97 protein-coding genes and 1 tRNA gene (2 of these 98 running past the window's edge) are annotated in these 115,343 nt (G+C 71.4%); 47 read left to right on the forward strand and 51 right to left on the reverse strand.

Annotated elements, in window-relative coordinates; all coding sequences use genetic code 11:
* The 11 genes in view from FB384_RS18675 to FB384_RS18725 are tightly spaced (at most 14 nt apart) and all read left to right on the forward strand, a layout consistent with a single transcriptional unit that may run on beyond the window.
* Positions 1-96, forward strand: partial view of an MlaE family ABC transporter permease gene (locus tag FB384_RS18675; RefSeq protein ID WP_183785878.1) — the 3' portion only. 714 nt of this gene lie to the left of the window's left edge; only the last 96 of its 810 coding nucleotides appear in the window; its start codon lies off the left edge, out of view; its stop codon occupies positions 94-96.
* Positions 96-941 (forward strand): MlaE family ABC transporter permease, encoded by an 846-nt coding sequence (locus tag FB384_RS18680; protein ID WP_183785880.1) that lies wholly within the window; start codon positions 96-98, stop codon positions 939-941. The genes FB384_RS18675 and FB384_RS18680 overlap by 1 nt, the downstream gene beginning before the upstream one ends.
* Positions 942-943: 2 nt before the next feature.
* On the forward strand, positions 944-2,275 hold the full coding sequence (locus FB384_RS18685; RefSeq protein ID WP_183786381.1) for an MCE family protein: 1,332 nt from the start codon (positions 944-946) through the stop codon (positions 2,273-2,275).
* Positions 2,272-3,306 carry an MCE family protein gene (locus FB384_RS18690; protein ID WP_183785882.1) on the forward strand — a complete coding sequence of 345 codons (1,035 nt, stop codon included), beginning with the start codon at positions 2,272-2,274 and terminating at the stop codon, positions 3,304-3,306. Before FB384_RS18685 ends, FB384_RS18690 begins: the two co-directional genes overlap by 4 nt.
* Positions 3,303-4,310, forward strand: a complete 1,008-nt coding sequence (locus FB384_RS18695; protein WP_183785884.1) for an MCE family protein — start codon at positions 3,303-3,305, stop codon at positions 4,308-4,310. Before FB384_RS18690 ends, FB384_RS18695 begins: the two co-directional genes overlap by 4 nt.
* Positions 4,307-5,419: an MCE family protein gene (locus FB384_RS18700; RefSeq protein ID WP_183785886.1), complete on the forward strand. Its 1,113-nt coding sequence runs from the start codon at positions 4,307-4,309 to the stop codon at positions 5,417-5,419. Before FB384_RS18695 ends, FB384_RS18700 begins: the two co-directional genes overlap by 4 nt.
* Positions 5,416-6,624 (forward strand): MCE family protein, encoded by a 1,209-nt coding sequence (locus tag FB384_RS18705; RefSeq protein ID WP_183785889.1) that lies wholly within the window; start codon positions 5,416-5,418, stop codon positions 6,622-6,624. The genes FB384_RS18700 and FB384_RS18705 overlap by 4 nt, the downstream gene beginning before the upstream one ends.
* Positions 6,621-7,958: an MCE family protein gene (locus FB384_RS18710; protein WP_183785891.1), complete on the forward strand. Its 1,338-nt coding sequence runs from the start codon at positions 6,621-6,623 to the stop codon at positions 7,956-7,958. Before FB384_RS18705 ends, FB384_RS18710 begins: the two co-directional genes overlap by 4 nt.
* Complete coding sequence (locus tag FB384_RS18715) at positions 7,958-8,794, forward strand: hypothetical protein (RefSeq protein WP_183785893.1); 837 nt, start codon at positions 7,958-7,960, stop codon at positions 8,792-8,794. The genes FB384_RS18710 and FB384_RS18715 overlap by 1 nt, the downstream gene beginning before the upstream one ends.
* Positions 8,795-8,808: 14 nt before the next feature.
* Positions 8,809-10,647 carry an AMP-dependent synthetase/ligase gene (locus FB384_RS18720; RefSeq protein WP_183785895.1) on the forward strand — a complete coding sequence of 613 codons (1,839 nt, stop codon included), beginning with the start codon at positions 8,809-8,811 and terminating at the stop codon, positions 10,645-10,647.
* A 5-nt stretch (positions 10,648-10,652) separates the two neighbouring features.
* On the forward strand, positions 10,653-11,762 hold the full coding sequence (locus FB384_RS18725; protein WP_183786382.1) for an acyl-CoA dehydrogenase family protein: 1,110 nt from the start codon (positions 10,653-10,655) through the stop codon (positions 11,760-11,762).
* A gap of 114 nt (positions 11,763-11,876) precedes the next feature.
* Here the strand turns inward: FB384_RS18725 and FB384_RS18730 are convergent, their stop codons facing one another.
* Positions 11,877-13,088, reverse strand: coding sequence for an ROK family transcriptional regulator (locus FB384_RS18730; protein WP_183785897.1), 1,212 nt, complete (start codon positions 13,086-13,088; stop codon positions 11,877-11,879).
* Positions 13,089-13,510: 422 nt separating this feature from the next.
* Here FB384_RS18730 and FB384_RS18735 point away from each other — a divergent pair, with 422 nt between their 5' ends.
* Positions 13,511-14,518 (forward strand): sulfite exporter TauE/SafE family protein, encoded by a 1,008-nt coding sequence (locus FB384_RS18735; RefSeq protein ID WP_183785899.1) that lies wholly within the window; start codon positions 13,511-13,513, stop codon positions 14,516-14,518.
* Between the two features lie 82 nt (positions 14,519-14,600).
* Here FB384_RS18735 and FB384_RS18740 read toward each other — a convergent pair whose 3' ends face one another.
* The 4 genes from FB384_RS18740 to FB384_RS18755 form a co-directional block, all read right to left on the reverse strand.
* On the reverse strand, positions 14,601-20,144 hold the full coding sequence (locus tag FB384_RS18740; RefSeq protein WP_183786383.1) for an ATP-binding protein: 5,544 nt from the start codon (positions 20,142-20,144) through the stop codon (positions 14,601-14,603).
* A 353-nt stretch (positions 20,145-20,497) separates the two neighbouring features.
* Positions 20,498-21,211 (reverse strand): GntR family transcriptional regulator, encoded by a 714-nt coding sequence (locus FB384_RS18745; RefSeq protein WP_258935842.1) that lies wholly within the window; start codon positions 21,209-21,211, stop codon positions 20,498-20,500.
* A 9-nt stretch (positions 21,212-21,220) separates the two neighbouring features.
* Positions 21,221-21,733, reverse strand: coding sequence for an FmdB family zinc ribbon protein (locus tag FB384_RS18750; RefSeq protein WP_183785901.1), 513 nt, complete (start codon positions 21,731-21,733; stop codon positions 21,221-21,223).
* A 33-nt stretch (positions 21,734-21,766) separates the two neighbouring features.
* Positions 21,767-22,588 (reverse strand): N-acyl homoserine lactonase family protein, encoded by an 822-nt coding sequence (locus FB384_RS18755; RefSeq protein WP_183785903.1) that lies wholly within the window; start codon positions 22,586-22,588, stop codon positions 21,767-21,769.
* Between the two features lie 647 nt (positions 22,589-23,235).
* On the opposite strand from FB384_RS18755, the gene FB384_RS18760 reads away from it, so the two are divergent.
* Positions 23,236-24,180: an FAS1-like dehydratase domain-containing protein gene (locus FB384_RS18760; RefSeq protein WP_183785905.1), complete on the forward strand. Its 945-nt coding sequence runs from the start codon at positions 23,236-23,238 to the stop codon at positions 24,178-24,180.
* A 52-nt stretch (positions 24,181-24,232) separates the two neighbouring features.
* Positions 24,233-25,438 (forward strand): acyl-CoA dehydrogenase family protein, encoded by a 1,206-nt coding sequence (locus FB384_RS18765; protein WP_258935846.1) that lies wholly within the window; start codon positions 24,233-24,235, stop codon positions 25,436-25,438.
* A 73-nt stretch (positions 25,439-25,511) separates the two neighbouring features.
* Here the strand turns inward: FB384_RS18765 and FB384_RS18770 are convergent, their stop codons facing one another.
* Both FB384_RS18770 and FB384_RS18775 read right to left on the reverse strand, forming a co-directional pair.
* A complete protein-coding gene (locus FB384_RS18770; protein ID WP_183785907.1) occupies positions 25,512-26,273 on the reverse strand; it encodes a 3-hydroxyacyl-CoA dehydrogenase in 762 nt (253 codons plus the stop codon).
* Positions 26,274-26,370: 97 nt separating this feature from the next.
* On the reverse strand, positions 26,371-27,345 hold the full coding sequence (locus tag FB384_RS18775) for an NAD(P)H-dependent flavin oxidoreductase (protein ID WP_183785909.1): 975 nt from the start codon (positions 27,343-27,345) through the stop codon (positions 26,371-26,373).
* 411 nt (positions 27,346-27,756) lie between these two features.
* Here FB384_RS18775 and FB384_RS18780 point away from each other — a divergent pair, with 411 nt between their 5' ends.
* Positions 27,757-28,851, forward strand: coding sequence for a CaiB/BaiF CoA transferase family protein (locus FB384_RS18780; protein WP_183785911.1), 1,095 nt, complete (start codon positions 27,757-27,759; stop codon positions 28,849-28,851).
* Between the two features lie 97 nt (positions 28,852-28,948).
* A complete protein-coding gene (locus tag FB384_RS18785) occupies positions 28,949-29,152 on the forward strand; it encodes a hypothetical protein (protein WP_183785913.1) in 204 nt (67 codons plus the stop codon).
* Positions 29,153-29,204: 52 nt separating this feature from the next.
* On the opposite strand, the gene FB384_RS18790 is transcribed toward FB384_RS18785, so the two are convergent.
* The 8 genes from FB384_RS18790 to FB384_RS18825 form a co-directional block, all read right to left on the reverse strand.
* The gene (locus FB384_RS18790) at positions 29,205-31,244 is read right to left on the reverse strand and encodes an acyltransferase family protein (RefSeq protein ID WP_258935848.1); all 2,040 of its coding nucleotides are present in this window, start codon (positions 31,242-31,244) and stop codon (positions 29,205-29,207) included.
* A gap of 276 nt (positions 31,245-31,520) precedes the next feature.
* Positions 31,521-32,177 (reverse strand): 3-oxoacid CoA-transferase subunit B, encoded by a 657-nt coding sequence (locus FB384_RS18795; protein ID WP_323985308.1) that lies wholly within the window; start codon positions 32,175-32,177, stop codon positions 31,521-31,523.
* Positions 32,174-32,944 carry a CoA transferase subunit A gene (locus FB384_RS18800; protein WP_183785915.1) on the reverse strand — a complete coding sequence of 257 codons (771 nt, stop codon included), beginning with the start codon at positions 32,942-32,944 and terminating at the stop codon, positions 32,174-32,176. The genes FB384_RS18795 and FB384_RS18800 overlap by 4 nt, the downstream gene beginning before the upstream one ends.
* Positions 32,941-34,119, reverse strand: a complete 1,179-nt coding sequence (gene fahA, locus FB384_RS18805; protein WP_183785917.1) for a fumarylacetoacetase — start codon at positions 34,117-34,119, stop codon at positions 32,941-32,943. Before fahA ends, FB384_RS18800 begins: the two co-directional genes overlap by 4 nt.
* Positions 34,116-34,985 carry a hypothetical protein gene (locus FB384_RS18810; RefSeq protein WP_183785919.1) on the reverse strand — a complete coding sequence of 290 codons (870 nt, stop codon included), beginning with the start codon at positions 34,983-34,985 and terminating at the stop codon, positions 34,116-34,118. Before FB384_RS18810 ends, fahA begins: the two co-directional genes overlap by 4 nt.
* Positions 34,982-36,181: a homogentisate 1,2-dioxygenase gene (locus tag FB384_RS18815; protein ID WP_183785921.1), complete on the reverse strand. Its 1,200-nt coding sequence runs from the start codon at positions 36,179-36,181 to the stop codon at positions 34,982-34,984. The genes FB384_RS18810 and FB384_RS18815 overlap by 4 nt, the downstream gene beginning before the upstream one ends.
* A gap of 161 nt (positions 36,182-36,342) precedes the next feature.
* Entirely contained in the window at positions 36,343-36,876 is a 534-nt protein-coding gene (locus tag FB384_RS18820) for a MarR family winged helix-turn-helix transcriptional regulator (protein ID WP_183785923.1), read from the reverse strand.
* Positions 36,877-37,060: 184 nt separating this feature from the next.
* The gene (locus tag FB384_RS18825) at positions 37,061-37,858 is read right to left on the reverse strand and encodes an oxygenase MpaB family protein (protein WP_221213419.1); all 798 of its coding nucleotides are present in this window, start codon (positions 37,856-37,858) and stop codon (positions 37,061-37,063) included.
* 256 nt (positions 37,859-38,114) lie between these two features.
* Here FB384_RS18825 and FB384_RS18830 point away from each other — a divergent pair, with 256 nt between their 5' ends.
* Positions 38,115-38,735, forward strand: a complete 621-nt coding sequence (locus FB384_RS18830; RefSeq protein WP_183785927.1) for a TetR/AcrR family transcriptional regulator — start codon at positions 38,115-38,117, stop codon at positions 38,733-38,735.
* Positions 38,736-38,830: 95 nt separating this feature from the next.
* Here the strand turns inward: FB384_RS18830 and FB384_RS18835 are convergent, their stop codons facing one another.
* From FB384_RS18835 to FB384_RS18850, 4 genes are all read right to left on the reverse strand, one after another.
* Positions 38,831-39,397 (reverse strand): DnaJ family domain-containing protein, encoded by a 567-nt coding sequence (locus FB384_RS18835; RefSeq protein ID WP_323985309.1) that lies wholly within the window; start codon positions 39,395-39,397, stop codon positions 38,831-38,833.
* A 42-nt stretch (positions 39,398-39,439) separates the two neighbouring features.
* Entirely contained in the window at positions 39,440-41,389 is a 1,950-nt protein-coding gene (locus tag FB384_RS18840) for an FAD-dependent monooxygenase (RefSeq protein WP_183785928.1), read from the reverse strand.
* 1 nt (position 41,390) lies between these two features.
* Entirely contained in the window at positions 41,391-42,779 is a 1,389-nt protein-coding gene (locus tag FB384_RS18845; RefSeq protein WP_183785930.1) for an MFS transporter, read from the reverse strand.
* 95 nt (positions 42,780-42,874) lie between these two features.
* Positions 42,875-43,828, reverse strand: a complete 954-nt coding sequence (locus FB384_RS18850; RefSeq protein ID WP_183785932.1) for a LysR substrate-binding domain-containing protein — start codon at positions 43,826-43,828, stop codon at positions 42,875-42,877.
* A 109-nt stretch (positions 43,829-43,937) separates the two neighbouring features.
* Here FB384_RS18850 and FB384_RS18855 point away from each other — a divergent pair, with 109 nt between their 5' ends.
* Entirely contained in the window at positions 43,938-44,132 is a 195-nt protein-coding gene (locus FB384_RS18855) for a PspC domain-containing protein (RefSeq protein ID WP_183785934.1), read from the forward strand.
* Between the two features lie 70 nt (positions 44,133-44,202).
* Here FB384_RS18855 and FB384_RS18860 read toward each other — a convergent pair whose 3' ends face one another.
* Complete coding sequence (locus FB384_RS18860; protein WP_183785936.1) at positions 44,203-45,126, reverse strand: LysR family transcriptional regulator; 924 nt, start codon at positions 45,124-45,126, stop codon at positions 44,203-44,205.
* 264 nt (positions 45,127-45,390) lie between these two features.
* Between FB384_RS18860 and FB384_RS18865 the strand changes: the two genes are divergently transcribed.
* On the forward strand, positions 45,391-46,635 hold the full coding sequence (locus FB384_RS18865) for a Glu/Leu/Phe/Val dehydrogenase dimerization domain-containing protein (protein WP_372497670.1): 1,245 nt from the start codon (positions 45,391-45,393) through the stop codon (positions 46,633-46,635).
* A gap of 181 nt (positions 46,636-46,816) precedes the next feature.
* Here the strand turns inward: FB384_RS18865 and FB384_RS18870 are convergent, their stop codons facing one another.
* Entirely contained in the window at positions 46,817-47,662 is an 846-nt protein-coding gene (locus FB384_RS18870; protein WP_183785938.1) for an acyl-CoA thioesterase, read from the reverse strand.
* A gap of 161 nt (positions 47,663-47,823) precedes the next feature.
* Here FB384_RS18870 and FB384_RS18875 point away from each other — a divergent pair, with 161 nt between their 5' ends.
* Complete coding sequence (locus tag FB384_RS18875) at positions 47,824-48,402, forward strand: YdcF family protein (protein ID WP_183785940.1); 579 nt, start codon at positions 47,824-47,826, stop codon at positions 48,400-48,402.
* Positions 48,403-48,751: 349 nt separating this feature from the next.
* Here the strand turns inward: FB384_RS18875 and FB384_RS18880 are convergent, their stop codons facing one another.
* Positions 48,752-49,216, reverse strand: a complete 465-nt coding sequence (locus tag FB384_RS18880) for a hypothetical protein (protein WP_183785942.1) — start codon at positions 49,214-49,216, stop codon at positions 48,752-48,754.
* A gap of 359 nt (positions 49,217-49,575) precedes the next feature.
* On the opposite strand from FB384_RS18880, the gene FB384_RS18885 reads away from it, so the two are divergent.
* Positions 49,576-49,649 (forward strand) — tRNA-Pro (locus tag FB384_RS18885).
* Positions 49,650-49,908: 259 nt separating this feature from the next.
* On the opposite strand, the gene FB384_RS18890 is transcribed toward FB384_RS18885, so the two are convergent.
* From FB384_RS18890 to FB384_RS27355, 4 genes are all read right to left on the reverse strand, one after another.
* Positions 49,909-51,078, reverse strand: a complete 1,170-nt coding sequence (locus FB384_RS18890) for an AI-2E family transporter (protein ID WP_228726482.1) — start codon at positions 51,076-51,078, stop codon at positions 49,909-49,911.
* A 169-nt stretch (positions 51,079-51,247) separates the two neighbouring features.
* The gene (locus FB384_RS18895; protein ID WP_183785944.1) at positions 51,248-51,469 is read right to left on the reverse strand and encodes a LapA family protein; all 222 of its coding nucleotides are present in this window, start codon (positions 51,467-51,469) and stop codon (positions 51,248-51,250) included.
* A 13-nt stretch (positions 51,470-51,482) separates the two neighbouring features.
* The gene (locus FB384_RS18900; RefSeq protein ID WP_183785946.1) at positions 51,483-54,083 is read right to left on the reverse strand and encodes a LuxR C-terminal-related transcriptional regulator; all 2,601 of its coding nucleotides are present in this window, start codon (positions 54,081-54,083) and stop codon (positions 51,483-51,485) included.
* A 283-nt stretch (positions 54,084-54,366) separates the two neighbouring features.
* Positions 54,367-57,015 (reverse strand): LuxR C-terminal-related transcriptional regulator, encoded by a 2,649-nt coding sequence (locus FB384_RS27355; RefSeq protein WP_183785948.1) that lies wholly within the window; start codon positions 57,013-57,015, stop codon positions 54,367-54,369.
* Positions 57,016-57,181: 166 nt separating this feature from the next.
* Here FB384_RS27355 and FB384_RS18910 point away from each other — a divergent pair, with 166 nt between their 5' ends.
* The 3 genes from FB384_RS18910 (at position 57,182) to FB384_RS18920 (ending at position 59,940) form a co-directional block, all read left to right on the forward strand.
* Positions 57,182-57,628, forward strand: a complete 447-nt coding sequence (locus FB384_RS18910; RefSeq protein ID WP_221213382.1) for a DUF7144 family membrane protein — start codon at positions 57,182-57,184, stop codon at positions 57,626-57,628.
* 32 nt (positions 57,629-57,660) lie between these two features.
* Positions 57,661-57,903, forward strand: coding sequence for a hypothetical protein (locus tag FB384_RS18915; protein WP_183785950.1), 243 nt, complete (start codon positions 57,661-57,663; stop codon positions 57,901-57,903).
* A 141-nt stretch (positions 57,904-58,044) separates the two neighbouring features.
* On the forward strand, positions 58,045-59,940 hold the full coding sequence (locus FB384_RS18920; RefSeq protein WP_183785952.1) for an alkyl/aryl-sulfatase: 1,896 nt from the start codon (positions 58,045-58,047) through the stop codon (positions 59,938-59,940).
* A 278-nt stretch (positions 59,941-60,218) separates the two neighbouring features.
* Here FB384_RS18920 and mgtE read toward each other — a convergent pair whose 3' ends face one another.
* Positions 60,219-61,556: a magnesium transporter gene (gene mgtE, locus FB384_RS18925; protein WP_183785954.1), complete on the reverse strand. Its 1,338-nt coding sequence runs from the start codon at positions 61,554-61,556 to the stop codon at positions 60,219-60,221.
* Between the two features lie 169 nt (positions 61,557-61,725).
* Between mgtE and FB384_RS18930 the strand changes: the two genes are divergently transcribed.
* Complete coding sequence (locus tag FB384_RS18930) at positions 61,726-62,448, forward strand: YdcF family protein (protein ID WP_183785956.1); 723 nt, start codon at positions 61,726-61,728, stop codon at positions 62,446-62,448.
* Between the two features lie 254 nt (positions 62,449-62,702).
* Entirely contained in the window at positions 62,703-63,971 is a 1,269-nt protein-coding gene (locus FB384_RS18935; protein WP_183785958.1) for a hypothetical protein, read from the forward strand.
* Between the two features lie 90 nt (positions 63,972-64,061).
* Here FB384_RS18935 and FB384_RS18940 read toward each other — a convergent pair whose 3' ends face one another.
* Together FB384_RS18940 and FB384_RS18945 are read right to left on the reverse strand one after the other, a co-directional pair.
* The gene (locus FB384_RS18940) at positions 64,062-65,288 is read right to left on the reverse strand and encodes an RNA polymerase sigma factor (protein ID WP_183785960.1); all 1,227 of its coding nucleotides are present in this window, start codon (positions 65,286-65,288) and stop codon (positions 64,062-64,064) included.
* Complete coding sequence (locus FB384_RS18945) at positions 65,285-65,653, reverse strand: YciI family protein (RefSeq protein WP_183785962.1); 369 nt, start codon at positions 65,651-65,653, stop codon at positions 65,285-65,287. The genes FB384_RS18940 and FB384_RS18945 overlap by 4 nt, the downstream gene beginning before the upstream one ends.
* A 217-nt stretch (positions 65,654-65,870) precedes the next feature.
* On the opposite strand from FB384_RS18945, the gene FB384_RS18950 reads away from it, so the two are divergent.
* From FB384_RS18950 to crcB, 3 genes are all read left to right on the forward strand, one after another.
* Positions 65,871-66,515 carry a dihydrofolate reductase family protein gene (locus tag FB384_RS18950; protein ID WP_183785964.1) on the forward strand — a complete coding sequence of 215 codons (645 nt, stop codon included), beginning with the start codon at positions 65,871-65,873 and terminating at the stop codon, positions 66,513-66,515.
* 120 nt (positions 66,516-66,635) lie between these two features.
* Entirely contained in the window at positions 66,636-67,040 is a 405-nt protein-coding gene (locus FB384_RS18955; protein WP_183786392.1) for a fluoride efflux transporter FluC, read from the forward strand.
* Positions 67,037-67,414, forward strand: coding sequence for a fluoride efflux transporter CrcB (crcB, locus tag FB384_RS18960; RefSeq protein WP_183785966.1), 378 nt, complete (start codon positions 67,037-67,039; stop codon positions 67,412-67,414). Before FB384_RS18955 ends, crcB begins: the two co-directional genes overlap by 4 nt.
* Before the next feature lie 28 nt (positions 67,415-67,442).
* On the opposite strand, the gene FB384_RS18965 is transcribed toward crcB, so the two are convergent.
* Together FB384_RS18965 and FB384_RS18970 are read right to left on the reverse strand one after the other, a co-directional pair.
* The gene (locus FB384_RS18965) at positions 67,443-68,396 is read right to left on the reverse strand and encodes an LLM class F420-dependent oxidoreductase (RefSeq protein WP_183785968.1); all 954 of its coding nucleotides are present in this window, start codon (positions 68,394-68,396) and stop codon (positions 67,443-67,445) included.
* Positions 68,393-70,489, reverse strand: a complete 2,097-nt coding sequence (locus FB384_RS18970) for a S9 family peptidase (RefSeq protein WP_183785970.1) — start codon at positions 70,487-70,489, stop codon at positions 68,393-68,395. Before FB384_RS18970 ends, FB384_RS18965 begins: the two co-directional genes overlap by 4 nt.
* A 179-nt stretch (positions 70,490-70,668) precedes the next feature.
* On the opposite strand from FB384_RS18970, the gene rocD reads away from it, so the two are divergent.
* On the forward strand, positions 70,669-71,925 hold the full coding sequence (rocD, locus tag FB384_RS18975; RefSeq protein WP_183785972.1) for an ornithine--oxo-acid transaminase: 1,257 nt from the start codon (positions 70,669-70,671) through the stop codon (positions 71,923-71,925).
* Positions 71,926-71,959: 34 nt separating this feature from the next.
* Positions 71,960-73,327: a DUF2252 domain-containing protein gene (locus FB384_RS18980; protein ID WP_183785974.1), complete on the forward strand. Its 1,368-nt coding sequence runs from the start codon at positions 71,960-71,962 to the stop codon at positions 73,325-73,327.
* 108 nt (positions 73,328-73,435) lie between these two features.
* Here FB384_RS18980 and FB384_RS18985 read toward each other — a convergent pair whose 3' ends face one another.
* The 6 genes from FB384_RS18985 to FB384_RS19010 form a co-directional block, all read right to left on the reverse strand.
* Complete coding sequence (locus tag FB384_RS18985) at positions 73,436-74,872, reverse strand: NAD-dependent succinate-semialdehyde dehydrogenase (RefSeq protein ID WP_183785976.1); 1,437 nt, start codon at positions 74,870-74,872, stop codon at positions 73,436-73,438.
* 160 nt (positions 74,873-75,032) lie between these two features.
* On the reverse strand, positions 75,033-76,448 hold the full coding sequence (locus tag FB384_RS18990) for an Nramp family divalent metal transporter (protein ID WP_183785978.1): 1,416 nt from the start codon (positions 76,446-76,448) through the stop codon (positions 75,033-75,035).
* 63 nt (positions 76,449-76,511) lie between these two features.
* Positions 76,512-77,129 (reverse strand): bifunctional 4-hydroxy-2-oxoglutarate aldolase/2-dehydro-3-deoxy-phosphogluconate aldolase, encoded by a 618-nt coding sequence (locus FB384_RS18995; protein ID WP_183785980.1) that lies wholly within the window; start codon positions 77,127-77,129, stop codon positions 76,512-76,514.
* A 39-nt stretch (positions 77,130-77,168) separates the two neighbouring features.
* Positions 77,169-78,899 carry an IlvD/Edd family dehydratase gene (locus FB384_RS19000; RefSeq protein ID WP_183785982.1) on the reverse strand — a complete coding sequence of 577 codons (1,731 nt, stop codon included), beginning with the start codon at positions 78,897-78,899 and terminating at the stop codon, positions 77,169-77,171.
* Positions 78,900-79,038: 139 nt separating this feature from the next.
* A complete protein-coding gene (locus FB384_RS19005; protein WP_183785984.1) occupies positions 79,039-80,175 on the reverse strand; it encodes a mandelate racemase/muconate lactonizing enzyme family protein in 1,137 nt (378 codons plus the stop codon).
* Positions 80,172-80,840: a GntR family transcriptional regulator gene (locus tag FB384_RS19010; RefSeq protein WP_183785986.1), complete on the reverse strand. Its 669-nt coding sequence runs from the start codon at positions 80,838-80,840 to the stop codon at positions 80,172-80,174. The genes FB384_RS19005 and FB384_RS19010 overlap by 4 nt, the downstream gene beginning before the upstream one ends.
* A gap of 128 nt (positions 80,841-80,968) precedes the next feature.
* Between FB384_RS19010 and FB384_RS19015 the strand changes: the two genes are divergently transcribed.
* On the forward strand, positions 80,969-81,586 hold the full coding sequence (locus FB384_RS19015) for a phosphatase PAP2 family protein (RefSeq protein ID WP_183785988.1): 618 nt from the start codon (positions 80,969-80,971) through the stop codon (positions 81,584-81,586).
* On the opposite strand, the gene zapE is transcribed toward FB384_RS19015, so the two are convergent.
* A complete protein-coding gene (zapE, locus tag FB384_RS19020) occupies positions 81,515-82,570 on the reverse strand; it encodes a cell division protein ZapE (RefSeq protein WP_183785990.1) in 1,056 nt (351 codons plus the stop codon). The genes FB384_RS19015 and zapE overlap by 72 nt on opposite strands.
* A gap of 108 nt (positions 82,571-82,678) precedes the next feature.
* Between zapE and FB384_RS19025 the strand changes: the two genes are divergently transcribed.
* The 7 genes from FB384_RS19025 to msrB all read left to right on the forward strand — a co-directional run bounded on the left by FB384_RS19025 (position 82,679) and on the right by msrB (position 89,866).
* Positions 82,679-83,470, forward strand: a complete 792-nt coding sequence (locus FB384_RS19025; RefSeq protein ID WP_407676097.1) for a pyrimidine reductase family protein — start codon at positions 82,679-82,681, stop codon at positions 83,468-83,470.
* A gap of 294 nt (positions 83,471-83,764) precedes the next feature.
* Positions 83,765-85,264, forward strand: a complete 1,500-nt coding sequence (locus tag FB384_RS19030; protein WP_323985310.1) for an alpha/beta hydrolase — start codon at positions 83,765-83,767, stop codon at positions 85,262-85,264.
* Between the two features lie 172 nt (positions 85,265-85,436).
* On the forward strand, positions 85,437-86,693 hold the full coding sequence (locus tag FB384_RS19035; protein ID WP_183785994.1) for an AMP-binding protein: 1,257 nt from the start codon (positions 85,437-85,439) through the stop codon (positions 86,691-86,693).
* Between the two features lie 29 nt (positions 86,694-86,722).
* The gene (locus FB384_RS19040) at positions 86,723-87,406 is read left to right on the forward strand and encodes a TVP38/TMEM64 family protein (RefSeq protein WP_183785996.1); all 684 of its coding nucleotides are present in this window, start codon (positions 86,723-86,725) and stop codon (positions 87,404-87,406) included.
* A gap of 170 nt (positions 87,407-87,576) precedes the next feature.
* Positions 87,577-89,070 (forward strand): serine/threonine-protein kinase, encoded by a 1,494-nt coding sequence (locus tag FB384_RS19045; protein WP_183785998.1) that lies wholly within the window; start codon positions 87,577-87,579, stop codon positions 89,068-89,070.
* A gap of 48 nt (positions 89,071-89,118) precedes the next feature.
* The gene (locus FB384_RS19050; protein WP_183786000.1) at positions 89,119-89,418 is read left to right on the forward strand and encodes a hypothetical protein; all 300 of its coding nucleotides are present in this window, start codon (positions 89,119-89,121) and stop codon (positions 89,416-89,418) included.
* Between the two features lie 10 nt (positions 89,419-89,428).
* The gene (msrB, locus tag FB384_RS19055; RefSeq protein WP_183786002.1) at positions 89,429-89,866 is read left to right on the forward strand and encodes a peptide-methionine (R)-S-oxide reductase MsrB; all 438 of its coding nucleotides are present in this window, start codon (positions 89,429-89,431) and stop codon (positions 89,864-89,866) included.
* Between the two features lie 189 nt (positions 89,867-90,055).
* On the opposite strand, the gene FB384_RS19060 is transcribed toward msrB, so the two are convergent.
* From FB384_RS19060 to hemE, 5 genes are read right to left on the reverse strand one after another with little or no spacing between them, the layout of a single operon-like run.
* Positions 90,056-90,469: a type II toxin-antitoxin system VapC family toxin gene (locus tag FB384_RS19060; protein ID WP_183786004.1), complete on the reverse strand. Its 414-nt coding sequence runs from the start codon at positions 90,467-90,469 to the stop codon at positions 90,056-90,058.
* Entirely contained in the window at positions 90,459-90,734 is a 276-nt protein-coding gene (locus FB384_RS19065) for a FitA-like ribbon-helix-helix domain-containing protein (RefSeq protein ID WP_183786006.1), read from the reverse strand. Before FB384_RS19065 ends, FB384_RS19060 begins: the two co-directional genes overlap by 11 nt.
* 46 nt (positions 90,735-90,780) lie before the next feature.
* On the reverse strand, positions 90,781-91,476 hold the full coding sequence (gene hemQ, locus FB384_RS19070; protein WP_183786008.1) for a hydrogen peroxide-dependent heme synthase: 696 nt from the start codon (positions 91,474-91,476) through the stop codon (positions 90,781-90,783).
* Positions 91,477-91,480: 4 nt separating this feature from the next.
* Positions 91,481-92,905 (reverse strand): protoporphyrinogen oxidase, encoded by a 1,425-nt coding sequence (gene hemG, locus FB384_RS19075; protein WP_183786010.1) that lies wholly within the window; start codon positions 92,903-92,905, stop codon positions 91,481-91,483.
* A 10-nt stretch (positions 92,906-92,915) separates the two neighbouring features.
* Positions 92,916-94,016, reverse strand: a complete 1,101-nt coding sequence (hemE, locus tag FB384_RS19080) for a uroporphyrinogen decarboxylase (RefSeq protein ID WP_183786013.1) — start codon at positions 94,014-94,016, stop codon at positions 92,916-92,918.
* A gap of 98 nt (positions 94,017-94,114) precedes the next feature.
* Here hemE and FB384_RS19085 point away from each other — a divergent pair, with 98 nt between their 5' ends.
* The 5 genes from FB384_RS19085 to FB384_RS19105 all read left to right on the forward strand — a co-directional run bounded on the left by FB384_RS19085 (position 94,115) and on the right by FB384_RS19105 (position 100,839).
* The gene (locus tag FB384_RS19085) at positions 94,115-94,669 is read left to right on the forward strand and encodes a DUF3000 domain-containing protein (RefSeq protein ID WP_228726506.1); all 555 of its coding nucleotides are present in this window, start codon (positions 94,115-94,117) and stop codon (positions 94,667-94,669) included.
* 538 nt (positions 94,670-95,207) lie between these two features.
* Positions 95,208-95,924, forward strand: coding sequence for a LuxR C-terminal-related transcriptional regulator (locus FB384_RS19090; protein ID WP_183786017.1), 717 nt, complete (start codon positions 95,208-95,210; stop codon positions 95,922-95,924).
* A 145-nt stretch (positions 95,925-96,069) separates the two neighbouring features.
* Entirely contained in the window at positions 96,070-97,260 is a 1,191-nt protein-coding gene (locus FB384_RS19095; protein WP_228726508.1) for a ribonuclease D, read from the forward strand.
* Positions 97,261-97,531: 271 nt separating this feature from the next.
* Complete coding sequence (locus tag FB384_RS19100; protein ID WP_323985311.1) at positions 97,532-98,734, forward strand: thiolase family protein; 1,203 nt, start codon at positions 97,532-97,534, stop codon at positions 98,732-98,734.
* The gene (locus tag FB384_RS19105) at positions 98,731-100,839 is read left to right on the forward strand and encodes a 3-hydroxyacyl-CoA dehydrogenase NAD-binding domain-containing protein (RefSeq protein WP_183786019.1); all 2,109 of its coding nucleotides are present in this window, start codon (positions 98,731-98,733) and stop codon (positions 100,837-100,839) included. The genes FB384_RS19100 and FB384_RS19105 overlap by 4 nt, the downstream gene beginning before the upstream one ends.
* 69 nt (positions 100,840-100,908) lie before the next feature.
* Here the strand turns inward: FB384_RS19105 and FB384_RS19110 are convergent, their stop codons facing one another.
* The 5 genes from FB384_RS19110 to FB384_RS19130 all read right to left on the reverse strand — a co-directional run bounded on the left by FB384_RS19110 (position 100,909) and on the right by FB384_RS19130 (position 107,603).
* On the reverse strand, positions 100,909-102,741 hold the full coding sequence (locus tag FB384_RS19110; protein ID WP_221213386.1) for a C69 family dipeptidase: 1,833 nt from the start codon (positions 102,739-102,741) through the stop codon (positions 100,909-100,911).
* A gap of 152 nt (positions 102,742-102,893) precedes the next feature.
* Positions 102,894-104,012, reverse strand: coding sequence for a HAMP domain-containing sensor histidine kinase (locus FB384_RS19115; RefSeq protein WP_183786396.1), 1,119 nt, complete (start codon positions 104,010-104,012; stop codon positions 102,894-102,896).
* Positions 104,013-104,030: 18 nt separating this feature from the next.
* On the reverse strand, positions 104,031-104,771 hold the full coding sequence (locus FB384_RS19120; protein ID WP_258935881.1) for a response regulator transcription factor: 741 nt from the start codon (positions 104,769-104,771) through the stop codon (positions 104,031-104,033).
* Positions 104,772-104,923: 152 nt separating this feature from the next.
* Positions 104,924-106,840 carry a 1-deoxy-D-xylulose-5-phosphate synthase gene (gene dxs / locus FB384_RS19125; RefSeq protein WP_183786023.1) on the reverse strand — a complete coding sequence of 639 codons (1,917 nt, stop codon included), beginning with the start codon at positions 106,838-106,840 and terminating at the stop codon, positions 104,924-104,926.
* A gap of 40 nt (positions 106,841-106,880) precedes the next feature.
* On the reverse strand, positions 106,881-107,603 hold the full coding sequence (locus tag FB384_RS19130; RefSeq protein ID WP_323985313.1) for a FadR/GntR family transcriptional regulator: 723 nt from the start codon (positions 107,601-107,603) through the stop codon (positions 106,881-106,883).
* Between the two features lie 197 nt (positions 107,604-107,800).
* Between FB384_RS19130 and FB384_RS19135 the strand changes: the two genes are divergently transcribed.
* From FB384_RS19135 to FB384_RS19145, 3 genes are all read left to right on the forward strand, one after another.
* On the forward strand, positions 107,801-108,352 hold the full coding sequence (locus FB384_RS19135; protein WP_183786025.1) for a gluconokinase: 552 nt from the start codon (positions 107,801-107,803) through the stop codon (positions 108,350-108,352).
* Positions 108,353-108,387: 35 nt separating this feature from the next.
* Positions 108,388-109,776 carry a GntP family permease gene (locus FB384_RS19140; RefSeq protein WP_183786027.1) on the forward strand — a complete coding sequence of 463 codons (1,389 nt, stop codon included), beginning with the start codon at positions 108,388-108,390 and terminating at the stop codon, positions 109,774-109,776.
* A gap of 459 nt (positions 109,777-110,235) precedes the next feature.
* The gene (locus FB384_RS19145; protein ID WP_183786029.1) at positions 110,236-111,450 is read left to right on the forward strand and encodes an alpha-hydroxy acid oxidase; all 1,215 of its coding nucleotides are present in this window, start codon (positions 110,236-110,238) and stop codon (positions 111,448-111,450) included.
* Between the two features lie 152 nt (positions 111,451-111,602).
* Here FB384_RS19145 and FB384_RS19150 read toward each other — a convergent pair whose 3' ends face one another.
* From FB384_RS19150 to FB384_RS19160, 3 genes are all read right to left on the reverse strand, one after another.
* Positions 111,603-112,493, reverse strand: a complete 891-nt coding sequence (locus FB384_RS19150; protein ID WP_183786031.1) for a hypothetical protein — start codon at positions 112,491-112,493, stop codon at positions 111,603-111,605.
* 377 nt (positions 112,494-112,870) lie between these two features.
* The gene (locus tag FB384_RS19155) at positions 112,871-114,106 is read right to left on the reverse strand and encodes a class I SAM-dependent RNA methyltransferase (RefSeq protein WP_183786033.1); all 1,236 of its coding nucleotides are present in this window, start codon (positions 114,104-114,106) and stop codon (positions 112,871-112,873) included.
* Positions 114,103-115,343 carry the 3' portion of an APC family permease gene (locus FB384_RS19160; protein WP_183786035.1) on the reverse strand. The gene runs 820 nt beyond the window's last position, so the window shows 1,241 of its 2,061 coding nt (coding positions 821-2,061); the start codon falls outside the window, past its right edge; it ends in the stop codon at positions 114,103-114,105. Before FB384_RS19160 ends, FB384_RS19155 begins: the two co-directional genes overlap by 4 nt.

Here is a 115,343-nt window from a genome sequence, read left to right on the forward strand (position 1 = left end):
GAGGCCGTCGTGCTCGCGTTCATCCTCGTGTTCGTCGCGAACACGGTGCTGACCGAGCTGTACGCGGCGATCGTCCCGGCAAGAGGGGCGTACTGATGCCCGTGACCGTCTCGCGCCTCCCCGCCAGAGCGGCACGCCCCGTGGTGGACGGGTTCGCCGCACTGGGCCGGCACTCGACGTTCTACGCCCGGGTGCTCGCCGCGGTGCCGACCGTGCTGGTGCGCTACTGGCGGCACGTGCTCCGGCACGTCAACGACATCAGCTTCGGCTCGGCCTCGCTACTGGCGGGCGGCGGCACGATCGGCGTGGTGTTCGCGATGTCGGCGGTGGCCAGCACGCAGATCGGACTGGAGGGCTACCGCGGTCTCGACATCATCGGCCTGTCCCCGATGACCGGCCTGATGTCGGCGCTGGTCAACACCCGGGAGATCGCCCCGGTGGTCGCGAGCGTGGCGCTCGCCGCGAAGGTCGGCACCGGGTTCACCGCCCAGCTCGGCGCGATGCGCATCTCCGACGAGATCGACGCGCTGGAGACCATGGCTGTGCCGTCGGTGCCGTTCCTGGTCAGCACCCGGATGGCGGCGGCCGTCATCTCCGTGGTCCCGCTGTACCTGGTCGGGCTCTTCGCCTCCTACGCCGCGACGAGCCTGGCGGTCACGCAGCTCAAAGGCCAGTCGAGCGGCACCTACGACTACTACTTCCAGCTGCTGCTGACCCCGGGCGACGTCGGCTTCTCCCTCCTGAAGGCCGTGATCTTCGCCGTGATCATCACCCTCGTCCACTGCGGCTACGGCTTCCACGCCGCGGGCGGGCCCGAGGGCGTCGGCAAGGCCGCGGGCCGTGCCTTGCGCACGAGCATCGTCACCATCGCCGTCGTCGACGTCCTGCTGACCCTCACGATCTGGGGCACGCAGCCCACGCTGCCGGGATTGGGGGCGTGACGATGCGATCGCACCGGCGCGACACCGGCCGCACCGCACTGGCCCTCCGCGGGCTCGCCGTCGCCACCGCGCTCGTGGTGTGCACCGGCGTGCTGGTCGCCGGCGCGGGCGACGGGCTGCGGCCCGCACCGGAGGTCACGGCGGTGCTGCCCGCGTCGGCCGGTCCGGTGCGGGAGAACTCGGCCGTGCAGTACCACGGCGTCACGGTCGGCAGACTCGCGGCGGTCGACGGCTCCGAGCTGCGGCTGCGCATGGACGAGGAGTTCCTCGGGCAGCTGCCGGCCAACGTGCGCGTGCGGGTGCTGCCGCGCACGCTGTTCGGCGACCAGTACGTCGACCTCGTCGTGCCCCGGGGCGCCGAGCCACGCGGCACGCTCGGCGCAGACGCGAGGCTGCGGCCCGACACCTCGCGGCGCACCGTGCAGCTGTACTCCGCCTACACGCGGCTCTACGACGTGATCACCGCGCTGCGGCCCGCCGAGCTGCAGGTCGCGATCAGCACACTGGCCGACACGGTCCGCGGTCGCGGGGAGCGCCTCGGCCGCATGATCGACGACGCCGACGCCCTGCTCACCGAGACCTCACCGCTGCTGGAGACGCTCGAACAGGACCTCGACACGGTCGCGCGGCTGTCGTCGGACGCCGAGGCCGCAACGCCCGACCTCCTCGCCACCGTCGACAACGTGGCCTCGCTCTCCGCCACGATCACCGAGGAGCGGGGGTCGATCGGGGCGCTCCTCGGCTCCGGCATCGAGCTCACCGACACCGGCCGCCGGGTCGTGTCCGATCACGCGCAGCGGGTCGTCACCCTCGCCGAGTCGACCCGACCGATCGCCGACGTGCTGGCCCGCTACCCGGACGCCGTCGGGGAGACGCTCGACGCGGCGCGGTTCTTCCTCCACCGCGGTGCCCGCACGTTCGCCACGGGGAACTTCAAGATCGACGCTGCGCTGACGCTCGACCAGCCGTTCCCGTACACGTCCGAGGACTGCCCGCGCTACCCGGGACTGGCGGGGCAGAACTGTGGGCAGGCCCCCTCGTCCCGGCACGACCGGAGGTTTCCGCAGCCGCAGCGGGACTCCGGAGCCGACCGAACCCCGGAACGCAGCGGCGAGACACGGCACCGCGGCGAGATTCAGCGGCGAGGCTTCGGCGACGATGCCGTCATCGGCGGCACGAGCGGGCCCGTGGGCAGCGCGCAGGAGAAGCGCTCGCTGCGAGAACTCGGCGGCCTGCTGCCGGCCGGTCCTCGCGCCGAGACGTCGCGGGATCCGGACCTGCTCGGCCTGATGCTGGGACCGCTGGTGCGGGGCGAAACGGTGGTGGTCCCGTGAGGCTCACCCCGATCGTCACCAAGCTGACGGCATTCGTGGCCGCGTGCGCGCTCGCGGCCGTACTCGTGGTCAACACGCTCACCGACCCGCTGCCCGGCGACACTCGCACATACCACGCGGTGTTCACCGACGCCCACGGTCTCTACGCCGGGTCGGACGTGACGATCGCGGGCGTGCGGGTCGGCACGGTGCGGGACCTGCGCCTCGACCGGGGCCGCGCGCACGTCACGTTCGAGGTGTCCACCGACCAGCGCGTCCCCGCCGGCGTGCACGCCGCCATCCATTACGCCGACCTGCTCGGCTCGCGCCACCTCGCACTGGCCGCCGGTCCCATCGGGGACGCGGCGGCCCGGGAGGGCGCCGCCGACGACGAACAGCTGCAGCCGGGTGCCACGATCCCCGTGTCGCGCACCCGCCCTCCCCTGGACCTGACCGCGCTGTTCAACGGGTTCAAGCCGCTGTTCGAGGCGGTCGAACCCGGCGAGGTCAACCGGCTCGCGCGCACGATCGTCGCCGTGTTCCAGGGCGAAGGCCCGGCCGTCGAATCACTGCTGTCCAATGTGGTCTCGCTGACCTCGACGGTGAACGACAAGGAACAGGTCCTCGACCGGCTGCTGCGGAACCTGACGTCGGTGCTCGACACGATGAACGGCCACACCGAACAGTTCACGGCGCTCGTCGGCGGGCTGAAGCGGCTGACGTCGTACGCCGCGCAGCACCGCGGCGACATCGCCACCGCGCTCGACAGCGGCACGAAACTCGCGGGATCGCTGAACACGCTGCTGGCGGGCATCACACCGAACCTGTCCGAGGACATCACCGCGCTGAAGACGGTGAGTTCCTCGCTCGTCGACAACACCGGGCGGTTCGACACGCTCATGGCCGAGGCACCCGATCTGCTCGACACCGTCGGCCGCGCGACCGACTACGGGTCGTGGGTCAACGTCTACGTCTGCAACCTGCGCGTGGACGTCACCGGTGATGCTCCCGTCAACCTCAGCCCCGGGCCGCATTCAGAGGTGTGCCGATGAGCCGGCTTCGTGTTCTCGCACGGGCGCTCACCCGGCGCGGTCCCGTGTTCTCCGGCGTCGCAGGCGCTCTCGTGCTGGCTCTGCTCGTCGCGGCGGCCGTGGCCGTGCCCCAGCTGCGGTTCCGCGCCGACACGGCCGAGTTCACCGCCGAGTTCGCCAACGCGGCCGGGCTCGCGGCGGGCGATCAGGTCCACGTCGCGGGCGTGCCCGCGGGCCGGGTCGTCGCCGTCGAACTGGCGGGTGACCACGTCGACGTGCGGTTCCGGCTCGACGAGGTGCAACCGCTCGGCCGCTCCAGCAGCGCCTCGGTGAAGCTCGCGACGGTGCTCGGCACCCGCTACCTGGCGGTACATCCCCGCGGCACCGGCGAACTCGCCGACGCCACCATCCCCCGGAAGCGCACGTCCGTGCCCTACAGCCTCGCCGACATCGCCGACGACGCCCACCGCACCACAGGCGAGCTCGACACGACACAGCTGCGCACCATGATCTCCACTCTGCAGGAGGCCGCACCGGACGGTGCGGTGCTGAGCGAGGCACTCGAAGGAATCCGCCGTGCCGCGCAGATCGTCGGCGACCGGGGCGAGCAGTTCCAGCGGCTGCTCGGCGGCGTCCGCACGCTGACCTCCACGCTGGCCGGACAGCGCGGCCACCTCACCGCACTGCTCGGCGACGCCAAGCTCGTCGCGCAGACCCTGACGCAGCGGCGCGAGACGATCCGCACCCTCGTGCGCGAGGTCGACGCGCTCACCGCTGCACTCGACGAGGTGATCCGGGAGAGCAAGCCGACGTTCTCGCCGCTGCTGACCGACCTGCATTCGATCACCACGACGCTCAAGCGCAACGACCGCGCCCTCTCCCGGACGCTCGAGAAGCTCGGGCCGGTGAGCCGCTACGTCACCAACGCGACCGGCAACGGCCCGTGGGGCGACGTCTCCGGCCCGGTCGGCCCGCTGCCGGACAACCTGTTGTGCCTGGCCCGGCTCGTGGAGGGATGCCGATGACCGAGCGGTCCCCGGCGGCCGGCTCACCGCGCCGCCCGCTCACCCGCATCGTGACGATCGGACTCGTCGTCGCGCTCGTCGCCGCGTCGGGCTGGTACGTCCTGCTGCGGCCGGACCCGCAGCTGCGCATATCCGCCGACTTCGCCACGGCCGACGGCATCTTCCCCGGCAGCCGGGTCGCGTTGCTGGGCGTGCCGGTAGGGCGCGTCGAACGGACCGCCCCGCGCGGCGACTCCGTGCGGGTCACGATGACCCTGCCCGGCGACACCAGGCTGCCGACGTCGGCACACGCCTACATCATGAACCCCGCCGTCGTCAGCGACCGCTTCGTCGAGCTCTCCCCCGCCCACACCGGCGGTCCGACGCTCGACGAGGGCGCCGTCATCCCCGTCTCCCGCACGCACGCCCCGGTCACCTGGGACGAACTGACCGCCTCGCTCGACACGATCCTGACCACGTTCGGTCCGGACGGCGAGGGCAGTGGCGGCCTCGGTGAGCTGGCCTCCACCGCCGCCGATTCGCTGGGCGGCAACGGACCCGAGTTCCGGGCCGCGCTGAACACCCTCGCCGGGGCCACCGAGGTCGCCGCGGGCAGCACCGGCGACCTCGGCGCCGTACTGGACAATGTGGACACCCTGCTGACGGTCCTGAAGAACCACCGCTCCACGATCGACGGTCTGACCACGACGGTGACGACCGCGTCGGAGGATTTCAACGCGCAGCAGCAGTCCGTCACTCGCTCGATCAGCAGGCTCTCGCGCGCCCTCGGCACGCTGAACACACTGCTGCGCAAGCACGGCGAGCAGCTGCCAGGGGACGTGTCCCGGCTGACCCGGTTGTCGACCACGCTGGTGTCCCGCAAGGAGCAGCTCGCCGAGACCCTCGACACGTTGCCGCTCGCGCTCGACAACTTCGACCGCGCGGTGTCCGACGACGACCGCCTGCGCATCCGGCTGAACCTGTCCACGAATCTCCGCCAGTTCGGCACCACGGCGAAACTCTGTGACCGGCTGCCGCTCCCCCTGTGCAGCGGCGCCGGGATCGTCAACCCGGTCGACTTCCCCAACACACTGGGGATCCTGGATCTGCTCAGCGGGGGTCGCCGATGACGCCTCGCACCCCGCGCACCCTGGTGGCGGTCGCGCTGTCGGCCGCACTGCTGCCGGCGGCCGGCTGCGGCATCAGCCTGCAGCGCACCGCCTCCTTCGGCGGCCCCGCCGACACGTACTCGGTCACGGCGGTCTTCGCCGACGCCGCGAACCTGCCGGAGGGCGGGATCGTCCGCATCGGACAGGCCGAGGTGGGCCGGGTGACGGCCATCCGCGCCGAGCGTTTCCGGGCACACGTCGACCTCGAGATCGACACGTCGGTCCGGCTCCCGGCCGACACGGGGGCACGGCTGGAACTCACGTCGGCGCTCGGCGACCAGTTCGTCGTGCTCGAACCGCCCCGCTCCGGTGACCGCGCGGGCGGCGGGCCGGGGCGGCCCCGTTCCGGTGGCGTCCCCGCGGCCGACTCCCCGGCAGGTGGACGGACGCTCGCCGACGCCGCACGCATCCCGTTCGAGCGAACCTCCCGCGGCCCCGACGTCGAGGACACGCTGGCCGCGCTGGGCACGCTGCTCAACGGTTCGGGCCTCGACCAGGCCCGGACAGTCGTGCGCGAGGTCAACACCGCGCTCGGCGGCCGGGAGGCGAAGGTCCGGCGCATCGTGGAGCGGCTGGACGACGTCCTCGGCAGGCTCGCCCGCCGCGGCGACCAGATCACCGGCGTCATCGACTCGATGGACACGGTGGCCGCGACCCTGAAGAAGGGCACGCCGACGCTCGAGAAGGGCCTGACCGACATCCAGCCCGGGTTGCAGACCCTGCTGGACGAACGCACCCGGTTCACCACGCTGTTGCGAAGCGTCGGTTCGCTCGGCGCGACGACGCGCACCCTGATCGACAAGACCGGCGGCGCGCTCACCCGGCAGCTCGACGAGCTCCGCCCCGTCCTCCACGAGCTGTCCACGCTGGACAGCAAACTCGGTCCGACACTGCAGTCGCTGACCCGCTTCTCCCGGGCGCTGCGCAACGCCACCCCCGGCGACTACCTGAACCTCGACGGCACGGTCAACGTGCCCACCGGCGTCGCCGAGCTGCTCGACATCGACCTCTACGGCGAGAACTCGGGACCGCCCGCCCTCGACCTCGGCGACGCGGCCGGCGCCGGGAACGGCGGGGGCGGTAGCGGTACCACCGGGGCCGGTGCCCGCACACGTGATCCCGGGCCGGGTGGTCTGCACCGCCTGCTGGGAGGTGGCCTCCGATGAGCAGGCTCGCCCTCGCCCAGCTGCTCGTGTTCGCGATCGTCGCCGTGGCCTGCGGCTATTACGTCGCCGACCGCGTGTTCGGGCCGAACGCCACCGGCGACCCGATCACCGTGACCGTGCGCATGCCCGACACCGGCGGGCTGATCACCGGCTCGCAGGTGACCTATCGCGGCGTCGGCGTCGGTGAGGTCTCGGACGTGCGGATCGCACGCGACCGCGAGGGCGTCGAGGTGGTCGCCTCGCTGCATCCCCGCACGCGCGTCCCCGCCGACACCGACGCCGTGGTCACCATGGAGAGCCCCGTGGCGATCCTCCGCCTCGACTTCCGGCCCGACGACCGTTCCGGGCCCTACCTCGCCACCGGCGACACCGTCACCGCCGACCGCACCCGCAGGCCGCTCCCCCTGGAAGCGCTGCTCGGCGACTTCGTCCGGCTGGCCGACACGCTGCCGACCGAGGACGTCTCCGTGCTCGCCGACTCCCTCGCCACCGGACTGCAGAACGCCACCGGCGACCTGGACCGGATCCTCGAGGGCACCGACGCGCTCCTCGACTTCGGCAGCGAACGCACGGACCAGCTCGAGCGCATCCTCGAGAGCGGCAGGCTCGTCGCCGAGACCAACGGGTCCCGGCTGCGCCAGCTCGCCTCCGCCATGCGCAGCCTCAGCGGCGGGCTGCGCGCCACCGCGCCGGAATTGCGGACGCTGGTCCGCAACGTCCCCGAACCGGCGCGGCGGGTCACGGAGCTGATCGAACGCACGGAACCGTCGCTCGGCACGCTGCTGGGCAACCTGGTCACGACCACCCGACTCGTCGGCATGCGCGGGCCCGCGGTGGAGCAGCTCCTGCGCTCGGCGCCGAAGGCGTTCCACTCGCTCGGCAGCGTCGTCGACGGGGACACCGCCAACTTCTACCTCGTCGGCACGCAGGGTCCGGTCTGCTACAACGACACGCCGCGCCGGGCACCGCAGCGCACCGAGCCGCGCGAACCGCAGTGGCAGTGGCACTGCACCCCCGGGCAAGACCTGAACCAGCGCGGCGCGCAGCACGCTCCCCGCCCCGATGCGGGGGTTCCCACCTCGTCCGGCTCCGACGCGAACACCGATCCCGCTCCTCCGGCCGGCGGCACCCACAGCGATCCCTCCCCCGACGCCACCACCCACGAACCTGCAACCCACGAACCTGCGACCCACGAAACCGCGACCCACGAACCTGCGACCCACGAAACCGCCACCGGTGAGCGCGCGCCGTTCACGCTCGGCACCACCGGCGGCCAAGCCGCCGTGCTCGGGCCCCGTTCCTGGTCCTCACTGTTGTTGCAAGGAGTTCACTGATGCACTCTCCCGACCCGGCCGGCCGGAAACCGTCGCCCCGACCCCGCTCGATCGCCGACGACGATCCACCCGACGACACCGCCGGCGCCGCACCCGATGCAAGGTCCACCGAGGACTCCACGAGCGGGCCTGCCGTACCCACCACCGTCGCGGTGACGACACGTGCCGACACCGCGGCCGGGTCCGACGCCGCACCGTCCGACCCGGCCGAGGCGACCCCCACCGAGGCCGACGCGCCCGATCCCGACGCGCCCGATCCCGACGGGTCCGAAGGCGACGTGTCCGAAGGCGACGGGTCCGAGGTCGACACCGCGGCCGACGACGGCGCCGAGCCGCGTGGCCGTGCCGCGACCCTGGCAGCGCGGCTGCGGCCGCGGCGGATCCTCGCCGCGGTACTCGTGCTGGCGGTCCTCGGCGGCCTTGGGGTCGCCGCGAGCGCGTTCTTCGCCCAGCGCGCCGAGCAGCAGGCGCGGACCGAGGCCCTCGCAGCCGCCGAGCGCTACGCGGTGGACCTGTCCTCGTACGACCACGAGGACCTCGACGGCAACTTCCGGACGGTGCAAAGCAATGCCACCGGCCAGTTCGGACAGCAGTACCGGCAGGTGAGCGAAAACCTGACGACACTGCTCAAACAGCACAAGGCGACCTCGGAGGGCAACGTCGTCCGCGCCGGGATCGCCGAGGCGGGCGCCGACCGCGCCGTCGTCCTGCTGTTCGTCGACCAGACGATCAGCAACACCAACACCGACCAGCCCCGCGTCGACCGCAACCGGATGGAGATGACCTTGGTCCGCCACGAGGACCGGTGGCTCGTCGACAAGGTCACCCTGCTGTGAGAGGAACCCATCGCATGCTCACTGAATCCGACGTGCGCGCCAGCCTCGGCGACGCGACCGTCCCCTCGCTGGTTCGCCGCAACGCCGAGCGCTGCGGCGACAAGCCCGCCCTGTCCGGATCCGACGGCACCCACACGTGGGCCGACGTGCGCGAGCAGATCGCGGCCGTCGCCCACGGGCTGTCGGCCGCCGGGCTCGGCCGGGGCGATCGCATGCTCATCGACGTCACCAGCCGCCCCGAGCACTGGATCGTCGACTTCGCCGCGGTGCACCTCGGCGCGCTGCCGTGCACGACCTACGCCACGCTCTCGACCGAGCAGATTCGGCACGTGGCCACCCACAGTGCGGCCACGGTCGTCGTGCTGGAGGGAGCCGCACAGCTGCACCGGTGGCGGCCCGTGCTCGACGCTCTGCCGAATCTGCGGGCGGTCGTCGTCCTCGACGCCGCGGAGATCCCCGAGGGCGAATCCGTGTTCGTCTCCTACGACGAGCTCCGCCGCGGTGGAGCCGATCTGCACCGCCGCGATCCGGCCGCCGTCGAGCGGTGGGCCGACACTCCGCGGCAGTCCGATCCGGTGTGCATGATCTACACCTCCGGCACGACCGGCGCGCCGAAAGGCGTGGTGTTGAGCCATGAGAACGTGCTGTACCAGGCAGCGGCCCAGGAGCTGATCCGCCCGGTCGAGGACCACCCGCGCATGGTGGCCTACCTGCCACTGGCGCACGTGGCCAAACGCGTCCTGGGGATGTACCTGCTGCTGCTGTCGGCGGGCCACGCCACCGTGTGCCCGGATCAGGCGCAGCTGGTGCCGACACTGCAGAAGATCCGCCCGCACGGCTTCTTCGGGGTGCCGCGCGTGTGGGAGAAGATCGCGGCCGGCATCCAGGGCATCCTCGGCGGCCTGCCCGAGGACCAGCGCGCCGCGATCGAACGGGCCCGCGAGGTCGCCGCGACCGTGTACGGGATCCGCGCCGACGGCGGAGAGCCGGCGCCCGAGGTCGCCGACGCGTTCGACCGCGCCGACCGGGCGGTGCTCCGGCCGATGCGCGAACAGCTCGGGCTCGGCGAGGCCGAGCGCCTCGGCAGCGGCGCGGCCCCGATCCCGGCGTCGGTGCTGGAGTTTTTCGGCAGCCTCGGCATGACGATCATGGAGGTCTGGGGCCTGTCGGAGACGACCGGTGCGGCGACCTCGACCCTCCCCACGAGGTACCGCGCCGGCACCGTCGGCATGCCGATGCCGGGCATGGCGGCACGGATCGCCGAGGACGGCGAGGTCGAGGTGCGCGGACCACTGGTGTTCCTCGGCTACCTCGACGACGACGGCGGCATCCGCCGGGACACCGACGCCGACGGCTGGCTGGCGACCGGCGACATCGGCTCCTTCGACGAGGACGGCTTCCTCACCATCACCGACCGCAAGAAGGAGCTGATCATCACCTCCAGCGGCAAGAACGTCGCCCCGAGCAAAGCCGAAGGCCTGTTGCGCACCCATCCGCTGGTCGGCTGCGCCGCCGTCATCGGAGATCAGCGGCCGTACGTCACGGCGCTGCTGACCCTCGACGAGGAATCCGCCCCGGCGTGGGCGAAGGCGCGCGGCATCGACACGACCGATCTGGCCGAGCTCGCCGAGCACCCGGACGTGCTGGCCGCGCTCGCCGACGCCGTCGAGACGGCCAACGCCGAGCTGGCTCGGCCCGAACAGATCAAGAACCACCGCGTGCTGCTGCAGTCGTGGACACCGGAGAGCGGCGAGCTGACCCCGACGATGAAGCTCAAACGCCGGGTGATCAGCGACCGCTACGCCTCCGCCATCGCATCCCTGTACGCCGACGGAAAGGCGAGCACCTCGTGACACTCATGACCCTCACCCAGGAGCAGCAGGACTTCGTCGACGCCGTCACCGACTTCTGCCGCCGCGAGGTCAGCGACGACGTCGCTCGGCCGCACGACGACGGCCTCTACCGGAAGATGGCCGACCTCGGCTGGCTCGGCGTCACGACACCCGAGGAGTACGGGGGTGCGGGCCGCGGCATGCGGGACCTGTTACTGCTGCTGGAGACCAGCGCCTACGGCAAGGCCCCGACGGGCGGTTACGCGACGTCGGTGATCACCGCGGCGGCGTTCGAGAAGTTCGGCACGCCCGATCAGAAACGCACCGTGCTCGGCGACTTCGTGGCCGGCGACGTGCTGTCCATCTCGATGTCCGAACCCGGAGCGGGATCCGATGTCGGCGGGCTGATCTGCCGTGCCGAGAAGGTCGACGGCGGCTGGGTCGTGGACGGACAGAAGACGTGGTGCTCGAACGCGCACATCGCCAAGCACATCCTCCTGGTGGCCCGGACCTCGACCGCGGGCGGCAAGCACGAGGGGCTCACCATGTTCCTCGTGCCCGCCGATGCGGACGGGCTGGCGATCCGCGGCATCGAGACGATGGGCGGCCGTGAGGTCAACGACCTCTACTTCACCGACTGTCATCTTCCCGAGGACGCGGTCGTCGGGACCTGCGGCCGCGCGTGGCCGCAGCTGATGGCCGGGCTGAACATCGAGCGGATGATCCTTGCCGGGCTCATGCTCGGCACGGCGCGGCGGATCTTCGACGACACCGTCGCCTACGTGACCGAGCGGGAGCAGTTCGGCCGCCCGATCGGCTCGTTCCAGGCACTCAAGCACCGGATCGCCGACCTTGCCACCGACCTCGAGGCGACCCGCCTGCTGGTGCACGACGCCGCCGCGCGCATGGACGCCGCCCCGGGCGAGCTGTTCCCGCGCGAGGCCTCGATGGCCAAACTGAAGGCCACCGAGCTGGCCAAGACCATGGCCCTGGAGGGCATGCAGATGATGGGCGGCTACGGCTACGCCACCGAGTACGGTATGGAGGCGATGCTCCGCTCGACCGTCGTGTCCACCGTGTACGGCGGGACCAGCGAGATCCAGCGCGACATCATCGGCAAGACCTACGGGCTGTGACGGGTCGGCGGTGGTGGTGCGCCGGGCGGCACCACCACCGACCATCCCGCAGACACCGTCTTCCCGAGACGCCGCTGCCCGGCAGACACCGTCTCCGGCACACGTCCGGTCCGCTCACGCGTCCCGGCGCTCGCTCGGCGCCCCGGCGCCGAGCAGCGACAGCGGGTGGTCGTAGAGCTGGGTGAGCAGACCCGTGCACGCCGCCATCGCCTGCACGTTCCGCCCGAACCGGGTCACGGTGATCAGGTCCGTGCCCGGCAACGTCGTGGCGGCGGCGAACTCCTCCCGCACCGTGTCGAGGTACGCGGGCGCCTCGGTGATCGCCTGCCCGCCGAGGACGACGAGTTCCGGGTTGACCAGGTCCCGCGTCATGGCGATCGCCCTGCCGAGGGCGCGGGCGCGTTGAGTGAGCAACTCACGTGCCCGCGGGTCCCGGTCGGCCGCGGCGACGAGGTCGCCCAGTTCCGAGCCCGTGATGATCCCGGCGCTCCGGGCGCGTTCGACCACTGCCCGTTCCGCGACCGTCGCCTCGAGGCAGCCCGTGCGCCCGCACTCGCACCGCACGTCGGTGCCGACCGGCAGGTGGGCGATGCTGCCGGACTGGCCCGGACCGCGATGCAGCACCCCGTCGACGGCGATCGCCACGCCGGCCATCTCCCGCGCGTAGAAGTACAGCGAGCTGGCCGCGCGGCCGGACACCCCGAACAGCAGTTCCGCGGTCGCCATCGCGGGCACGTGCCCGTCCAGGTGCACCGGCAGCCCGGTCACCTGTTCCAGCACCGCGCGCGCAGGCACGCCGCGCCAGCCCAACGGGCCGTGGTCGAGCAGCCCGCGCTCGGCGTCGACCTGTCCGCCGATGGCCAGTCCGATCCCGATGATGCGCCGCTGCGGCCATTCGGCCAGGAAGGTGCTCACCTCGTCGCCGATGGCCCGCAGCACCTCGGTCGCCGAGCCCTGCGGGGTCGGGATGCGCTCGCTACCCAGCAACGTGCCGGAGAGGTTGGTCAGGCCGTAGGTCGTGGTCACGATGCCGATGTGGACGCCGCACGCGGCGATGACGTCGTCGTCGAGCCGCACCGGCACCGTCGGCCTCCCGATCCCGCCGCCGGTCGCCATCTCGGGTGCTTCCCGCAACAACGCCAGGTCGGTCAGCGCGGTCACCTGCCTGCTGACCGTGGGCATGCTCAGCCCGGTCAGCCGTGCGATCTCCGCGCGCGACAACGGACCGTCCGTACGCGCCGCGGCCAGCACCGCGGCCGCGTTCGACTCCCTCACCCCGCCCGCGCCGGGGACGTCCCGGACCGACTCCGGTAGTCGCCTGCCCACTCGTTACCTCGCTTTCGTCTCGGTCGAAACCCTACGTGCTCACCGGCCATCCCACCGGATTTCCCACACCTCGAAACCGACGGGGTATTAATTTCTCGATGTTGCAGAATTTCTTTTCACCAAGTTAGAAAAACCGTGTCACCCGTCACGTTCCACAGTTTCCCGAAACAGTGGACCGCGGGATGATCGTCGTGCCAGCATCGAACACAGCGGCAGGCATGACTGTCTTCGCCTGCGACCACACGCGCCTTCGATCGGACTCCACCATCGTCCGAACGGAGCCGCGGGTGACGTGGTGAGCAGCAAAAATGCGCCCACCACGGACGGGAAAAGGGTCTCGCCGCATTACTGAACACGCTCGACACCGGCAATTCCGACAACCTGTGAAATTGCCGGACACCTTTCGATTCACCGGGGGCGGCATGCACACACTTCTCCTGTTCGGACTGGCCGGATTCCTGGCCCAGCTGGTCGACGGCTCGCTCGGCATGGCCTTCGGTGTCACCGCCACGACGACGCTGTTGGTGGCCGGCACCACGCCGGCCGTCGCCTCCGCGGCCGTGCACCTTGCCGAGGTCGGTACGACGCTGGCGTCCGGCCTGTCCCACTGGAAGATGCGCAACGTCGACTGGCGCGTCGTCGCAACGCTGGCCCTGCCGGGAGCCGTCGGAGCAGTGCTCGGCGCCTACGTGCTCACGTCGCTTGCCACGTCGTCGGCCGAGTTGTGGATCACGACGATCCTGCTACTGCTCGGCCTCTACGTGCTGATCCGGTTCGCGTTCCTCGAGCTGGGCTCGCTGATCACCGCGAAACGGCCCGGTGCGCGGTTCCTCGCCCCGCTGGGCGTCGTCGCCGGGTTCGTCGACGCCAGCGGTGGAGGCGGCTGGGGCCCGGTCGCGACCACGACCCTGCTGTCGTCCGGCAGGCTCGAACCGCGCAAGGTCGTCGGCTCGGTGGACACCTCCGAGTTCATCGTGGCGATCGCCGCGAGCGTGGGCTTCCTGTTCGCGCTGTCGCACACCGACGGCATGAACTACACGGTCGTCGCGGGGCTGATGATCGGCGGCATGATCGCCGCGCCGTTCGCTGCATGGCTGGTGCGCAAGCTGCCACCGCGGATCCTCGGAGCGGCGGCCGGTGGGCTCATCGTGTTCACCAACTCGCGCTCCCTGCTGAACGCGCTCGACGCTTCGACGACGGTCACCGTGGCCGTACTGGCGGGCATCGGCGTGCTGTGGGCCACCGGCCTCACCGCGGCGATCCGCTCCATCCGGGCCGAGCGGCGCCTGAACGTCCTGGCCGGCGAGACCGATCCGGACCCCGGCAACACGGCCACCGTCGCCGGTGAGGTCACCACGCACGACGTCGCCGACGTCGCCGACGATGACGCCGTGTCCGCCACCCGAAACCGGCCGGCCGAACACACCTGACGGCCGAGAACCACGTGGGCGGGGCCGGGGATCGCTCCCCCGCCCCGCCCACGTGCGTGCCAGTTCGCCTCGGACCCGGTCGTCAGGACCGTTCGATCGCCTCGATGATCGCCGGGCGCAGCTGCTCGGGCCGGATGACCGCGTCGACCGAGCCGACCTCGACGGCGCGGGCGATGCTGTGGATGCCGTCGAACTCCGCGGCCACCTCGCCGAGCTTGTCGGCGCGCACCTCGGCGCGCACCTCGGCCAGCGTGGCGGCCGCCGCAGCACGGTCACCGCCCTCCGCCGCGGCCGCGGCCCGCTGCGCCTCCTGCACGCGCGGATCCGCCGCCGTGCGCGCGTCGACATCCGCGGAGAACACCACCGCGGCGGCGGGCGCACCGCCGAGCACCGAGGCATACGAACCGTCGACGGCCAGCACCGTCATGTTCGGGTTGAGCGCCTTGGAGAACACCACGAACGCGCCCCCGTGGTAGCGCGAGATCACGCAGAACACGATCGGCCCGTCGAAGTTCACGATCGCCCTGCCGATCTCGGCGCCGTACTCCAGCTGGAGCTTGCGCATCGACTCGGGGCTGCCGTCGAACCCGGACAGGTTGGCCAGCACCACGAGCGGCCGATTACCGCTCGTCGCGTTGATCGCGCGCGCGGCCTTCTTCGACGACCGCGGGAACAGCGTGCCCGCGGTGTAGGTGTCCGGACCGTCCGTCGGCGGGAACCCGCGGCGCGGCACCGGTCGCGATTCGATGCCCAGCAGGCACACCGGGCGCCCGCCCAGGTGCACGTCCTGCACGACGGCGGTGTCCGCATCGGCCATGCCCGCCCAGCGTTCCAGCACCGGGTGGTCCTGATCGGACAGTGCGCGCATCACGGTGCGGATGTCGAACGGCTTCTTCCGGTCCGGGTTGGACTCGGCGGAGAAGATCTCCCCGACAGTGCTGAAGTCGCTGCCAGCCACGTGGTGCGGGAACCCGGAGACGTCGCGGTCGGCAGGGTCGACCGTGCCCGCCACCCGCGGCGCGGACTCCCCCGCCGCCACGTACGTGTGGTCGTAGTGCCGCATCAGCACGTCCCGCGCCCCGGCCAGATCGGAGGCCCAGTACTGCGCCTGCCCGTTCGGCCCCATCACCCGGTCGTAACCGCCGATGCCGAAGTTGTCCTCCGCCGAGACGCCGCCGGAGAAGTCCAGCGACTGCTTACCGGTGAGCACCATGGCCGAATCCGGCGTCATCACCAGGATGCCCTTGGTGTGCATCAGCATCGTGGCCTCGGCGTTCCAGTACGGCTGGGCGCCGACGTTGATGCCGGCGACCACGATGTTGATCTCACCGCCGGCCTGGGTGAACTCCACGATGCGCTTCAGCGCGGCCGCGACCCAGTCCATGTTCTCGGTACCCGAGTCCATCGCGATGCGGGCACCCGCCGACAGGGCGAACCATTCGACCGGCACCTGCATCCGGTCGGCCAGGTCCAACGCGGCGATCACACGCGCGCACTCCGGTTCCGACAGTGATCCCAACGACTTCGTGGGGTCACCCAGCAGCACGACCCGGGTGACACCGTCGGGATGCAACGCCGTCGGGGTGGACACGACACCCGCGACGATGCCGGTCGTGTTGCCACCCTTCGGCCGATCGACGGGGACGAGCGCACCGGCCTCGTCGAGGTCGTGCTCGGTGAACGTCCCGTCGCTGCCGGCGAGCATCGCGGTGAGTTCGTACGGGTACACCGCACCGCGGCGCCGCGCCCGCAGCACCTTCTGACCGTAGTCGTCGAGCGGACGGATGTCCTCGGACGGCGGTTCGACGACCTCGACCTTCACACCGGAGCCGACGTCGTAGCTGATGCGCACGGCGGTGTCGCGCAGCTCGCCGTGCTCCTCGTCCGACCGGCGGCCGATCAGAAGCACCTCTTCCAGGCCCGCGCCCGCCGTGGTGGGCAGCACGCGCCGCGCGATGGCGTCGACCTCGTCGAGCGTCAGCCGGTTGGGCGGCCAGACGTACAACAGCACCCGGTTCGTGTCGAGCCGCTTCTTGGCCGGACGCCCCGCCTGCTGCTGCCGGATCGCCGCCACGCACGCGTCGAGCGTGTCCTCGACGTCCGGCAACGCCAGGATCCGGCCGGTGTCCTCGTCCTTCAACGGCGTCAGGTCGCGCACCTGCGCCATCGCCACGAGGCGCTCGTCGGCCTCGTTGCCCGTCGCCACGGCGCGGTAGAGGTAGACCTCCTCGTCGTCCGACGGCAACCGGGTCAGGTCGAAGTTGCGCCACCGGGGCAGCTGCAGCCGCTGCGCGATCATCGGGTGCAACCCGCGGATGACCCGGTCCTCGGCCAGCCCATCGGCCGTGGCCGTGAACGTGAAGTGGTGGTGCATGGCCGCTCCGGTGCGGCCGGCGACGCTGGCCGTGACCCGCACCGTACGGTCCGGCAGCGGAGCCGCCGCGAGTTCGTTCCGGAGGCGCTCGGCCATCGCGTCGGCGTCGCCGGGCTGGTCGGGCCAGGTCACGTAGACGTCGGCCACCACGTCGGCAGGTCCGCCGTCGCCCGGTTCGCCGTCGGCCTGTTCGCCGTCGGCCAGTGCGGCCACGACGCCGAGCGCGTCGCCGAACCGGGCCATGTCGGTCGCGGTGCTGACGAGCCGGTACCTCGCCGGATCGGAACCGCCTGGCCGGTATTCGCCGGTGACGCAGTCGAATCCGGAGCTGCGGCCCGTGTCGATCCCGTGCAGTCGGCGGGAACCGTAGTAACGCCGGGCCAGCACCTCGAGCATCGGCCGCTGATCGGTGCCGGGACGCACCATGCGCTGGGCGAGCACCCGGACCAGCGGTTCCGGGGTCGCGACCATGGCGGCGATCCGCTCGTCGCGGTCGGGCGCGTCCGGATGGGCGTCGAGGTGCCGCAGGTGGCGGCGCACGGCGGTGTAGCTCTCGGCCCGGTTACGCCGGTACATCGGCTGGCCGAACCACCGGAACACCAGACTCCTCGCCAGGTCCGTGACCACCGGGAACCGCAACTGGGTCGCGACGACGAGGTGCTCCAGTGCCTCCCCGACCGTCAGCCGCACGGCCTCCGGCGGAGCCGGTTCGGTCAGCCACTGCTGCAGCACCGCCGTCACGACGGCCGCATCGGCCGTGCCGCGCTGCTGTGCAAGGAAGATACGGAAAACCGCCTCTTCGAGCTGCGGGGTGCGGTCGAGCTCGGTGACGCCGTAGTGCCCGAGCACGCGGGTCAGCTTGGCCAGGAACCCCTCGGACAATCCGGCACGCTCGGTGTCGAGGCTCTGCAGGTAGGTGTGGAAGTACTCGCGTGCACTGTGGACGCTGGCCCCGGCGTCCTGATCGGCCTGCCCGCCGACGACCGGCCGATTGCGCGTCAGCTCGCACAGGTCGGCGAACACCCGCAGCAGACCGGCCTCCCCGGACAGCGGGCGGGTGCCGTCGTCGGCCAGCTGCGCCCGGGCCTTGGAGTACCCGACCGGGGCGCCGGCGTCCTCGTCCGGTCCGATGTCGAAGCCCAACAACCGCCAGTGCAGCCGGTCCAGACCACGACCGACCTGATCGGCCGCCGAGCCTTCCGGGGGCGCGACAGGCAGCTCCAGATCCACGCGCTGTGCCACGTCGGCGGTCTCGGCGGTCTCGGCGGCGTCCTCGTCGGCCACCGGTTCGAGCCGCAGCAGCGGCGCGCCCGCCTCGACCTGGCTGCCCACCGATACCGGGCGCTGCACCAGCCTGCCGCGGAACGGTGCTCGCAGCACCGTCTCCATCTTCATGCTCTCCAGCACGAGCACGGGTGCGCCCGCCTCGACCTCGTCGCCCGGTTCGATCGGCGTCGCCACCACGAGCGCCGGAGCCGGTGAGCGCAGCACGCCGCCCTCGTCCCGGCTGACCCGGTGGGTCACGCCGTCAACCTCGACCAGGTGGACCGGTCCGTGCGTGCCGGTCACGAGGCGGTACCGGTGGCCGTGCACCGTGACCTGGCCGCTCCGGTCGTCGAACCGTTCCAGCGTGGCGTCGAACGCCGGTGCCGTCCCCGCGCCGTCGATCTCGACCCGGAACCGCCGTGGCCCGGTCCGCGCGACGGTCACGCGATAGCCCGCACCGCGCAGCTTCAGGTCGATCGCCGTGGCACCGTCGTGCCGCACCTGGGGCCGCCCGCCGTGGGCCGTGGCCAGCAGGCGCTGCCGTTCCGCCTGCTCACCCTCCTCGTAGGCCTCGATCGCCGCCGCCGCGAGCGCGACCCCGGAGTGGCGGTGCGAGGCCAGCCTGCCCTCCGCGCGCACCCGGTCGATCCAGCCGGTGTCGGCGCTGCCGTCGATCACCTCGGGTGCGTCCAGCAGGTCGAGCAGGAAGCTCTTGTTGGTGGCACCGCCGTCGATGAGCACGGTCGTGTCCCGCACCGCGCGGCGCAGCCGGGCGAGCGCCTCGTCCCGGGTGCGGCCATAGGTGATGATCTTCGCGATCATCGAGTCGAAGTCCGCCGGGATGTCGTCGCCGGCGCCCACCCCGGTGTCGACCCGGACCCCGGGACCACTCGGCAGGTTCAGCAGCGAGATGTGCCCGGGGGCCGGTGCGAAGTCGCGGTCCGGGTCTTCGGCGTTGAGCCGCGCCTCGACGGCGTGACCGAGCTCGTGCGGCTGCGGACCGGTCAGTGCACCGCCTTCGGCCACGTGCAGCTGCGCCTTGACCAGGTCGAATGACGTCGTCGCCTCGGTGATGGGGTGTTCGACCTGCAGGCGGGTGTTCACCTCGAGGAACGCCAGCAGTCGCTCACCCGGGTGGTACAGAAACTCGACGGTCGCCGCACCGCGGTATCCGACGGCGAGCGCGAGCCGTTCGGCCGAGGCCTTGAGCTCGGCCACCTGCTCGGCCTCGAGCCGCACCGACGCCGACTCCTCGATCACCTTCTGGTTGCGGCGCTGCACCGAGCAGTCACGCACGCCGAGGGCCCAGGCCGTGCCCTGGCCGTCGGCGATCACCTGCACCTCGACGTGCCGCGCGCCGGTGACGAGTCGTTCCAGGAACACCACGCCGCTGCCGAACGCACGCTCAGCCTCGGCACTGGTCCGTTCGTAGGCTTCCGCCAGATCATCAGCGGTCTCGACCACGCGGATGCCGCGGCCGCCACCGCCCGCGGTCGCCTTCAGCATCAGCGGGTAGCCGATGCCGCCCGCGGCCTCGAGCGCACCGTCGAGACCGTCGACCGGACCTCGGCTCCACGGCGCGACGGGCACGCCGACCTCCTCGGCGATCAGCTTGGCGCCGATCTTGTCGCCGAGCCTGCGCATCGCCTCCGGGGACGGGCCGACGAAGGCCACGCCGAGCCGTTCGCACAGTTGCGCGAACGCCGGATCCTCGGCGACGAATCCCCATCCGACCCACGCCGCGTCCGCTCCCGACCCGGTCAGGGCGCGCTCCAGCACCGCCATGTCCAGGTACGGCCGGTCGGCGGCGTTGCCCAGCTCCCAGGCGTGATCCGCTTCGCGCACGAACGTGGCGCCGCGGTCGACGTCGGTGTGGAAGGCGATCGTCTCGCGACGACCCCCGTCCTCGGCGTTGAGTTCGCGCACGGCACGGATGAGCCGCATCGCGGCCTCACCTCTGTTGACGATGGCGATGCGGGTGAACAACCTGGGCAAACCTCACAACCTGCTGTCACGCCCCGGGCGGTGACTCCGGGCTCTCGCGTTCGGGTTTCTTCGCGTTCGGACGTCGGTGTCCGCGACACGCGTGCGGACACAGGCGAACCGGGTCCCGGCACACGTCCGTCCGCGCTTCCCCAGCTTCCCCGCACGGGCGCCGGCTCCGGAATGATCGCAGCCGCCACGTCGCACCGGGGCGGTTTGTAGAAATCCACCAAAAATCGACGCGGTGGGACGCGGACGGGCCACGAGCCGCCGACCTCGCGCCGACGGCCGGACCGCACCCCTCCGCGCCACGACGGCGTCGGCAGGGCCCGGCCGCGCGCAGGGCCTGGTGCGGGTCAGGCCAGGATGCCGTGCTTGGTGAGGTGAGCGACGAGCAGTTCACCGATGTGTTCGATGTGCCCGACCATCGTGCGGCGCGCGGCCTCCGGGTCCCGGGCGCGCAACGCCGCCAGGATCTCCGCGTGATCGTGGGCCGACGCCGACGGCCAGCCTTCAATCGTGCCGAAGAAGCGCAGCGGCACGTAGTTGACGGTCAGGTTCAGCAGTGAGGCCATCCGGGCCGAGCCCGAGGCCTTGTTGACCGTCCGGTGGATCTCGTGGTTGAGACTGTCGACCAGGTCGGTCTCGCCCGCCCGCTCGGCATCGGCCAGCTCGTCCTGGACCGAGCACAGGCGGGCGATCTCGGCCTCGTCGAGGTGTTCGGCCGCGCGCGCCGCAAGCTCACCCGCGATGTAGGCCTGCACCTGGAACAGGTCGCGTACGTCGCCGCCGGTGAGAGCCACGACGCGATAACCGCGCCGCGGCTCCCACCGCACCGAGCCTTCGCTGTGCAGAATCATGAGCGCCTCGCGCACGGGCGTCTGACTGACGCCGAGCTGTGCCGCGAGGTGCTCGGTGCGGACGAACTCCCCCGGCGGGAACTCGCCCACCATGATGCCCTCGCGCACGTATGCGGCGACGCGCTCGCTCAGCTGCTGCTTGTCACCGAACGGGCCGCGCCGAGCGGGCACCGCCCGGCCGCGGAGCGCCTCTTCTGCGTTGTCGGTCACCGTTCGATTCTAGGCGCGACCGTGATCACCTCCCGTGGCGCCGGAGCCGCCGGAGGCCGCCTCGCCGGAGGAGCCACCGGTGGACGCCCCGTCACCGGGGCCGCCGACACGACGGGAGCGCGCCGCGTCGGCGGCCGCCGCGCTCGCGTCGCCGGAGGCCGACGCACGCTGCGCCAGTTCGCGGTACGTCAGCGGCGCCCGCTCGAACCGGCCCTCGTGGGCGGCGACCGCGTCGCGGCGGGTCGACAGTTCCGGGTACTTCTCGGCCAGTCGTTCGCGGTGTTCGAGGTTCCGCCGCCACTGGGCGACGTACTCGCGGTCACCGCGCCCGGTGCCCTCCCACGAGGTCGGGGCCCGGTCCGGCCCCACCGGCGGCCGGGCGCCGCCGGCGAGCGAGACCGCGGACGGCAGTCTCGCCGTGGTGGCGCCACAGGCCGGGCAGTCCGGGTCGGGGCTGCGCCAACTGGGTTGGAGCTTCTCGAACCGTGCCCCGCATGCACAGCGGTAGTCGAACAGCGGCATCGTCACCACCTCCTTCGCGTGCTCCGCAGCGGTTCACGTGTAGTAGTTGCCCGGTCCGGTCCTGAGTTCGGCCATCTGGTCGGCGGCGTGCCCGAAGACGATGGTCGCGCCGGTCTTCTCCTCGACGGAACGGATCTTCTCGACCGAGGCGAACCAGGCGACGGTGTCGTAGACGATGCCGGCCGCGATCGGGGGCGGGCCGTAGCTCTCCCGCAGGTACAGCGAGTCGGACGTGAACAGCATCGTTCCGGAGTCGGCGAGGTCGACCTGCAGCGACAACGTGCCCCACGTGTGGCCGGGGGTCCGCAACAGCGTCACGCCCGGCAACAGCTGGGTGTCCTCGGTGATCGTGTCCAGTTCGAGACCGTCGTAGTCGGACTTGATGTGGGCGCCCTTGTTGTAGCCGTCGAAGCCCAGCGCGCCCTGCTTCTCGGCCTCGTCGACGACGATCCTCGTTCCGGTGTCCTGCCACAGCTTCGCGTTGGCCGCGTGGTCCATGTGCAGGTGCGACAGCAGCAGGTAGTCGATGTCGCCGGGTTCGAGGTTCAGCTGGCCGAGCCGCGAGTCCAGCCACGTGTCGTCGGTGACCTCGTCGACCGGGAAGAACTGGTCCAGCCCGGTCGGGCCCCAGCGCTGTTCCCAGTCGCGCGGGACACCGGCGTCCCACAGGAGTTTCGTGCCGTCGGGGTGTTCGATGTAGACCACGTGGGTCGGCACCGGCACCCAATCGCGCTGTTTTCCGGGGTTGCCGCGCGTCGCCATCCGCTGCGGGTCGATGAGCAGCCACGTCAGGTCGGCGTGCATCGTGCCCGTCGGCAGGATGGTCACCTTGATCTTGTCGGCGTCCGTCGCCATCGCTTCCTCCACTGGATATGCGGGTCACCCGCACCCGGAGCCTCGCCCGGTGCAGGCCGGGCCGCCGGGAGCAGACACGTCGTCGGGTCGTGCTCGGGTCAGGGAGTCCGTTGACGCCGCGGGTCACCCGCGGCCGCCTCGCATGCGCCGCCCACCTCCTCCGTTCCGCCGTCACCGGGCCGCCGTCACCGGGCGACACCGCCGGGATGCCGCCGCTCGTGTCATTGCTCTTTCCTCGGTACGCCGGACGCGGCCGGAAGGGAATCGGTGACCCACCATCCGACGAATCGTCGAGCCGCTGCGCGCGCCGCACGCGGGCCGGCACACCCGAACCCGGTGACGGCCCACGTGCCGAGGTGGAGCTGCGCCGTGCACCCGTCACCGCCCCCGACCGGAGCAGTCCGTCGGCAACAACCCCGAGATGGGAGTGATGTGAACCACAACTATGGATCCTGTTGCCGGATTCTATAGAATCCAGTCATCATGAGAGCACCGTGCGACCACGGCACGCACGGCCGCACGCCTGCCCCGCCACCCTGCTCGCCGAGAACGCATCCGGCTTGCACCGCGGCGACAGGTCCGCCCCGCCCACCGGCACCCGCCGGCATCCGACCTCCACGAGCGTCGGCACGACCATCAGGAGCGACATGGATCCGAACGGCACCGGGAAGCCGCACCGTGCCACCGCACCGGACGGCGCCACGGACACGGCGGCGTTGAGCGGCGTTCCGGACCTGCGAGAGCACCTCGACGGCTGGAACCCGCCGCCGGTCCGGGACTCCGGCGTCGTCGCGCCGGAACCGGTGGCAGCACTGTCGGCGTTGTTCGACCGCCCACCAGCCGCGACACCCGGCGACCCTCTCCCACCGCTGTGGCACTGGCTCCATCTGCTCGACTGGCCCGAACAACACCGCCTCGGACCCGACGGGCATCCGCTCACCGGGCCGTTCCTGCCGCCGATCCCGGACCGCAGGCGCATGTTCGCGGGCGGGCGGGTGCACTGTCCGGCTCCACTCGTCGTCGGCACGACGGTCGAACGGACGTCCTCGATGACCGCATGCACCGTCAAGGACGGCCGCAACGGCCAGCTCGCGTTCGTGACCGTCCGGAGCGACTGGTACCAGAACGGCGAACTGCGCGTCACGGACGAACTGGACTATGTCTACCGCTCCGGTGACGAGGGCCCACGCGTCTTCGACGTCCCGACCGATCCCCCACCGGACGCCGATACCGATACCCGCGTGCCGTGGCGCCTCACCCCGGACACCTCTCCGGTGGCGCTGTTCCGGTTCAGCGCGTTGACGGCCAACGCGCACCGCATCCACTACGACGCGCCCTACGCCCGGGACGTCGAAGGGTATCCGGGGCTGGTCGTCCACGGCCCGCTCCTCGTGCTGCTGATGTTGGAGGCCGTGGGCCGTGCCGACTCCCGGCCGGTGGCCGAGGTGCGGTTCCGGCTGCGGCGCCCGGTGTTCAGCGGCATGCCGGTCCTCGTCCGCGGTGGCCCGGACGAGGCGGGAGGGGCGGCCATGGCGGTCGCGAGCGCCGCCGACGACCGCCACGCGACCGCGGACGTGCGGTTCCGCAGCTGACCGGCACCCGCCGGATACGACAACGAACGACTCTTCGGACAGGGAGCCAGCAGTGACGACCGAAACGGATCTGGACGAGGCCGAACAGGCCATCGTGGACACCGTGCGTGATTTCGTCGACCGAGACGTACGCCCGGTGGTGCGGCAACTGGAACACGACAACACCTATCCCGAGAAACTCATCGAGCAGATGAAACGACTCGGGATCTTCGGGCTGGCCGTACCGGAGCCCTACGGCGAGGTGCGGGTCTCGGCATCGTGCTATGCGCTCGTGACCGAGGAACTCGCCCGTGGGTGGATGAGCCTCGCCGGCGCGATGGGCGGGCACACCGTCGTCGCCAAGCTGCTGTCGGACTACGGCACCGAGGAACAGAAGCGACGGTATCTGCCGCGGATGGCGACCGGCGAGCTGCGCGCCACCATGGCACTCACCGAGCCCGGCGGTGGTTCGGACCTGCAGGCGATGCGCACCGTCGCCACGCGCACCGACGGCAGCGGGGACACCCCCGCCAGTGGGGGCGTAGCCGGCGAGGGAGGCTACGTACTCAACGGTGCGAAGACCTGGATCAGCAACGCCCGCCGCGCCGGGCTGGTGGCCGTGCTGTGCAAGACCGACCCTGCGGCCGAGCCGGCGCACCGCGGCATCAGCGTGCTGCTGGTGGAGAAGGAGGTACCGGGCTTCTCGGTGTCCCGTGATCTGCCCAAACTCGGATACAAGGGCGTCGAGAGTTGTGAGCTGTCGTTCGACGACTGCCGCGTACCCGGCGACGCCCTGCTCGGCGGTGTCGAAGGCAAGGGCTTCGGACAGATGATGCGCGGGCTCGAGATCGGCCGCATCCAGGTCGCCGCCAGGGCCACCGGGGTCGCGCGCGCGGCGTTCGACGACGCGCTCCGCTATGCCCAGGAACGTGAGTCGTTCGGCGTTCCCATCTGGCAGCACCAGTCGGTCGGCAACCACTTGGCGGAGATGGGCACCAAGCTCACCGCGGCCCGGCAGCTGCTGCTGCACGCGGCGCGGCGCTACGACTCGGGGCAGCGTGCCGACATGGAAGCCGGCATGGCGAAACTGTTCTGCTCCGAGACGGCGATGGAGATCGCCCTGAACGCGGTGCGGGTGCACGGCGGATACGGCTATTCGACCGAGTTCGACGTCGAACGCTATTTCCGGGACGCACCGCTGATGATCGTCGGTGAGGGCACGAACGAGATCCAGCGGAACGTGATCGTCTCCCAGCTGGTGGCCCGCGACGGGCTCTGACCGCCCGCAGGCCCGCATCCGTGCCGGCACCCGGTGCGTCCCGGCGCCGGCACGGATCGCGCGGTCGGCGCCGTCAGCGCGGCGCCATGCGGATGGCGCCGTCGAGCCGGATCGTCTCCCCGTTGAGCATCGGGTTCTCCACGATGTGCCGCGCCAGCGAGCCGTACTCGGCCGGGGCACCCAGCCGCGACGGGTGCGGCACCTGCTCCCCGAGCGACTTGACGGCGTCCTCGGGCAGGCCCGCGAAAAGCGGGGTCTCGAACAGGCCCGGCGCGATCGTCACCACGCGGATCTTCAGGTTCGCCAGGTCGCGGGCGATCGGCAGGGTCATGCCGACGATGCCGCCCTTCGACGCCGAGTACGCGGCCTGCCCGATCTGGCCGTCGTAGGCCGCGACCGACGCGGTGTTGATGATGACTCCGCGTTCCTCACCGGACTCCTCGGTCTGCGACATGCGCTCGGCGGCGAGCCGGATGACGTTGAACGTGCCGATGAGGTTGATGTTCACGACCTTGGTGAAGTCGGCGAGCGGGAACGCGCCCTTCTTCGACACGGTCTTGACCGCGTTGCCGATCCCCGCGCAGTTGACCGTGATCCGCAGCGGGCCGAGCTTCGCTGCGGCGTCGACGGCGGCCGCGACGTCGTCCTCCTTCGTGACGTCCCCCGGCGCGAACACGACGTTCTCGCCCAGCTGCTCGGCGACCGCCTCGCCGTCCGACGACGGCAGGTCGAGGATCACGATCTTCGCGCCCTGCCCGTGCAGTTCCCGCACCGTGGCGAGCCCGAGACCGGACGCTCCGCCGGTGACCAGCGCGACCGAACCTGCGATGTCCATACGTTCCTCTCTTCCGATGTACGACGATGTACAGACCTGTGCCCGGGCGGTGGGCTCATCGGCGGCCGGCCGAGACGCCGGGCCGGGACTCGGTGCCTCAGCGCACCAGCCCGGCGAGGCGGTCGTTGATCAGCTCGTCGGCGCCGCCCGCGATGCGCGAGACGAGCTCGGCGACCGTGGGGACGTCCTCGATGAGGCCCTGCACCAGGCCGGCGGACCAGATACCGCCGTCGGTGTCGCCCTCCTCGAGCACGCGGGTGCGGCCGCGGCTACCGGCCACGAGCTCCTGCACGTCCTCGAACTGACCGCCGTCGTCCAGCACGGACACGACTTCGCGGCTCACGCTGTTACTCGCGACCCGCGCGGTGTTGCGCAGCGGGCGGAAGATCAGCTCGGTGTCGCGTTCGCTGTTGGCGACCATGGCCTGCTTGACGTTCTCGTGCACCGGCGCCTCCCGGGTGGCGACGAAACGCGTGCCCATGTTGATGCCGTCCGCACCGAGCGCGAGGGCCGCGACCAGCCCGCGAGCGTCGCCGAACCCGCCGGAGGCGACCATCGGGATGGTGATCTTGTCGGCGGCCGCGGGGATCAGCACCAGGCCCGGGATGTCGTCCTCACCGGGGTGGCCCGCGCATTCGAACCCGTCGATGGAAATGCCGTCGACGCCCAGTTCCTGAGCCTTCACGGCGTGGCGCACGCTGGTGCACTTGTGCAGCACCTTCACCCCGCCACCCTGGAACGTCGGCAGGTGCTCGGCGGGGTTGAACCCGGCGGTCTCGACCACGGGGATGCCGGATTCGACGATCACGTCGCGGTACTCGGCGTACGGCGGCGGATTGATCGACGGCAGGATCGTGAGGTTCACACCGAACGGCCGGTCGGTCATCTCGCGGCAGCGCGCGATCTCCTTGGCCAGGTCCTCGGGGGTGGGCTGCGTGAGCGCCGTGAGGAAGCCGAGCGCCCCGGCGTTGGCCACGGCCGAGACCAGTTCGGCCTTGCCGACCCACTGCATCCCGCCCTGCACGATCGGATGCTCGACGCCGAACACATCGCAGAATCGGGTGCGAACCATTGGGTTTCCTTTCGCAGGACGTCTGGAGCCGCCGGCTCCGCCGAACAACGTCGGCGGCATCCGAGTGCCACCGACGCCGACTAGGAAAGCGTGCGCTTACCGCGCAGCGTAACCATGGGGGCGCTACATCACTCGTGACGTACGTCTCCCCCGCTCGGAGTGCGGGACGCAGCATGATGATTCCGAGCCGCCGACGTACTCGCCCGCTACCGTGGCGGAGTCGGCCCATGCCGGCGGGGCGGACCGTCCCGCGCTCGCGACCCACGTTCCGCCGGCCACCAACCCAGATCCCATCACCCAAGATCCCACCACCCAAGATCCCACCGCTCCAACGCCCACCGCTGCGACGCCCCGTCAGCGTTCGAGCAACGACTGTCCGAACAACCACCGAGCAACGAGGTGAACCCCAACGTGCCTGGCCCTCTCAGCGGTCTGAAAGTCGTCGAACTGCCCGCCATCGGCCCGGCTCCGCACGCCGGCATGATCCTGGCCGATCTCGGCGCGGACGTCGTCCGGGTGGAACGCCCGTCCGGCGCGCTCGACCTCCACGGCGGCAAGCCCGACCATCTGATGCGCGGCAAACGCTCGGTGGCGGCCGACGTCAAGGACGCCGACGGGCTGCGTTTCGTGCACGACCTCGTCGCGCGGGCCGACGTGCTGCTCGAAGGGTTCCGACCGGGCGTGGCCGAGCGCCTCGGCCTCGGGCCCGACGAGTGCACCGGAGCCAACCCGCGGCTCGTCTACGGCCGGATGACCGGCTGGGGACAGGACGGGCCGATGGCCAAGCAGGCGGGCCACGACATCAACTACATCAGCCTGACCGGGTCGCTGCACGCGATCGGCAGGGCCGAGGAGCCACCGCCGCCGCCGCTCAATCTCGTCGGCGACTACGGCGGCGGGTCGATGTTCCTGCTCACCGGTGTCCTCTCGGCACTGTGGGAGCGCGAGCGTTCCGGCAACGGCCAGGTGATCGACGCGGCGATGGTCGACGGTGCCAGCATGCTCACCCAGCTGCTCTGGGCACTGCGCGGTGCCGGCGCCTGGTCCTCGGAGCGCGCAGGCAACCTGCTCGACTCGGGTGCCCCGTTCTACGACACCTACGTCTGCTCGGACGGCCGGTACGTCGCGGTCGGCGCGCTCGAATCGCAGTTCTACGCCCAGCTGCTGGAGGGACTCGGACTGGCGGGTGAGCAGCTGCCCGACCAGAACGACCGGTCCGGCTGGCCCGCGCTGCGCGCACGGTTCACGCAGGTGTTCGCGAGCCGCACCCGCGACGAGTGGGCGGCCGTGTTCGACGGCACGGACGCGTGTGTCACCCCGGTGTTGACCTGGGACGAGGTCGCCGACCATCCGCATATCGCCGCCCGGCAGACGTTCCTCGAGATCGACGGCGTCGTCCAGCCCGCACCCGCACCCCGCTTCTCACGCACGAGTCCGCCGGTTCCGGCCGCGCCGCACCGTCCGGGATCCGACAACGACGCCGTTGCCGCCGACTGGGGACTCTGAGCAGGCCCAGCCCGTCGGCGACGCACCCCGGCGGTCCCTCATCGGCGACACCGGACCGGTCGCCGATGAGGACCGCAGCCTTGACAGGATGGCCGGCATGGCCGAAATCGAGATCCCGCGGAGCGTCGTGCGCGGCATGGTCGCCCTGTCCGTCCTGGCGGTGGCGGTGGTCGTGCTGATGCTGACCGAGACCGAACCGAACCTCGGCATGTGGGTGTTCGCCGTCGTGATGGTCCTGGCGGCCGTCGGCTTCTGGGCCGCGTACTTCTACCAGCGCGCGAAGAACCGCCGCGGCGAATGATCCGGCACCGGCCGGGGCGGCGGGGAACCCCGTCGCCCCGGCCGGGTCGTGCTCAGCCGACGCGGTCGAGGATCCCCGACACGCGCTCCTGCACCATCGGCGACAGCGTCTTCATGTACGCCTTGGTGATGTGGTTGTTGTCCAGGTAGACCAGCACGTTCCCGATCATCGGCGGGCATTCGGTCGGCGTGCAGAAGTAGTCGCTGAAGTCGACGAAGTGCACGTTCTCCGGCAGGCTCTCCACCGCCGTCCACGACGGCTGAGGGTCGTAGACCGCGTCCCGCGAGACCGAGCACGACGGATCGTCGACACCGCGCTTCTCGGCACAGTCGGCCAGGGACCGGTTGTACCGCGGGTTGTCCCGCGCGGCGATCACCGGAATACCGGCCTCCTCGAGCGTCCGCCACTGCTCGACGTACCCGGGCGGGGTGATCTCGTCCCGCATCGGGTGCGCGTCCCTGCTGGCCATGGTGAACACGGCGTCCGGCTTGATCTCGAGGATCTCCTGCATGACCGTCTCGTTCCAGGCCGTGCACTCCGGGTTGTTGGGCGCCTCGGTGGTGAGCGGGCAGCCGCCGCGGCCCATGGAGATGATCTCCCAGCCCGCCTTCTCCGCCGCAGGCCGCAGCGCCGCGTTGAACTGCTGCGAATGCGAGTCGCCCGCGACGACGATGCGCCGTGTCGGGTTCGGGTGGAGACTTTCGTTGCAGATGATGACGATCTCGTTCTTGCCCGAGTGGCGGCACTGCTCCTGGGTGAAGTTGTCGTACTGCTTGGGCAGTGCCGCGAACGGCGGGATCGGTTCGGCACCACCGTCTGCGCTGGGCCCGTCGGGCGAGAGGACCTCAGCGCCGGGGTGTGCCGGGTCGTCCTCCTTCTGCACGAACGTGGCCCGTTCGACGGCCGCCAGCTGCCACGCACCCGCCATGGCGAGCACGACCGCGAGCGTCGCCGCGCCGACGCGGTAGGAACCCCACACGGTGCGGGTGTCCAGCTTCGCCCGCAACACCGGCTGTTCCACCAGGTGGTAGGTCAGCATGGCCAGCGCCAGTGACGCGGCGATGATGACCGCGCCACCGCGCAGGCCGACCTCGGGCCGGTCCCGCAGCAGTACGTAGAACAGCAGCACGGGCCAGTGCCACAGGTACAGCGAGAAGCTGAGGTTGCCCAGGTAGTTCAGCGGCCGCGACGACAGGATGCGGTCGGCGCCGAGCACCGTGCCCGTCTGGCCTGCCACCAGAACCAGCGCGGCGGCCACGACCGGCCACAGGGCCACGTACCCGGGGAACATGGTGCCGACCTGCAGCACCAGACCGCACAGCACTAGCCCCGCGACGCCGAGCCAGCCGAGCAGCACCCGGATCGCCCTCGGCACGGACAGCTTGTCGATCGACAGCGCCACGAGCCCGCCGATGGCGAACTCCCACACGCGGGTCGCCGACATGAAGTAGGCGAACTGCTGGTCGGCGGCCGTGAGGTACACCGAGTAGGCCAGCGACCCGGCCGTCAGCACGAGCAGCAGGCCGATCAGCCACCGGTGCAGGTTCCCGCCGAGTCGCTTGACGACGAACGCGAACGCGGCGATCAGCAGCGGCCACACGAGGTAGAACTGGCCCTGGATGGACAGCGACCAGAAGTGCTGCACGACGCTCGCCTGGTCGTGCTGAGCGAAATAGTCGGCAGACTGGGCTGCCAGCTGCCAGTTCTCGAAGAACAGCGCCGAAGCGACGATCTCGCTCGCGGTCTGCTCCCAGCGCGTCTCCGGAAGCAGGAAGTAGGCCGCGACGACGGTGCCGACGAGCACGGTCATCGTCGCCGGGAAGAGCCGTTTGACGAACCTGCCCCAGGTGGCGCGGAACCGGACCCGGTCGCGAAGGCTCGCCCGGAAGAGCTGGCCGGTGATCAGGAAACCGGTGACGAAGAAGAACACGTCCACGCCACCGGACACCCGGTCCAGCCACACGTGGTAGATGACGACCAGCGCACAGGCAAGCGCCCGGAGACCCTGCAACTCGGGCCGGTACCGGGTCTTGCCGGGGGCCGGGGCGACCGGCGACGACACCTCCGGCGGCGCTGGCGGCGACTGCGTCACGGGATACCTCACTCTCGTCCGTACCGGCGCTCCATGATGCCAACCCCCATTCAGGTGGTTTCCACCACTTCCATGCACTGTGACGCAGAATGCGCCTGAAAGGTTGGCTCGACCCGCCGGCCGACCCGACGAGATTGACGTTTCCCCTGGTCAAGACCCACAGCCGGGAGTGGGTGCGGCGGCGCGGACACGCGGCCGGCCGGGTATCGCGGCGCGGGCGAACCGGGGCGGCGGCCGTCGAGGTCCAGCTGGATCTCGACGGCCGCCGGTGCGGGTTCAGCCCACCGCGAGCGGCGCGTCGGTGACCGCCGCCACCTGCTCGGCGGTGACGCCCGGCGCCGTCTCGTGCAACACGAACCCACGGGAAGTGACATCGATCACAGCGAGGTCGGTGATGATCCGGTGCACCACGCCTCGCCCCGTGAGCGGCAACGTGCACTCGGGAAGGAGTTTCGGCTCCCCCTTCCTGGTGGTGTGTTCCATCAGCACCAGGACGCGCCGAGCGCCGTGCACGAGGTCCATGGCGCCGCCCATGCCTTTGACCATGGCACCCGGCACCATCCAGTTGGCCAGGTCACCCGTGGCCGACACCTGCATGCCGCCCAGGACGGCGGTGTCGATGTGCCCACCGCGGATCATGCCGAACGACAGGGCGGAGTCGAAGAACGACGCCCCTGGCGTCACCGTGACGGTCTCCTTGCCCGCGTTGATCAGGTCCGGGTCGAGTTCGTCCTCGGCCGGGTACGGCCCGGTGCCGAGGATGCCGTTCTCGCTGTGCAGCATCACCTCGACGGCCTCGGGCAGGTGGGCGGGGATGAGGGTCGGCAGCCCGATGCCGAGGTTGACGTACTCCCCGGCCCGTAGTTCACGGGCTGCCCTGGCCGCCATGTCCTGCCGGGACCAGCCGGCCGGTACCTCGGTCGCCGCGCTCACTGCCCGCCCTCCTCGCTCGCCCGGACCGTGCGTTTCTCGATCCGTTTGTCCTGCGCTCCGCTGTGGACGACCCGCTGGACGAACACCCCGGGCAGGTGGACCTGCTCGGGATCGATCTGGCCGGGCTCGACGAGCCGTTCGACCTCCGCGATCGTGATCCTGCCCGCCATGGCGGCGAGCGGGTTGAAGTTCATCGCCGTCTTGTGGAACACGAGGTTGCCCTCGGTGTCGCCCAGCGCTGCGTGCACGAGTGCGAAGTCGGCGTTGATCGCCTTCTCCAGCACGTACTCGACGCCGTCGAACTCGCGGGTCTCCTTCGGCGGGGAGGCCACCGCGACGGAACCGTCCACGGCGTACCGCCACGGCAGGCCGCCGTCGGCGATCGGCGTGCCGACCCCGGCCGGGGTGTAGAACGCGGGCACTCCCACCCCGCCGGCACGCAGCCGCTCCGACAGCGTGCCCTGGGGCGTCAGCTCCACCTCCAGTTCGCCGGCCAGGCACTGCCGGGCGAACTCCTTGTTCTCACCCACGTACGAGGCGGTGACCCGGGAGATCCTGCCCGCGGCCAGCAGCACGCCCAGGCCGTGGCCGTCCACGCCGCAGTTGTTGGAATACACCTCAAGCCCGGTCGCGTCGCCCTCGGCGAGCGCCGTGATCAGGGTGTCGGGGATGCCGGACAGCCCGAACCCGCCGACGGCCAGCCTCGCGCCGTCGGCGATGTCGGCCACGGCCTCCGCCGCACCGGCGACCACCTTGCCGCCGCTCATCCGGCCACGTCCGCGGCCGGCAGGATCCGGCCGGTCACCTCGCCGAAGCCGATGCGCCCGCCGCCGGCGCCGGGCGCCGAGGCGCTGATGGCCACCTCGTCGCCGTCCTCGAGGAACGTGCTCTTCCTCCCCGCCACGTCGACCGGTTCCTGACCGCCCCAGGTGACCTCGATGAACGCTCCCCGTTCGTGTGTGCCCGCGCCGGAGATCGTGCCGGACGCGTACAGGTCGCCCGTACTCGCCGCGGCGCCGTTGACGGTCATGTGCGCCAGCATCTGCGCGGGCGACCAGTACATCTCCCGGTACACCGGGCGGGAGACAACCTGGCCGTTCCAGCTGACGGCCAGGTCGATGTCCAGCCCCCAGTCCTGGTCCTCCTTCAGGTACGGCAGCACTTCCGGTTCCTGCTTCGGCCCCGGCACACGGGCGGCCTCCAGCGCCTGCAGCGGCACCACCCACGCGGAGATCGACGTCGCGAAACTCTTGCCGAGGTTCGGGCCGAGCGGCTGGTACTCCCACGCCTGGATGTCGCGTGCCGACCAGTCGTTCACCAGCACCGCGCCGAACACGTGCTCGGCGAACTCCGCGGTCGTCACGCGGGATCCGAGCGGCGATCCGGTGCCGACGACGAAGCCGAGCTCCGCCTCGATGTCGAGCCGCTGCGACGGGCCGAACACCGGGCCGTCGTCGGTCTTACGCTGTCCGCAGGGGCGGACGACGTCGGTGCCGGTGACCACGACCGTGCTCGACCGGCCGTGATAGCCGACCGGCAGGTGCTTCCAGTTCGGCAGGAGCGGCTCCGAGTTCGGGCGCAGGATGCGGCCGAGGTTCGTGGCGTGGTTCTCCGAGGCGTAGAAGTCGACGTAGTCGGCGACGTCGAACGGCCGGTGCATCGTCACCGACGACGCGGGATGCACCGCCTCGGCGGGAATCTCCCCTGCGGCGAGTTCGGCGACCCGCCGCCGCACCTCGTCCCACCGGGCGCGCCCCTGCGCCATGAAGTCGTTGAGCGACGGGCGTGCGAACTCCGCGTCGCCCAATGTGGCCGCCAGGTCGACGACCGAGTCGGCGACGCGCACGCCGACCCGCGGGCCGGTTCCCGGCGTGGAGAACACCCCGTAGGGCAGGTTGTCGAGCCCGAACAGCGAGCCCGCGGGGATGGGGATGGTGGTCATGCGTTCACTCCTTGCCCACCGGCCAGCGCGGCGGGAATCAGGTCGAGGTCCACGAGCTCGGCGAGCGGCTCTGTGATGCTGCAGGTTCCGAACGACACGAACGAGCGCCGCACGGTCTCGGCCCTGTCTGCGCCGAGCCCGCGCACCGCCGCCGCGATCGCCGCAGCGTCGCGCCGGGCCAGCAGCCCGGCGACCGCGGTCTCGTCCGAGCCCTGCAGCGCCGCGTCGGTGGCGAGCAGCAGGTTGAGGAATCCGTGCTGCTGGAAGCCTGTCTCCGGATCGGTGTTGCGGATCGCGTGGTGCAGCCCCGCCGTCGCTTTGAAAGGGAGGTCGGCGCGCACCGCCGCGACGACGGCCGCCGCGAGCTCGTCCTCCCCGGGGTGCAACTCGGCGCTGACCCCGCCGGTGCGGAACTTGGCCCGCAACCCGCGTTCGGCGAGCCCGGCGAGGACGGCGGTCCTGCGCTCGTCGCGCGGCACCTCGACGTGGACGGTCACGTCCGGCACCTCGAGCCGGTCCAGTTCGGCGAAGAACTCCGTGACGTCGCCGGGCACCGCGACCTCCGCGGCGACCATCCGCACAGGCAGTGTCGCCGCAGCCTCGACCGCGCCGGCGAGCTGGCCGGGGCCCGCGGGTGCGGTCACGGCGAGCGCCAGGTCGTCGTCGGGCCGCACCAGCGGACGCAGCTCGTCGAGGGCGGGCGCGGCCAGAACCAGCGGCCCGACGAGGTCCCGGTAGGCGGCCGAGCAGTGGCCGCGGTGCCGGTCCACCGCCTCGGGCAGCGGCGCACGGCCGGGCGGGAAGACCGCAGCGTCGTCGCAAAGCCCGCGGGCGAACACCGGCAGCGCGGTCGCCGCCGCGCTCACCGGCCGGGCCCCCGCCCGGACCAGGTCCAGGCGTAGTTCGAGTCCTCGCACGCGAGGGCGCCCTCGCCGAGTTCGAGCGGACGGAACGTGTCGACCATGACGGCCAGCTCGTCGAAGAACTCGGCGCCCAGGCTCTTCTCCACCGCGCCGGGCTGCGGCCCGTGCGAATGACCACCGGGGTGCCACGAGATCGAGCCCTGCCCGATGCCCGACCCCTTCCTCGCCTCGTAGTCGCCGCCGCAGTAGAACATGATCTCGTCGGAGTCCACATTGGAGTGGTAGTACGGCACCGGCACCGACAGCGGATGATAGTCCACCTTGCGGGGGACGAAGTTGCAGATGACGAAGTTGTTGCCCTCGAAGGCCTGGTGCACGGGCGGCGGCTGGTGCACGCGGCCGGTGATGGGTTCGAAGTCGTGCACGCTGAACGTGAACGGGTACAGGCAACCGTCCCAGCCGACGACGTCGAACGGGTGCTCCGGGTAGACGAGGACGCTGCCGCCGATCGCGCCGCCGACGCGGTGTTTGACGTACACCGCCACGTCGGTCCCCTCCCGCATCAGCGGCTCGGCGGGTCCGTGCAGGTCGCGCTCGCAGTACGGCGCATGTTCCAGGAACTGGCCGTACCGCGACAGGTACCGCTTCGGCGGGGCGATGTGACTGCCCGCCTCGATCGCATACGCCCGCAGCGGCCCGTCACCGTGGGGCAGCCACCGGTGGGTGGTGGACATCGGCAGGAACACGTAGTCGCCCGCCGTCGCCTCCAGGCTGCCGAACACCGTCTCGACCGTCGCCTGCCCGGATTCGACGTAGACGATCTCGTCGCCGGTCGCGTTGCGGTACAGCGGCGAGTCCTTCGTGGACACGACGTAGGACAGGCGCACGTCGCCGTTGCCGAGCACGAGCCTGCGCCCGGTGACCACGTCGGTCTCGGCCCAGGTCTCCTTCGGGAACAGGTCGTGCAGCTTCAGATGCCGCGGTTTGAGTGGGTGGTTCGGTGTGGTCGACAGGTCCGGCAGATCCCAGACCCGCGCGTCGACGATCGCAGACGGAACGCCGCGGTGGTACAGCAGCGACGAGTCCGAGGAGAACCCCTCCTCGCCCATGAGCTCTTCGTAGTACAGCCCGCCGTCCGGACGCCGGTGCTGCGTGTGGCGTTTCGGTGGCACGCTGCCGACCTGGCGGTAATAGGCCATGACTGCCTCCTTGCTGTCGCCTCGCCCGCGTACCACGAGGGCACGCGATCCTCACATTAGTTAACAGATGTACTAGTTTCAAGACGTGCGCGTACCGGGATGCGACTGAATGGAATCAGCGCCGGGGCCGTCCTCGCCCGCGCGTACGTTCCGGCGAGGACTCAGTTCCGGCCGCGGACGTCGAACTGATCGCGGTTGGTGACGAGCTTGTCCAGCAGCATGATCAGGATCCGCTGTTCTTCCGGGGACAGCACGCCCGCCCACTCGTCCTCGCGCTCGTTGTGCACGCGGAAGACCTCGACCATGTCGCGGTGACCCTCGTCGGTCAGCGACAACAGGACCGACCGGCCGTCACGCGATCCGGGTTCCCTGCTCAACAGCCCGTCCGACACCAGCGTCTTGGCCAGATTGGATACGGCCGCACGGCTCATCCCCGTCAGCTCGGCCGCCTTCTTCGCCTCGAGCGGACCGGCCAGCCACGTGACGAACAACAGCCGGAACCCCGACCAGGACAGCCCCCGTGGCCGGTGCACGGACGCCTCAAGGTCGTAGGTGACGATGTTGGACGCGCGGTTGAGGGTCAGCAGCAGCTCGGTCGCGAGCTGGTGCCGGAAGCCGTACTCCCGGGCGAGTCTGCGATTGGCGAGCTCGACGAACGACCAGAAGTCCAGCTCGCCGGAATCACTCGCCGCCATGTCGCCAACCCTACCGTCCGATCAATCTAGTAAATACATAAACTACTACCGCGTCGGCCACCCGTCCACCCCGCGTGTTCTGCACCCAGCACCGCGTGTTCTGCACTCACGGGCCGAGACCCGCCGAGACCCGGCCATAGTGTCCGGCCTCGGCCTGCGGGGTCTCGGTACGCGGGCCACGGGCTCACACCAAGGGTTTGCCGGCGCGGAGCCGTCGCCGCACGTCCCACAGGTAGGCGTTGTACGGAAACGCGCGCAGCGAGAGCGGCGCCGTGCGGATCACCCGGCCGAGTACACAGTTCATGGCGTCGAACCGCCGCTGCTGACGCGGCGTCCATCGCAGCCGCATCTGCTGCCGGAACTCCGGTGGCAGGAATCCGGTGGTGACGAACAGGTTGAACCGGCGCAGCAGCAGGTGGAGCGGCTTCGGCAGGAACGACGCGGTGGCGATGCCGTACAGGTACTCACGAACCGTGTCGTCGATGTCGACCTTCGCCAGATTGCGCTGCCAGTACTCCTCGAACGCCGCGCGACTCGCCGGCCACATATCCTCCCGCACCTGCAGCGTGGTCCCCAGCGGGGCGGCCGAGCGGTAGATCGCGTCGAGCTCGTCGGCGGGTAGCTCACCCAGGTAGGCGACGTAGACGTCCTCGAACCCCTTGTAGAGGCACGCCGCGACCCACAGCTGCAGTTCCGGGTCCATCGCGTTGTACTCGACCGGGCTCGACTCGTCCGAGCGCACCTGCACGTGCTGCTTGTTGACCGCCCTGCGGTAGGCGCTGCGCTCCTCGTCGGTGCCGAGCATCGCCACCGCCAGGTACGTCAACGTGGTGCGACCGCGCTTGAACGGTCGCTTGTAGACGTTGCCGTCGTCCACCTTGCTCTCCACCACGCCGTAGCCGACACCGGGCCGCGCCAGCTGCATGATGATGTTGGCCGCCGCGGCCAGCAGCCCGGCACCAACCACGACGTCCCGGCGCATGGTCGGGCTCGACACCTCGTCCTCCCGCCCGTGAACCGGCGACGTCTCCCGCACGGCGGGTTCCTCCCGATCGCCGCCCCCGCCTCCTGCCGCCGGCCGTGGGGACTGCGCTGCCTGATCGGTGCTCATCGGGCCTCCTCGCTCGACGCGCTCCACGCGACCGGCTCGTCCCGGCCGTCACCGTCCGCAATTATCTGCACACGGCCGTTCGCAGATATGGAACCGCGATCGCGACGGAGATGTCAAGATAGGACCCATGAGCAGCGCACCGCTCCGTACCTACGGCGGCGTCAGCGGGACCGACCGGCAAGCCGAACGCCGCGCCCAGCTCGTCGCCGCGGGCCTCGACCTGCTCGGGTCGGACGACGGCGTCCGCGCCCTCACGGTGCGCGGGGTGTGCCGCCACGCCGGACTGGCCGCGCGGTACTTCTACGAGAACTTCGCCGACCGGGACGCCCTCGCGGCCGCGGTCTACGACCATGTCGTCGAGGGCATCGCCGCCACCACCCTCGAGGCCGTGCAACAGGCTCCCGCCGACGCGGACGCCAAGGTCCGCGCCGGACTGGCGCGCCTCGTGCGCGCCGTCGCCGAGGACCCGCGCCGCGGCAGGCTGCTGTTCTCGCCGTCGATGGCCGATTCCACACTCGCCGCGCGGCGGGTCGCCTCCACCCGCATGTTCGTCCGGCTGCTCGGACTCCAGGCCCGCGAGTTCTACGGCGTCGACGGCAGCACGCGGCTCGACATCCTGGCCGAGATGCTCGTGGGTGGGCTGGCGCAGACGTTCACGTCGTGGCTCGACGGCAGCCTCGAGGCCACCGAGGACGAGATCGTCGGCCACTGCGCCGAGCTGTTCCTCGCCGTGGCCGACGCACCTTGATCAGCTTCGCCCTGCTCCACCACGTGGCCGGGTTCGCACTCCCCTACCCTGGCGGCAGGTGTGGTGCCGCCACTGCCGCCGTGCTCGGCGCGCCCTCACTCCCGGCGCCACCACGCGCGGCGCTTCCGCGGCGACGTCTCCGCGCGCGGAGACGTCGGCCACTCCCCGCGCGCGGGGGCCGGCGGTTCGGTGGGCCGTTCCGGGCGGACACGGCCACGGTCTCGGCGCCAGCCACCGAGGACGTCGTCGACGTCGACGGGTGCCAGGCGGATGCGCGGGCCCTCCCCGGAGCGCATCCACGCGGCGATGCGCAGATTCAGCTCCCGCACGGTCTCGCGAACCTCGTCCTCGCTCCGCAGCGACGCAACCGCCTCGTGAAGGTTCTCGACCTCTTTGCGCAGCCGTAGCGGTTCCGGAAGCGCGGCGTCGATCGACAGCCCCTCGCGCTCGAGGTAGGTGCTCAGCCAGTCACGATCCAATCCGGTCAGCGGCTTCCCCGCGCCGGGGAGCGCGTCGAACTCCCCGCGTTCCTGGGCTTCGCGGATCTGCTTCTCCACCCACGATTCGAAGTCGACGCCGGGTGGCTTGCGTTCGGTCGTGGCCCCACCTCGTCCGCGATGATCGCGCCGGCCGGTGCCCACCCGCAACCGGACACGTGCCACCACCGCACCCCGGGAGGCGAACACCCCGCGCGGGCACGTCGATCAGCGTGCCCGCGCCGCCATCTCGAGACACCGCGCGAACTCGTCCGCGCCGACTCGGTCACCGAGCACCATCGCCAACCGGGTCAGGAACGCCTTGACGCCGGACCCTCCGGACTCGCCCTCCCCTGCCACGCTGTCGATGCCGGAGGAGAGGGCGAGCCACACCTGCTCTCGCGCCGCTTCGTCGGCGGACACGGCGACCGGACGCTGCAACGCGTCGCCGGTGGCCTGGCCGGCTGCCGGGTCCGGTGCCGTGCCCGCGCGTAGCTGCGGCGCCACACGATCGAGCATGGCGGGCTCGCGGGTGCGCGCCAACACCTGCCCGTCGGGCCGCACGACGAACATCTCCCCCGGCTCGGCGCCCCATGCCGCAGCCAGTTCGCCGGCCGGGTCGTCGAGCACCGCCACGTCTCCGGCGATGTCCCCGGCCGGGTGATCGGCGTCGGTGTCCGCCGGCACGATGACCGCAGACACCGGTTCCGGTGCGAGCTCGTCGGCGAGCCGCCGGGTCGCGGCGACCACCTCGGCCGCCCGCGCCGGACTCGCACCGGCCACCAGCACGCTGAAGCCGTGGCCCCGCACTGCGTGCAACGACGTCTCCTGCGCCGGCGCCCCTGGGACGCGGCGCCGCACCCGCCGGTCTTCGAGCGGGTCACCCGGCCGCATGCCCGGCACGTCAGCCGCCGCGGGCCAGGTCAACGGTGAGCCGTGCGTGTGCGTGGCCGACGACTGCCGCGGGTTGAGCAGATGGGAGAACTCCGGATGGTCGGCCGAAAGCGCCAGCACCGCATCGCGGGTGAGGCGGTGGCCGCGGGTGCCGGGCGACATGATCAAGGTGGACTTGCCCGCGTTGTCCACGTTCTGCCGCCACGCCGCGTGCCGTTCGACCGAGTACGCGGCGAGCAACGACGCGTCGGCCCTGCCACGCACCACCTCTGCGAGCTGCCACACCAACGTTTCCGCGTCCTCCATACCCGAGTTCAGCCCGCGCACGCCGAAGATCGGCACCAGGTGCGCCGCATCCCCCGCGAACACCACGCGCCCGTGGACGAAGTCGGGCAGCGCCAGCGCGCGGGCCTGGTAGTAGCCGTGCCATTCGAGCGTCCACGGAACATCGCTGCCGAGCCACGTCAGATGTCGCGTGATCCGGTCACGAATGCGCTCCTCGGCCGTTTCGGCCGCGGGGTCGTCGGCGGCGTCGAGCTGGTAATCGATCCGCCAAATATCTCGCGGCTGCCGGTGCATGATGATCGTCGACCCGGGGTTGCTGGGCGCGTCGAACCAGACCAGCCGTTCCGCGGGCAGCTCGGACGGCCAATGGATGTCGGCGATCACGTAGTTGCCTTCGTAACTCGTGCCCTGCATCCGCAGCCCGGCGAGGCGGCGCACGGTGCTGCGCCCACCGTCCGCGGCGACCACCCACCGTGCCCGCAGGTCCCGCTCGCCGAACGGGGTCTGCAGCGTCACCCGCGCGGCCTCCTCGTCCTGAACCAGGCCGGTCACCTCGGCGGACCAGTGGAGTGTGGCCAGCGGATGCTCGAGCAGTGCATCGACCATCACCTGTTCGATCTCCGACTGGGACACGTTGACCATGGGCGGCCGCGCGGCGTGCTCACCGTGCGGCATTTGGAAGTGCAGCACCTCGCGGTCGCGGTGGTGCGTGCGGCCGCCGGTCCACGGCAGCACGATCTTCTCGAGCTCGGGGCCGAAACCGAGCCGGTCGGAGACTTCGAGGCTGTGCCGCGACAAGCAGATCGCCCTGCTGCCGAACGACACGGACTCGCCCGCCTCGACGGCCGTGACGGGAATGCCGCGACGCACCAGCCCGAGCGCGACGCCGAGCCCGACCGGTCCGGCTCCGATGACGAGGACCGGCAGCGGCTCGACGCCCTCGGCCGTCGGGACGACGTCGGTGGCGGGATAGGTCGGGGGCCGGTAATAGGCGGTCATGTCAGGCCGTCACCTCCTGATCGGCGCGCGTGGGGGTCGGAGGCTCGGCGCGGGAGGCACGGAGGGCGAGCACCGAGCCGAGGCTGATCACGGCGAGCACGACGAAGTAACCGGTGACGGCCAACGAATCGCCGAAGGCCGCGTAGAGCGACGTGGCCAGCAACGGGGCGAGGCCACCGCCGAGAATCGCGCCGATCTGGTAGCCGAGTGAGGCCCCGCTGTAGCGCAGGTGCACCGGGAACAACTCCGCGAACAGCGCCGACTGCGGCCCCGCCGTGGTCCCGAGCACGAAACCGAGCACGAGCATGGCGACCGTCATCAGCGGTATCGATGCGGTGTCGAGCAACGGGAAGAACGCGGCGGCCGCGACGACCAACGCCGTGGAAGCGATAACGTACACCCGCAGCCGGCCTACGGTGTCGGATTTCCACGCCGACAGGGCCATCCCCGCCATCCACACAGGACAGGCACCGATGAGCAGCCACAGCATGGTCGAACGGGGGAAGCCGAGTTCCTCGGTGCCGTAGGTGAGCACGTAGACCATGAAGGCATAGGCGATGCCGTTGGTGGCGACGAACGTGCCCGCGGCCAGCAACACGACTTTCCCGTTGCGGCGCAACACCTCGACGACGGGCAGCTTCGCGACCGCGTCGGTCTGGCGCGCGCTGCTGAACTCATCGCTCTCGGCGACACCCAGTCTGATCCACATCGCCACGCCGACGAGCGCGGCGCTGACGAGGAACGGGATGCGCCAGCCCCATGACGCGAACGCGGCGTCGTCGAGCAACGTCGTCATGAGCAGGAACACCAGGTTGGCGCCGAGTACGCCCGCGGGAACACCGAGCTGCGGTGCGGCGCCGTAGAGACCCCGTTTGCCCGTGGGCGCGTTCTCCGTCGCCACGAGCACCGCACCGCCCCATTCGCCGCCGACGCCGATGCCCTGCACGAACCGCAGCAGCACCAGCAAAATCGGCGCCGCGACGCCGATCGCGTCGAACGTCGGCAAGAGGCCGATGCCGACGGTCGCCGCTCCCATCAGCACCAGCGACAGCACGAGCATCGACTTGCGGCCGATCCGGTCGCCGTAGTGGCCCATCACGACGCCGCCCATCGGGCGGGCGACGAACCCGACCGCGAACGTCGCGAACGCCGCGAGGGTCGAGGCTACCGACGATCCGCCGGGGAAGAACTGCGGACCAATCACCAGTGCCGCGGCCGTGCCGTAGATGAAGAAGTCGTACCACTCGATGGCGGTGCCGACGAAACTCGACGTCACGGCTCGGCGGGCGTTCCGGCGGTCGTGCTCTGCCGAGGCGCCAGGCTGCGTGTCGGTCGGCTGGGGATCAGGCGTCCCGGAGGAACCGGACGCCGGTGTGGCGGTCGCCGTCATTGGTCTCGCCTTTCGGGATGTCTGTGTGCGCGGGCTCCGGTGCACCGCGCACCGCAGGAAGCATCGCCCGCCTTTCCGCGCCCCGAAAAGCGCAACTATCCAGGGTTGTTCCCCGGGGATTCCAGGGAAGTGCTCCTCGCGCCGGCCGCGAACTGCACGAACGTCCGCGAGACCGTGCTCAACATCGATCCTCGGTTCCAGGCGACGACGATCTCGACCGGATCAGGCCGCGGCTCCAGATCGGTACGGGCGACGACGCTGGAACCGTCGTAGGTCCGGTCGTGTTGCGGCCGTTGCACGAGCAGGGTCCACCCCAGACCGCGGCCGACGAACGCCCTCGCGGTCTCGAAATTCTGCGTCCGGTACGCCACGCGTGGGGCGAACCCGGCCTGCCGACAGACCTCGAAGGCGTGCTCGGAACTCGGGGGTGCATCGAGCAGCACCATCGGTTCAGCGGCGAGGTCCACCAGCCGGAGCGGCCCGGGAGCACCGGCCAACGGGTGGTCCGGAGCGAGCAGCACGAGCGGATCGCGGGTCCCCAGCGTGCTGGTCCGCCAATCCTGCGACAGGCCGAGGTCGTAGGCGATGGCCAGGTCGAGCTCACCGTCGTCGAGGCTGCTGCGGAGCCGGTTCTGCGTCGCCTCGTGCAGTTCGATCCGCACGTCGGGGTAACACTGGGTGAAAGCGCGGAACAGTTCCGGCAGAACGGTCGGCCCGAGCGACGGGTAGCAGCCGAGTGCCAGTGGCCCTGCCACGACACCGTTCTCACCCGCGGCGTCGGCCTGCAGTTCGCCCGCCTGCCGCAGCAGGGTCCGCGCCCGACTCAGCACGGTCTCGCCGGTCGGCGTCAGCTGCACGCCCCGCGCGCGCTTCCGCACGGTGAGCTGGACTTTCAGCGCCTTCTCCAGATCGGTGACGGCCGCCGCGAGCGCCGACTGCGACAGGTGCAGGCGCTCAGCTGCACCACTGATCGTTCCGGTGTCCGCCACCGCCACGAACGCGGCCAGCTGGCGGATCGTATAGGTGGGCAGGTTGTCCGCACGCGACATGCACCGACCGTAGCGCCGGGCCGCCGGGTTCGTGGACAGCCACGATCTCGGGGGCCGCATCGGGGACGTCCCCGATGCCGCATGCATGCCGCGGGAGCATGGTGGAGGTATGACGACGACCACGAAGCTCACCCGTTCCCGCAGCGACCGCGTACTCGGCGGGGTGTGCGCGGGCCTGGCCCACCGATTCGGCTGGAAGCCGCGGACCATGCGGCTGGCATTCGTCGCCTCCTGCCTGCTGCCCGGCCCGCAGTTCCTGCTGTACCTCGCGCTCTGGATCATCATCCCGGCCGGAGACCGCTGAGCGGACCCGTCCCCGGCTGCCGTGTCCCGGAGCGGACCCGTCCCGCCGGCCACGTCCCTGCGGAGCCGGGTCACGGCAGCGTGGCGCTGGCGCCGAGTCCCTTCTCGGCCGCCGCGGCCCGCACCGCCTCGATGACCAGCCGGAGCGACGGCCGGGGTGTGCCCTTCGCCCGATAGGCGATCGACACGCGCCGCATGACCGGTTCGGTCAGCGCGATGATGTCCACACCGGGCGGCAGCAGCGACAGTCCGAGGTCTGACACCAGCGTGACGCCCAGCCCGGAACCGACCATCGCCAGGGCGGTGGCCTGTTCCTCAACCTCGTGCGCGATCTTCGGTTCGAATCCCCGCTGCTGACAGGCGATCCGGACGGCGCGGCCGAAATGCGACCGCGGTCCCGCCAGCACCCACGGGTGTTCGGCGAGGTCGATGAGCGAGACCGCCGGTTCGGGCACGACACCGGTCGGCACCGCGGCGTGCAGCCGTTCCACCGCGACGACCTCGCGCGCCAGCGCCGGATCCCACGGCATCGGATAGTCCGAGTAGTCGATCACGAACGAGAAATCGAGCGTGCCGTCCCGCACCGCGCCCGCCGTCTCCTCGGGAGCCAGTTCGCGCGTACGCACCTCGATGCCGGGATGTTCGGATGCCAGCGCCGTCAGCGCGGGCGGCAGCAGCCCCGAGGCCACCGACGCCCACACTCCCGCCGTCAGCCGCGCCGACAGCCCGTCCTGGGCGTTCTCCAGCGCATGCGTCGCCCTGCCCACCGAATCGAGGATCTCCTCCGCGTGCTCGGCCAGCAGCGTGCCGAGCTCGGTCAGCTGCACCCTCCGTCCCAGCCGTTCGAACAGCTGCACGCCCACGTCGCGTTCCAGTTGAGCCAGTTGCTGCGAGACGGCCGAGGCCGAGTAGTGCAGCGCACCGGCCGCCGCGGTGACGGTGCCCCTCCGGTTCAGTTCGCGCAGCATGCGCAGGCGGTGCAACGACAGTTCCATGGCCGTCAGCGTAGACACGTGGGCCTGTGCAGGAAGCGTGAACGGTTCCGTGCGTGATCTTTAACTGGACGCGCAGCCGTTCCCGGGCCCACGCTGTAGGTAGCGGGCAGGCAGCGGGCGACCACGGCATCAGCGCAGCTGAGCACCGATCCTCACCGACGAAACGGCACACCGCCGAGTGGCGGTGGACGCTGCCGTTTTCAGGTGCGCCGGGCCCGGCAGCAGGCGACAACAGGCGACACGAATGGTGGAGGTGCGTTTCAGGTGACCACGATGGAAAACCGTCCAGCGGCCGGCGGCACCGCGGCCGGCACCCGGGCCGCTGGCGCGACCGACATTCGCACCAGCGAGCCCCTGCTGCGGCTGACCTGGACCGACCCGGTCACGGGTGCCCAGGGCTTCCTCGTGGTGCACACCCTCGCCTCCGGCCTGGCGACCGGCGGCACTCGGATGCGCGCGGGCTGCACCATGAAGGAGGTCGAAGACCTCGCCCGCGGCATGGCGGCCAAGACCGCGACGTTCGACCTTCCCGTGGGCGGCGCCAAGGGCGGCATCGACTTCGACCCGAAGGACCCCCGCGCGCTCGAGGTCCTCGAACGCTTCTGCCAGGCGATGCGTCCGTGGCTGGACGCGCACTGGGTCACGGCCGAAGACCTCGGTGTGCCGCAGCACCTGATCGACGACGTCTTCGACCGGCTCGGGCTGGAGCAGAGCTACCACGCCGCGATCAGGCGGGCCCCGCACCCGGAGCGCACGCTCCGGCGGGTGCAGGCCGGGCTCAACGCGCCCGTGCCCGGTGGCCTGCTGCTCGGCGACGTGATCGGCGGTTACGGCGTCGCCCAGGCCTGCCTCGGCGCGGCCGGTGCATGGGGCTGGGAGAACGAGACGACCACCGTGGCGATCCAGGGCATCGGCACGATGGGTGGTGGCGCGGCGTTCTACCTCCACGAGGCCGGTATGCCCGTCGTGGCCGTGGCGGACGCCGCGGGCACGCTGTACCGGCCGGAGGGGCTCGACGTGCCCGCGCTGCTCGAACTGCGGGACGCCTACGGCGAGATCGACCGGAGCCGGCTTCCGGAGGACGTGCAGCAGCTGCCGCGGGACGCCGTGATCGCCACGGCTGCGGACATCCTCGTCCCCGCTGCGATCTCGTACGCGGTCACGCCGGACAACGTCTCCGACGTTGCGGCCAAGGTCGTCGTCGAGGCCGCCAACTCGGCGACGACGCCGGAGGCCGAGGCGATGCTCGCGGCCCGCGAGATCCCGGTCATCCCGGACTTCGTCGCCAACGCCGGTGCGGCGGCGTGGGCGTGGTGGCTGCTGCTCGGCTACGTCGACGCCGATCCGGCGACGTCGTTCCACCGGCTGCGCACCGAGATGCAGTCGAAGGTGGCGATGCTGCTGAGCTCGTGGGACGTCGACGGGGTGCCGCTGCGGGAGACCGCCTGGCAGCTCGCGTCCGCCAACCGGGAGGTTCTCGCCGAGTCGCCCGACGTGGCGATCCCGTAGTCGCCGCCGGACACGGAGCGGGTCCCGGTCGCCGCCACCCGGCGCCGGGGTCCGCTTCGCCGTGTTCTGCCGCTTTGCCGTGGCCCGCTGCTTTGCCGTGGCCCCTCTGCTTTGCCGTGTCCTGCGGCGGTGGCGGCGGTCCACCGGCGATGCCGCGGCGGGGCGACCGGCCGGGGCGGTGTCAGCCTTTGAAGTAGACCAGCTGGTGTGTGGTGGCGAGCAGCTCACCGCCGGTGCCCCACAGGCACGCGGACTGGTCGAAGTAGCTGCGCCCGAAGCGGTTCGAGCGGGCGCGGGCGAGCACCGGACGTGTGCCGTGGTCGGCCAGGACCGCCTCGTCGGCGTGGAAGTAGACCGTGAGCGAGATCGTGCCCGCGGGCATGGCCTGTCCGCGGCGCAGGAAGACGCGCGGGTAGAACACGTCGCACAGCGAGGCCAGGGCCGGGAAGTCGAGCGGGCGGGCCGGGGCGTCGCGGACCCACAGCATCGTCGTCGAGTCCGGCGATTCCGGGGCTCCTTCGAGTGCGGGCAGAGCGCCGTCGAGGAACCGCATCTCGTAGTTCTTGGCCCATTGGACCTCGTCCGGCATGGGCGTGACGGGTACGGCCTCCGGCTCGGGCACGTCCGGCATGGTCGCCTCGGTGTCGGCCCACGTGTCGCGCCGTGCCGCGTACACGGCGGTGGCGGTGGTGATGACCCGGCCGTCCTGGGTCAGTTCGAGCGACCAGTGCTGGGTGGAGCGGTTGGTGCGCGACGGGCGGGCCGACACGGTGAATTCGCCGTCGGCGACGGGCCCCGCGTAGTTGACGGTCAGTGACACGGGCACGCCGAGGCGTTCGGGGTGGCACTGCACGGCTTCGAGCAGCGTCGCCGCGGTGATGCCGCCGTAGGGGCCGACCATGTTGGCGTAGGCCGGGTGCGTCGCCCCCGTGTACGTGCCGTCGCCGGTGTCGGCCGGCTTCAGCGCGACGGCCGCGTCGAACGGATGGTCACGGCCCGCCGGGCCGCTGCCGTCGGATCCACTCATGCCTGCCTCCTCGCTCCGTCCCGCTCCCGCTGGGACGCCGACATGCTTAGCACGGCGCAGTAACAGGACCCTGCCGTGACCGCGGCCGGAGCGACCGTGGTCACAGCACCTGCGGCCGCGTCCACGAGCGCGTCCCGGCGGTCCCGGCCTACGGTCGGGGTATGCGTGTGACGACGGCGGCCGCCGCGGTGATCGCCGTCCTGGTGTGGGGCGAGGTCGAGCATTGGCGGTCGTCACGGCGGTGGCTCGGCACGTCCCGTCGCGGCGACGGGCCTGATGTCGTCGTCGTGCTCGGGTACCGCAACCGTGGCGTACGGGCGAACGCCGTCAACCGCTGGCGCGTGCGCGCGGGGCTCCGGTCGCGCACACGGGGCGCGCGGCTGATCCTGACCGGCGGCGCGGTGGCCGGGCCGGTCCCGGAGGCGACCGTGATGGCTGCCTACGCTCGCGGCGTCCGCGGCTACGACGGGCCGTTGGTGACCGAGACGGCCAGCCGCACCACGTGGGAGAACGTGGTCAACGTCGCGCCCCTGCTCGAGGACGCCGGCACGATCGCCGTCGTCTCGCACGCGCTGCACGCGGAGAAGGCGCGCGTATGTCTCTGGCGCAGCCGGCCCGATCTCGCCGTGCGGCTGGTGCGCGGGCGGGAGTATCGATTGGGGGAATGGGTTCTGGCCAAGCCCGCGCTGGCCGTCGCCGGGAGACTCCGGCTGCGCGCGTTGCTGTCACCGTCGCGGTGACGGTGGGCGCCGTCGGAGTCGGCACCCGCTTTCCTGGACGTGCCGTGACGGTCGCTGCCACGTGCCCGTTCCCGCTCCGGCGGTTGTCACCGTTCCGTGGTCGTCGCCGGTTCTGTGGTCGTCGCCGGTTCTGTGGTTGTCGCAGGTCCGGGGTTGTCACAGGTCCGGGGTAGTCACTGCTCCGTGCTCGTCGCCGGGCTGTGGTCGTCCCCGGCCGGCCGTCACCGCGTTGTGGTCGTCGCCGCGTTGGCCGACGTGGGGTCGATGACCGCCCGCGCCCGCCGCCGGCGGCCGGTTGTGGGTCGCGGACGGCGCGGCGGCGCTGTAGGTCGTCCCGGATAGCAGCGGGTCATTCGGCATGGTCCTCGATGGACGGGCTCAGCTGCGGGTCGCGGCCGCGCTGTCCCGGCACCGGTGCCACGACGGGTCCTGCCTGCCGCCGCGCCCGCCGATCCCCCGCGGCACGGCCCGGTGCGTCGAGGCGTTCCTCGACGAGGACGGTCTCGTGCATGTTCGCCAGCACGGTCATCGTGACCGCGTGCGCGGCGGCGAGCAACAGGAGGAGCACGCCCAGGTTGCCGACGGTCGCGCGCAGGACTCCGCCGCCGAAGCCGAGGTCGAGCACGGCCACCAGTGCCAGCACGCCGAGCATCAGCAGATGGAACAGCACGCTGGCGAGGCGGGCCTGCGAACCCGCCCTGGTGTCGTCCACATCGGACAAGTAACGCTTCCCGCTGCGGTACAGGATCTGACCGTCCGCCACGATCATCAGCGCGCCCAGCACGAGGAAGGCCAGAAAGGCGTCGTCAGGCATGTCGGTCTCCCTTCACCCTGCGAGAGATGCCTTCATCGGGTAGCCGGGAGCGCTCGCCGCGGAAACGGCCGCGGCCGCCGGGTGTGTCCGAGCGCACCGCCGTGAGCACACCACTCGGCCGTCCCATCCCCTGTTCGGAGCAGTCCGCGGGGTCGAGTGCGCGCCACCGGTCGAGCGCGATGAGCCAGCCACCTGCAGACGCGGGCACGTGGCCGCTGGCGGTCGCGCCTGCGTACCGGCGTGGTCCTCGCCGCGGCTCCGCAGCGCAGTCGACGGTGCCTGATCTTCGGCGACCCGCTGTGAGGCGGCTGTCGCGGACGCGGTACAGTACCGACATCGCCTCGACGCGAGGTGATGGCCGGGCTGTGGCGCAGTTTGGTAGCGCACTTGACTGGGGGTCAAGGGGTCGCAGGTTCAAATCCTGTCAGCCCGACCGGCGGGAAGAAGCCCCTGATCTCGGATTTTTCGAGGTCAGGGGCTTCTTGCTGTTGAGATCAGTGGCTTTTCGTGTGCCGGCCCCCGATCTGCACAGCCTTCGTCTTGGGACCACGTGGGGACCCACGACGGCGAGTTGGCTCACGCGCACCACTCGAGACCGGTTCCCCACCATCCACCTCACGAAGAACCCCAGGATCGAACTATCCGCAGCGGCACGCGGCGACTCAGCCGGCCGTCGGGTGTTCGTTCCCGACTCAGGTCGATCCGTCCCGCCGATCACCGTCCGACGGCGGATCAGCTTCCGACTGCGGGGCGGCCGCAGGCGGCGGGGCGGCATCCGACGGACCGGGTTGCGGCGCCCGGGGAACAGCCACGAGTGCGCTACTGGCCAGCAGCGCGTCGACCCACCGGGCCCGGGGATCCACGTCGACCAGCACCGCCTTCGTCAACAGGGTCAGCGGCACCGCGAGGATCGCCCCGACCGGTCCGAGAACCCACCCCCACAGCACCAGCGACAGGAACGTCGCGATCGTCGACAGCCCCACCGCGTTACCCACGAACCGAGGCTGGATCACCGACTGCACGACGAAGTTGAGCACGACGTAGACGGCGATGACGCCGACCATGAGACGCCAGTCGCCCTCCAGCAGACCGAGAATCGCCGGTGGCGCGACACCCAGCACGAACCCGACGTTGGGGATGTAGTTCGTCATGAACGCGAGCAGCGCCCACAGCACCGGCAGCGGGATACCCAACAACCACAGGGCGACACCGTCCAGCACGGCGACGATCAGGCCGAACACCGTCGTCACGAGCATGTACCGCCGAGTGCCCCGAACGAATCCCGCGATCGCGGTGCCGATCCCGGGCCGGTCGGCGCTCACGGCACCGTGACGGGCATCGGCGCCGGTCGCTTCCATGCTGAGGAACAACAGCAATGCGAGCAGGAAGAGCACACTCGCGCCCACCCCGGTCACAGAGGACAGCACGGCCTGGACGTATCCCAGCACCCGGTTCAGGTCCAGACTGGACGTCGCGGGCCGGAGATGTTCCGCATCCACGCCGAATCTGCCCAGTGCCGCGGTGGCCGACGACACCAGGTCGTCGGCGCGCGCGGTGTAGCGGGGCAGCAATGCGGCCAGCTGCGCGACCGACACGACCAGCACCCCGACCAGTCCGGCGAGCAGCGCGTACACCAGCAGCACGAGCACGGACGTCGCGACCCAGGCCGGCAGTCCCCACCTGCGCAACAACTGCGATGCCGGACTCACGGTGATGACGACGACCAGGGCGAGAAACAGCGGACCGACCAGCCAGGACGCCGCCATCAGTCCGGCGAGGACCACGACGGCCGACGCCGCGCCGATCAGCAACACGACCGCGCGCGGCATTCCGCGCACCACGAGGTCCGAGCCGGCCGTCATGGCGGCGACGTTAACCGGCACCGCTGCGGCACACCTCGTCCGTACCGGATGAGAAACCCGCGGCGAGCCCCTGCCTCCCCCGACGACGCGGACTCTGCGGCATTCCGGCACGGCTGTCCTTCGTGACCGGCCCTTCCGGGACGCGAATGTCAGGGGTCGCCTCGCGCGGTCACCGTTTCCGGGTCAGCAGGAACCCTGCGAGCGCCCCCAACGCGGCCACGACGACCAACGCGGTCCACAACGGCGCCGACACCACGATCGTGAACAGGTGCATGTCCACGACGTCGCGGTTCTGCACGACGAACAGCACCACGACCACGGCGACGAGCAGTGCCACGACCTGGCGTGGTCCGATGTGGAAACGTCGGTGCGGGCCCGGTTTCGCGGTCATGACCCGCCTCCCTTCAGCCCTCCGCCGTATCGTGCGCGACGTCCGGGTCCGGATGCCTCATCCGGCGTGGGTGAGGCACCCGGACGTCACCGGCGGGCACGTCGACCAGCCCCCGCTGCCGAGCCTCGGCCAACGCCCCTCGCCTGGTGTGGACTCCGAGCTTGGCGTAGACGGACCGCACGTGTGTCTTGACCGTGTTCACCGAGACCCCGAGTGTCGCGGCGAGCTCCTCCAGGGAACGCATCGAGCTCAGGTGGCCGAGCACGTCCCGTTCACGAGCGGTCAGCCCCACGCCTCCGTCACCGGCGCCGCTCCGGCCTGCGCCGAAAACCGCCTGCCGGATCGCCAGGCCGAACGGCTCCAGCGAAGCGAAGCCACCGGCATGCTCGACCAGCAGCCGGGCGATTCGCCGGTCTGCCACCGCGAACGGCCTGATCAGGTGAACCGGCTCTGCGGTGCGCAACGCGACGTGGAGGAGCTCGAACGCATGCGTCCGGCGCCCCGAACTCAACGCCAGGCCGATGTCGTGCACCCGGCCGTGCACCTCGGTCAGCACCGGCAGGACCGCCCGACTGCCCGCGCCGCCGGAGTCGGGCACGCCGACGGGTACCCCCGCCGTCCACGCGCGGATGAGTGCCACCTCCGCGCTCGGTCCGACCCGCTCGCACAGCCAGTCGGCCGTCTCACGGGCAGCCGATTCGTCCCCGGCCAGTACGGCGCCGCCGGCTTCGGCCAGCGCTCCCACGGCGGCGACCGGAGCCGGCACCGGTATCGTCCCGAGCGTCGTCCGCGCCCTGCGCAACCGCCACAAGCCTGCGGAGCGCTTCCCGCCGTCCATCGCGCACGTTCCGTTGACCACCTCGACGAGGTAGGCCAGGACCGGATGTCTCGTCAGGTCGACCTCGGCCGCATCACCGATCGACCGGCGGGCCGCGTCGGGCTCCGCTCGAAGCAGCTGGAAGAACGCACCGGTGAGCCGGTGCAGCAACAGCGACACATCCTGACCACCCGGCTCGGCGCTCCCCTCCCGGGCCTCGTGCGCGGCCGCCGCATCCGCGAGGTCCCCGGCGAGCCACGCGGCCGACTCCCGGGCGGGCTGTACATGCGACAGGATCCCGGGCAGGCCGTGCTCCTCCGCGAGGCGCTGCGCAGCCCGCAGCGCCTCACGCGCGGCATCGACCCGGCCGTCGCGCAGCGCGATCCAACCGCGGTTCAACCATGCCCAGGCCTGCAGTTCGGGTCGGCCGGTCCCGGCCGTATCGGGAACCTGCTCCGGCTCGCCGCCCCGGGACAGCGCCAGCGCGGAACGGAGCAGGGTTCTCACCATGCCGTCGGCGTCGGAGCCGGTCGCCGGCGCGGATGCGGTGGCAGCCGCATCCGCGGGCGGCCGTCCGGCCTGCAGGTCGGCGATCGCCGACACCACAAGCAGGCGTGGATCGTTCCGCGCCCTCGGATCTCGCTCGGCGACTTCCAGCGCCCGCCGCACGGCGTCACCCTCGCCGCGGAACAGCAGCACGGGCCCGTACCGCACGAGCAGGCGCACCAGGAACCCGGAGTCGTCACACCGCGCCGCCTCGTCCAGCGCGTCCGGCAGCAGCCCCTCACTCGCCAGTCCGGCGGCCGCCGTCGCATGCAGTCGGCCGACCGCGTCGGGGCGGCGCCGCCGCACGTCGCCGTACAGGAACGAGCGCCACATCGGATGGACCCGATACCGGGGTTCCCGCTGCCCGACACGAGCGACGAAAGCCCCCTCCCACTCCAGATCGGCGAGGACGGACCCGGCATCCGGTCGGCCCGACAGTGCCGCGGCCACCCTCGGACTCACCTCGGCGCAGACGCTGACGGCCCGGAGAACCTCTGCGGTCCCCTCCGGCATTCCCGCCAGCACTTCTCCCATCAGAAACGCCGCCACGGACTGATCGTTCACGGCGAAGTCGTCGACGAACCCGGCTCGGTCCGGGTCGTGCTGCAACGCACGGGCGACCATGCGCAGTCCGGCCGGCCAGCCTGCCGTGCGCTCCACGAGCCGCGTGAGCCTTCCGGCCTCGAGTACGACGCCGGCGCGGCGCAGCAGCGCATCGGCCTCCGGCTCGGCGAATCTCAGGTCGCCCGCGCGCAGCTCGGCCAGCTCACCGCGCAACCGCAGTCGCGCCAACGGCAACGGCGGGTCCGCCCTGCTCGACAGCACCAGCCGCAGATTGTCCGGCTGGTACCGGATCATGGTCTCGATGCCGTGCCAGACCGAGGGATCCGAGATCTCGTGCACATCGTCGACGACCAGCCGAATCCGGCCCGGCAATTCCCCCACCGCGTCGAGCAACTCGGCGACAGTGTCCGCCTGGTCCCCCGCTCGATGGCTCCAGCCGTGCAGCCCGTTTCCTCGCGGGACCGGGCAATGCCGGCGGATCGTGCGCGCCATGGCACAGAACAGCCGTTGGGGGTCGTCGTCGCGACGATCGGCCAAGACCCATGCGGCCGCGGCGCCGCTCGCCGCGACCCAGCCGGCGAGCAGGCTGGTCTTCCCGTACCCGGCGGGGGCGCACACCAGCGTGACCGGGCAACGTTCGACGGCGTCGTCGAGCGCAGCGAACAAGTCCTCACGGGTGAGTGACATGGCCGCCACAGCCGGGACAGCGATCTTGGTGTGCGGTACCGGGCCGTGCCGACACGTCCCCGTGGACCGCGAAGCTCCCACGCGACCGACGATAGGCCAATCCGGGACGTGCTGCCGCGGGTCGTTCACCGCTCGCGTGACCGTGTCACGCCCCTGGTGCCCGACGACCGCAGACGGCGCGTTCCGCTCTCCCCTGCTGTCACCTCCACAGGCTCGCCGCGCTGCCACACCCGCGACGCCGCCACCGCGCCCGCGTGCGGACGCTCCCGCGGGGGCGGAATCCTCACCCGGCGACGGTGAGGTGCACATCGTCGAGGAGTCCGTGTGCCCGCGCGACACCCACGGCGTCGGCGCGCTTGGTGACCCCAAGCTTGAGATAGATGGCCCGCGTGTGCGTCTTGACCGTGTTCAGCGACACCGTGAGGTCGTCGGCGATCTCCTCCAGCGAGAGCGCGGTCGGCAACAGACCCAGTACCGCGCGCTCCCGCTCGGTCAGCGTGAGCGGAGCCAGCTGAGGCAGACCACGGCGTGCGGCGGCGACCCTGCGCGCCAACGGCTCGCATGCGCCGAATCGGCCGAGACCGGTCTCCAGCACATCCCCGATCAACGGCGGTGCGACCACGAGCGGGTAGAGCACATTCTGGGACTGCGCGTGCTCCATCGCCCGCACCAGCGCGCGTTCGGCCTCCCGGGACCGGCCCGCGAGCTGCTGGATCTCGGCGTCGGCCAGCGCCGCGCACACTGTCGACCACGGCAGAGCCATCGGAAGACGCTCCGTCAGCGCCGGCCTGAGCACTCGCGCCGCAGGTCCGTGGCGTCCCGAGGCGAGCTGCTCGCGCGCCCGCATCACGGCGATCTCGCCGCTGCCCGGGGCCACCTCGTGGCACCGCTCCCGGGCCCGCACCGCGACGTCGGGGCGGTGCAGGTCCAGGGCGAGCCGATGTTCGAGGAAACCGCAGAGCAGCACCGCGATGCCGGGTGCCCGGCCGGTGTCGGCCGCGTCACGCGCGGAGCACACCCGGTGCAGCCCGCGCGTCCGTTCGCCCCGCTCGGACTCGGCGGCACCGCGCAGGGTCGTCGCGACAAGCCGTGTCCCGTGTGCACCCGTCCGGTGTCGGTCCAGCAGCCGGAGGACCTCGTCGACGTGCTGCAGGCAGCAACGCAGCTCCGCACGGAGCAGGGCGCCGTAGCCGAGCAGCAGGTGTGCCTCCGCCGCGGCCGTTCCCGCCTCCCACGGTCCCTCCGCGTCGGCCGCGGCGGCATTCGATGCCAACTCGGTCATCGACCGGAAATCCCCGCGAAGCGCAGCGACCCCGCTCAGGGTGGTCAGGCACCGGGCCACCACGTAATCCGCACGCCCGGCCCTGGCCGCGCGCAGTGCGGAGTCCGCCAGCTCACCGGCTTCGCCGGGCCTGTCCCGGCACAGCAGCAGGTCGGCCCGGTGGAGCTGCACCATCGCCTCCAGCGGGGACGACGGCACGACCCGTGCGGCATCGCCGTTGTCCCCGCCGTCGTCGGGTTGGCCGGTGATGCGGCGGATCCGCGCTCCGACGAGGCGCCGCAGGGTGTCCGTTTCCGTGCCGGCGCGGTAACGCACCAGCGCGTCCGCCCGGACGAGGTCCAGTTCGGCCAGTTCCGCCTCGCCCGCCTCCACCCGCACGAAGGCGGCGACGAGAGCGAGGAGCCCGTCCCCCGCCGCGGTTTCGGCGGGAAGTGCCGCCAACGCCCGCCGCACGAGGTCGTGTTCGCCCGCGAGCACCGCCGGGATCGCGCATCGGCGCAGTACGGCGCGGATCGTGCCGGATTGCCGCGAGGCGCACGCGTGGGCCAGTGCCGCCGCCGGTTCCGCCCCCGCGGCGTACCACTCCGCCGCCACCCCGGCCAGTCGTGCCGCACGTTCCGGATCCCGTCGGTACAGCACGGCGCGTGCGTGCTCACGGAACGGCGCACGGAGGCGATACCGCGTGCCGCCGGGGACCTGTCGCCGGGCGACGACGGACCCACGTTCGAGAGCCGCGAGCCGCGCCTCGGTGTCGGGACGGCCCGACAGCGCCGCGGCGAGTTCCGGGCTCACCTCGTCGCACACGCTCAGCGCGGCCACCAGTTGCCGGTCCCGCTCCCCCATCGCCGACAACACCTCATCGGCGATGTGGCCGGCCGCGGGCAGGGCCCGCACCGCAGCCGGCGCCGCCATATCCCGGCCGTCACCGGCGTGCGCGCGCAGCTCCAGGGCCGCGTGCCGCAACCCCGCGGCCCACCCTTCCGTGCGCCGCATCAGCTCGGGCAGTGTGCCGGGTGGCGCATCCGGCTGCGCCTCGGCGAGCAGGTGTGCGGCCTCGCCGGCCGTGAACCGTAGCTGCTCGGCCGACACTTCCGTCACGCTCACCCCGAGACCCTTCCGGGTCAGCGGCGCGCCCGGGACCGCACGCCCGGACAGCACCACTCGCGCGGTCCGAGGCAGGCCCCGCAGCACACCGGCCAGGCCGTGCAACGTCGCCTGATTCGTGAGCTCGTGGACATCGTCGAGTACGAGGACGGCACCGCCGGCCACACTGCCCAGAGCCTCGGCGATCGTCGCGAGGAACTCCGGGTCCTCGCTCGGATGCGCAGGGACGGACACCGGGCGCTCGCGGACGGACGGCACACCGGTCTCCACCGCCTGCAGCAGCGCCGACCAGAATCGCGGCTCGTCGTTGTCGTCGGCGTCCAATGACACCCACACCGGGGTGGCACCGGCCCGCCCGCCGCACCATTGGGTCAGCAGCGTGGTCTTACCGGTTCCCGCAGGCGCACACACCCACACGACACCCGCGCTCGGTGCGCGGTCGAGGACCGCCGACAACCGTTCGCGTGTCACGAGGTTCGGCGCGAGAGCCGGCACCGCGGTCTTCAGCCTCGGCACCCGGCTACGGCGCGGGACATCGTGCTCCACTGCGGCACTCTCCTCCCGACGCGCTCCCCTCCACGGTCACACCGCACGGCGGAGCGCGCGAATCGCCGCCCGATTCACCAACGACGGGTGACCCGGGCACGCGGGACACGGCGCAGTGTGGAACCCGGACCGGAGCACCATCGGCAGGCGCACACGGGAGACGAGCATGAGCGAGACACATCCGGGCACCCATCGCGGCGGCAGCGGCACGAGCCGGATCGACGACCTGCACCCCGAGCAGGGGGCCGGCTGGGTCGCGTTCGCCAGCATCATGTTGGTCCTGGTCGGACTGTTCAATGTGCTCTTCGGGCTGGTCGCACTGTTCGAGCAGGATTACTACCTGGTCGGTTCCGCAGGTCTGCTGGTCTTCGACCTGACCGGGTGGGGCTGGATCCACCTCATCATCGGGGGCGCCGCCGTCCTCGCCGGTGTCGCGCTCACCACCGGCGCGACCTGGGCACGAGCGGTCGCCGCTGGACTGGCCGGGCTGAACGCACTCGCCCAGGTCGCGTTCCTGCCCGCCTTCCCGGCGTGGTCACTCGTCGCGATCGCCCTGGACGTCCTCGTGATCTGGGCCGTCGTGGTGCACGCCGGCAAACCGGCCACCCGGTAGTCACCGCACGCGTCACCCGAAGGAGGGGACCGGTGCCGCCGACCCGCTACGAGTTCCGCGTGAGCGGACACATGTCAGAAAGCACCCGGCACGCCGTCGGGCAACTCGGCCCGCTCGAGGTCGTGCCGGCACCGCCCGAGACCATCATCTACGGAGTCGTGACCGACGATGCGCATCTCCAGGGCATCATCGGGCTGCTGGGCAATCTCGGGCTCCGCCTCGTCGCGCTGCAGCGTGTTCCCGAATTCTCGTCCGGCGATACGGATCCCGGCTGACGCACCACGCTCGGCGCGACGGCCCGCCGCTCACCCGCGGCGGATGACGCCGGTCGAGGGGCGATCCGCTGACAATCACGGGCGCGGCCACCGGCTGCCATGACCGCGGCCTCTCGTCATCCGGAAAGGAACGACAGTCCCATGACCGACACCGTCGCCAGCGCGGGCGTCGCCGCCGCGAACGCCGACCTTCAGGACCGCCTCCCGTTCTCCGACACCACCGACACCCGCAACGCCGACCGTGGTTTCATCGGCACGATCCGGCCCGCGCAGGTGCGTGCGGACGACGGCAGGGTGGTCTGGGATGCCGACGCGTGGGCGGACGTCCTGCGGAGCCCGCGGCCGGACACCGTGAACCCCAGCCTGTGGCGGCAGGCCCAGCTGGTCGCCCGGCACGGCCTCTACGAGGTCACGGGCGGCATCTACCAGGTGCGCGGGCTGGATCTGTCGAACATGACCGTGGTCGAGGGCCGCGAGGGGATCATCGTCATCGACCCCCTGCTCTGCGCCGAGACCGCAGCCGCCGCACTGGCCCTCTACCGCAGGCACCGCGGCGACCGGCCGGTCACGGCGGTGATCTACACGCACAGCCACGCCGACCACTTCGGCGGCGTGCGGGGTGTGATCACCGACGACGACGTGACCTCCGGAGCGGTGCCGATCCTGGCCCCCGAGGGCTTCCTCGAGCATGCGGTGGCCGAGAACGTCTACGCCGGGACCGCCATGGCTCGCCGCGCGGCGTACATGTATGGCGCGGCTCTGCCTATCGGGGCCACGGGACAACTGGGCGCCGGTCTCGGGATGACGGTGTCGACGGGAACGGTCACCCTGATCCCGCCCACGCAGGACGTCGGCACCACGGGGCACGAGGCGGTCCTCGACGGCGTGCGCATCGTCTTCCAGGTCACTCCGGGGACGGAGGCACCGTCGGAGATGAATTTCCTCTTCCCCGACCACGGCGCGTTGTGCATGGCGGAGAACGCCACCCGCACGCTGCACAACCTGCTGACCCTGCGCGGCGCCCAGGTCCGCGACCCGCACGCATGGGCCGCCTATCTCCAGGAGTCGATCGAGCTGTTCGCCGACTCGGCCGATGTCGTGTTCGCCTCGCACCACTGGCCGACGTGGGGCCGCGACGAGCTCGTGGCGTATCTGTCCGAGCAGCGCGACCTGTACGCCTACCAGCACGACCAGACCCTGCGACTCTTGAACCAGGGCTATGTCGGCACCGAGATCGCCGAGATACTCGAGCCGCCTCCCGGGCTCGTGGACGCCTGGCACACCCATGGCTACTACGGTTCGATCAGTCACAACGTGAAAGCTGTGTACCAGCGCTACATGGGCTGGTTCGACGGCAATCCCGCCCACCTGTGGCAGCACCCGCCGGAACAGGCCGGGCGGCGCTACGTCGATGCGATGGGCGGTCCCGAGGCGCTCCTGACGGTCGCGCGCCGCGCCTACGACGAGGGCGATTTCCGATGGGCAGCAGAACTCACCGGGCATCTGGTCTTCGCCGAACCCGGCAACGCCGCGGCCCGGGAACTGCAGGCGGCGGCGTTCGAGCAGCTCGGCTTCGGAGCGGAGAACGGCCCCTGGCGCAACTTCTACCTCACCGGTGCCTTCGAACTGCGCCACGGCAACATCGGCACACCGACCGTCACCGCGTCGCCGGACATCCTCGCGCAGCTGAGCCTGGGGCAGATCTTCGACAGCATGGCCATCCAGGTCGACGGTCCACGCGCCGCGGCGACGCAGGCCGGGATCGACTGGACGGTCACCGCCGAGGACGAACAGCACCATTGGACCCGGCTGTCGAACGGGGTGCTCGTCCACGGCACGGGCATCGGCAGAGAGCCTGCGGATGCCCGGATCAGGGTCGGGCGGAGCGCGCTGATCGCGCTCGTGACCGGACGGTCGACACCCGACGAGCTGGAGCGTTCCGGCGACCTGGCCATCGACGGTCCCACCGATGTACTCGCCCGGTTGTTCGGTGTGCTCGACCCTCCCGATCCGGGATTCGCCATCGTCACGCCGTGACCCACGCCATCGTCACGCCGTGACCAACACCGGCGTCACACCGTGACCACCAACGCCGCTCCACCGGACGGCGGGCCAGGCACGGCAGGAGCCCGCTCCTCACATCTCCGAGCGACCGAGCACCGGCGCCGGAGCGGGTCGGTGGTCACGACGTGGCGGCGTCGGTGGTCTTCCGGTGGAGTTGTGTTTTCCGGTGGAGTTGTGTTTTCCGGTGGAGTTGTGTCTTCCGGTGCGCGAACGCCGGCACCGCGGTACCGACGCACTCGGCCTCAACCGCCTCAGACGCCGAGCACCGCATGGGCGATGACGAAGTAGATCAGCAGGCCCGTGGCGTCGACCAGGGTCGTGACGAGCGGCGCGGAGATCACAGCGGGGTCGATGCCGAGCCGCTTGGCCAGCAGCGGCATGGTGGCGCCCACCGTGGCGGCCCAGCTGCAGATGACGACCAGGGACAGGGCAACGGTCGTGGCCACCGGCATGTCGACCAGGACGCTGCCGATCATCAATCCGACGGCGCCGAGCGCCGCTCCGAGCAGCAGACCCACCCTGCTTTCCCGCCACGCCACGCGGAACAGGTCGCGCGTGCGCACCTCGCCGACGGCGAGCGCGCGCACGGTCGCCGTCGCCGCCTGCGACCCCGCGTTGCCGCCGGCGCCGGTGAGCAACGGGATGAACAGAGCCAGTGCGGTGACCGCCGTGAGTGAGTCCTCGAAGAACTGCAGCACGTTGACCGTCAACGTCGCCGCCACGATGAGCAGCAACAACCACACCACCCGGGATCGGGCCAACTGCACGACGCTCGCCGACATGTAGTGACCACTCCACGGCGCCGCGGCAGCCTGCCGAGCGATGTCCTCGGTGTCGGCCGCCTCGATGACCTCGAACGCGTCGTCGATGGTGAGCAGTCCCAGCACACGGTTCTCGCTGTCGACCACCGGCAGCGCCAGCACGTTCGCCTCCTGCATGAGGCGGGCGGCGTCCTCGGCCTGGTCGGTGGCCTCCACCAGCGGATAGTCCTCTTTGAGTAGTTCGGTCACGGACCGATCGGGGTCGCTCAGCACGACATCGCGCAACGACACCACGCCCACGAACCGTCGTTGGTCGTCGGTAACCGGCAACGTGTAGACGGTCTCGGCGTCGGCGCCGCGTTCACGAACCACGCCGAGCGCTTCGCCCGCAGTCCGCCGCTGCCGCAACGCCACGGTCTCCGGGCTCATATACCGGCCGACGGAACCGTCCGGATAGCCGAGCAGGGCCGCCGTCATCGACCGCTTCCGCGGGCTGAGCCCGGCGAGCACCTGCCGGGCGAACTTCGCGGGCGCCTCGCCGAGCAGGCGCGCACGGTCGTCGGGGTCCATCTCCTCGACGACGTCCCGGAACGCCTCGCCGCGCAGTTCCGCGAGCACCTTGTGCTGGTCCGGCGGGTCGAGCTCCTCGAACACCGTCAGCGCGCGATCCTTGTCGAGCAACCGGAACAGCAGGGCCGCCCTGACTCCATCGGCGCGGGCGAGCTCGTCGGCGACCTCGTGCGGCGGGTGGTCGGCAACCCACCGCTCCAGACCCGGTAGATCGTGTGCGTCGAACAGGTCGTCCAGCGTGTCCGTGTCCGCGGCCATCCCGCTACTCCTCCGCCGCCTGCCGCCGAGGCCTATCGGCGCCTGTCGGGTTCCATCATTCGCGATCTCGGCGCGCATGCACGCTCGCGATCCGTGCATGGTGCGGTGAGCCACAGCCATTCGGGGGTCACAGCGGCCGCTCCGGCCCTCGGTCGGCGAGGATGGGCTCATGACGGACCCGAGCCGCCGCGACGTCCGTGCCGCCCCCGGTGACGGCTGGCCCGGCCCCGTCCGCGCCGATGTCGAGACGCTCTGGGACTTCCACCGTGTCGACGATCCGTTGCAACCGGCCGACGTCGCGGTCGGCCTCGGCAGCCACGACGGCGGCGTCGCCGTCCACGCCGCCGAACTGTATTGCCGCGGCCTGTTCCCGCTCCTCGTGTTCACCGGCGCCACCACACCCACCACCGCCGGGCGGTTCCCGCGTGGCGAGGCCGTCCACTTCCGGGAAATCGCGATACGCCACGGCGTTCCGGACGAGGCCGTGCACACCGAGACCGAGGCGACCAGCACCGTCCAGAACATCGACAACACCCGCGCCCTGCTCACGGCCGAGGGCGTCACGCCCCGCAGCGTGCTGCTCGTCTCCCGCCCCTACCAACAACGCCGCGCACAAGCCGTCGCGGCGGCACGCTGGCCGGGCGTCGACATCCGCTGCAGCGGCGCCCGCCAGGACCTCGACACCTACCTCGCCGCCATCGGCGAACCGGACCTCGTGGCGGCGATGCTCGTCGGCGACACGCAACGGCTCGAGCTGCAGAGCCGATCCGGCGAGATCGCACCTGCGCACATCCCCGGCGACGTCCGTCGTGCCTACGAGCGCCTCGTCGCGGCCGGCTACACCGACCGCCTCATCACACCCCGCCGGGACACCCGCCACGGCCAGAGCTGAACCGGACAACCGGCGAGGCGTGCGCCCGCTCCTGACCCGAGTCCGGCGACACGGCGGATGCGACGGCGTCGTCGCCGGCAGTGTGGTCGTGGGCAACTCTGTCGAGAGCAGTGTGGCCGCGGTTCCGATTCGTCCCGATCGTGAGAGCGAACCGACACAACTGGAACACTCTCCGTAAGAACGCGCATCCTAACCGGTGAGTCCTACCTCACCTCTCATGTTCATCAAAACGGAATGTGAGAACCTCGGCACCCATGCGGACAGCGGAGGTAGCCCTCTGGGTGGCGGTGGGCCTGGCAGCAGTGGCGGTCGTCGCCGTGTCCCTCGCCGGCTGGCAGCTCGTGGTGGCCCGCCGGCAGGCACAGCAGATGCGAAGACTGGCCGTCAAGGTCCGCGACCTGTCCAGCGAGACCCAGAACCACGCCGGGCAAGCGGCCGAGGCCGACGAGAGCGCCCGCGACCAGGCGCGCTGGGCGTGGGAGCAGGTCAAACTCGCCAACACCCAGCTCGAACAGGCGCAACAGGAGAACCAAGCCAGCGCCCAGGCCGAGCAGTGGGAATGGGCCTACGCGCTCACCATGGCCGCCCGCGAACTGGTCGACGCCAGCACCGAACTCATCCGCATCGGCCTCGACACCCAGGTGGCACCGCACTACCGCCAGTCCGCGAACCGGCACTACCGCCAGTCCTGCCAGCGCTGGCAGGACACCATGATCAAGGCGCTCTCCCGGACATCGCCGAGCCTGGAGGTGCAACACCAGCTCATCGCGTTCGGCTACGTACACCAGCGGCTGCACGGCCACATCGACGTCCTGCTGCGCGCCACCGAAACGGGCACGCTGTCCGACAAGGACCCGGTGACACAGAGCGTCCACGCGCTACGCCACGAACTGGCCAACGTGCACCGGCAGTTCCAGCGCACGATCAGTGCCAGTCTCGCCGCGGTGGGCGAAACCGAGATCCACGAGGCAGGCGCCGCCGACACCGGTGACCGCCGCATCGAGGGCGCGCCGGCAGCTGACACGCCCCTGCGTGTCGCCGCCGCACCGCCCCCGGGTCTGCAGGACGGCACCGGCCGGACCGCCAACCAGCCGACCAACGAGACGGCACACCGAACCGCGGCTCAGCAGTCGGGTTCCCAGCAGTCGGGTTCCCAGCGGACCGTGACTCGGCAGCCGGGGACACAGCAACCGGGGACACAGCAACCAGCAGCCCAGCAGGCGCCGACTCCGGTGACATCCGGCCAGCACGGGACCGCGCAGCAGGAGACCCCGCAAACCGGGAACGGGCAGAACGGAGTCCAGCGCAACGGGACCCCGCAGATCGCGGCGATGCGGGACAAGGAACAGCGGAACGAGGCACCGCGGAACGGCTCCGACCACACCGCGCCCGCACCGTCCCACCAGATCGGCGACCCCACCGCCGGTGCGGCGAAACGCATCCCTGATGCCGCCCGCGACACCGGACCGGCGCCCCAGGGACCACCGGCGAAAGCGCGAACCGCACAGGCACGACCGGCGTAACACCCGGCCGCCGGGCCCCGCTGCCACCGCGCCGCTCCCCCGGCATCCACTCGCCCGGCAGCCGCTCGCCCACCGCCGGTGCCCACGCCTTCAGCAGTCGCTCGCAACCAGTCGCCGCACCCGGTCCCGCAGGTGCCGTTGTTCCGCGAGGTTGTCCGCGGCGGCGATCGCGCGGCGGTATGCGGCCACCGCCTCGTCGGCCCGCCCCGACCGTTCCAGCAGGTGCGCCCGCACCGCATCCACCCGCGGCAGCCCGGGCCGGCGCGCCTCGAGCTCGTCGAGACCGGCGAGCCCCACCGCGTCGCCCTGGACCATCGCCTGCGCGATGATGCGGTTCAACGTGATCGTCGGGTTCGCGTGCGCGGTCGCCGCCTCCAGCAACCGGTACAGCACGAGGATCTCGTCCCAGTCCGTCCGGTCGGTATCGGGCGCTTCTGCGTGCACCGCGGCAATGCACGCCTGCAGCAGATACGGCCCCGGGTCGACGCCGGGGACGGTCTGCTCGACCAGCGTCGTCCCCTCGTCGATCAGCGCGCGGTCCCACAGTGAGCGGTCCTGCTCGTCGAGTGGGCGCAGCCCACCGTCCTGGCCGATCCTCGCGGGCTGGCGCGCCTCGGTCAGCAGCATCAGCGCCAGCAGCCCTGCCACCTCGGCCGAATCGGGCAGGCTCCTGCGCAGCAACCGAGCGAGGCGGATCGCCTCGGCAGCCAGGTCGGCGTCGCGCGGCGGCGAGCCGCCGGTCGTGTGGTGCGCTTCGGTGAACATCACGTACAGCACGTCCAGGACCGACGTCAGCCGCTCGGTCGCATGCTCCGGCCGGGGCAAGGCCCTGCCCACCGCGGCGAGCTTGCGCTTGGCCCGCGTGATGCGTTGCGCGATCGTCCGTTCCGGCAGCTGGTAGACGCCGGCGATCTGCGTCGTGCTCAGCCCCGCCACGGCGCGCAGGGTCAGCGCGACCCGGCCCGACGGGGGCAGGTCCGGATGACAGCACAACTGCAGCACCAGCAGCGAATCGTCCCGTTCGGCCACCTCCGGGTGTACCGGCGGATGGAGCCGGGCCGTCCGCTCCTCGCGGTCCCTGCGGCGTGCGTCGCTGCGGACCCGGTCGACGTACCGCCGGCGGGCGGTCGACGTCAACCAGCCCACCGGGTCGTCGGGAAGTGCGGCCGGCCACTGCCGATACGCGTCGAGCAGCGCCTCCTGCACCGCGTCCTCGCACAGGTCGAACCGGCCGCTGCCGTAGGCCCGCAGCAGGCGGGCGAGGACCCGCGGCGCCGCGTCGCGCCACGGGTCCTCCGCCCGGTCCCGCTCGGTCACTCCTCGCCCAGGTCCGCGAACATCACCGGACGCACCTCCAGCGCCAGCCCCGGAATACTCGCGTCGGGGATCCGTTTCGCCAACTCCAGCGCGCGCGCCTCGTCGGCGACGTCGACCAGGTAGAACCCGCCCAGGTACTCCTTGCTCTCGGCGAACGGGCCGTCGGTCACCTCCGGACCGTCGGCGCCGCTGCGGACGACCTTGCTCCGGCTCGGATCGGCGAGCGCCTGGGTCGCGACGAACTCACCGCGCTCCTTGGTCTCGGCCATGAACGCGCCGTGCCCCTCCCCGATCTGCTGTTGCTGCTCCTCGGTGAGGTTCTCCAGCACCGCAGGGTCGACCTGCATCAGGATCACGTACTTCACTGTTTCCTCCTCGGTCGGTGCGCCGCCACCGCGGCGGCACACCCAGGGGTCGTCACCGAACCGGCCGACGCGACAGCCCAGGCGATCGGATGTCGGGAAATTGTGACCGAGAATTCCGGGGCGCGGGTGTCGCGAAACCGGCTGCCGGTGACGACCACGAGAAGAGCGCCGCACCGCGCGCTCACCACAGCCCACGAACGACCTCCGAGGAGACGCCATGACACAGCGAGTCCGGGTCCACTGCATCACCGTCACCGCCGACGGTGTCGGCGCCGGCCACGACCAGAGCTTCGACCGGCCTTTCGGCGACGTCGACCCCGGCGAGCTGTTCGCCTGGGCGGGTGCCACGGCCAGCTGGGTCAATCGCACCGAGCCCGGCGGCGACCGGGGACTCGACGACTGGATCACCCGCGACTTCGCCCACGGCATCGGGGCCGAGATCATGGGCCGCGGCAAGTTCGGTCCGCAGACCGGCCCGTGGTCCGATCACGAATGGCAGGGCTGGTGGGGCGACCAGCCGCCGTTCCGCACGCCGGTGTTCGTGCTCACCCACCATCCGCGGCCGAGTCTGACACTCGGCGAGACGACGTTCCACTTCCTCGACGCCACGCCGCAGCGGGCCGTGGAGCGGGCGAAGGGGACCGCGGACGGCGGTGACGTGCGCATCGGCGGCGGCGTCACCACCCTGCGTGCCTTCCTCGAGGCGGACCTGATCGACGACATGCACATCGCCGTCACCCCCACCGAACTCGGCAGGGGCAAACGCCTCTGGGACACACCCGACGAGCTGACCGATCGCTTCCATCTGGAACGCATACCGAGCCCGAGCGGGGTCGTGCACCACTTCTTCTGGCGGCGCTGACCGCCCCGCCAGCGGCCAGAGGCACCGTCGCCGGCCGTGGTCCACGACCTGGCCGCTGCGACCGGCGGGCAGGCCGTGGGCCGCGCCCGGCCGCGGGCGACCATCGGTGATGATGGGGCGATGACCGGGACCCGCCACTGGGACGTGCTACCCGCCGTGGCGGCGGGCGGCGCGCTCGGCAGCCTCGCACGCTACGGCTTGGGGGTGGCCCTGCCGTCCCCCGCGGGCGTGGCGACGCTGCTGGGCAACGTCGCGGGGTGTCTCGCCCTCGGCGCACTCATGGCCGTCCTGACGCGCAGGCCCGCACCGCCCCGGCTGCTGCGGCCGTTCCTGGGCGTCGGCGTGCTCGGCGGGTTCACGACGTTCTCGACGTATGTGCTCGACGCGCTCTCGACCGCCCGCGACGGGCACCTCGTCGCCGCATTCGCCTACGCCGCGGGATCGGTCCTGGCATCGGTGCTGGCGGTCGTCGCGGGCATCGCCGGTGTCCGCCGGCTGCTCGACCGCCCGCGGAGCGCGGCATGACGGCGGCCATGGTGATGTTCGGCGGGGCCGCCGGTGCGGTCCTGCGCTATCTCATCGACCTGCGGCTGCAGCGGGGCCGTGTCTCCGCCTTCCCCTGGGGCACGCTCACGGTGAACGTGCTCGGCTCGGCGCTGCTCGGGCTCCTCACCGCGTGGGTGCTGGCGACGGGCGCCACCGGTGGCGCGGCGTTCGCGCTGGCGGGGGTGGGGCTGTGCGGCTCGCTGACGACGTTCTCGACGTTCGGCTACGACACGGTGCGCCTGATCACCGAGCGGCGGCACGGGCACGCGGCCGCCAACGTCGTGGTGACCGTCCTCGCCGGATTCGCCGCCGCGCTCGCCGGCCTGCTCGCAGGCGGCGCCCTGTGGGGCTGACCCGCCGGCGAGCGAACCGGGCGATCGGTCACTCGGGCGCGAGCGCGCGCACCAGGCCCGCCGGATCGCCGCCCGTGGTCAGCGGCATCAGCACCGGCGTCGTCACGCCCGCCTCGGCGTAGGCGCGCACACCGTCCCGGCAGGCGTCCGGACTGCCGTGCACGACCAGCTCGTCGACCACGTCGTCCGGTACGAGCTCGACGGCACGTTTCCGGTCGCCCGCCGCCCACGCCTCCTGCATCGGTGCGAGCCGTTCGCCGCGCCCGAGCCAGTCGTGGAACGCGCGGTAGACCGGCACCGTCAGATAGGCGCAGATGTGCCTGCGTGCCAGCGCCCGTGCCTCGTCTGCGTCGTCGACCGGGCACACGAAGATGCGCGCCACCAGTTCGGCGTCGGCACCGAGTTCGCCGCGCACCGCCGGAACGTCGGAGGCCGCGAGCCAGTTGGTGATCGCCCCGTCGGATTCGCGGCCCGCCATCCGCAACATCCCCGGCCGCAGCGCCGCGACCATCACCGGCGGCGGCGTCTCGGGCGGGCGGCCGAGCCGGAACCCGCGGACCGTGAACGTCGGGTACTCCGCGGTGACCTTCTCGCCCGCCAGCGCGGTGCGCAGGAACCGCACCGTGTCGCGGGTGCGCGCGTACGGCTCGGTGAACTCGGCCGCGTTCCAGTTCTCCACGATGACCTGCGACGACGTCCCGACGCCGAGGACGAACCGGCCCGGCGCGCAGTCGGCGGCGCTCGCCGCGCTCATCGCCAGCAAGCCCGGACCGCGGGTGTACACCGGCGCGATCGCCGTGCCGAGCCGCAGCTCGGGAGCCCACTGCGAGGCCAGCACCAGCGGCGTGAACGCGTCCGCGCCGTTGGCCTCGGCCGACCACAGGTCCGTGTAGCCGAGATCCGGCAGCTGCGTGACGAGCTCGCGGTGCTCCGGCAGCGACAGTCCCTCGAGCGGAACCGTCAGCCCCCATCGGCCGGTCACGCACCCACCTCCGCGCCGAGTTGCTGCTTGAGCCAGCGCACCTGCGTGAGCATGAGGTTCTCGGCGACCTCCTCGGCCTGTGGCGTCATGTGCGTCGCCCCGGCCAGCGGCAGGAACGTGTGCGCCCGTCCCGCGGCCAGCAGCTCCGACGAGAGCCGCAGTGCGTGGGCGACGAACACGTTGTCGTCGGCGAGCCCGTGCACGATCAGCAGTGAGCGTTCCAGTTCCGGAGCGTCGGTGATCAGCGAGTTGCGCTCGTAGACCTCCGGCCGTTCGTCGGGGTCGCCGAGATAGCGCTCGGTGTAGTGCGTGTCGTACAGGCTCCAGTCGGTCACCGGGGCGCCCGCGACGCCCGCGGTGAACACGTCCGGCCTGCGCAGGACGGCGGCGGCCGCCAGATAACCGCCGAACGACCAGCCGCGGATGGCGACCCGCCCGAGGTCGAGGTCGCCGAACCGCTCCGCCGCAGCGTGCAGCGCGTCGACCTGGTCGGCCAACGCGACGTCGCCGAGGTCACCGGCCATCGCCCGTTCCCACTCCGGCCCGCGCCCCGGCGATCCCCGGCCGTCGACGACGAGCACGGCGAATCCCTGGTCGGCCAGCCACTGCGGGGTGAGCATCGCGTTCCTGCTGCGCAACACCCGTTGTGCGTGCGGCCCGCCGTAGGGATCGAGCAGTACGGGCAGCGGCCCCTCGCCCGGTTCGTGACCGGTGGGCAGCACCAGCGCCGCACGCAGCGCGCGCTCCCCCAGTTCGAGCCAGTGCACGTTCGGCACCAGGCCGGGGTCGGCGGCGACGGACGCGATGTCGCCGACGCGCTCGCCCCCGGCCAGCACGGAGACGCGAATGCCGGCGTAGTCGGGGCTCCACGAAGCGAGCACCGCCGTCTCGGCCGTCCCGGCTCCGTTGTGGACACCCACCCCGTCCGACAGCCGCCGCACCGCACCGCCTTCGGTGCGGTAGACGTGAATCTGGGTCGGATCGTCGTCGGAGGCGCTGAACAGCACCTCGTCGCCGACGTCGATGACCGAACGCACCTGCAGGTCCGTGCCCGTCACGGGGGCACCGTCGACGAACAGCCGGTACGCCCCTTCGGCGACACCGACGTGCACCAGCCGCCCGTCCGGGGTCCACGCGGGGACCCCGGGGACGATCTCGACCCAGTCCGGGTCCTTCTCGGTGTGCAGCAGCCGCGTCGACCCGTCGGTGACGTCGAGGGCGCGGATCTCGAGGCACTTCTGGTCCCGCGACTGCACGGTCAGCAGCGGCGGCCCACACGCCGACCAGTGCACCGCCACGAGGTATTCCCATTCGCCGGCCGGCACGTCCACCCGGACCCCGTCGAGCGTGACGACCGCCAGCGACACGGCGACGTTCGTGGTGCCGGCCGCCGGGTAGGCGACCGTGTTCACCGGTGCCGCGGGGTTGGCCGGGTCGGCGATGTGCCAGCGCGGCACCTCCGAGCGGTCGCTGCGCTGGACGAGCAGGCTCCGCCCGTCCGGCGACCACCAGTAGCCGCGCACCCGGCGCATCTCCTCGGCCGCGATGAACTCGGCCAGCCCCCAGCTGACGTCCTCGTCGTCGGTCTCCTCCGGCCCGGCCACGACCCGATCGTCACCGGTCGCCAGGTCCACCACGTGCAGCCGCCGGTCCGCGACGTAGGCCACGTGGGTGCCCTGCGGATTCGGCCGCGGATCGATCACCGCGGCGTCCACGAGCATCCGCGCCGCACCCGTGGCGAGGTCGGCGGTGTAGAGCCTGCCGGACAGCGAGAAGGCCGCGACCGCGCCCTCGGCATCGGTCGCGTAGCCGACGACACCCCCCGACGTCTCCCGCGCACGCTCGCGCCTGGCCCGTTCCTCGGCGGGCAGGTCCTCCTCGCCGGGCAACAGCTCGGCCGCATCGACGAGTTTCGATTCCTCGCCGGAGGCGACGTCGAGTTGCCACAGGCTGTTGCGCCGGTCGTGGCCGGATTCGGAGCGGAGGAACAGCACGCGCTCGCCGTCGGGCGTGGCCTGGAACTGCCGGGGCGTGCCGAGCGTGAACCGTTGGGTGCGGGCCTGTGCGCGGAGGAAGGAGAGATCGTCTGTCACGGAAGGACACTCTGGCAGACCCGGCAGCCGCGCTGCCACGGCCGCGGCCGCGGCGCCGCACAACTCGCCGCCGCGGGAACAACGAATCACCGCTTGATGCGGACGAGCACGCAACGATCCTCGCTTCTGCGCAATGCATTCCGGCTGATCTCGGCACCGATCGGCCCTAATCTGAACGCATGACGACGTTCGCCGACCGCACTGCCGACACGCCCACGCCCTCCGAGGCCGCCCCGGCGGCCACGGCCGACTACATCGCGCTCGACGAGCAGTGGAGCACGCACAACTACCACCCGCTGCCTGTCGTGATCGCCGGCGGCGAGGGCGCCACCGTCACCGACGTCGACGGAACGACGTACCTGGACTTCCTGTCCGGCTATTCGGCCCTGAACTTCGGGCATCGGCACCCGGATCTCGTCGCCGCCGCGACCGCGCAGCTGGACCGGGTCACGCTGACCTCCCGCGCCTTCCACCACGACCAGTTCGGCCTGTTCTGCCGCGAGCTCGCCGAGCTGACCGGCACCGAGATGGTGCTGCCGATGAACTCCGGCGCCGAGGCGGTCGAATCCGCCATCAAGGTCGCGCGCAAGTGGGCCCACCGCGTGAAGGGCGTGCCCGACGGGCAGGCGCGCATCGTCGTCGCCTCCGACAACTTCCACGGGCGCACCACGACCATCGTCTCGTTCTCCACCGACGACGACGCACGCGCCGACTTCGGTCCCTTCACCCCGGGCTTCGACGTCGTGCCCTACGGCGACGCCGAGGCGCTCGCCGGTGCGATCACCGACCACACCGCGGCGGTGCTCGTCGAACCGGTCCAGGGCGAGGCCGGCGTCATCGTCCCGCCCGCCGGATACCTGGCCGAGGTCCGCAGGCTGTGCGACGAGGCCGGCGCCCTTCTCATCGCCGACGAGATCCAGTCCGGCCTGTGCCGCACGGGCACGATCTTCGCGCTGGAGCACGAGGGCGTGCGGGCGGACCTGTACACCCTCGGCAAGGCCCTCGGCGGCGGCATCGTGCCGGTGTCGGCCGTCGTCGGCCGCCGCGACGTCCTCGGCGTGCTGCGGCCGGGGGAACACGGCTCGACGTTCGGCGGCAACCCGCTGGCCTGCGCCGTCGGTCGTGCCGTGGTGCGGCTGCTGTCGACCGGCGAGTTCGCCGAGCGTGCCACCGCGCTCGGCGAACACCTCCACGGCCGACTGTCCGGGCTCGTCGGCCACGGCGTCAGCGCGATCCGCGGCCGCGGGCTCTGGGCGGGGGTCGACATCGCCCCCGGCGGGCCGACCGGCCGGCAGGCCTCCGAGGCACTGCGCGAACGCGGCGTGCTCTGCAAGGAGACCCACGGCTCGACACTGCGGATCGCGCCGCCGCTGGTGATCACCGAGGCCGAACTCGACCGCGGGATCGACGCGATCGAAGCCGTGGTTACCGGCTGACCCCGGCGGTACCCGGCGCGGGCAGAATGAGGCCATGATCGATCTGCGCACGCCGGTGAGCACCGACGAGGTCGTCGCCCGTGGCAAGGCGTTGCGGGACGCGACGCCGCCCACCTCCCACGACCACGACGCGGCGAATCCGCAGCGCCCGGACGTGCTCGCCTACATCGAGGCGAGCAACGCCGGACGACTGCCGCATCTGCTGCCGTTACGGCACGGCCGGATGGCCGCATCCCCGTTCGCCTTCTACCGCGGCGCCGCCGGACTGATGGCCACCGACCTGGCGGGGACGCCGTCGAGCGGACTGCACGTCCAGTTGTGCGGCGACGCCCACGCGGCGAACTTCGGGCTCTACGGCACCCCCGAGGGCGAGATCGTCATGGACATCAACGATTTCGACGAGACCGTGCCGGGGCCGTGGGAGTGGGACCTCAAGCGCCTCGCGACGAGTCTCGTGCTCGCGGGCCGCGAAGGCGGCGTGTCGGACGGGAAGTGCTTGAAAGCGGCCGAGGACGTCGTGAAGTCCTACCGCCGCACGGTGCGCGAACTCGCCGAGGTGCCGTTTCTGCGGTCGTGGAACGCGCTGCCGGACTCGTCGGTCGTGGAGAAGGCGAAGGCCGACGAGCTGATCGACGACTTCGAGAAGGCCGCCGCGAAGGCGCGGAAGAACACGAGTGCCAAGATCGCGGCGAAGCGCACCGAGGAGTATTCCCACGGTTCGGGCGAGAGCGAGTGGCGGTTCACCGAGGAACCGCCGAAGCGCACTCGCGTCGACGATGCCACGGCCGACGCCGTGATCGCCGGCCTCGAGTCCTACGTGGACACACTACGGGAGTCCCGGCGCAACCTCATCGCCCGCTACTCGGTGTCCGATGTGGCCTTCCGCGTCGTCGGCACCGGGAGTGTCGGCCGCCGCGGGTACATCGCACTGCTGCGCGGCAACGGCGACGAGGCACTCGTGCTGCAGCTCAAGGAGGCATGCCCGTCCGCGCTGGCCGACGTCCTCACCCCCGAGCCGTGGGATCACGAGGGACACCGCATCGTGCACGGCGCACGCCTGGTGCAGGCCGAGACCGACATCCTGCTCGGCTGGACGACGATCGAGGGCAGGGCGTACATCGTGCGCCAGTTCCGCAACATGAAGGGCGACATCGACCCGACCGGTCTCGACGGCGGGCATCTCGACGACTACGGCAGGCTCGCCGGGGCGCTACTCGCGCGGGCCCACACCCGTTCGCTCGACCCGCGCCTGCTGGCGGCCTACTTCGCCGAGGACAGCGACATGGACGAGGCGGTCGGCCGCTACGCCGTGCGCTACGCCGACCGGACCGAGGCCGACCACGCCGAACTGGTCGCCGCCATCGACGCCGGCAAGCTCGCGGCCGAGTCCTCCGACGACTGAGCCGAGGACGAGGATCCGGTCCGAGAACGACACCGGTTGGAGAACGACCGAGCCGGGCCGGTCCGGCGCCGTGGCGGATGCCGCTGCGCCGGACCGGCCGGGAGTGGCTCAGTGCGCGATACTGACCGAACGGGTGTTCAGGTAGGCCTCCATCGCCTCGGGGCCGCCTTCGGAGCCGTAGCCGGAGTCCTTCACGCCGCCGAACGGCAGCTCCGCCGACGGCATGGCGGGCATGTTGACCCACAGCATGCCCACTTCCACCTTCCGCGTCAGCGTGTCCGCGGCGGCCAGCGAGCGGGTGAAGGCATAACCGGCGAGCCCGTAGGACAACCGGTTGGCCTCGGTGATCGCCTCGTCGAGGTCGGTGAACCCGCGGATCGCGGCGAGGGGTCCGAACGGCTCCTCGTTGAACAGCCGCGCGTCGGAGGGAACGTCGTCGAGCACGGTCGGCGCCCAGAAGTTCCCGGCGTCGCCGATCCGTTCACCTCCCGCGAGGGTGGCCGCCCCGCGGCCCACGGCGTCGTCGTACAGCGAGGCCATCGCGTCGAGGCGCCTGCTGTTGGCCAGCGGACCCATCTCGGTGCCCTCGGCCAGGCCGTCACCCACGGACACGCCGGTGGCCGACTGCGCCAACGCCTTGGCGAAGTCCTGCCGCACCGACTCGTGGACGAGGAACCGCGTCGGCGAGATGCACACCTGGCCCGCGTTGCGGAACTTGGCCTTGGCCATGATCTTCACGGCGCGCTCGACGTCGGCGTCCTCGCACACGATCACCGGCGCATGTCCGCCCAGCTCCATCGACACCCGCTTCATGTGCCTGCCGGCGAGCTCGGCCAGCTGCTTGCCGACCGCGGTCGAGCCCGTGAACGTGATCTTGCGGATCACCGGGTGCGCGATCAGGTACTCGGAGATCTCCGCGGGATCGCCGTAGACGAGCGCAAGGACACCCGCGGGCAGGCCGGCGTCCTGGAACGCGCGCACCAGCGCCGCCGGACTGGCCGGCGTCTCCTCCGGCGCCTTCACGACCATCGAACAGCCCGTGGCCAGGCAGGCGCCGAGTTTGCGCACCACCTGGTTGATCGGGAAGTTCCACGGCGTGAAGGCCGCCACTGGGCCGACCGGGTCCTTCACCACGAGCTGGCGGATCGTCGGGTCGCCGCGATGCGGCACCGTGCGGCCGTAGACGCGCAGCCCCTCGTCGGCGAACCAGTCGATGATGTCCGCGCCGGCCAGGATCTCGCCCTTGGCCTCGAACAGCGGCTTGCCCTGCTCACGGGTCATCAGATCGGCGATCTCGTCGACCCGCTCGCGCACCAGTCCGGCGGCGCGGTGCATGATCGCGGCCCGCTGCGCGGGCGTGTAGTCACGCCACACCTCGAAGCCACGGCGCACCGAGTCGGCGGCGAGGTCGAGGTCCCGCCGCGAGGCGCGGGCCACCTGGCCGATGACCTCGCCGGTCGCGGGGTTGTGCACGTCGAGGGAACGTCCGTCCTCCCCGTCCCTCCAGTCGTCGTCGATGAAGAGCCGGGTGTCCGGATAGGTCATCTCGGAAAGCCTCCTTGATCGCGTGCGCTCGGTTTGCGGCAACGGGTGACGGGCGCCGCGGCCGGAACGGCAACGGGCGCGACGTCGCGGCGGGATGCACCGGGTGGTTCCCGCGCGCCGGCCACCCCCGACGGTACCGCGCATCGCCACCTACCCGCCGCTATGCGCCCGACAGTTCGAGACCCACCACCTCCATCACGGTGTAGACCGCCAGCAGCGTGATGGCGACACTGCTGATGACGAAGGCGACCGTGAGCCACCCGTTGCGTTTGAACCGCGCGTCGACCTCCGTGGCGCGCAGCCGCCACACGGCGACGAGCACCGCCAGCAGGAAGATCCCGGTCGCGATCGCGCCGATCTGCATCAGCACCAACGGCGAGCGCACGAACAGGAACATCACCATCCAGAGGACCGGCAGACACACCGTGAAGATCTTCAGTACCCGCGCACGGACCCTGGCGTCGTACCAGTCGATCACACCCATCAGCCCGAGCGTGTTGGTCCACAGCCGGGGTACCGCGGCCGCCGAGGCGATGTTGGTGGAGAACAGCACACAGATCGCACCGACGAGGAACAACGCCTCGGCCCACGGGCCGAGAGTGTCGGTGTACATCCGCGAGACGGTGGTGATCACCTGGTTGCCCTCGGGCACCAGATTCTGCGAGTGCAACACGCTCGCACCGACCACGTAGAACGACAGCGTGGCCACCGTGCAGATCAGCCACGAGACGAACACGTCCAGCTGCATCACCTTGATCCAGCCCTCGGCGCGCCGCGCCCGTTCCTCCGTGCCGTCGTCTGCGCCGGTCCAGCGCGCGTACCCCTTCTCGAGGCACCAGTAGGTGTAGTTGGTCATGTCGTCGGCACCGACGCCGGTCGAGCCGAACATCGCGACCGCGAGGCCGACCGTGCCTGCGGGAATCGCGAAGCTCAGGCCGTCGCCGAAATCTCCGGGGCTGTACGCGAACGGCGTGAACGGCAGCGCCAGCACGAGCGCCACCGTGCTCAACGTGAACAGCGCCACCGACCACGTCGTGATCATCTCGACCACGCTGTAGCGGTTGCTGCGCAGCAGTCCGATGGTGAGCGCGGTGACGATGACGGCCCACGTACTGAGCGACGCGCCGCTGAGCGGCTCACCCACGATGGGCCACAGGATCGAGAACGCGGCCGCGGCACCACCGATCACGCCGCCGCGCTGGAAGTTCTTCGCGATGTCGAGACCGATCCACAACCAGTTGATCCAGCCCATGGGGCCGATCTTCGGCGGGATCGTGGAATAGCCCGCCAGCGCGGTCCTGCCGTTGAGGATCGCCCAGCGGGCGAGCTCCATCTGCACCCACACCTTGACGGCGGCGCCGACGATGACCAGCCACAACAGGACGAACCCGGCGCGAGCCCCCAGCGACGTCGTGACAAGCAGTTCACCCGATCCCACCACCGAAGCGGTGAGCACGATGCCGGGACCGAGGTGACGCAGCCTGCCGCGCAATGTCGTCGGCGGCTCTCTGACGTCGTCCGCGCGGAGCCGGTAGGGGTCCTCGATGGGAGTGTCGGGCACGTCCTTGGTCGACATGACGAGGCTTCCTTTCGGGGTCGGCGTCGTTGCCGGGAGGCCTGGTGGACGGGTGTGGAGCTGCTAGCTCACCGCCTCGACGAGGCGGCGTGCCTGTGTGCGCACCGTGTCCGGGTCGCCGGGGACACCGAGCAGCTGCACGCCGACGCCCACACCCGCGCAGCCCTCGTCCAGGCACGCACGGGCGAGGTCGGGGCCCACGCCGCCGGTGGCCAACATCGGAACATCGGGCAGCGGCCCCTTGAGTTGCCGGAGGTGTCCCACGCCCACCGGGGCGATCGGAAACACCTTCACCACGTCGGCGCCGAGCCGCACCGCCTGCACCACCTCGGTCGGGGTGAACGCGCCGGGCACCGCACCGAGCCCGAGTTCCTTCGCCCGCTCGATGACGGCTTCGTCCACGTGCGGGGAAACCACGAACCGAGCGCCCGCCTCAGCGGCACGCGAGACGTCGTCGGCGGTCATCACGGTGCCTGCACCGAGGGCGAGGCCGTCGCCGTACTCGTCCCGCAACGCGCGGATCACGGCGAACGGCTCGTCGGAGTTCAGCGTCACCTCGAACAGCCGGATTCCCTCGTCCCGCAGCAACGCGGTGAGGTCGAGACATTCCCGTATGGACTGTCCGCGGTAGATCACCATCGCGCGGTGCTGCCGGACCTGTCGGAGGACGTCGTCGGCCATGGTCTCCTCACCTTCTGCGGGGACGGTCGGTTCGGGCCACTACAGGTGCCTGCGGGGCACGGCGTGTCCCCGTCTGCCCACGAGGAAGTCGAAATCGGCACCGGTGTCGGCCTGCCGTACGTGGGTGCGATACAGCCACTCGTAACCGGATCCGGTCCCGGTCGGCGCCGGGCTCTCGGCGGCTCTGCGGCGGAGCTCGTCGTCGGACACGTCCATGTCGATCCGTCGGCCGGGCACGTCCAGCGTCACGCGATCACCCGTGCGCAGCAGTGACAGCGGCCCACCTCGTGCCGACTCGGGCGCGACGTGCAGCACGACCGTCCCGTAGGAGGTGCCGCTCATCCGCCCGTCGGTGATGCGCACCATGTCCCGCACTCCGGCGTCGAGCAACTTCTTCGGGATGGCCAGGTTGCCGATCTCGGGCATGCCCGGATAACCCGCAGGCCCGGCTCCCCGCACGACGAGCACCGTCGAGGCGTCCACCGGAAGATCCGGCGAGTCGACCCTGGCGTGGTAGTCCTCGATCGTGTCGAACACGAGCGCCGGGCCCGTGTGCCGCACCAGGTCCTCGGATGCCGCCGACACTTTGATCACCGCACCGTCCGGTGCGAGGTTGCCGCGAACGACGGCGGTGTGGGAACCGGCCTCGTGCACCGGTTCGGCCCGGGTGCGGACGACGTCGGTCCGCCAGTTCGGCGCGTCGGCGCAGTTCTCACCGAGGCTGCGGCCCGTCACGGTGGCGGCGTCGGTGTGCAGCAGCTCCCCCAGTTCGCGGATCACCGCGGGCAGCCCGCCCGCATGGAAGAACTCCTCCATGAGGAACCGGCCGGACGGCAACAGATCCACCAGCAGCGGGACATCCGCGGCGAGCGTGTCGAAGTCGTCGAGCGCCAGCTCGACCTCCGCGCGCCCGGCGATCGCGAGCAGGTGGACCACGGCGTTCGTCGACCCGCCGATAGCCGCGTTGACACGGATCGCGTTCTCGAACGACCGGCGGTCCACAACGGACGACGGAACGAGGCCTTGCTCCACCATGTCGACGATCCGGCCGCCCGCCTGCTCGGCGATGCGGTGCCGCTGCGCGTCGACGGCCGGGATCGCGGCGCTGCCGGGCAACGAGAGACCGAGTGCCTCGGTCAGGCAAGCCATCGTCGAGGCGGTGCCCATCGTCGTGCAGTGCCCGGCGCTGCGGGACAGGCAAGCCTCGGCGGCAGCGAAGTCCTCCCGGCTCATCCGGCCCGCGCGCACCTCTTCGCTGAACTGCCACACGTGCGTACCGGATCCCGCGTCGCAGCCCTGGAACTTACCGTTCAGCATCGGGCCGCCGGTGACCATCACCATCGGGAGGTCGGCGCTCAGCGCGCCCATCAGCTGCGCCGGGACGGTCTTGTCGCAACCGCCGAGCAGCACCACGCCGTCGAGCGGGTTGGCACGCAACGTCTCCTCGACGTCCATGGCCATGAGGTTGCGGAACTGCATGGCCGAGGGCCGCATCAGCGTCTCGCCGAGCGAGATCGTCGGGAATTCGAACGGGACCCCACCGGCCATCAGTACACCGCGCTTGACGGCCTCGGCGACCTGCCGCAGGTGTGCATTGCACGGAGCCAGGTCCGAGGCACTGTTCGCGATGCCGATCACCGGACGCCCGTCGAACATCGACGCCGAGTACCCCTGGTTGTACATCTTCGACCGATGCACGAACCCGAGCTTGCCGTCGAGCCCGAACCACGCCTGGCTGCGACGGTCGGACCGGGTGTGTTCTGACGCCATCGTCACTCCACCGTGAGCACTCTGTGCATGCAATGAACTTGTGCAGCATATGATCTCGCCAAATTACATGCAATATCCGGATAGAGCCGGCTCCATGCATCGTTCGACCGCGGGCGCGCGGCCGTCCATGCGCCGACGCTCAGGCCACGGCACGGTCCTCGGACTCGGTGACCGCCGCCACGGCGGCCTCGTCGAGCCGGACCCCGAGCCCGGTCCGCCCTGGCACGTCGATCACCCCGCCGGACGGCGTAGGCGGATCACGGAGCAGCGGATCGCGCAGCGGGTTGTCCCTGACGTCGTACTCGACCGCGGCCACCGGCTCGGCCAGGGCGGCGAGCTGCAACGTGGCGGCGAAGGCGACCGCTCCCCCGTACAGGTGCGGGAAGACCCGCTTGCCGTGCGCCGCCGCGAGCTGGCAGATCGCCATCGTCTCGGTCAACCCGCCGGTCTTGGCCAGATCCGGTTGCAGAATCGCGACCGCAGGCGACGCGGCGAGGGAACGGAACTCCTCGACGCCGTAGTGGTTCTCTCCCGTGGCGAGGACCAGCCCGGTGCGCCGGTGCAGCTCCTCGAGCCCGTCGAGCGGATTGCGCCGCAGCGGTTCCTCGAGCCACGACACATCCGCGTCCCGGAGCAACGGCGCCATCGCGACCGCCTCGGCCACATCCCACGCCTGGTTCGCGTCGGCGTACAAGGCCACATCGGGGCCCACCGCATCGCGCGCGGCCGCGAGGTTGCGCTCGTCGGTCGCGCGGCCGAAGCCGAGTTTGACCTTCACCGCGGTGTGTCCTGCCGCCACGCACGACCGCGCCATGGGCCCGACGTGATCGGGCCCGAGACTGCTCGCGTACACCGGAACTCGGTCCCGGACCCTGCCCGCCCCGAGTGCCGCGACCGCACACCCCGCACGCTGTCCCGCGAGGTCCCACAGCGCGAGGTCGGCGCCGCTGATGGCCTGCCGGATCGGACCCGGCGCGCCCCACTGCCTGCCCAGCGGGTCCAGCTGCGTGCACAGGAGCCGGTGCAGCGCCGCGATCCGCGTCGCGTCCTCACCCCGCAGCAGCGGGAACACACCCTCCCGCAGGGTCGCCACCCGTTCCCGCACGGCCCACGGCGGATAGTTGGTCCAGCTCTCCCCCCTGCCGGTGAGTCCGTCGTCGGTGGTCAGCTCCACCAGCACCGCGGAACGGTGGCGCAACGGGGAGAACGACATCGCGATGCCGTCGCCGACCGGGGCGCGCATGACCCGCAGGCGCGCGTCGACGATGCGGCTCATGCACCCGCCTCGGCCTGCTGTTGCAACAGGACCCGCAACCGGAAGATGTGGGCGCGCGCCGCCTGTTCAGCGGCCGTGGCGTCGCCGGCGTCGATCGCGGTGAGGATTGCACGGTGGTCGTCGAGCGCCTGCCGGGGCCCCGAGGTGACCGTCGTCGTGCGCATGGCGAGCCGGACCTGCGTCTGCACATCATCCAGGAGCCGGACGACCTCGGCGTTGCCGCAGGCCTCCCGGATGAGCCGGTGGAACCGCAGGTCCGCCTCGGTGCTCGCCGCGAGATCCGCCGTGCGCGTGGCGGCCTCGTGATCCTCGAGCGTCTCCTGGAGTGCTCGCACCAGCCTGCGGCCGGCGTTCTCGACCGCCAACCGGGCCGCCAGCCCTTCGAGCACCTCCCGGACCTCGTAGATCGCGACCAGTTCGGCCGCCCCCACGTACGCAACGACGGCACCCCTGCGCGGTTCCTCCCTGGCGAGGCGCTCCTGCACCAGCCGCAACACCGCGTCGCGCACCGGACTGCGGCTGACCTCCAGTCGTTCGGCGAGCGCGGGCACACTCAGCCGCGCACCCGGGGGAAGCTCACCCGTGAAGATCATCTCGCGCAGTCGTTCGCAGACCGCGTCGGCGACCCTCGTCCGGGCCGCGGTCGTCTCGTTCACTCCGGCCATGACCCGATTTTACATGCAATCGCAGCCCGTTACATTCCCTGAGCAGGTCACGCGCCGAGGTGCGATCCACCCCGGCCCGACCGCGCCGCGCCCGGCACTCCCCACCGGCACCGCCCTACGATGCCGCCATGCCGCTCGCGTTCGCCTGCATCGTCGTCCTGTTCGGGACGGGTGCCGTCGTCGCGGGCGGACGGTCGCCGACCGCCGTCGACGCACCCGTGGCCGCGTTCGCCGAACGGTTCGACACGGGCGTGCTCACCGCCCTGGTGCTACCGACCGAGCCTCCGGTGTGGCTGGCGATCCTCGCACTGCTCACCGGAGGCGCACTGTGGCGGCGCCGCTGGGATCTCGCGGCAGCGGCCGTCGCCTGCCCCGCGCTGACCATCGCCCTGACCACCTGGGTGTGCAAACCGCTGTTCGCCCGCTGGTACGACGACCACCTCGCCTACCCCAGCGGGCACACCGCCGCCCTCGTCTCGACACTCACCGTGGCGATCCTGATGGCCCCGCCCTCGTGGCGCCGCATGCTCGTGGCCGCCGCCGTCGCGCTGACGGCACTCGCCGGACTCGGCATGGTCGGCCTCGGCTACCACTACGCCACCGACGTCGTGGGAGGTGCCGCGCTCGCCGTGGCCGCGACGCTCATCGTGGCGAGGCTGGCTGTCGTGGCGCGACTAGCCGTGCGAGACCGGCGCGGACGCCTCGGCGTCCCGCGCGAGAGCCGTGAGCCTGCTGACGGCGCGTAGGTACTTCTTGCGGTAGCCGCCGGCCAGCATCTCCGGGGTGAACAGCGCGTCGAGCGAGCCGCCGGACACCAGCACCGGGATCGCCCGGTCGTAGAGCCGGTCGGCCAGTGCCACCAGCCGCAGCGCGATGGCCTGGTCGTCGGCGGCGCGGATGCCGCGGATGTGCACCGCCGGCACCCCGTCGACCAGCCGGCCGTACGCGGACGGATGCAGGCTCGCCAGGTGCTCGCACAGCGCGTCGAAGTCGTCGAGTGTCGAGCCGGGGCGCTGCTCGGCCGACGCGAGAAGCGTGTCCTCGGACAGTGCCGCGGGTGGCTCGGGCAGGCCGCGGTGCCGGTAGTCGGGTCCGTCGACGCGCACGACGCCGAACTTCGCCGACAACGCCTGGATCTCCCGTAGGAAGTCCTCGGCCGCGAAGCGGCCCTCCCCCAGCTTGTCCGGCAGCGTGTTCGAGGTGGCGGCGACGAACACGCCCGCCGACGTCAACTCCTTGAGCAGCCGGCTGACCAGCATGGTGTCGCCCGGATCGTCGAGTTCGAACTCGTCGATCGCCAGTAGCCGGTGCTCCGACAGCCGCCGCACCGCCTCCCCGAACCCGAGCGCGCCCACGACGTGGGTCAGTTCGACGAACGTGCCGTACGACTTCGGCCCGGGCACCGCGTGCCAGATCGACGCCAGCAGGTGAGTCTTGCCGACCCCGAAGCCGCCGTCCAGGTACAGCCCGAGCTTGCCGTCGCCCGCATCGCCGCCGGATCCCCTGCGGCCGAACAGCCCGCGCAGCCCGGACCGCTTGGCGCCGGCCGCGCCGACACGCTCGGCGAAGGCATCGCAGTCGGTGATCGCGGCGGCCTGACTCGGCTCATCGGGATTGGGAATGTAGGTCGAGAGCCGCACGTCGTCGAACCGCGGCGGGGGCACGAGCGTGGTGATCAGCTCGTCCGCGCCGATCTCGGGACGACGCTCGGTCAGCTTCTCGACAGCCATGTTCCTCAGGTTAGTCCTCGCCCCCACCCGTCCCGTCCCCGATGTGACCTGGGCCGCCAAGCGCCCAACGGTGCTGCGGACCACGACGGCACATGCTGGGATGGCGGAGTGCATCAGCTGTGGCCCCTGCCGACCGCATCCGATCCCGGCACGACGTCCGATCCCAGCGCCGGCCCCGCCGCTCCGCCGGAACTGTCCGACGAGGACCTCGAAGCGCTCTACGGCTACCCCGCCGACCTCGACCGCCCGTGGGTCCAGGCCAATTTCGTCACCTCCGCCGACGGAGCGGTGAGCGTCGACGAACGGTCCGACGGCCTGTCCAGCACGGCCGACAAGCGAGTGTTCCTACTCGGCCGCGACCTGGCCGACGTCGTGCTCGTGGGTGCGGGCACCGCGCTGGCCGAGAACTACGGCGGCGCCCGCACCACCGAGACCCGCCGGGCACGCAGACACCGCCACGGTCTGTCGGACGTGCCGCCGATCGCCGTCGTCACCCGCCGCTGTTCGATCCCGCCGGACGCGCCGGTCATCACCGACACCGCGGTGCCCACCCTGGTCGTCACGGCCGCCGACGCACCCGCCGACCGCAGGGCCGCGCTCGCCGACGCGGGCGCCGAGGTACTGCTAGCCGGGGAGGACACGGTGGACCCGGCCACGGCGATCCGCCTGCTCGACGAACGCGGCCTCCGCCGTATCGACTGCGAGGGCGGACCGCACCTGCTGGCCTCCCTCGTGGCCGCAGACCTGGTCGACCAGCTGTGCCTGACTTACGCGCCGCTGCTGGCCGGGCCCGGACCGGGCCGGATCGTCGCGGGTCTGCCCTCGACGCCCCGGGACATGACGCTGCGGTCGCTGCTGCACGAGGACGGGTTCCTGCTCGCCCGCTACCGGCGAGCCTGACACGGTGACGGGGACGGCCCGCCCCCGTCACGTACGCGGGCTTCCGGCCCGGCAGGCGACCGCCGGACCAGCCGTCCCGGAACGACGCTGCGCGCCGCCCGGTCCGGAAGCATTTGCCACCGGGCGGCCCTCACGGCGTGCTCACCGCCGCCGTGCGACAGTAACGCCGCGCACCGGCCTCGGTGCGCCGTAGCCGGTGCGCGCCCGCTCAGCGCGGGGCACCGCCGAACGACCCGAGTGAGGACCTGACCGTTGCCGCGCCGCCATCCGCCACGTCGCCGGTACCGACGGGCCGTGCTGGCCGCCCTGCTGCCCGTCCTCGTCGTCGCAGGCTGCACGGTCGGCCCCTCGACCCGGCCCGCCGTCGTCCAGAACGACGCCCCGGCGCCCACCGACCGCGACCGGGAGGAGTCACAGCAGCCGTTGCCGCCGCTCGGCGAGCCCGGACCGTCCGCACTCGACTGGTCGGACTGTGCGGCCGACACCCGGCAGCAGTTGGGCGGCGCCGCACGCCGGAACCTGACCTACGAATGTGCGTACCTCACGACCACCCTCGATCCGCCGGGCATGCCGGGGCAGGGACTGGCCCGCATGTCGGTCCTGAAGGCCGGCAACGGCCCGGTGCCGCTGGTCGTGGTCAACGACGTCGACGGCCGGCCCGGCACGCTGTACGCGGCGCAGCTGGCCGCGACGCTGCCCGACGAGCTGCTGGAACGGTTCTCGCTCATCGGCGTGGACCGTCGCGGCACGGGCGGTTCCGACGCCGTGCGCTGTATCCCGTCCGACGAACGCGCGACGCTGCTCGACAGTGACCCGTCGGCCGGGGTCGAACGGCCGCTGGACGCCGCCCGCACCGCGGGGCAGCAGTGCGCCATCGCGCTCGAGGACGAACAGGGCGCCCTCGACAGTGAACGCACCACCAGCGACCTCGACACGCTCCGCGAGCACCTCGGCATGGACCGGCTCCACGCTCTGGGCCACGGCGAGGGTTCCCGCGTGCTCGCGATGTACAGCGCCCGCTTCCCCGGCAAGACCGGGCGGATGGTTCTCGACGGGATGCCGGACCCGTCCGACGATCAGGCAGGCGTGCTGGGTGGTGTCGCCCGTGACGCGGAAGCCACCCTCGACGCCGCGGGCGAGCAGCTCGGCCGCGATCTGCGCGCCGACGTGACCGCGCTGACCGACCGGCTCGGCCGCGGCGCGCCGCCGACCTCCGACGGCTACCGGCTCACCCCGCAGCTCGCCCTCCGCGCGGTGCTGACCGGGCTGGCCGACCGGGATCGCTGGTCCGACCTGGCCGACGCCGTCGCCTCGGCGCGCGCCGGCGACCCGAACCCGCTGTTCCGGTTCGTCCGCCCGCACCTCGTCGAGGATCAGGCCTCGGCCGCCCGGCTCGACGGCACGATCGCGACACGATGCAACGACACGGCCACCCGACTGCCTGCGGACCAGCTGGCCTCGACCGCCCGCAAGCTGGCGCGCGACCATCCCGTCTTCGGCGCGACCGTCGCCCAGGAACTCGTGTGGTGCAGCCCGTGGCCCACCCGGTCCGACCGGAGCGGCGGGATCGCCTCCGACAAGGCCCCGCCCATCGTGGTCGCCAGCACCGAGACCGATCCGGTCACGCCGGGGAAGGGAACCGTCCGGGCCGCGGACCAGATGCCGTCCGCGGTGCAGGTGTCGTGGAAGGGAGCCGGACACGGCGCGCTGAGCTCGTCGTGTGTGACCGACGCGGTCCGAGGCTTCCTCGTCGACGGCGACGTGCCGCGGGACGGCACGCTCTGCCCGGCCTGACCCGATCCTCGGGACGGCCCGACACCCCGGGTCGGCCGGCTCCGGCTCCGGACCGCGCCATCGGTTCCCCGTCCCGGGCTCGCGCGGGCCGTGCCCACCGGTGTCGATCATGACAGGCGCCCGGCCCGCGATCACTTGACGGAGGGCATGGGGAATGTTTCGCTGGCGCGCGGTGAATCTTCTGTCGTTGCTCTCCGGTCTGACCAAGCACGACCCACACGCCATCATCGCGATCGACGCCGATCCCGTGCAGCCCGTCCACGTGAGCCGCTCCGAACTGTGGCGGCGCACGCTGCAGCTACGCGCGGACCTGGCGACGGCGGGTGTGGGGCGTGGTGACGTCGTCGCCGTGTGCCTGCCGAACTGGTCCGACCTGTTCGGCTGGCAGATCGCGACGGCCTCGCTCGGCGCGTGCGCCCTCGGACTCGACCCCGCCGCCCCGGTCGCCGACCTGGCCCGCGCCGTGACGGACGCGCGGCCGCGGGTGCTCGCGCTCGACCGGGACGTGCCCGTGGCACTCATCGACCGCCTCCGCGCCGAACGCGCCGCCTCTCCGGGTGATCCGGCGCCCGCCGTCGCCGTCGTGCCCGGTCCGCGGTCCGAGCCGCCGGTCGACCCGTCGCCGTGGGACCTGGGTGGCGGCGCATGGCAGCCCAGCGCCGCCACCGCGGGTATGCCGATGCCGGAGACCGGCGGCGACGAACCCGCCGTGGCGTTCGCGCCGGGCCTGGCGTGCTACCGGGAGTCGGTCGTGGTGCGGCACGCGACCTCGACGGCGACCGCGCTCGGACTCGGCGACGGCGACCTCGTCGTGTGCACCCGCCCGGCGACGCGGCCGATCGCGTGGTCGTTCGCCCTCGCCGCGCTCGCCGGAGGGGCGACGTACCTGTTCGACCCGAATCTCGACGAATCCACCCTGCCCGGCGAACTCGCCCGGTTCGGCGCCACGCACCTGGCCGCCGACGAGCCGACCGCCATGCGGCTGGCCAAGTCCTGCCACGCCCACGGCCGCGACGCCGGTGCCTCACTGCCGGCGCTCCGGTGGGTCGGCATCGCGAACGCCACCTCCGCCGATGCCGCGCAGAGCCTCGACGAACTCGGCATACCGGCCCGGGGCTTCTACGCCCCGTCCGGAGTGCTCGCGCCGTTCGCGGTGTGGCCCACCGGCAGACCGACCGCCGACCGGTGGCTCGGCGGCGGTCACCCGGTGTGCGCCGACGTCGACATTCGCGTGACCGACCCCGAGTCCGGCGAACCCACGGCCGCCGGCGAGAGGGGCGTGATCGAGCTGCGCGGCGCCTGCGTGCCCGAACCGCGTTCCGGCACCGACGAGACGGCCGACGCCGAATGGTTCACCACCGGTGATCTGGGCACGCTGACCGCCGGTGGGGACGTGCGCTACGACGGCTCCGTCCACCACGACGCGTGAGCGGCCCCACGGTCCATTACGGTTGATCCGTGCCGCGCCGGACCAAGCTGTTTCTCGGGATCTCGCTGCTCGCGGCATTCGTTCTCGCGGCACTGCTGCTGCCGATCCCCACCCCGGCGGAGATGCGTGCATGGGCCGACGAGGCAGGTGGGGCCGGCGCGGCCGCATTCCTGGTCGCCTACGTCGTGTGCACGGTCGCACCCATCCCCCGCACCGTGTTCAACCTCGCCGCGGGACTGCTGCTCGGGCACGTCGCAGGCGTGCTCGTCGCGACCACCGCCACCGTCCTCTCGGGCCTGTGCGGCTTCCTGCTCGCACGCCTCCTCGGCCGGGAGTTCGTCACCCGCCACCTGCACCGCACTCCGGTGCACGCGGTCAACGCGCGACTCTCCGGCGGCGGTATGCTCGCCGTCGCCTCGCTGCGGCTGATCCCGGTCGTGCCGTTCGCACCGCTGAGCTACTGCTGCGGTGTGTCGTCGATCGCACTTCGGCCGTACCTCGTCGGCACCGCGCTCGGCAGCGTGCCGGGCACGATCGCCGTCGTCGTACTCGGTGACGCCCTGACCGGCGGCACGCCGCCTGCGCTGCTGGTCTGTTACGCCGTGTTCGCCGCACTCGGCGCAGCCGGCCTGCTGCGTGTCATCCGAACGGCGGCACCGGCCCGCGGCCCCATGGCCGACACGGCGTCCCGGACGGACGAGGCAGCCGACTAGTCGGCAGGCGGTTCGGTCGGGCAGGCCGTACCGGGCAGCTACACTCGACACGGGCGCTAGCGGGGTGGCGCACCGGTCCTTCCGAGAACTCGAGCCGTCCCGGCATCGGCGACGGACTCGAGCAGCAGCCGAGCAGTACCCGAGGAGTAGGCGTCATCGACACCGGTCAGTTGGTCGCAGGCCACTATCGCCTCGTAGAGCACGTCGGCAGCGGCGCCATGGGCATCGTCTGGCGCGCCGTCGATGAACGCCTCGAACGGTCGGTCGCCGTCAAACAGATCCTGACGCAGCCCGGCCTGTCCGAGACCGAGCGCACGACCGTGCGCCAACGCGCCATGCGCGAGGCGAAGAACGCGGCCCGGTTCCAGCACCCCAACGCCATCGTCGTGTTCGACATCGCCGAGCACGACGGCGACCCCGTGCTCGTCATGGAGTACCTGCCGTCGCAGAGCCTGTCGGCGATCCTCGCCGAGCGTGGCCCGCTGCCGGTACCCGAGGTCGCGCGCATCGGCGAACAGGTCGCGGCGGCGCTGGTCGCGGCCCATCGCGCGGGCATCGTGCATCGCGACATCAAGCCGGGCAACCTGCTGATCGACTCGGCCGGCGTCTGCAAGATCACCGACTTCGGCATCTCGCGGGCCAGCGGCGACCTCACCCTCACCCAGACCGGGCTCATCGGAGGGACGCCCGCGTATCTCGCCCCGGAGCTCGCCCGCGGCGCCGACCCGACACCGGCGTCCGACGTGTTCGCCCTCGGCGCGACGCTGTACCACGCGATCGAGGGTCTGCCGCCGTACGGCGACAACACCAACCAGCTCGCCCTGCTGTACTCCGCGGCGAACGGCCAGATCAACCCGCCCCAGTACTCGGGCCAGGCGACCGCGCTGCTGATGAGCCTGCTGCGCACCGAGCCCACGGAACGCCCCACCATGAGCGAGGCGCAGGACCAGCTCGCTCAGCTGGCCGGCGGCGCAGCCGCGGCCGGTGTGCCGCTGGCGGCTACCGCGGTCTCGCCCGCCGTCTCCGACCACGGCGGAGGCCGCAAGCCCGCCGCACCGTGGCAGCGCAACGACCAGCCGGCGGCTCCGCAGGCGACCGCCACCGACAGCCCGGCCGTGGCCTCCTCGGCCTCGGCGGCTGAAGGCGCGAACGGCGGCACGGGCGGCAGGCGGCGGAAGCCACTGCTGCTGGCCGCGCTCGGTGTCGCGGTGCTCGCCCTGGCCGCCGTCCTGGTGTTCGCGCTCAGCGGTGACGACGAGCCCGCGGCGGGCGGGGGCCCGTCGCAGACACCGCAACCCACGTCGTCGTCGGCGGCCCCGTCGTCGAGCACCCGTTCCGACGCGGGCGAGCCGGTGTCCTGGGGAGAGGCGGGCGCGCTGGTCGGCGAGTTCTACAACGACCCCGACTGGGACCAGCTCACCCCGGCCGCGCAGGCCGTGTACGGCTCGGAGGACGAGTTCGAGACGTACTGGGACGAGCACAGCCTGTCCGGTTGGTCCGACGCGTCGGCCCCCAACGGCGCCAACGGTGACGGTTCGGTCGACATCCAGGTTCAGCTCGACTTCGGCAACGGCAAACAGCCGCACACCGTGCGGGTCGTCAGCTCCGGGGGCGAGCTGAAGCTCGACGGCGACACCCGGCCGGCCGCCGCCTCGTCGCGCTGACCGGCGACGAGGTGGGCAGGCCATCGCACATGTCCTACCGTGGGCACCATGCCGGATGACGACATCACCCGCCGTCGGCGGCTGTTCGACGACGAGCTCGTCGGGCTCGACCCGGACGATCCCGAGGCCCAGGAGTTCGCCGACCACCTGAACCGGATGCAGCGCGCCGATCCGGCGTTCACCGTCGAAGGGTCGCTGCGCGGGGTCGCCGACTTCGCCGAGGGCAGCACCCGTGCGAGCGGGCTGCGCTGGTGGACGGCCGTGGTGATCGTTCTGCTGCTTCTGCTGGGTGTCGTCGTCGGGGCCTGGGACCAGCTGAGCGCCTTCGTCGCGCATCTGACCGGGTAATCTGGACGGTATGGATCCCGCCGCGAACACCACTCCTGCCGAGACCACTCCGCGCGTCACCAAGTCCGACGACGAGTGGCGTGCAGAACTGGACCCCGAGGCGTATGCCGTGTTGCGCAAATCCGCCACCGAACGCCCGTTCACCGGTGAGTACACCGACACCACCGCCGAAGGCGTCTACGAGTGCCGGGGCTGCGGAGCCGAGTTGTTCCGTTCGACGACGAAGTTCGAGAGCCACTGCGGCTGGCCGTCGTTCTACGATCCGGCCGACTCGGACGCGGTCATCCTGCGCAAGGACGCGTCCCTCGGCATGGTGCGCGTCGAGGTGCTGTGCGCCTCGTGCCACGGCCACCTCGGGCATGTCTTCGAAGGCGAGGGCTACGCGACGCCGACCGACCAGCGCTACTGCATCAACTCGGTCGCGCTGCGCCTCGTGCCGGCCGAGTGAGGGCCGCCTTCGCGTGAGGGCCCTGCCGCCTGCGAAGACGGCGCCTGAGAAGACGGCCGCCTGAGAACACCGTCGAGAGAGAACATCGTCGAGAGAGAACACCGTCGGGCGAGAGCGCTGCCGAGTGAGAGCGCCGCCGCGTGAGGGCCTGTGGCAACTCACGGGACCTGGCGTCGCGCGGGGCGCGCCTCACGCACCGGCGTGGACGACCTCGACGTGGCACGGCAGACCGTGTGTTCTTCCCAACCGCGCATCCGCGGTGACCAGGGGCAGGTCGAGCCGCGCGGCCAGACTCACGTACAGCCCGTCGTAGAACCGCACGCGGTCCCGCAGCTCCCAGGCACCGCGGTTCAACGGCCCCGCGTGGGGATAGCGTTCGTCGACCAGGAGGTCCATCGCGGCCAGCGCCGCCGATGCACCGTCGGTCGAGAGGTCACCTCGCAGCACATGCTTGCGCAGCACGTCACCCACCTCGGCGTCGACGAGGTGTGGCGCGTGCACCGCGCCGGCGACGAGACGTCTCCCCAGTTCCTCGGCCCGCGAAGTCCGCTCGGTCAACAGCACCACCAGCGTCGAGGCGTCGGCCACGACCTCATCGCCCACGATGCGACGCGTCCTCGTCTTCCGGCCACCGGCCCCGGATGTCGTCGAGATCGGACACGACACTCTCCGTCGTCACGCCCGGCTCGTCCCGGTCCGCCAACTCCGCCCGCACGCGTTCGAACACCGAACGCTTCCGTGCGACCCGCGCCAGGAAACCCGTCTGCTCCCGCATGTAGGACTGCAGCGACTTGCCCTCCGCGCTGGCCGCCGCGCGCAGGGCCTCGTACTCCTCGTCCGGGATGTCACGGATCTGAATGGTCGCCATAGCGCCATTTTAGCGCTACAGCGACCGTACGGACCATCTCACCAGCTCAGGGCAGCGTGCGCACCAGTTCGGCGGGCTCGACGCGCGGGCCCGTGTAGAACGGGATCTCCTCCCGCACGTGACGCCGCGCCTCGGTGCCGCGCAGGTGCCGCATGAGGTCGACGATGCGGTGCAGCTCGTCGGCCTCGAACGCGAGGATCCACTCGTAGTCGCCGAGCGCGAAGGCGGGCACGGTGTTGGCGCGCACGTCCGGGTAGTCGCGAGCCTCCTTGCCGTGGTCGGCGAGCATCTTCCGACGCTCGTCGTCCGGCAACAGGTACCACTCGTAGGACCGCACGAACGGGTACACGCAGACGTACTTCTTCGGGTCCTCGCCCGCGAGGAACGCCGGGACGTGGCTCTTGTTGAACTCGGCGGGCCGGTGCAGCGCGACCTGGCTCCACACCGGCGTCGACACCCGGCCGAGCGGGGTCGTGCGGCGGAATCCGGTGTAGGCCGCCTGCAGCTGTTCGAGCTCCTCGGCATGCCACCAGATCATGAAATCGGCGTCGGCGCGCACGCCCGCGACGTCGTACACGCCGCGGACGACGACACCCTTGCCGTCGAGCGCATCCAGGTACTCGGCGGTCGCCCGCGCCGCGGCGTCGCGATCGTCACCGAGCTTGCCGGGCTCGACCCGGAAGACCGACCACATCGTGTAGCGGATCGTGCTGTTCAGTTCGTCGTAGTTCAACCGAGCCATGACTCTATGATCCCACCGCCACCTGGGCGGCCACGCGCCGGGCCGCGGCGTCACCCGTCCCGATGCAGGCGGGAATGCCCACGCCGTGCAGCGCCGCTCCGGCCACCGCGATGCCCGGCAGAGCGGACACGGCCGCCTCGATCCGCGCGACCCGGTCACGGTGCCCGACGCCGTACTGCGGCAGACCGCCACCCCAGCGCTGCACCCGGGCCGCCACGGGGTCGGCGGTGATGCCGGTCAACTCCGCCAGATCCGCGCGCACGCGCCGGACGAGTTCGTCGTCGGTGGCACGCAACGCGGACGGGTCGCCGAACCGGCCCACCGAGCCGCGCAGCAGCACGGGACCGTCCGGATCGGACTGGTGCGGCCACTTACGGGCGGAGAACGTGAATGCCTTGGCGGTGAACCGCCCGCCTTCGCACGTGTGCTCCCCCGCCCCGATCAGCACTCCGGAAGAGTCGGGAAGCGCGGTCCCGGGGGGCAGGGCCAGGCCGACCACGGCCATCGACGCGAGTTCGACCTCGCCGTAGGCGGCCGCGGCGGCCGGCGCGACATCGGCCAGCAGGCGCGCCGCGGCCGGGGCCGGAACGGCGAGCACGACGGCGTCGACGTCGAGGTCCGGTGCGGCGGGTGCGTGTGCGGCCGCCACCGCGCCGAAGGTCAGCCGCCAGCCGCCGTCCCGGGGGCTCAGCGCGCGGACCGGTACCCCCGACCTCAGCTCGGCCTCGGCACGGGCCGCGAGCTCGGAGATGAGCGTGGCGAGCCCGCCGGACAGCGTGCCGAACACCGGCGCGGGGTTCGGCGGGGCGGCGGGATCGGGCAGCAGTGCGGCGATAGCCGAGGTCACCGACTCCGCCCCGCCGTCCAGCGCGTTGGCGAGGGCGGGTAGCACCGCGCGGAGGCCGAGTCCGTCCGCACCGCCCGCGTACACCCCGCCGAGCAGCGGATCGACGAGCCGATCGACGACCTCGTCGCCGAGTCGGTTGCGCAGCAGCGCTCCGAGCGACACGTCGTCCCCGACGGGGCCGACCGGCGGCAGCCGCGATTCCCCGGCGACGGCGGCGCAGCCCGTCTCGGACAACACGGACGACACCGCGTCGGCGGCGGCGGGCACACCCATGACGGTGCGTTTCGGCAGGGCGACGGTCCGCCCGCCCGCGCGCACGGTCGAGGACGCACTTGAGGGGTGCCGCAGCCGGTCGGCCAGCCCCAGTTCGTGCACCAGGTCGAGCGCCTCCGGTCTGCGCGCCAGGAACGCCTCCGCCCCGACGTCGCACGCCGCGCCGGCCAGCTCCACGGTGCGCAGCTTCCCACCGAGCTCGCCGGAAGACTCGCACACGGTGATCGCGGCGTCGGGTCCGAGCAGCGTCCGCAGCCGATAGGCGGCGGTCAGCCCCGAGACGCCTCCACCGACGACCGCGACCCTCACAGCGCGCTCCTCACAGACTGTGCACCAGCTCCACCACGCGGGTCAGCACCTCGGGGTCGGTTTCCGGCAGCACCCCGTGACCCAGGTTGAAGATGTGCCCGGCGGCGCCGCGCCCCTCGGCGACGATGCGCCGCACCTCGGCCTCGACGACGGGCCAGGACGACATCAGCAGCGCCGGGTCGAGATTGCCCTGGACGACCGGCCGCGGCTCACCGGACGCCTGCAGTCGGCGCGCGGCCTCGTCCAACGGGACCCGCCAGTCGACACCGACGACGTCGGCTCCGGCCTCACGCATCGCCGGCAGCAGCTCACCGGTACCGACCCCGAAGTGGATCCGCGGCACGTCGTACTCCGCGACGGCCGCCAGCACCCTCGCCGAGTGCGGCAGCACGAACTCGCGGTAGTCGCGGGGCGAGAGCGCACCCGCCCACGAGTCGAACAGCTGCACCGCGTCGACCCCTGCGTCAAGCTGGGCCTTCAGGAACGTCGCCGTGACGTCGGCGAGGTGGGAGGCCAGCCGGTGCCACAGCTCGGGCTCGGCGTGCATGAGCGCCTTGGTGTGCTCGTGGTTGCGGCTGGGCCCGCCTTCGATGAGGTACGAGGCGAGGGTGAACGGCGCGCCCGCGAAGCCGATCAGGGGTGTGTCGCCGAGTTCCCGCAGTAGCAGCCCGATCCCGTCGGTGATGGGGCGGACCTGCTCCGTCGCGAGTTCCGGGAGGGCGTCGACGTCGGCCGCCGATCGCACCGGGTGCGCCACGACGGGTCCGGTCCCGGGCACGATGTCGATGCCGAGACCGGCGGCGTACAGCGGGACGACGATGTCGCTGAACAGGATCGCGCCGTCGACCCCGTGCCGGCGCACCGGCTGCATCGTGATCTCAGCCAGCAACGCGGGGTCGAAACAGGACTGCAGCATCGGCACGCCCTCGCGCACCGAGCGGTACTCCGGCAACGAACGACCGGCCTGGCGCATGAACCACACGGGCACGCGCGCGGGCGTGCCCCCACGCGCCGCGACCAGCAGCGGAGCGTCGGGCAGCGCGCGCCGCGCGGTCGCGGGGGCGCCGGCCGGTGACGAAGAAGCGGACGGCGCGGAGAACGGGGCTGTCATCACGGTTCATGGTGCCACGCCCGGATATCCGGGCCGTCGTCGGCGCGTCGGACAGCGACCCGCGGCGTGCGACGGCTTACAGTCTCGGGGTGACCGTGTTGACCCAGGCGCCGGAGGAATTCCGCCAGGCCGTCGCCGCACTGCAGGCGCTGCAGCCGCGACCCGAGGTGAACCTCGAGCCGATCAAGGCTCCGCAACGACTCGCGCCCTGGGCCTACGCACTCAGCTGCGAGACGACCGGGCCCGCCGAGGTCGAGGCCTCCGGCAGGCTCGTCCTGCTGCACGACCCCGACGGCCAGGAGACGTGGAACGGCGTGTTCCGCCTCGTGGTCTACGTGCGCGCGGGCATCGACAGGGAGCTGGCGACCGATCCGTTCCTGCCGTCGGTCGGGTGGTCGTGGCTCACCGACGCGCTCGAGGCCACCGGTGCGGACTTCACCGCGCTCGGCGGCACCGTCACGGAGACCTCGTCCGCGCGGTTCGGTGAGATCGCGGGCCCTTCCCGCACCGACGATCTCGAGTTGCGGGCGTCGTGGACACCGTTGACCCCCGAACTCGGCGCCCACGGGGACGCGTTCTGCCAACTGATGGCCAGCTACGCGGGACTTCCCCCGGTCGGTGTCACGATGTTCGGCCAACGCCGCACCTCCTGACACCGCACCCACCCGACGGCACAGCCCCGACGGACCGCCCCGAAGACGCAGCAGCGCCACAGCGCGCTGGCCCGACGGCGTAGCGGCCCGACGGCGTAGCAACGACGCCTTACCCCGTTCGGCGGTTCGCCACCCCGCCGAACGTCGTGTCTTCCCACCGCCGGCGAGATCGCGACGGGAACCCGTTCACGCGCGGCCGCGACCGCGCGAACGCGTCCGCGTAATCGCTACGGCATACTTGTTCCCGGCAGGTGCACACGGCATATGCACGCCCAGTTCACGCACCACAACCCCGCCTTATCGCGCTCAAATCGGAACGCGTTACACCTTTCGCAGGGATTAATCCCATCGCGCTACAACGGACACCGTGGAGTGCAATCCGATCGGGATAGATACCCATTTGATGCCCCCACTACCCCACTCAGGCGGCTACAGTACCTGTCGACGACACCACTTTCGGTCTAAAGCTGGCGCGGCTGAACGGCCGAAAGTCCCGGTGCCGGTCGGGGGGCACGACCGACTCCAGGGAGGTAGTGACGTGGCTGCCGTCGGCTTTTCTCAGGCCGTTCGATCCACGCCAGCCGGCGCCTTGCCGGCGAGCATGGTTCCGCATCCGCGGGAAGAGTTGTTTTCCGTGATGGTGGTCGATGACCACCCGTTGTTGAGGGAGGCGATCGCCGGACGACTTGCCCAAATGGGCGCCGGCACGGTGCACGAGGCCGCCACGGTGGCCGAGGCCAGGGCGCGCGCGACGGCCACCGGGCCGTGCGACCTCGCCATCCTGGATCTCGGCCTGCCGGACGGCAGCGGCATCGAGCTGGTCACCGAGCTGCGCAGCAACGGCTGGCCCCGTGTGGTGGTCCTGGCCTCGTCGGACGACCCGTACGCGGTGCGTTCGGCGTTCCAGGCCGGCGCGCAGGCCTACCTGCTCAAGTCCGCGTCGCCGGTGGTCGTCACCGACGGCGTGCGCCGGGTACTCGACGGCGGCGTCTACGCCGACCCGAGTGTCGCTCCGGTGCTGGCCACCGGCACCCGGGTTCCCGGCACCGACAACACCCCGCGCGAGCTCTCGGCGCGCGAGGTGGAGGTCCTGCAGCTCGTAGCCGACGGGCAATCCAACAAGGAGATCGGTGAGGAGCTCAGCCTGTCCGCGCTCACGGTGAAGTCCCACCTGTCGCGGATCGGCCGCAAGCTCGGCACCGGTGACCGGGCCCAGATGGTGGCGCTGGCCATGCGTGCCGGCGTCATCCGCTAGCGCCGACCTCCTCCTACGGGACGGGCTCGCCGAGCGGCAGGCGGCCCGTCCCGTAGGGTTGGCACCCGTGTACAACGCAGAACACGCTTCCCCCGCGGCGGCCGCGACCGATGCGCCGGACCGCCAGGAGGCGGCTGCGCCGGAGTTGCTGACCGAACCGGTCGACGGCACCCCGCCCGTCATCGAGGACGCCGAGACACTTCGTCTCGCCTGTGACCGGCTGGCAGCGGGCAGCGGTCCGATCGCCATCGACACCGAACGGGCCTCGGGCTATCGCTACTGGCCCAAGGCCTACCTCGTGCAGATCCGCCGGGCCGGTGCGGGCACGCTGCTCATCGACCCGATCCCGCTCGCCGACGAGCTGGCGCCACTGGCGGCCGCGCTCGGCGACGCCGAGTGGGTGCTGCACGCCGCGTCGCAGGACCTGCCGTGCCTGGCGGAGTTGGGGCTGCACCCGCCCGCGCTGTTCGACACCGAGCTCGCGGGCAGGCTCGCCGGCCACGAACGTGTCGCGCTCGGCACCCTCGTCGAGAAACTGCTCGGCTACGCCCTGGAGAAAGGGCACAGTGCCGCGGACTGGTCCCGCCGGCCGTTGCCGCAGGACTGGCTCAACTACGCCGCACTCGACGTCGAGCTGCTCGTACCGCTCCGCGACACCCTCGAAGCCGAACTCACCGCCCAGGGCAAGCTCGACTGGGCCCGGCAGGAGTTCGAGTCCGTGCGTACCACTCCCGCCGCGCCACCGCGGGCCGAACCGTGGCGCCGCACCTCCGGCGTGCACAAGGTGCGTACGCCCCGCGGACTCGCCGCCGTCCGCGCACTCTGGGAGGCGCGCGACGAGATGGCGCGCAAACGCGACCGCGCGCCGAGCCGGGTGCTGCCGGACAGCGCGATCGTCAACGCCGTGCTCGCCGATCCGACGACACCGCAGCAGCTGCAGGCGTTGCCGGTGTTCGGCGGCCGGGTGCAGCGCCGCTACAGCGCCCACTGGCTCCGCCAACTCGAGGCAGCCAGGGAGCTTCCCGCCGACGAGCTGCCCAGCACGGCGACGGGGGGTGACGGGCCCCCGCCGGTCAACCGGTGGGCCGACAAGGATCCGGATGCGGCGGCCAGGCTGGCCGCCGCACGGACGGCGCTGACCAAGATCGCCGAGGCACAAACGCTCCCCGTGGAGAACGTCCTGCTGCCCGACCTGCTGCGCCGCACCTGCTGGATCCCGCCCGAGGACCGCTCCCCCGACGGCGTCGCCGCGGTCCTCGCCGACGGCGGCGCGCGGCCGTGGCAGATCGAACTCACCTCCGACGCGCTGAGCACCGCGCTGCACGCCACGGCCTGAACCGCCGGCCTCTCGACGAGCCCGCATCATGGTCGGGCACGGGCGCCCGGAAGCCCGGTCCGTGAACGCGTGACTCTCTGCCATCGCGGCCTCGACAGGCCGCGGGTGTTTCACCGAACCGGCCCACTCGGTGGGGTGTCACACGGTGGGCGAGGCCACCCTGCGAACCGGACGAGACCGGGTCTACCATCGAGGTTACCGGCTAGTAACAACGCTGTCGGCCGGCTTCCGAGTTCCCAACACCGCGAACATCACCTCCGAAGGAGCACCCGTGTCCGCACCCGCGCGCACCGTGGCCTTCGTCGACGGGGTACGGACCCCGTTCGGCAAGGCCGGCGACAAGGGCATCTACGCCAACACGCGGGCCGACGATCTCGTCGTCAAGGTCATCCGCGAACTGCTGCGCCGCCACCCCGAGCTGCCGGCCGAGCGGATCGACGACGTCGCCATCGCCGCCACGACCCAGACGGGCGACCAGGGCCTCACCATCGGCCGCACGGCCGCCCTGCTGGCCGGCCTGCCGAAGTCCGTCCCCGGCTTCGCCATCGACCGCATGTGTGCGGGCGCCATGACGGCCGTGACCTCGGTCGCCGGCGGCATCGCGTTCGGCGCCTACGACGTCGCACTCGCCGGCGGGGTCGAGCACATGGGCAGGCACCCCATGGGCGAAGGCGTCGACCCGAACCCGCGATTCCTGTCCGACAAGCTCGTCGATCCGTCCGCACTGGTCATGGGCCAGACCGCGGAGAACGTCCACGACCGCTACCCGGCGATCACCAAGGAGCGCTGCGACGCGTTCGCGGTCCGCAGCCAGGAGCGGTTCGCCGACGCCGTGAAGGCGGACCAGATCGGCCCGGAACTGGTGCCGGTCGCCACGCGGCACCCGGAGCTGGGCTGGGACCTGGCCACCGAGGACGAGCCGCCCCGCCCCGGCACGACGATGGAGAGCCTCGCCGGGCTCAAGACGCCGTTCCGTCCCCACGGCCGGGTCACGGCGGGCAACGCCGCGGGCCTGAACGACGGTGCGACCGGCGCACTGCTCGCCGGTGAGGACACCGCGCGCGAGCTGGGCCTGCCGGTGGGCATGCGCCTGGTGGGCTACTCATTCGCGGGCGTCGAGCCGGAGGTCATGGGCGTCGGCCCGGTGCCGGCGACCGAGAAGGCGCTCGCCCGCGCAGGGCTGTCCATCGCCGACATCGACCTGTTCGAGATCAACGAGGCGTTCGCCGTCCAGGTCCTGGCCTTCCTCGACCACTTCGGTATCGCCGAGGACGACACCCGCGTCAACGCCTGGGGCGGCGCGATCGCCTGCGGTCACCCGCTCGCCTCCTCCGGGGTGCGGCTGATGACCCAGCTCTCGCGCCGGTTCGCCGAGCGCCCCGACGTGCGCTACGGCATGACGACGATGTGCATCGGCATCGGCATGGGCGGCACGGTCATCTGGGAGAACCCCCACTGGGAGGGCAACAAGTGATTTCCGCAGAGCAGGCGCAGAGCGCATTCCCCGACGAGGTCGTCACCCGCGCGGCGACCCGCATCGTGTCGGTACCCGGTCTCGACAAACCGGTCGCCCTCATCACGATCGACAACGGCCACGACCACACGCGACCGTCGACCTTCGGTCCGCAGAGCCTGGTGAGCCTGAACGCGGCCTTCGACGAGGCCGTGGCCGCCGAGCCCGCCGCGATCGCCGTCACGGGCAAGCCGTTCGTGTTCGCCGTCGGCGCGGACCTGTCGGGTGTGGAACAGATCTCCGACCCGGAGCTGGCGCGGCAGATCGCCCAGACCGGGCACGACGTGTTCCGCAGGTTCACCGAGTCCGAGATCCCGACGTTCGCGTTCGTCAACGGCGCGGTGATGGGCGGCGGGCTCGAGCTCGCGCTCTCGTGCCACTACCGCACGATGGCCGACAACGTCGCCGCGATCGCGTTGCCCGAGGTGTTCCTGGGGCTGTTCCCGGGCTGGGGCGGCACCCAGCTGCTGCCGAACCTGATCGGCCCGGACGCCGCGGTGACGGTGATCGTCGAGAACGCGCTCAACCAGAACAAGATGCTCAAGCCGAAGCAGGCGGCCGAACTGGGCATCACCGACGAGCTGCTGCCGTCGGCGGACTACCTGGAGCAGTCGCTGCTGTGGCTGGCCCGCGTCGTACGCGGCGAAGTCACGCCGCCGCGCCCGGAGATCGACCGCGGCGCGGGCTGGGACGCCGCGATGGGACGTGCGAAGGCCGTCGTCGCGGGCAAGACGAAGGGCGCCTCTCCGGGCGCGGAGAAGGCCCTCGAGCTGCTCGAGCTGGCGCGCACCGCCGACCGGGACGCCGGCTACGCCGCCGAGACCGACGCCCTGGCCGAGCTGCTGATGTCCGACCCGCTGCGATCCGGGCTGTACTCGTTCAACCTGGTCAACAAGCGGGCGAAGAAGCCGGCGGGTGCGCCGGACAAGTCGCTCGCCCGGCAGGTCGGCAAGGTCGGCATCGTCGGCGCGGGCCTGATGGCCAGCCAGCTGGCGCTGCTGTTCGTGCGCAGGCTCAAGGTGCCGGTAGTGCTCACCGACGTCGACCAGGAGCGCGTCGACAAGGGCGTGTCCTATGTGCACGGCGAGATCGACAAGCTGCTCGAGAAGCAGCGGATCGGCCAGGACGAGGCCAACCGCCTGCGGGCCCTGGTGTCCGGTTCGCTGGACAAGGCGGCGTTCGCCGACGCGGGCTTCGTCATCGAGGCCGTGTTCGAGGACCTGGGCGTCAAGCGGAAAGTCTTCGCCGAGGTCGAGCAGCACGTCAGCCCGGAGTGCGTGCTGGCGACCAACACCTCGTCGCTGTCGATCACCGCGATGGCCGCCGAGCTCCAGCACCCGGAGCGGGTCGTCGGGTTCCACTTCTTCAACCCGGTCGCGGTGCTGCCGCTGCTGGAGATCGTCCGTGGCCGCCGGACCGACGACGAGACGCTGGCGACGGCGTTCTCGGTCGGCAAGCAGCTGAAGAAGTCGAGCGTGCTCGTCAAGGACGCCCCGGCGTTCGTGGTGAACCGTGTGCTGACCCGCTTCCTGGGCGAGGTGCTGGCCACAGTGGACGAGGGCACGCCGTTCGACGTGGCCGACTCCGCGCTCGACCCGCTGGGCCTGCCGATGTCGCCGATGACGCTGCTGCAGCTGGTCGGCCCGCCGGTGGCGCTGCACGTGGCCGAGACGATGCACGAGGCGTTCCCCGAGCGCTACGGCGTGAGCGAGAACCTGAAGCGCTTCGTCGAGGCCGGCAAGTCCGCGGTCTGGCAGTGGGACTCCGCCGGCAACCAGACGGTCGATCCCGAAGTCGCCGAGCTGTGGCAGCAGGGCGACGCACCGTCGACGGCCGAGCAGGTGCGCGAGCGCGCCCTGGCCGCGCTGGCCGAGGAGATCCGCATCATGCTCGACGAGGGCGTCGTCGCCGAGGCGCAGGACATCGACCTGTGCATGATCCTCGGCGCGGGCTGGCCGTTCTGGCTGGGCGGCATCACGCCGTACCTCGACCGCGCCGGCGTGTCCGAGAAGGTCGCGGGCAAGCCCTTCCTGGCTCCGGGCGTGGCGTCGGTTCCCCCGGCGTGAGGTGACGGCCGCGGCGTGGCACGGGAGCGCACGCTCCCGTGCCACGCCGTATATATCGTTATACGGCGATCACTCGCCGGCGTTCTGCAGCCGCGCCCAGGCCCGCTCGGCCTGCTCGCGCCAGCCGTTCCCGTTGCCGGGCGCGGCCTGCTCCATGGCGCGCAGGAACGCCTCCTTCGACAGCCACGACACGGGGAGCTCCAGCTCTCCGGTCCGCTCGGCGTACGAGCCGTGCTCGCGCGGGAAGTCGCCCAGCCCCTCGCGGTAGCAGTGAGCGATACCGTCGGCGTCGCCGTCGAGACCACCACCGCGGTTCATGCTCTGGCTCTCCGGCCGCGCGGTCTCCCCCGGCAGGTCACGGCCGGCGGGCATGCGGATACCGAACCGCTCGCGCGTCTCGTTCTCGACGCCGCCGACGAGCCGGTCGCCGAGTTCCAGGCTCGCACCGAGCCGATCGCCGACGTACCGGGTCAGGTACTGCGCGGCCTTGTCCTCACGGCCCGCGTCGTAGTGCCGGGCCGCCTTCGCCACGACACCGTCCTGCTCGGACACGAGCCCACGTTCGAACTCCTCGATCTCGGCGGTCACCGGCCGGTAGAACGCCTCGGGGTGCTCGCACGTGTGATACATCAACCGCTTGAACGTCCGGGTCGCGTACTCGGTCGCCTCGAGCGGCGCGTAGTCGGCTGCGACGTGCGTCGACGCCGTGTCGTTCGTCAGGTACCGGTGCTGCTTGAACTCCGGCGGCACATCCTCGGCTCCGATGTAGACGGGCACGTACGGCGTTGTGACCGCACCGGTGACGGCGGTCCACAGTGCATTCAGGTTCTCGTTGTCCACGTCGGACAACTGCGCGACCTGCCCGTAGCCTGCACGGTCGTGCGACCACCGCGGGTCGCGCACGTAGGCGAGCATGTCCTCCAGCGACACCGGTGCGAGCTCGTCGGCCAGTTCACCTTCCAGCTCACCCTGCACGTTCGCACCCCACGGATGGGTCGGGCTCACCTCGCGCTCGTTGGGCTGCCAGCCACCGTAGACCGCCTGCGGGTCGAACGTGTCGCGGCCGGCCGGGTCGAACCAGCCCTGCTCCACCGCGTAGTCGACGAAGTGGTCCGAGGCGAGGTACTCGCCGGGCCGGTCCCGGTAGTCCAGGGGCAGCGGGTCGAGGTAGCCGGGGAAGGACACGCGAGCCTCGTCCGGGCCGAGCCGCTCGGCGGCCCACAGGCCCTGACTGCCGCCGTAGTTCACGAGCACCCAGCCCTCGTTCTCGTCGGCGAACAGGTGCGAGTTGCCACCGTAGGTCGAGTACCCGTGCTCGTCGATCAGACCGCCGACGATCTCCACGGCCTCGCGGGCGCTCGTGGCGCGTTCCATGGCGATACGGGACAGGTCGCTGTAGTTCGGACCGGTCTGCACCGCGTCGGTCTTGTCCAGCAACCGGTCGCTCGTCGGCGACCAGACGTCACGGGCGGCGACGCCGTGCTCGTTGAGCCCGCCGTTGGTCAGCGGGGCCGGGAAGCCTTCGAACTCGGAGTAGTTCGACGAGATGTACTTGGCCGTCCGGCGTGCCTGCGGGATCTCGGTCAGTTCGCCCGGATATCCGGCGCGGTCGGTGACGCCGACCGTCGTGGTCGCATCGTCGGGGAAATCGCGGCTCGGCACGATCTCGAGCCAGTGACTGGACGGCTCGTGACCGAACCCGCCGAGCAGCGTCGCACCGTCCTCGGTGAGGTTCTTGCCGACGTAGAACGCGATGCTCTTCGTCGGCGCGTCCGGTCGCAGCACACCGTCTTCGCTCCCGGCCGCGGCGGCGTCACCGGGGACGGCGGCAGCACCGGGGACGACGACCAGCCCGGCGGCGACGAGCACACTCAGCGCCGCACCGGAGCCGCGCCTCCTCACTCGAAGACGCCTCGTTCGGCGAATACGCACGGCATTCCTTCCTCTCGGGGATCAACCGAGAGGAAAGGTTAGCGACGGTAACGATTAATACGGAAGCAGTAGTACGGACGTGTGATTCTTCCCCAACCGGACACGCGGGTGTGCCCGCGACGTCAGGTCGCCGCGGGCAAGCGGACGGTGACCGACAGGCCGCCGCCCACGACCGGCTCGGCGGAGACGTCGCCTTCGTGCGCCTCCGCGGCCGCACGCACGATCGACAGCCCCAGGCCCGCACCGTGGCGTGCCGTCCGGGCCACTCCCGCGCGGCGGAACGGTTCAAACAATCCCTTCACGGTCTCCGGGTCCAGCAGTGCCCCGGACGATCGGACCGTCAGCGTGGTCCACCGGTCCCCGGCAGTGGTGGTGACCTCGATCCAGCCGGAGTCGACGTTGTGCCGCACGGCGTTCTCCAGCAGGTTGCCCGCGACGCGTTCCAGCAACGCCGCGTCCCCCGTGGTCAACGCCGGGGCCAGGCGCAGGTCGACGGTCAGTTCCCGCCGCCGCGCGTCGGCTTCGACGACACTCCACGCACGACCGGCGACCTCAGCGACGTTCACGCGTTCGGTCAGGGCGATCCCGGCACCGTCGGTGCGAGCGAGTAGCAAGAGCGACGTGACGAGCCGTTCGGCGCGTTCGGTGGCGTCCCGCACCACGCTGGCCATACGGCGCAGTTCGGCCTCGTCGGCGTCCTCGTCGGACAGTGTGACGTCGAGTTCCGTGCGGATGACGGCCAGCGGTGTGCGCAACTCGTGGCTCGCGTTGGCGACGAACTGCCGCTGCGTGTCGAACGCCGCCTGCAGCCGGTCCAGCATCGCGTCGATCGTGCCCGCCAGTTCGGCCAGCTCGTCGCGGGTGGCCACCTCACCGATGCGCTCCCCCATCGACTCGCCGGACAGCCGCTGCGCCGTTCCGGTGATGTCCCGCAGCGGCTGCAGCACGCGCGAGGTGAACGTCCACGCCAGGATGCCCGCCGCGGCCACCACGAAGCAGAACGCGATACCCCCGGCGATGACGACCCTGCCGCGCGCCTCGTCCCGCAGATGCTCGGCGAGGTCGGCCGCTTTGACGTGGACGCCGTCGACCTCCACGACCGTGCCCGGCGGCAGCTGCGGCACCCCGCCCACCGCGTCACCGACGAGTGTCCAGGCCAGCCACAGCAACAACGCGCTGACCAGCGCCACGAGCGCCGTCGCGAGGATCGTGATGCGGGCGCGCAGACTGCGCGCCGCCATGCCTGTGCGCCGGATCACTTACGTCAGGGAACCGGACTCCGAGGATCCCCGCGCGCCCGACGTGCCGCCGGCCTCTCCCTGCGCGTCCTCCGCCGGCCCCGCGCCGGGCACGCGATAGCCCGAACCGACGACCGTCTCGATCACACCGGGCTCCCCGAGCTTCTTGCGCAGTGTCATCACCGTGACACGCACCGTCGTGGTGAACGGGTCCGCGTTCTCGTCCCACACCCGCTCCAGCAGATCCTCACTGCTGACGACGGCACCGCCCGCGGACAGCAGCACCTCGAGGACGCCGAACTCCTTCCGTGTCAGGTCCACCGGTTCACCACCGCGATGGACCGTGCGACGGGAGGGGTCCAGCTCGATGTCGCCCGCCGTCAGCACCGGCGGGGCGGCGGGCGTGGCACGCCTGCCCAGCGCGCGCACGCGCGCGACCAACTCGGGGAAGGCGAACGGCTTCGCCACGTAGTCGTCGGCGCCCAGCGACAGGCCTTCGACCCGTTCGGAGACCGCGGTGCTGGCCGTCAACATCAGCACCCTGGTCAGCTCGCCGGAACGCACGATCTCGCGGCACAGGTCGTCGCCCGGCATCCCGGGCAGGTCGCGGTCGAGCACCACGACGTCGTACCGCGTCACCGACGCCTTCTCGTGTCCGTCGTCGCCGTCCAGCGCCACGTCCACGGCCATACCTTCACGACGCAGGCCGCGCGCGATCGCTTCCGCGAGCGGCGCCTCGTCCTCAACTACCAACACGCGCACGTCAACCACCGTGCCACAGTTTTCTGAGAGATTCCTGATTCGGCGATGCGGCGTGAGCGCGGGCACCCACCCGCACCCGCGGGCCGTGCCGGCCGGTCCACTTCGGACCGGCGGAGGCGGGCACCGCTCCGGCTCGCCCGATCCCCGCCGTGTCAGGTCCGCGGGGTCGGATCCGCCTCGGCGTCACCGCGGGCCTCGCCGATCCGGCCCGCTGCCCACTCGGTGACGGTGCGGGCGACGTCCTGCGCCGTGAGGCCGACGTCGGCGAGGACCTCGCCGCGGCTGCCGTGGGCGTGGAACCGCTGCGGCACGGCCAGATCCCGCAGCGGCACGTCGCACTCGGCGTCCCGCAGGGCGGCGGCGAACGCGGAGCCGAAACCGCCGTGCCGGCCGCTGTCCTCGACGGTGACGACGAGACGGTGCCTGCGGGCCAGCGCGGTGAGCTCGGCCGGCACCGGCACGACCCACCGCGGGTCCACCACGGTGACGTCGATGCCCTGGTCGGCGAGCCGGTCCGCGGCGTCGAGGCCGAGCCCCGCGAACGCGCCCACCGACACCAGCAGCACGTCCTCCCGCTCGCTGCGGCGCAGCACGTCGACCGTGCCGAACCGCTCGGTGGCGGGCACCGCGTCGACCACGCCGCCCTTGGAGAACCGCAGCGCCGTCGGCCCGTCGGAGGTGGCGACGGCCTCGCGGAGTTCCTCCCGCAGCGTCTCGGCGTCACGCGGCGCGGCGACCCGCATCCCCGGCACCATGCCCAGCAGTGACAGGTCCCACATGCCGTGGTGGCTGGGCCCGTCGGGACCGGTCACGCCCGCGCGGTCGAGCACCAGCGTCACGGGCAGACGGTGCAGCGCGACGTCCATCAACGTCTGGTCGAACGCCCGGTTCAGGAAGGTCGAGTACACGGCCACGACCGGATGGCGGCCGTCCATGGCCAGCCCGGCCGCAGACGTCACCGCGTGCTGCTCGGCGATGCCGACGTCGAACCAGCGATCCGGATGGGCCTCGGCGAACGTGTGCAGCCCGGTCGAGCGCAGCATCGCGGCGGTGATCGCGACGAGGTCCTCGCGCTGCCCGCCGAGGCGGGTCAGCTCCTCCCCGAACACCGAGGTCCAGCTCGGCCCCTTCGCCGGCGGCAGGCCCGTCTCCGGATCGACCGGATCGGTCTGGTGCATCTGGTCGGCCTCGTGGTTGACGGCCGGTTCGTAGCCGTGCCCCTTCTCCGTGGCCACGTGCACGATCACCGGGCCGCCGAACGCCTTCGCGCTCTGCAGCGCCTTCTCCAGTGCCGCGACGTCGTGTCCGTCCACCGGGCCGAGGTACTTGAGGCCGAGGTCGGAGAACATCACCTGCGGGGTGAACGCGTCCTTGATGCCGGCCTTCGCGGCGTGCAGCGCCGTGTAGATCGGCTTGCCGACCACGGGCGTGTGCTGCAGCAGCTCACGCCCGCCGTCGAGGATCCGTTCGTAGCCGGGCCGCAACCGCAGCGCCGAGAGGTGCTCGGCGAGACCGCCGATGGTCGGCGAGTACGACCGGCCGTTGTCGTTGACGACGATCACCACGGGCAGATCCGGCTGCGCGGCGATGTTGTTGAGCGCCTCCCAGCACATGCCGCCCGTCAGTGCGCCGTCGCCGACGACGGCGACCGCACACCGATCGGTGTCGCCCGCGAGCCGGAAGGACTTGGCGAGCCCGTCGGCGTACGACAGCGCCGTGGAGGCGTGGCTGTTCTCGATGTGATCGTGCTCGCTCTCGTCGCGGGCCGGGTAGCCGGCGATCCCGCCGCGCTGGCGCAGCCCGTCGAACTCCGCCGCGCGCCCGGTGACGATCTTGTGCACGTACGACTGGTGGCCGACGTCGAACAGCAGCGGATCGCGCGGCGAGTCGAACACCCGGTGGAGCGCGAGCGTCAGCTCCACGACGCCGAGATTGGGTCCCAGGTGCCCGCCGGTGCGGCGAACGTTGTCGACGAGGAACGTCCTGATCTCCTCCGCCAGGGCGCCGACCTGCTCGTGGTCCATCGCCTTGAGATCCGCCGGCCCGTGTACGGACTCCAGCAACGTCACTCTCCACCTCATTCGCCGTCGGTTCACGGTGCCTGACCGCTCAGTCTAAAGAGGGATTCCCGGTGCCGAGCGGCGCCATGGCGTCGCGCACCTCGCCGAGCAGATCCCGCATCGCCTCCTCGGCCCGGCGGTACTGCCCTGCCGACACCGCCGCGGCGACGTTCTCGTGGGCGTCGAGCGCCTCGGGGACCGGCTGCCGGGGCATCAACCCCAGCTGGGTCCTGCCCCGCAGCACGACGGCGACGACGTCGGCCAGCGCGGCGAACATCTCGTTGCCGCTCGCCTCGAGCAGCAACGTGTGGAAGGCGATGTCGGCCTGCATGAAGTCCTCCAACAGGCCGCGTTCGCCGAGCCCGCGCAGTCGCGCGCCGAGTTCGACGATGCGCGTGCGCTGCTCCGCCGAGGCGTTCCAGGCGGCCGCGCCCGCGGCGAGGGGCTCCACCGCGATGCGGAGTTCGGTGAGCGAGCGCAGCTGCGCGTCTCGTCCGCTGCCGGCGAGCCGCCACCAGATCACCCTGGGGTCGAAGACGTTCCACGACGTGGCGTCCTGCACGGTGATGCCGACCCGGCGGCGCGAGGTGACCAGCCCCATGGACTCGAGGATGCGCATCGTCTCGCGGGCGACCGTGCGGGAGACGCCGAAGCGCTCCTGGATGTGCTCGAGGGTGAGCGTGTCCCCCGACTCCAGATCGCCGTCGGTGATCTCGCGCCCGATGGCCTCCAGCACCGCGCCGTGTCTGCTCTCGAACCCCACCCTGCTCACGACCGTCCAGGCTAGTCGTGGTGGGCCGACCGTGGGGGCGACCCGCCCGCGACCGGGGCCGTCGTCACACGCCGGAGGCCGTCACCACCCCGTCCCCGCAATGGTGTTACCTTTCGAGTTCAAACGTAGTACCTTTCCATGCAACCTGGTGCACATCCCGATGCATCACCGCCGCACACGTTCACCGAGGAGCGCCCATGCCAGCCACCTGTCTCGTGGTGATGGGAGTGTCCGGCGCAGGCAAGAGCACGATCGCCGCTCACCTCGCCGACGAACTCGGCTGGCCGATGGCCGAAGCCGACGAGTTCCATCCCGAAGCCAACATCGCGAAGATGTCGGCGGGAACCCCCCTCACCGACGCGGACCGCATCCCGTGGCTCGAAGCCCTGCGAGCGTGGATCGACGAGCGCGGTGCGGACGGTGAAAGCGTCGTCGTGACGTGCTCGGCGCTCAAACGGACCTACCGCGACGTGCTCCGGCGAGCCGGCGTACGGGTGCGGTTCGTCCATCTGAGCGGCTCGGTGGACACCGTCGGCGGGAGGCTTTCCGGCCGGTCCGGCCACTTCATGCCACCCGCACTGCTGGAGTCCCAGTTCGCCGATCTGGAACCCCTCGACGCCGACGAGGACGGCGTGGCACTCGACGTGAGCGACGCCCCCGATTCGATCACCGCCACCGCCCTCGACCGTCTCGGGCTCCGGTCCGGCGGCCGCGGCGACGCCCCGGCCGACACGAACGCACCAGGCTGAACAACAACGACAACGAGGTCGGAAACGGAGCCGGTATGAACACCGACGAGTGGACCCAGACCCTCGGAGCAGGGCCGCTACTGGGCATCGCCGGGGCCGCCGTGGCGGTCCTGCTGATACTGATCATCGGGCTGCGCGTGCACGCCTTCCTCGCGCTGGTCGTGGTCAGCATCGCCACTGCCTTCGCGGCGGGCATCCCCGCGGGCTCGGTCATGGACACGCTCACCGACGGCTTCGGGTCCACGCTCGCCAGCGTGGCCCTGCTCGTCGGCCTCGGCGCGATGCTGGGCAGACTCCTCGAGATCAGCGGCGGCGCACAGTCGCTGACCGACGCGATGATCCGCCGCTTCGGGGAGAAACGCGCCCCGCTCGCCCTCGGCGTCGCCTCCCTCATCTTCGGCTTCCCGATCTTCTTCGACGCGGGACTCGTCGTGATGTTGCCGATCGTGTTCTCCGTGGCACGACGGCTGGGCGGCGGCGTGCTGCGCTACGGCCTGCCCGTGGCGGGCGCCTTCTCCGTCATGCACATCTACGTGCCGCCGCACCCCGGCCCGGTTGCCGCGAGCGGCCTGCTGGGCGCCGATGTCGGCCTGGTCCTGCTGTTCGGCCTGATCATCGCCGTGCCGACCTGGTACATCACCAGCTACCTGTACGGCGTGATGGTCGGCAAGCGGATCGCGCTGCCCGTCCCGGAGATCCTCCGCGGCGGAGCGGACACCACCGAGCAGGACCAGAACCCGCCCCCGGCGTCGACGGTCATCGGCCTGCTGCTCATCCCCCTCGTGATGATCTTCGCCAACACCGGGCTCGACACCGCGGGCGAGGCGGGCTGGATCGACGGCGACGCGAGCTGGGTCCAGGTGGCGATGGTGGTCGGCTCCACGCCGGTCGCTCTGCTGGTGACCGTGTTCGTCGCCAGCTACGTGCTCGGCACCCGCCGTGACCGCAGCCGCAGCGTCATCGAGCGACTGCTGGACTCCTCGCTCGGCCCGGTGTGCGCCATCATCCTCATCACCGGCGCAGGTGGCATGTTCGGCGCCGTCCTGCAGGCCAGCGGCATCGGCGAGGCGCTCGCCGACGCACTCGACGGCGTCGGCATGCCCGTGTTCATCGCCGCCTACGTGATCGCCGCGGTCCTGCGCATCGCACAGGGTTCGGCGACCGTCGCGCTCACCACCGCGGCGGGCCTGGTGCAGCCGCTGGTGATGACCGGCTCGTTCTCGAGCGTCGAGGTCGTGGCGATCGTGTTGGCACTCGCCGCCGGTTCGGTGACGGCGAGCCACGTCAACGACTCGGGATTCTGGCTGGTCGGCCGATTCTTCGAAATGGACACCAAGACGACGCTGAAGACGTGGACCGTCATGGAGACCACGATCGGCCTCGTCGGATTCGGTCTCGCCGGCGTCCTGTTCCTCCTCGGATAGCCCCGAGGAAGGCTGCGCAGTTCCCGGTACGGTGCGATCTGTCGCGCCGTACCGGGAATGTCCTGCTGCGGCCGGTCGACCGTGTCGTGTCCGTCTCTGCCGATCCCCGAGTACGGCGAACTCGCGACAGCCGGTGGGCGCCGTCGCCGCTTCGACCTCCCCACCTGAGCCGAGATCCGATCGGCTCAGCCACAGCCTCGAACAGCCGGCCTCCCCGGGACTGCTGTGGCGGCGAGCGGGATCGTCGTGGCGTGGCGTTCGGCTGCTCATGGTCGAGTCCCGTGGCCGAGTGGAGCCTCGGGCCGTTGCTCGTGCGGTGCGCACGTGATCGCGCTGTACACCACCGCGCCTGAGCCGGATGCTCAGCCGTGACGAGTCCCGTCCGTCCACGGGCGAGCACCCTGTTCAGGGGTGATCACCCCCGCACGCCGTTTCGAGAAACCTGAAGGAAGGTCGACCATGACGCGCCGCCAACTGCCCCGATGGTCCGAGCTCCGGCCACTGCTGCGAGTGAAAACGCCCACGCTCGACCCGGTCCAGCGACGGCTCGCACAGGCCCACACCATCGACGATCTGCGCACCGTCGCGCGACGCAGAACCCCGCGTGCCGTCTTCGACTACACCGACGGCGCCGCCGAGCAGGAAACCAGCTTGCGACGGGCACATCAGAGCTTCAGCCGGATCGAGTTCCACCCGAACGTCCTGCGTGACGTGTCCGCAGTGGACACGTCACGGAGCATGTTGGGCAGCCGCAGCGCGCTTCCGTTCGCCTTCGCCCCAACGGGCTTCACCCGAATGATGCAGCACGAGGGCGAACGCGCCGTCGTCCGCGTTGCCGACCGCGCGGGCATCCCGTTCGGGCTGTCCACCATGGGGACGACCTCGATCGAGGACGTCGCCTCGGCCGCCCCTCGCGCCCGCAAATGGTTCCAGCTGTATGTCTGGAAGGACCGCGCAGCCGGCGAAGAGCTCGTCCGCCGCGCCCAGGAAAGCGGCTACGAGGCACTCGTGCTCACGGTCGATACACCGGTGGCCGGTGCTCGCATGCGCGACGTCCGCAACGGCCTGACCATCCCGCCGTCGCTGACGTTGCGCACGGTCCTCGACGGTGCGACACACCCCACCTGGTGGTTCAACCTCCTCACCACCGAGCCCCTCCAGTTCGCCTCGCTGAGCAGTTGGGAAGGCACGGTCGCCGACCTGATCAACAAGATGTTCGACCCGACCATCACGGTCGAGGATCTGGAGTGGCTGCGCGGGCTGTGGAAGGGGCCGTTGATCGTCAAAGGGATTCAGAACGCAGCCGACGCGCGCATGGTCGTGGATCACGGCGCGGACGCCGTGATCCTGTCCAACCACGGCGGGCGGCAGCTCGACCGCGCGCCCACCATGCTGGAACTGCTCCCTTCGGTGCTGGACCGGGTGGGTGACGACGCCGAAATCTACCTCGACACCGGAATCCGCAGCGGCGCCGACATCGTGGCCGCACTGGCGCGCGGCGCACGCGGATGCCTGGTCGGTCGCGCCTTCCTGTACGGCCTCATGGCCGGCGGGGAACGCGGGGTAGCGCGCACCGTCGAGATCCTCAGCTCCGAGATCACGCGCACGCTGCAACTGCTCGGCGTGACCTCCGTCGACGACCTGACCGAGGAGCACGCCACGCTGCGGAACTGACCGATCAGGAGGTGCCGGCACTCGCTCGCCGCGACTGCCGGCACCTCGTACCGCGGATGCCGGTTCGCGGACCGGGTCGGCCGCAGGTACCGAAGTGGCGTGCCGCTCGCCGCCCGAGGGCGGCGAGCACGCACGTTCGCCCGGTCAGACCTTCATTCGCATCGGTTGTCGGTGCGCGTGTCACCCTCGCCACCGACGCAGATGATCGAGCCGGAGTCGCCGGCATGCCCGAAACCCGGTACGGCGAAGCAGTCGACGAACTCCGCCGTGATTCCCCCGAACCCCACCATCACGACCACCTCGTCGTCCTCGATTACCGACGAGGTGTACTCGGTGGTCCGGCCCACCTTCTCCACGACCATGTCCTCCTCCGGCTCGGCCGCGGCGGCGTCGCCGGCCACGAGCGTGACGTCGAGCTCCTCGAGGACAGTGGTCATGCGGCAGCCAATGATCCGGCCCGAACAGTCGCCCGCGAAGAGCAGGCCGACCGCCGGGTGCTCCGGCGAAACCGGAGGCATCTGCTCGTCCATCACCTCGCCGGATATGAGGGCGTCGTCGGTCGGAGCCGCGATCGCGCAGTCGACGCGGTTGCCGTCCTCGACAACATCCACCCAGCGCGTTAGCGTCGCAACCCGGTCAGCGGGGTCAACCCCTCCGTCCGCCGGGCCCGGCTGCACCACAGGATCACCCACCTCGGCGTCGTTCATGTTCGCCAGCACATGATTGTTCGACAACACCTGCCGCGAACCGTCGGTGTTGTCACGCACCAGGCATCCCACGGTGCCGGCGGAGATGTCGACATGACCGATGCTCGCTCCGGTGCGCACCGGACGAACCCGTTCGGTGTGCTCGAGGACGTCGGGCCCCGACTCGTCGGCCCCGACGTCCGGGGAACCCAGCGCGTAGAAGGGGCCCGCCTCGACGACGTCGACCGGCACGTCGATGCCGTCGACCGGGACGCTCGCCGGGAGCAACCGGTCCCTGGCCACGAGCTCGGGCGGATCTTTGCGGGATACGTACACGACGACGACCGACTCATCCATGCGCTGTCCACCCCGTCGACGACGCCCGAGCGCGAACCCGTTGACGTTGGAGTCGGAACCATGCGACTGCTTGAGAAGATCGCGTGCGGACCGCCGCCGTGCGCGTTCGGCCGAGTTGTCAGACGACATGACAGCCCCCTATGCGCATCGTGTAACGCAACATCACGGAGTGTAACCCCGTCCCCTCGGCCCGTCCAGAGCCTGCGGTGGCCCCTCACCCGGTTCCAGGCCGCGGTGAATAGGCAATCCCCGGCCGTACGTACGCGAGCCGAGCCCGCTGCGGATCGAACCGCTACGTGCGGGCTCGTACCGGACCTTCGGTAGGTCGATCGTCGTCGAACATCGGCCCTACGGGGTGTTGTGCCTCGGGAGCCGCCTCACTCGGCTCGGGCCGCGCCGCCGCCGCTGCCGCCGCCGCCCGACTCCCGGCATTCGAGCAGCGCGACGCATTCGACGTGGTGGGTCATGGGGAACGCGTCGAACGCGCGCAGTGCGGTCATGCGGTAGCCGTGGCCCTGCAGTGTCGCGACATCGCGGGCCAGTGCCGCCGGGTCGCAGGCGACGTACACCACACGGGCCGGCGATGCGTCCGCGATCGCGTCGACGACACCGCGCCCCGCACCTTTCCGCGGCGGGTCGAGCACCACGACATCGGCCGCCGCCTCCACTGTGGACACGATCCGTTCGACCGTGCCGCAGTGCCACTCCACCTGGGGCAGATCGGACAGATTGGACTGTCCGTCGCGGACGGCCCGCCTGCCGGACTCGATCGCCAGCACCGATCCGTCCCTGCCGACCTGTTCCGCCAGTACGGAGGCGAACAGGCCCGCACCCGCGTAGAGATCCCAGACCCGGCCGCCCGCAGGCGCCGCAGCCCACTCGGCCACCACCGCGGCCAGCGTCGACGCCGCGGCCGGGTGCACCTGCCAGAAGCCGTGGGCCGCCACCCGCCAGGTGCGGTCCGCGGCGTGTTCGACGGCGATCCCGCCCGAGACCTGTTTCGGCCTGCCGCCGCGGCGGATCTCCGCCAGGTGCACGGTGCCCCGCGCGTCCTCGGCCACCTCGAACTCGGTGCCGGGGCGGGCCCGGCGTGCCAGGCCCGCCCCGGCCGCCCCCTCGAGGGTGATGGGGCAGTCCTCCAGCGCGATCACGTCGTGACTCCGGTGCGCCCGCAGCCCGGGCCTGCCGTCCGGCCCGGTCACGAACCGCACCCGGCTGCGCCAGCGCAGCGGCTCGTCGGTCAGCGCCTCCACCTCGACCGGCCACGTGACGCCCGCCAGTCGTTCCAACTGCTCGGCGACCACCCGCGCCTTCAGTGCGCGCTGTGCCACCGGGGCGGCGTGCTGCCAGTCGCACCCACCGCACAGACCGGGACCCGCGACCGGGCACGGCGGTGTGACCCGGTCGGACGAGGCCTCGAGCACGGCGATCGCGTCGCCGCGGCAGAACGATCCACCGCGGTCCTCCGTCACACGCACCCGCACCCGCTCCCCCGGCAGGGCGTGGCGGACGAACACGACCCGGCCCTCGACGCGGGACACACAGTGGCCACCGTGGGCGACGTCGCCCACGGTGACGTCGAACTCCCGGCCGCTCCAGTCGCCGTCGCTCATCGGTCGTCCTTCCCGGCACCCGGTCCGTCCCGGCGGGTCCGGCCGTTCCCGTCCTGCCCGCCGCCCGTCAGACCGCGCCGCACGTCCCCGGCGACCGCACGGGGCCCGTCGGGGTCGGAGCCGTGCGCCCGCTTCGACGACTCGAGCTGCCACGGCACGCTCGTCACCATCACCCGGGACTGGAACAGCAGCCGCGTCTTGAGCCGCAGCGCGCTCTGGTTGTGCAGCACCTGCTCCCACCAGCGGCCGACGACGTACTCGGGGATGAAGATCGTCACAACGTTGCGCGGGTTGTCCCCGCGGACCCGCTTCACGTAGTCGAGCACCGGCCGCGTGATCTCCCGGTACGGCGATTCGACGACCTTCAGCGGGACCGTGAACTTCCGGCGGTTCCAGTCGTCGGTGAGCCTGCGTGTGTCGACGTCGTCGACGTTGACCGTCACCGCCTCCAGCACATCCGGTTTCGTGGCCTTCGCGTACGCCAGGGCGCGCAACGTGGGCCGGTGAATCTGGGAGACCAGCACGATGGCGTGGTTGCGCGCCGGCAGCGTCACTTCCTCACCCTCGACCTCCTTGATCTCCTCGGCCACGTGGTCGTAGTGACGCCGGATGCCGCGCATGAGCACGTAGATCGCCGCCATCGCCACGATCGAGATCCACGCGCCCTCCAGGAACTTCGTCACGAGCACGATCACCAGCACGGTCGCGGTCATCACCAGGCCGAACGAGTTGATCAGCTGTGCCCGGCGCATCTGCTTGCGAGCGGCCTCGTCGGTCTCCACGGCGAGCCTGCGGTTCCAGTGCCGGATCATCCCGCTCTGGCTGAGCACGAACGAGACGAACACCCCGACGATGTAGAGCTGGATCAGCTGGGTGACCTGGGCGTCGAACACCGCAACGAGCACGATGGCCAGCAGCGCCAGGAAGAGGATGCCGTTGCTGAAGGCCAACCGGTCGCCGCGCGTGTGGAGCTGCCGGGGCAGGAACCGGTCCTGCGCCAGGATCGAGGCCAGTACCGGAAAGCCGTTGAACGCCGTGTTGGCAGCCAGGACGAGGATCAGACCGGTGAAGAAGATGATGTACCAGATCGCCGGTGCGAAGCCGCCGAACACGGCCCCGGCCAGCTGGGCCACGAGGGTCTTCTGCTCGTAGCCCTCCGGCGCGCCGACGAGCTGGGTCGCCGGGTCCTCGGCCATGATCACGCCGGTGACGTTGGCCAGAAACAGCAGCCCGAGGA

The organism is Prauserella sediminis, assembly GCF_014195435.1.
Lineage (GTDB): Bacteria > Actinomycetota > Actinomycetes > Mycobacteriales > Pseudonocardiaceae > Prauserella > Prauserella salsuginis.

Excerpts from the sequence above, each read along its gene's own strand:
- FB384_RS18680 (WP_183785880.1), top strand. The coding sequence starts at position 96 with ATGCCCGTGACCGTCTCGCGCCTCCCCGCCAGAGCGGCACGCCCCGTG.
- FB384_RS18685 (WP_183786381.1), top strand. The coding sequence starts at position 944 with ATGCGATCGCACCGGCGCGACACCGGCCGCACCGCACTGGCCCTCCGC.
- FB384_RS18695 (WP_183785884.1), top strand. The coding sequence starts at position 3,303 with ATGAGCCGGCTTCGTGTTCTCGCACGGGCGCTCACCCGGCGCGGTCCC.
- FB384_RS18700 (WP_183785886.1), top strand. The coding sequence starts at position 4,307 with ATGACCGAGCGGTCCCCGGCGGCCGGCTCACCGCGCCGCCCGCTCACC.
- FB384_RS18705 (WP_183785889.1), top strand. The coding sequence starts at position 5,416 with ATGACGCCTCGCACCCCGCGCACCCTGGTGGCGGTCGCGCTGTCGGCC.
- FB384_RS18710 (WP_183785891.1), top strand. The coding sequence starts at position 6,621 with ATGAGCAGGCTCGCCCTCGCCCAGCTGCTCGTGTTCGCGATCGTCGCC.
- FB384_RS18715 (WP_183785893.1), top strand. The coding sequence starts at position 7,958 with ATGCACTCTCCCGACCCGGCCGGCCGGAAACCGTCGCCCCGACCCCGC.
- FB384_RS18720 (WP_183785895.1), top strand. The coding sequence starts at position 8,809 with ATGCTCACTGAATCCGACGTGCGCGCCAGCCTCGGCGACGCGACCGTC.
- FB384_RS18725 (WP_183786382.1), top strand. The coding sequence starts at position 10,653 with ATGACCCTCACCCAGGAGCAGCAGGACTTCGTCGACGCCGTCACCGAC.
- FB384_RS18735 (WP_183785899.1), top strand. The coding sequence starts at position 13,511 with ATGCACACACTTCTCCTGTTCGGACTGGCCGGATTCCTGGCCCAGCTG.
- FB384_RS18750 (WP_183785901.1), bottom strand. The coding sequence starts at position 21,733 with ATGCCGCTGTTCGACTACCGCTGTGCATGCGGGGCACGGTTCGAGAAG.
- FB384_RS18755 (WP_183785903.1), bottom strand. The coding sequence starts at position 22,588 with ATGGCGACGGACGCCGACAAGATCAAGGTGACCATCCTGCCGACGGGC.
- FB384_RS18760 (WP_183785905.1), top strand. The coding sequence starts at position 23,236 with ATGGATCCGAACGGCACCGGGAAGCCGCACCGTGCCACCGCACCGGAC.
- FB384_RS18770 (WP_183785907.1), bottom strand. The coding sequence starts at position 26,273 with ATGGACATCGCAGGTTCGGTCGCGCTGGTCACCGGCGGAGCGTCCGGT.
- FB384_RS18775 (WP_183785909.1), bottom strand. The coding sequence starts at position 27,345 with ATGGTTCGCACCCGATTCTGCGATGTGTTCGGCGTCGAGCATCCGATC.
- FB384_RS18785 (WP_183785913.1), top strand. The coding sequence starts at position 28,949 with ATGGCCGAAATCGAGATCCCGCGGAGCGTCGTGCGCGGCATGGTCGCC.
- FB384_RS18800 (WP_183785915.1), bottom strand. The coding sequence starts at position 32,944 with ATGAGCGGCGGCAAGGTGGTCGCCGGTGCGGCGGAGGCCGTGGCCGAC.
- fahA (WP_183785917.1), bottom strand. The coding sequence starts at position 34,119 with ATGACCACCATCCCCATCCCCGCGGGCTCGCTGTTCGGGCTCGACAAC.
- FB384_RS18815 (WP_183785921.1), bottom strand. The coding sequence starts at position 36,181 with ATGGCCTATTACCGCCAGGTCGGCAGCGTGCCACCGAAACGCCACACG.
- FB384_RS18820 (WP_183785923.1), bottom strand. The coding sequence starts at position 36,876 with ATGGCGGCGAGTGATTCCGGCGAGCTGGACTTCTGGTCGTTCGTCGAG.
- FB384_RS18825 (WP_221213419.1), bottom strand. The coding sequence starts at position 37,858 with ATGCGCCGGGACGTCGTGGTTGGTGCCGGGCTGCTGGCCGCGGCGGCC.
- FB384_RS18830 (WP_183785927.1), top strand. The coding sequence starts at position 38,115 with ATGAGCAGCGCACCGCTCCGTACCTACGGCGGCGTCAGCGGGACCGAC.
- FB384_RS18840 (WP_183785928.1), bottom strand. The coding sequence starts at position 41,389 with ATGACCGCCTATTACCGGCCCCCGACCTATCCCGCCACCGACGTCGTC.
- FB384_RS18845 (WP_183785930.1), bottom strand. The coding sequence starts at position 42,779 with ATGACGGCGACCGCCACACCGGCGTCCGGTTCCTCCGGGACGCCTGAT.
- FB384_RS18850 (WP_183785932.1), bottom strand. The coding sequence starts at position 43,828 with ATGTCGCGTGCGGACAACCTGCCCACCTATACGATCCGCCAGCTGGCC.
- FB384_RS18855 (WP_183785934.1), top strand. The coding sequence starts at position 43,938 with ATGACGACGACCACGAAGCTCACCCGTTCCCGCAGCGACCGCGTACTC.
- FB384_RS18860 (WP_183785936.1), bottom strand. The coding sequence starts at position 45,126 with ATGGAACTGTCGTTGCACCGCCTGCGCATGCTGCGCGAACTGAACCGG.
- FB384_RS18870 (WP_183785938.1), bottom strand. The coding sequence starts at position 47,662 with ATGAGTGGATCCGACGGCAGCGGCCCGGCGGGCCGTGACCATCCGTTC.
- FB384_RS18875 (WP_183785940.1), top strand. The coding sequence starts at position 47,824 with ATGCGTGTGACGACGGCGGCCGCCGCGGTGATCGCCGTCCTGGTGTGG.
- FB384_RS18880 (WP_183785942.1), bottom strand. The coding sequence starts at position 49,216 with ATGCCTGACGACGCCTTTCTGGCCTTCCTCGTGCTGGGCGCGCTGATG.
- FB384_RS18890 (WP_228726482.1), bottom strand. The coding sequence starts at position 51,078 with ATGACGGCCGGCTCGGACCTCGTGGTGCGCGGAATGCCGCGCGCGGTC.
- FB384_RS18895 (WP_183785944.1), bottom strand. The coding sequence starts at position 51,469 with ATGACCGCGAAACCGGGCCCGCACCGACGTTTCCACATCGGACCACGC.
- FB384_RS18900 (WP_183785946.1), bottom strand. The coding sequence starts at position 54,083 with ATGTCACTCACCCGTGAGGACTTGTTCGCTGCGCTCGACGACGCCGTC.
- FB384_RS18910 (WP_221213382.1), top strand. The coding sequence starts at position 57,182 with ATGAGCGAGACACATCCGGGCACCCATCGCGGCGGCAGCGGCACGAGC.
- FB384_RS18920 (WP_183785952.1), top strand. The coding sequence starts at position 58,045 with ATGACCGACACCGTCGCCAGCGCGGGCGTCGCCGCCGCGAACGCCGAC.
- mgtE (WP_183785954.1), bottom strand. The coding sequence starts at position 61,556 with ATGGCCGCGGACACGGACACGCTGGACGACCTGTTCGACGCACACGAT.
- FB384_RS18930 (WP_183785956.1), top strand. The coding sequence starts at position 61,726 with ATGACGGACCCGAGCCGCCGCGACGTCCGTGCCGCCCCCGGTGACGGC.
- FB384_RS18935 (WP_183785958.1), top strand. The coding sequence starts at position 62,703 with ATGCGGACAGCGGAGGTAGCCCTCTGGGTGGCGGTGGGCCTGGCAGCA.
- FB384_RS18950 (WP_183785964.1), top strand. The coding sequence starts at position 65,871 with ATGACACAGCGAGTCCGGGTCCACTGCATCACCGTCACCGCCGACGGT.
- FB384_RS18955 (WP_183786392.1), top strand. The coding sequence starts at position 66,636 with ATGACCGGGACCCGCCACTGGGACGTGCTACCCGCCGTGGCGGCGGGC.
- crcB (WP_183785966.1), top strand. The coding sequence starts at position 67,037 with ATGACGGCGGCCATGGTGATGTTCGGCGGGGCCGCCGGTGCGGTCCTG.
- rocD (WP_183785972.1), top strand. The coding sequence starts at position 70,669 with ATGACGACGTTCGCCGACCGCACTGCCGACACGCCCACGCCCTCCGAG.
- FB384_RS18980 (WP_183785974.1), top strand. The coding sequence starts at position 71,960 with ATGATCGATCTGCGCACGCCGGTGAGCACCGACGAGGTCGTCGCCCGT.
- FB384_RS18985 (WP_183785976.1), bottom strand. The coding sequence starts at position 74,872 with ATGACCTATCCGGACACCCGGCTCTTCATCGACGACGACTGGAGGGAC.
- FB384_RS18990 (WP_183785978.1), bottom strand. The coding sequence starts at position 76,448 with ATGTCGACCAAGGACGTGCCCGACACTCCCATCGAGGACCCCTACCGG.
- FB384_RS18995 (WP_183785980.1), bottom strand. The coding sequence starts at position 77,129 with ATGGCCGACGACGTCCTCCGACAGGTCCGGCAGCACCGCGCGATGGTG.
- FB384_RS19000 (WP_183785982.1), bottom strand. The coding sequence starts at position 78,899 with ATGGCGTCAGAACACACCCGGTCCGACCGTCGCAGCCAGGCGTGGTTC.
- FB384_RS19005 (WP_183785984.1), bottom strand. The coding sequence starts at position 80,175 with ATGAGCCGCATCGTCGACGCGCGCCTGCGGGTCATGCGCGCCCCGGTC.
- FB384_RS19010 (WP_183785986.1), bottom strand. The coding sequence starts at position 80,840 with ATGGCCGGAGTGAACGAGACGACCGCGGCCCGGACGAGGGTCGCCGAC.
- FB384_RS19015 (WP_183785988.1), top strand. The coding sequence starts at position 80,969 with ATGCCGCTCGCGTTCGCCTGCATCGTCGTCCTGTTCGGGACGGGTGCC.
- zapE (WP_183785990.1), bottom strand. The coding sequence starts at position 82,570 with ATGGCTGTCGAGAAGCTGACCGAGCGTCGTCCCGAGATCGGCGCGGAC.
- FB384_RS19050 (WP_183786000.1), top strand. The coding sequence starts at position 89,119 with ATGCCGGATGACGACATCACCCGCCGTCGGCGGCTGTTCGACGACGAG.
- msrB (WP_183786002.1), top strand. The coding sequence starts at position 89,429 with ATGGATCCCGCCGCGAACACCACTCCTGCCGAGACCACTCCGCGCGTC.
- FB384_RS19065 (WP_183786006.1), bottom strand. The coding sequence starts at position 90,734 with ATGGCGACCATTCAGATCCGTGACATCCCGGACGAGGAGTACGAGGCC.
- hemQ (WP_183786008.1), bottom strand. The coding sequence starts at position 91,476 with ATGGCTCGGTTGAACTACGACGAACTGAACAGCACGATCCGCTACACG.
- hemE (WP_183786013.1), bottom strand. The coding sequence starts at position 94,016 with ATGACAGCCCCGTTCTCCGCGCCGTCCGCTTCTTCGTCACCGGCCGGC.
- FB384_RS19115 (WP_183786396.1), bottom strand. The coding sequence starts at position 104,012 with ATGGCGGCGCGCAGTCTGCGCGCCCGCATCACGATCCTCGCGACGGCG.
- FB384_RS19135 (WP_183786025.1), top strand. The coding sequence starts at position 107,801 with ATGCCAGCCACCTGTCTCGTGGTGATGGGAGTGTCCGGCGCAGGCAAG.
- FB384_RS19140 (WP_183786027.1), top strand. The coding sequence starts at position 108,388 with ATGAACACCGACGAGTGGACCCAGACCCTCGGAGCAGGGCCGCTACTG.
- FB384_RS19145 (WP_183786029.1), top strand. The coding sequence starts at position 110,236 with ATGACGCGCCGCCAACTGCCCCGATGGTCCGAGCTCCGGCCACTGCTG.
- FB384_RS19150 (WP_183786031.1), bottom strand. The coding sequence starts at position 112,493 with ATGGATGAGTCGGTCGTCGTCGTGTACGTATCCCGCAAAGATCCGCCC.
- FB384_RS19155 (WP_183786033.1), bottom strand. The coding sequence starts at position 114,106 with ATGAGCGACGGCGACTGGAGCGGCCGGGAGTTCGACGTCACCGTGGGC.